Raw genomic sequence first — 113,870 nt, 5'->3', positions numbered from 1 at the left:
GCTGTGTCATCATCTGCACGCACCCCCCGCGCTCGCGCAGGAGTGCAAGCTGGAGGCGTCGCCTAGTCCGGTCTATGGCGCCGCACTGCTAATGCGGTTTGGGACTTACATCCCATCGAGGGTTCAAATCCCTCCGCCTCCGCTGCAACACCCGAAGCCCCGGTCCCCTGGACCGGGGCTTCGGCGCATCCCCCCCCGGGAGGCACGTTTCCGCAGGTCGCAAGCGGTGTGGCTAACGGATTTCACATGGCGGCGGCGGTCATGTAATGTTCTTCCTGTCGCCGCGAACGGGCCGAAAGGCCGGGAAGCGAAGACAGAAAACAGAAAAAACAAGCACTCGTAGCTTAACGGATAGAGCATCTGACTACGGATCAGAAGGTTGCAGGTTCGAATCCTGCCGAGTGCACGCAGTCGAAAGGCCCCCGGATCATCCGGGGGCCTTTCGCGTTGTCGGGGTGGGCCGTCGGTGGTGGTCAGGCCGAGGCTTCGGCCTGGGTGGTCGGGTGGGGCTGCGGCCGGTGGGTGAGGGGGCGGGGCCTGGTCGGGATGCCCAGGGTGGGGTGGGCGACGCCCCAGGCCGCGGCCTTGCAGATGACTTCCTTGTAGGTGGCGGCGAGCTTGCCGGTCAGGGCCGCGTTGACCGAGCGGTCGTCGGCGGTGACGTACTGGATGAGGCCGTTCCCGCGGCCCAGCGAGATGCACTGGTTGAAGTAGCGCATCAGGGTCTTCGGGATCTTTGCGCCGGTCAGGCGGGCCGCGAGGGCGTCGGCGGCCTGCCAGGCCATGGGGGTGCCGGTCGCGCACGACATCCGCAGCGGCTTGTCGCCGGGGCCCATCGCCATGGCGGCGTCGCCGATCGCGTACACGTCCGGGTGCGAGACCGAACGCATGGTCCGGTCCACCACGATCTGGCCGTCGTCGGTGACGTCCAGGCCGCTGGCCCGCGCGATCGGGTGCACCGCGAAGCCCGTGGTCCACACGGTGACCGCGGCCGGGACGGTACCGCCGCCGGCGGTGGTGACGCGGTCCGCCTCGACGCCGGTCACGGCGGCGTGCTCGTGCGCGGTGATGCCGAGCCCGTCGAAGACCTTCCGTACGTGGGCGCGGCCCTTGGGCGAGAGCCAGTCGCCGAGTTCGCCGCGGGCGGCGAGCGCGACGTCCAGGTCCGGGCGGGCCTCGGCGATCTCGGTGGCGGCTTCGATGCCGGTGAGGCCGCCGCCGACGACGACCACGCTCTCCCCCGCGCCCAGAGCGGCCAGGCGCTCGCGCAGCCGGAGCGCTCCGGGGCGGCTCGCGATCTCGTGGGCGTGCTCGGCGGTGCCGGGGACGCCCTGCGCGTTCCAGGCGCTGCCGAGGGCGTAGACCAGGGAGTCGTACGCCAGTTCCTCGGCGCCCTGTTCGCCGCTGACGGCGACGGTCTTGCGGTCGGCGTCGACGGCGGTGACCTCGGCGAGCCGCAGCTCGACGCCGGTGCCGGCGAACATCTCGCTGAAGGGGCGCGGGGCGAGGTCCTGGCCGACCGCCAGCTGGTGCATCCGGACGCGCTCGACGAAGTCGGGTTCGGCGTTGACGAGGGTGATGGCGACGTCCTCGCGGCGCAGCCGCTTGGCGAGACGTCCGGCGGCGGCGGCTCCGGTGTATCCGGCTCCGATGACGACGATGCGGTGCTGCATGTCCCTGCTCCTGTCATCAGCTCTTCAGCGGGTTCGCCACTTGAACCGGGCAGCCCCGTGATTCCTGACAGGTGATTGGTGTGAAGCAGGTCACAGTGCGGGCGGGGGTGGGAGAGAAGGGCTGAGGAGAGTTTCTGGAAGGCAGGGCTCGGCCGGATTTCTAGAAGGCCTCGAAGAGGGCCTCTCCGTGGTCGGTCGTCGCCCATTGGCGCGTCGCGCGTTCCAGTTTGTCGGGGTTGACCTGGCTGCGGAACGCGACGATGCCGTCCGCGCTGATCTCCGGGCAGATCACGCCGACGACCTGGCCGCCGATGACGGCCACGATCGCGGGGGTGCCGTTGGCGGTCGTGACGTAGACCCCGGGGGAGCCGCCGACGTAGGCGCGCTTGGCGCCGCTGGGCTTGAACAGGCCCCGCATGAACTTGGCGACCGCGACCGCGCCCTCGAACGCCTTGGCGCGGGCCGGGATCTTGCCGCCGCCGTCGCCGACGGCGATGGCGTCCTCGGTGAGCAGCCGGACGAGCGGCTCGGTCCGGCCGCTGGTGGCGGCCGCGAGGAACTCGTCGATGATGCGGCGCGCGGTGGCCTCGTCGACCTCGGCGCGGGCCTTGCCGGCCGCGACGTGCTTCTTGGCGCGGTGGTAGATCTGCTGGGCCGAGGACTCGCTGACGTCGAGGATCTCGGCGATCTCCCGGTGCGCGTGGCCGAAGGCCTCCCGCAGCACGTAGACCGCGCGCTCGTTGGGCGAGAGGCGCTCCAGAAGGACGAGGACCGCGTACGAGAGGGATTCGCGCTGCTCGGCGGTGTCGGCGGGGCCGAGCATCGGGTCACCGGCGAGCAGGGGCTCGGGCAGCCACTGGCCCACGTAGGTCTCGCGGCGGGCGCGGGCCGAGGTGAGCTGGTTGAGGCACAGGTTGGTGAGGACCTTCGTCAGCCAGGCCTCGGGGACCTCGATGCGGTCGACGTCGGCGGCCTGCCAGCGCAGGAAGGTGTCCTGCACGGCGTCCTCGGCGTCGCTCGCGGAGCCGAGGAGGCGGTAGGCGATGGCCTGGAGCCGAGGCATGGCCGCCTCGAACCGGTCGACGTCCTGCACGGTCAGAGCCATGCTCCGGATCCTAGCCCGCGTGCCGGGCGGGGGCCCGGCCCGCTCACCGGGCGGGAGGGGGGCGGCAGTTGGCCCGTCGACCTGGGGTTCGCCTTGCGGTCGGCCGGGGTCCGCCCGGGTTCCGCCTCGCGGCCCGCTCCGGGGCTCGGCCTGCGGTCCGCTCCGGGGTTCGGCCTGCGGTCGGCCCGGGGTTCGGCCTGCGGTCCGCTCCGGGGTCCGTCCCGCGGTCCGCCCGCGGTCCGCCCGGGTCCCGCCCGGGTTCCGCCTCGCGGTTCGCCCCGGGGCCCGCCCGACCGCCCGCCCCGCGGCCCGTCCACCCGCCCGCCCCGCGGCTCCGCCTCCCGGTCCGGGCGGGTGGGTGAGACTGGGGGGATGGAGTGGCGCAGTGCGGGGTTGAGCTGGGCGGACGGTGGGCGGGCCGGGCTCGTGTGGGAGCGGGGGGACGTCAGTCCGCTGGTCGTGGGGCGGCGCGTGGGGTTCCGGGCGCTCGGGCGGCGGGAGTGCGTGGGGGCGCGCGGGAATCCCTGCCCGGTCGGTGCCGTGGTGCCGGGGCGGGGGACGCAGGCCCGGTGCGCGGATTGCGCGCGCCTCGACCGGGCGCACTCGGTGGCCGCCGACACCCTCGCGGACGATCCCCGGACCTACCGCGTGTATCTCGCCTGGTTCGGCGCCGGGATGGTGAAGGTCGGCCTCACCCGCGAGGAACGCGGCCCGGCCCGGCTCCTCGAACAGGGCGCCGTGGCCTTCGCCTGGCTGGGCCGTGGCCCGCTGATGGCCGCGCGCCGGGCCGAGGAGCTGCTGCGGGTGGCCCTCGGGGTGCCGGACCGGATCTCGTACGCCAGAAAGCGGGCCGTCAGGGCCGGTCTGCCGGGCCAGGACGAGCGGCGGCGCGAGCTGGAGCGCATGCACGGCTTCGCCCTCGCGCTCGACGGGTGGCCCGAGTCCCTGGAGCGGATGCCCCTGGGGGAGCAGGGCGTGGTGGACCACGGCGAGGCGTTCGGGCTGGCGCGTCTTGCGGGCGTCGGCGGGTTCGCCGTCACCGAGCTCGTCGACGGCGGGGTGGTGCTGGGGGATCTCGTCGCCGTGGCCGGGCCCGACGTCTGCCTGGACGACGGGGGGCGGCTGATCGTGCTCGACAGCCGGTTGCTGCGGGGCTGGCGGCTTGAAGGGGCGGGGGACGCGGAGCGTACGACCGTGCCCGTACGGGAGGTGCCGCTCGTCCAGGGCGGCCTTTTCTGACCCCCGGGCCGCGTTTTCCGAACCCCGGGCCGGGTTGGCCGACCCCCGGGCCGCGTTGACTGCCCACCCCCGGGGCCGCGTTGGCTGACCGGAGGGTCAAGTCTGTCTGCCCGTACGGCAATGAAGGCCGGACGAGGGTGGACAGGCGGGCCGGGCGCGGCCGAATCTTGGGCCATGAGTGATCAACCCGTCGCACCTGTCCCGCCCTTCGAACCGCCCTACTACACCGTCGTGTTCACCTCCCTGAGGACCGAGCCCGACCACGGCCATGACGACGGTTACGACGGGACCGCCGACCTCATGGACGAGCTGGTCACCACCGTCCCCGGCTTCCTCGCCGTCGAGTCCGCGCGGACGCCCGGCGGGCTCGGCATCACCGTCGGGTACTTCCGGGACGCGGACGCGATCAAGCAGTGGCGCGGCCGGGCGGAGCACCGCACGGCCCAGCGGCGCGGGCGCGAGGAGTGGTACGAGAAGTACGCCGTCCACATCGCCAAGGTGGAGCGCAGCTACGGGTTCGAGCGGGGCGCTTGATCGCGTCCGGTGCAAGGGCGCTTGTTCACGCCCGGTGCAAGAAAATCCCGTCGCGAACCGTGAGAGGCCGTGAGAGACCGTGTCGTACGGGATTTTCTCGCACCCGGACCCCGGACCCCGGCCCCCGGCACCCGGCCCCCGGCCCCCCGCCCCCCACCTGGTTCTCAGGAAATTCACAGGCTGGGGAAAGCTCCCTCTCACGGCCGCGCCCCACCCTGTATGGCATGACCACGACCTCGCCCCAGGGGCGTACCGAACTGCTCAGGGCGGACGGTAGCCCCGTCCGCGTGCTCGTCGTCGACGACGAGGTGTCGCTCACGGAACTGCTCTCCATGGCCCTGCGCTACGAGGGCTGGCAGATCCGCAGCGCGGGGGACGGCGCCGGCGCCGTACGCGCCGCCCGGTCCTTCCGGCCCGATGCCGTGGTGCTCGACATGATGCTGCCGGACATGGACGGCCTCGCCGTGCTCGGCCGGCTGCGGCGCGAGCTGCCCGACGTACCCGTGCTGTTCCTGACGGCCAAGGACGCCGTCGAGGACCGGATCGCCGGGCTCACCGCCGGGGGCGACGACTACGTGACCAAGCCCTTCAGCCTGGAGGAGGTCGTCGCGCGGCTGCGCGGGCTCATCCGCAGGGCCGGGGCCGCCGACCGGCGCAGCGAGTCCGTGCTCGCCGTCGGTGACCTCACCCTCGACGAGGACAGCCACGAGGTGACGCGCGGCGGGGACTCCATCCATCTGACCGCCACCGAGTTCGAACTCCTGCGCTTCCTGATGCGCAACCCGCGGCGCGTGCTCAGCAAGGCGCAGATCCTGGACCGCGTGTGGAACTACGACTTCGGGGGCCAGGCCAACGTCGTCGAGCTCTACATCTCGTACCTCCGCAGGAAGATCGACGCCGGCCGTGAGCCGATGATCCACACGCGGCGCGGCGCCGGTTACCTGATCAAGGCCGCGGCCTCGGCCGAGGTGGCCGCCGCCTCATGAAGCGGCGGCGGCAGCCGCGGTCGCTGCGGACGCGGCTCGTCGTCTCGGCGGTGGCGCTGATCGCCGTGGTCTGCGCGGTGATCGGTACGGTGACCACCATCGCGCTGCACTCCCATCTGTACGAGCAGCTGGACAAGTCGCTCGGCGCGGTGGCGATGCGCGCGTCGGGTCCGCAGCCCAAGCCGGGCCAGGACGTGCCCGGCGGCATCGTCGGGGACTCCGGCGACCCGCTGCGGTTCGTGTCCAGGGGGCCCCAGGAGCTCGGCACCATCGGGGCGGTCGTCGAGGACGACGGCTCGGTCGGCGAGGCACTGGTCAGCGACGAGTCAGAGAGCGGTGGCATCGAGCCGCGGACCGAGCGGCTGGACGGGGCGCAGTCCGAGGCGCTCGCCTCCGTGCCGCGTGACCGGCGGCCGCACAACGTCGACATCCCCGGCCTCGGCGAGTACCGCGTGCAGTACGCGACGGGCCCCAACGGCGACTTCCTGGTCGGCGTCCCCACCACCAAGGTGCAGAACACCGTCAACACGCTGATCATCGTCGAGATCAGCGTCACCGCCGCGGGCCTGGTCGCCGCCTCGCTCGCCGGTGCCGCCATGGTCGGCGTCGCCCTGCGCCCGCTGCGCCGGGTCGCCGCGACCGCCACGCGCGTCTCCGAACTGCCGCTGCACAGCGGCGAGGTGACGCTGTACGAACGCGTCCCCGACACGGCGCCGAACACGGAGGTCGGGCAGGTGGGCGCCGCGCTCAACCGCATGCTCGACCACGTGCACTCCGCGCTGCACGCGCGCCAGGAGAGCGAGACGCGCGTACGCCAGTTCGTCGCGGACGCCAGCCACGAGCTGCGGACGCCGCTGGCCTCGATCCGCGGCTACGCCGAACTGACGCGCAGGGGACGGGAGTCCACCGGGCCCGACACGCGCCACGCGCTCGGCCGGATCGAGTCCGAGGCCCAGCGGATGACGGGCCTCGTGGAGGACCTGCTGCTGCTCGCGCGCCTGGACGAGGGGCGCGACGGCGGGCGTACGGGCGGTGGCGGGCCTGGTGCCAGACTGCCGCTCTCGTACGAGAGCACTGATCTCTCGCCGCTCGTCGTCGACACCGTCAGCGACGCGCGGGCCGCGGGCCCCGGGCACCACTGGTCCCTGGAGCTGCCGGACGAGCCCGCGCTCGTCCTCGCCGACGCGGCCCGCCTCCAGCAGGTCGTCGTCAACCTCCTCGCCAACGCCCGTACGCACACGCCACCGGGCACGAAGGTCACCGCGCGCGTGCGGCGGGACGGCCCCGCCGTGCGCCTGGAGGTCGAGGACGACGGCCCCGGCATCGCCCCCGCCCTCCTCCCCCACGTCTTCGAGCGCTTCGCCCGCGGCGACGCCTCGCGCTCCCGCAACGCCGGGTCGACCGGGCTGGGCCTCGCCCTCGTGCAGGCCATCGTGGCGGCGCACGGGGGCGGGGTCTCGGTGGAGAGCGCGCCGGGGCGGACGGTCTTCGCGGTGACGCTGCCCGCCGTGGCCGGGCAGGGGTCGCCCGCGGCACCCGATCAGGCGTCGGCCGAGGTGACCGCACCGGCATCTGTGCAGGTCAGCGGCCCGGATTCGGACTCACAGGCGGGCCACAGGCTCACCACACGGCCCTGACAGACCGCTTGGCGAATGTCGGTGTCATGCAAACCGACTCTTTCCCGGGCGGCGCTTGCTCGGTCCCTCTGCCGGCGCGGGCCCACCTCCCCGCCGGATGGCGTGATGTGCCCGTCCTGGACATCGTGATCCCCGTCTACAACGAGGAGAAGGACCTGGGGCCGTGCGTGCTGCGCCTCCACGACCATCTCGTCCGCACCTTCCCCTACCCCTTCCGGATCACCGTCGCGGACAACGCGTCCACGGACCGCACCCCCGAGGTGGCGGCTCGGCTCGCGGCGGCGAGCGAAGAGGTCCGCTACACGCGGCTCGAACAGAAGGGGCGCGGACGGGCCCTGCGCGCCGTGTGGTCGGCCTCGGACGCCCCCGTCCTCGCCTACATGGACGTGGACCTGTCCACCGACCTGAACGCACTGCTCCCGCTGGTGGCGCCGCTGATCTCCGGTCACTCGGACCTGGCGATCGGCTCCCGGCTCGCGCGCAGCTCCCGCGTGGTGCGCGGCCCCAAGCGGGAGTTCATCTCGCGCGGCTACAACCTCATCCTGCGCGGTTCGCTCCAGGCCCGCTTCTCCGACGCCCAGTGCGGGTTCAAGGCGATCAGGGGCGACGTGGCGGGGGTGCTGCTGCCGCTGGTCGAGGACACCGGATGGTTCTTCGACACCGAGATGCTGGTGCTCGCCGAGCGCGCCGGGCTGCGCATCCACGAGGTGCCGGTCGACTGGGTCGACGACCCCGACTCGACGGTCCACCTGGTGCGGACGGCCACGGACGACCTCAAGGGCGTGTGGCGGGTCGGGCGCGCCCTCGCGGCCGGCGCGCTGCCGCTGGACCGCCTCGCGCGCCCCTTCGGGGACGACCCGCGCGACCGGCAGCTGACCGGCGTGCCCGGCGGACTCGCCCGCCAGCTGGTCGGCTTCTGCGTGGTCGGCGCGCTCTCCACGCTCTTCTATCTGCTCCTGTACTCCGGCTTCCGTACGTTCGCGGGCTCGCAGGTGGCCAACGCGCTCGCCCTGCTCGTCTCGGCGGTCGCCAACACGGCCGCCAACCGCAGGCTGACCTTCGGGGTGCGCGGCCGGGACCGCGCGATGCGGCACCAGGCGCAGGGCCTGGTGGTGTTCGGCATCGGACTCGCCCTCACCAGCGGCTCGCTGGCCGCGCTCGGCGCCGCGTCGGGCTCCCCGTCCCACTCCACGGAACTGGCGGTCCTGATAGCCGCCAACCTCGCGGCGACCGTGCTGCGGTTCCTGCTCCTGCGCGCCTGGGTGTTCCCGGAGCGCCGCGCCGACGCGGCACCGCCCGGCGCCCCGTCCTCGTACGAGCCCCCTTACGCACACGATCCGAGGAACGCACGATGACGACGACTTCCCACGTGCCCGCCCCGCCCCCGGCGCCGCCGCTCGCGGCACCGGGCGAGCGGGCCCACCGGTCACCGCGCACCCTGCCCGCGCGGCTCTGGCACGGCCGCCACGACGACCCGCGCTGGGCGCGCCCCGCCTTCCTGGGGCTGCTGCTCGCGACCGCGGTCCTGTACTTCTGGAACCTCAGCGCGTCCGGTTACGCCAACTCCTTCTACTCCGCGGCCGTCCAGGCGGGCAGCCAGAGCTGGAAGGCGATGTTCTTCGGCTCGCTCGACGCGGGCAACGCGATCACCGTCGACAAGCCCCCGGCCTCCCTCTGGCCGATGGCGCTCTCCGTACGCCTCTTCGGGCTCAACTCCTGGGCGATCCTTGCCCCGCAGGTGCTCATGGGGGTCGCGACGGTCGGTGTCCTGTACGCCGCCGTGCGCCGCCGCTTCAACCCGGCGGCCGGGCTGATCGCGGGCGCGGTGCTGGCGCTGACGCCCGTCGCCGCGCTGATGTTCCGGTTCAACAACCCGGACGCGCTGCTCGCGCTCCTGATGACCGTCACCGTGTACTGCGTCCTGCGCGCCCTGGAGCACGGCCGCACCAAGTGGCTGGTGTGGGCGGGCGTCGCGGTCGGCCTAGCGTTCCTGGCCAAGACGCTCCAGGCGTTCCTGATCCTGCCGCCGCTCGCGGTCCTGTACGCGGTGTGCGCGCCCGTGCGGCTGCGCAAGCGCTTCGGCCAGCTCGCCCTCTCCGGGCTCGCGATGATCGTGGCCGGCGGCTGGTGGGTGGCGATCGTGGAGCTGTGGCCCGCGTCCTCGCGGCCGTACATCGGCGGCTCGCAGAACAACTCCTTCCTTGAACTGACCTTCGGCTACAACGGCCTCGGCCGCATCAACGGCGAGGAGACCGGCAGCGTCGGCGGCGGTGGCGGCCCGGGCGGTGGCGGTGGCGGCGGCCAGTGGGGCGAGACCGGGCTCGGGCGGATGTTCAACTCCGAGGTCGGCAGCCAGATCTCCTGGCTGCTCCCGGCCGCGCTGATCCTGCTCGTCGGCGGCATCGTCCTCACCTGGAGCGCCCGCAGGACCGACACCGTGCGCGCGGCGTTCGTGGCGTGGGGCAGCGCTCTCCTGATGACGGCGGGCGTCTTCAGCTTCATGGCGGGGATCTTCCACCAGTACTACACGGTCGCCCTCGCCCCCTACATCGCGGCGCTGATCGGCATGGGCGCCACGGTCCTGTGGGAGGAGCGGGCCAAGTGGTGGGCGGGCGCGCTGCTCGGCGTGAGCGTCGCGGGCACGGCCTGGTGGGGGTACGTCCTGCTGGGGCGCACCCCCGATTACCTTCCCTGGCTGCGCTGGGCGGTGCTCGTCGCCGGCTTGGCGGGGGCGCTCGGCCTGCTGCTCGCGGCGCGGCTCGGGCGCCGACTCGCCCTCGCGGCGGTCGGCCTGAGCCTGGCCGCCTCGGTGGCGGGGCCGGTCGCGTACACGCTCTCCACGGTGAACAGCGCGCACACCGGGTCGATCGTGACCGCGGGTCCCGCTTCGGCGGGGCGGATGGGCGGCGGCCCCGGCGGGGGCGGTCCCGGCGGAGGCGGCGGAATGCAGCCGCCCACCGGGGGCCGGAACGGCGGCGGCATGGGACAGCCCCCGGGCCAGAACGGCCAGACCGGTCAGTCGCAGAACGGCCCCTCGCAGAAGGGGCAGACGGGCCAGCAGGGCCAGCAGGGCCAGCAGCCGGGCGGCATGCCCGGTGGCGGCATGCCCGGTGGTGGCATGGCCGAGCGCGGAGGCGGCGGGATGGGCGGGCTTCTCGACGGCGCCCAGGTCAGCGCCAAGGCGAAGAAGCTCCTGGCGGCGGACGCCGACGACTACACCTGGTCGGCGGCGGCCATCGGCTCGCAGAACGCCGCCAGCTACCAACTCGCCACCGGAGATCCGGTGATGGCGATCGGCGGCTTCAACGGCAGCGACCCGTCCCCGACCCTCGCCCAGTTCAAGCAGTACGTCGAGGAGGGAAAGATCCACTACTTCATCTCGGGCGGCGGCATGGGCGGCGGCATGGGAGGTGGGATGGGCGGCGACAGCGGCACCGGCTCCAAGATCAGCTCCTGGGTGGAGGACACCTTCGAGAAGGTCACGGTCGGCGGCGCGACCTTCTACGACCTGACCCGGCCCCAGAGCTGACGGCTCGCGCACGTCAGCGGCGCACGGAGGGGGCCGGCCGCATCCAGCGGCCGGCCCCCTCCGCCATGCGTCACGCCGCCCCGCCCCGCCCCGCCCTGCCGTGCGGCCATGCGGCCATCCCGCCGACAACCCTCTTGTACGGCGTATGAGAGATGCTCTACGGTGTATGTCACCGACCACACGTACACCGTATAAGCAGAAGGAGAGGGTATGACGGCAACGACGACCGCCGAGACCCCCGCCACCCCCCAAGGGCACCCCCAGCGCTGGCTGATCCTGGGTGTCATCTGCCTGGCCCAGCTCACCGTCCTCCTGGACAACACCGTCCTGAACGTCGCCATCCCCTCCCTCACCGAGGAGCTGGACGCGTCCACGGCCGACATCCAGTGGATGATCAACGCCTACTCGCTCGTCCAGTCCGGCCTCCTGCTCACCGCGGGCAGCGCCGCCGACCGCTACGGCCGCAAGAAGATGCTCACCGCGGGCCTGGCCCTCTTCGGCATCGGCTCGCTCGTCGCGGGGCTCGCCCAGTCGTCGGCGCAGCTCATCGCCGCGCGGGCCGGGATGGGCATCGGGGGCGCGCTCCTGATCACCACCACGCTCGCCGTGATCGTGCAGATCTTCGACGACACCGAGCGGATGAAGGCGATCGGCCTCTGGTCGACCGTCAACTCCCTCGGCTTCGCCGTCGGCCCGCTGATGGGCGGGGTCATGCTCAACCACTTCTGGTGGGGCGCGATCTTCCTGATCAACATCCCCGTCGTGATCGTCGCGCTCGCCGCCGTCGTCAAACTGGTCCCGGAGTCCAAGAACCGGCAGGGCGACCGCCCCGACCTGCTCGGCGCACTGCTCTCCACCATCGGCATGGCCTCGGTCGTGTACGCGATCATCTCCGGCCCCGAGCACGGCTGGACGTCCGCCCAGGTCCTGGTGGCGGCCGCGGTGGGCGTCGTGGTCCTCGGCGTCTTCGTCGTCTGGGAGCTGCGCATCCCGTACCCGATGCTGGACATGCACTTCTTCCGCAACCAGAAGTTCATCGGCGCCGTCGCGGGCGCCATCCTGGTCGCCTTCGGCATGGGCGGCTCGCTGTTCCTGCTCACCCAGCACCTCCAGTTCGTCCTCGGCTACGAGCCGTTGGAGGCGGGCCTGCGCACGGCGCCCCTCGCGGTCACCGTCGTCGCGCTCAACCTCACCGGCCTGGGCGCGCGGCTCCTGAAGAAGACGAGCACGCCCGCCACGATCGCCATCGGCATGGCGCTGCTCTCCGCGGGCCTCGCCGCGATCGCCATGCTCGGCGGCGACAACTACGGCGGGATGCTGGCCGGTCTCATCGTGATGGGCGCGGGCATCGCGCTCGCCATGCCCGCCATGGCCAACGCGATCATGAGCGCGATCCCGCCGGAGAAGGCGGGCGTGGGCGCGGGCGTCAACGGCACGCTCGCGGAGTTCGGCAACGGTCTGGGCGTGGCCGTCCTCGGCGCTGTCCTGAACTCACGCTTCGCCTCGCTCGTCACCGTCTCCGCGGTCTCGCTGCCCGCCGCGCTGGCCGCCGCGGGCTCGGACGCCGAACGGGCGCGGATCTCCGACGCGTTCTCCTCGGGTCTGGAGACCAGTCAGCTGGTGGGCGCGGTGGCCGTGCTGCTCGGGGGCATGCTGGCGGCCGCGTTGCTGAAGCGTGCGGAGAGGGCAGACTCTGCCAAGGCGGACCAGGCCACGGCGTCCGCATAGCATCGACGGGTGGGTGGCGGACTGGCCAATTCCGGTCTGTCGCCCGCCCGGGACCACCGGTATCGGTACAAGAGCTCAGGACCAGGAAGGTGCGCCATGGCGAAGGCAGCCGACCGCGCGAAGCGCCCCACGCGGACCAGCGTCTGGCTGGAGGGCAAGGCCCCCCGGAACGGCGCGGGCCGCAGGAGTGATCAGCCGTCGGGCCTGGACCGGGAGCGCATCACCGAGGCCACGGTCCGCCTCCTGGACGAGGAGGGCCTCGCCAAGTTCTCCATGCGGCGCCTGGCCGCGGACCTGAACGTCACGGCCATGTCCGTGTACTGGTACGTCGACACCAAGGACGACCTCCTCGAACTGGCCCTGGACGCGGCCGCGGGGGAGATGGCCGTGCCGGACCCGGGTTCGGTCACGCCCGACCGCTGGCGTCAGACGCTGCGCGAACTGGCGCAGGAGTACCGGGCGTTGCTGGTCCGGCACGCCTGGGTGTCACCGCTGATCGGCAACTTCCTCAACATCGGGCCGAACTGGATCAGGTTCTCGCTGGGCGTGCAGGAAGTGGTCCGCGGGACCGGCCTGCCCACGGAGAAGCAGGCGGGCGCGATCGCCGCGGTCTTCCAGTTCGTGTACGGATTCGGCACGGTGCAGGGGCACTACATCGCGCGGTGCACCGCGGCCGGGCTCACTCCCGAGGAGTACTTCAAGGAGGCCATGGGGGCGGTCAGCGACCACCCGGAGCTTGAGGAGACCCTGCACAGCTCCGCCGATCTGATGGAGGCGCGGGGCGGGTCCACGGTCGAGGAGATGTGGGAGCTGGACTTCAAGGTCGCCCTCGATCTCCTTGTCGCGGGGATCGAGGCGACCTTGTAGGGGCTTGCCGGTTCTCTGGTTACGCCTTGGCCGGCGGGAAGCCGCCCGTGGCCACCGGGCCCCAGCGCTCCGGAGTGATCCGGATGAGGGACTTGCCCTGCTTCACCATCGCCTCGCGGTACTCGTCCCAGTCCGGGTGCTCGCCGGAGATGTTCCGGAAGTACTCGACGAGGGGCTCCACCGACTCGGGGGAGTCGATGACCTCCGCCGTCCCGTCGATCTGCACCCAGGGGCCGTTCCACTCGTCGCTCAGGACGAGGATGCTCACCCGCGGATTCCGCTTGGCGTTCCGCGTCTTGGCCCGCTCCGGGTACGTGGACACCACGATCCGCCCGGAGTCGTCGACCCCGCAGGTCAGGGGGGAGCCCTGCGGGGATCCGTCACCACGGGCGGTGAGCAGGACCGCCCGGTGCCGGGGCCGGACGAAGTCCAGCAACTCGTCGATCGTGACGGTGGTGTTGGTCGCGACGTTGGATGCCATGCCCGGCACCCTACGCCGCTCCCCTGCCCGGCCCGCCCAGGCCCGCCCAGGCCCGCCTAGACCCGCCCAGGCCCGCCTAGACCTGCGGGAGGCTCTCCCCCTGGACCGCCTGGACGTCCAGCTCCACCCGGAGCGTCGTGCCGATCGCCGAGATCCCCGCCTGCACCACCTGGTTGTAGTTCATGGCGAAGTCCTCCCGGCGCAGCTCGGCCGTGGCCCGGAAGGCCGCGCGCGTCCCGCCCCAGGGGTCGGCGCCGGTGCCGAGGTAGCTCAGGTCCAGGTCCACCGGGCGTACGACGCCGTGCATCTGGAGTTCGCCGTGGACCGTCCAGCGGTCGGGACCGGCGGGCGTGAGACCCGTCGACCGGTAGGTGAGCTCCGGGTACTGGTCGACGTCCAGGAAGTCGGGCGACTTCAGATGGCCGTCCCGCATGCCGTTGCCGGTGTCGATGGACGCCGACCTGATGACGGCCTCGACGCGCGACTTCTCCACGTCCTCGGCGATCTCCACCCGCCCGCCGAACTCCGTGAACCGGCCGTGCACGCTGGTGATCCCCAGGTGCTGGGCGGTGGCGCCCACCGTCGAGTGCGCCGGGTCGATGGTCCACGGCCCGGGCGGCGGCAGCTCCGTGCCGCCCTGCCGGGCCAGGACGACGTTGCCGACCTCGGCACGGCCGCTGGCCGTGACGAGCGCGGTCGAGGCCACGGGGGCGTAGCCGACCGCCGTGACGATCACGGTGTACGGGCCCGGCGTCAGGTCCGTGGCGTCGCGTACGGCACCGTCCTGGTCCGCCGCGGCCCGCAGCACCTGCGTACCGGTCATGTCGGTGAGGGTGACGACGGCGTGGGATACCGCCCATCCGTCCCGCGTCCGGATCCGAGCGCTCAGTGCCATCCCGTTTTCTCCTTGCCAAAGCTGAAAAGCCAAAAAGCTCAAAAAGAGTGCGGCCCCCGGCGGCGGTGACACGGCCGTCCCCTGCCGTGTACGTCACCACCGACCCGGGGGCCCTTTCCACAACCGGCCCGTGCGCGCGCATCCGCTCGAAGCGCGCGCACGGGCCGGGGTCGGTCACTCGCCCGGGTGGGCGAGCTCGATGTCGTGGTCGCCGACACCTTCACCCGCGACGGTCAGGCCGGTCGCCACCGGCGGGTAGCCGGTCGCGATGACGGTGTACTCGCCGCTGTCCAGGTCGGTGAAGGCGTAGGCGCCGTCGGACCCGGTGGTGGCGGAGGCCACGACGTTGCCCGCCGCGTCCACCAGCGTGACCCGTGCGTCGTTCAGCGGGCCGCCCTTGGCGCGCACGGTGCCGAGCACCTGTGCGCCGGAGTTCAGCTCGACCTCGACCCGGGTGACGCCGACCGCGCCGACCTCGACGGGCAGCGCCATCGGGCGGTGGCCCGCGGCGTTCACCGCGATGGTGACCTGGCCGGGGACCAGCTCGGCGAAGGTGAACTCGCCCTGCTCGCCGGTGAGCCCGGTGGCCAGGACGTCGCCTCGCACGTCGGTCACGATGACCATGGCGCCGGCGACCGGCAGCTTGCCGTCGGTGGCCCGCACCACACCGCTGAGGCCGCTCGTGCCGCTCAGCAGGATGTCGTAGTTCAGGGCCTCGTCGGAGACGACGACCGTGGAGGCCTGCGGCTGGAAGCCGTCGGCCGACGCGATCAGGACGTACGAGCCGGCGCCGGGGGCGTCGACCGCGTAGGACCCGTCGCCCTGCGCGACCGCACGGCCCAGCTGCCGTCCCCCGAGGGAGATCAGCGTGACCGCGGCCCGCGGGACCGGAGTGCTCTCGGCGCCGCGGACGAAGCCGTGGACCGGAGTGCCGCCGGTGGTCTGCGGCGGTGCGTCACCGGCGGCCGACGAGGCGACGGCGGCGAGCCGCTGCGTGCCGTCGGGGCCCGCTTCGGTGTGCGCGCCGACGGAGGCCAGGACCGGCTGCTCGGCGGTGGTGGCGGTGGCGGCCGCGGGGGAGGCGGCCGGCGTCTGGGACGCCTCGGCTGCCTGGGCGAGCCCACCCGAGGTACGCAACGGGACCTCCTTGATGAAGATCGTGATCAGGAAGGCGAGGAACGCCAGCGGGGCGGCGATCAGGAAGACGTCGGCGATGCCGTGCCCGTAGGCGCTCTCCATGACCGTGCGGAGCGGGGCCGGGAGCTTGTCCAGGTCCGGAATGCCGCCGCCACCGGTGCCGCCGTGGCCCATCTGGGCGGCCTTCGGGCCGAGGTCGGCGAGGCCGTCCTTCACGTAGTGGGTGATGCGGGTCGACATCACGGCGCCGAGCGCCGAGACGCCGATGGCGCCACCGAGGGAACGGAAGAAGGTGACGACGGAGCTCGCGGCGCCGAGGTCCTGGGGAGCGACCTGGTTCTGCGTGGCGAGCACGAGGTTCTGCATCATCATGCCGATGCCGAGACCCATGAGCGCCATGTAGATCGCGATGTGCCAGTACTCGGTGTCGTAGCGCATCGTGCCGAGCAGGCCGAGGCCCGCGGTCAGGAGCGCACCGCCGGAGACCAGCCAGGCCTTCCACTTGCCGGTCTTGGTGATGATCTGGCCCGAGACCGTCGAGGAGATGAACAGGCCGCCGATCATCGGGATCGTCATGACACCGGACATCGTCGGCGACTTGTCGCGCGCCAGCTGGAAGTACTGGCTGAAGAACACCGTGCCCGCGAACATGCCGACACCCACGAAGAGCGAGGCCAGCGAGGCGAGGGTGATGGTGCGGTTGCGGAAGAGGCGCAGCGGGATGATCGGCTCGCTGGCCTTGGACTCCACGAGCAGGAAGAGCAGGCCGAGGACGATCGAACCGCCGACCATGACGCCGGTCTGCCAGGACATCCAGTCGTACTTGTCGCCCGCGAAGGTCACCCAGACCAGGAGCAGGCAGACGGCCGCCGTGATGAAGAAGGCGCCGCCCCAGTCGACCTTGACGTCCCGCTTCACGACGGGGAGCTTCAGGGTCTTCTGGAGGACGATCAGGGCGATGATCGCGAAGGGCACGCCGACGTAGAAGCACCAGCGCCAGCCGAGCCACGACGTGTCGGTGATGACGCCGCCGAGCAGCGGGCCGCCGACGGTGGCCACGGCGAAGGTCGCGCCGAGGTAGCCGGAGTACCGGCCGCGCTCACGCGGGGAGATCATCGCGGCCATCACGATCTGCGCGAGGGCGGAGAGACCGCCCACGCCGATGCCCTGCACGACGCGGCAGGCGATCAGCATCTCGGGGCTCTGCGAGAGACCCGCGACGATCGAACCGCCGACGTAGATGATCAGGGCTATCTGGACCAGGGCCTTCTTGCTGAAGAGGTCCGACAGCTTGCCCCACAGGGGCGTGGTCGCCGTCATCGCCAGGAGCGACGCGGTGACGACCCAGGTGTAGGCGGACTGGCCGCCGCCCAGGTCGCCGATGATTTCGGGCAGGGCGTTGGAGACGATCGTCGACGACAGGATCGCGACGAACATGCCGAGCAGCAGGCCGGAAAGGGCCTCCATGATCTGGCGGTGCGTCATCGGAGCGTTCTCGTCGTGCGACGCTCCGTGCTTGGCGTGGCTGCCCCGCACACCGGATGGTGTGGTTGTTGCCATGGGCTTCCTCTTCGTTACGCGGGTGTACGGGTGGTCTCTTCGAAGGGGAGCCGGGCCGAAGCCGCACGGCAGTCCCCGAAGCTGTCGCGCAGGCGCGCGAGCAGCGTGCTGAGCTGGACGACCTCGTCGTCTGACCAGTCATGCAAGTAGTGGGTGAGTGTCCTGATGGACAGGTCGGACAGCTCGGTGACCTTGGCCTTGCCCTCGGGGGTGAGGCGCAGGATCCGGGAGCGCTTGTCGGCGGGGTCGGGATCCCGGTGGATCCACTCCTTCTCGGCGACATGGGCCACGTGGCGACTGGTCACCGACATGTCCACGGCGAGCAGCTCCGCGAGCCTGCTCATCCGCATCTCTCCGTGCCGGTCGAGCAGGATGAGTACGGCGGCCGACCCTCCGGGGCAGTCGTGCGGCAGACCTCTGCCGAGGCCACGCTTCACGGCACCGATGGCGCTGAGCTGTCGGGCCAGCTCCTCGTAATGACGCTGCGCGGCCACGGCACCTCCTATGTTGTTGCTTAGGGCAACGATAGAGACAGTTGGTTGCCGCAGGCAAACTAAAACTGGACCAACGCCCTAAAGAGTCGGCAAAGGTCTGGGACCCTGCTCGTAAAGTCCGTGGTCAGCGGGGGTTGGGCCGACCCCCAGGTGTTCGCTAGGGTCCTGCGCTATGGCACACAACCCCCAGGGCCCCCAGAACACCCCCGACCCGGCCGGCAGCACGCAGATGTTCCGCGCCTTCGTCGACGAGTCCCCGCAGGGCGGCCGAGCCCAGCAACCGGCCACGGCGTCCGCAGGACCGCGCATCGGCCTGATCATCGGCGTCGTGCTCGCGATCGCCGTGGTGGCGGGGGTGGCCTGGCTGGCGTTCAAGTAGGAAGCCGCACGGGCGGCAGGTCCGCGGTCGAAGGACTTGCGGTCGGAAGATCCGCGGTCGAAGGGTCTGCGGCCGGCAGGTTCGCGGTCGAAGGAGTCGCGGTCGAAAGACCCGCAGTCGCAAGCCCCGCGGTCGAAGAGCCCGCAGTCGAAGGACTCGCTACTTCCACTTGACGGAGACGTCCTGCGTCTCCACGTGCATCCCCAGCGGCACCCGCCAGGCTTCGACGCAGACGGTCCAGGTCTTCCGCACGGTCTTCCCCGCGCCGATGGGCGCGGGGAGCTTCCGGGTGGACTCGATCGTCGCCCAGTCCACGCCGAGCGCCCCGATGACGTGCGTCCCGAAGGTGACCGTGCCCGAATCCACCGGTGAGCCACCGGTGTTGCGGAAGGCGACGGTCACTTTCTCGCACCAGCGGTCGGCCGCGGGCTTGCGCTGCGGGTCGCCGACGCTGAGCTTCGCGGGCCCGCTCGGGCCCGTGCCGGAGCCGCCGCCGGGCGCGGAGGGGGTGCTGCCGCCTCCGCTCTCCGGGCTTCCCGTCGGGCCGCTTCCCGAACTTCCCGAATGTCCCGAACTTCCCTCCGTACGGCCGGGCTTGGTGCCGTCGGCCGATGAGCCGGTGCCGTCCGGCGTGCCGGGCGTGTCCGAACCAGCCTTGCTGCCCGGCGACTTGGCGGCCGGACCGGCCGAGGAGTCGCCCGCGCCGTCCGAGGCGTCGTCGGCGCCGGGTCCGGACGGCCCGGAACCGCTGCCCTTGCCGTCGCCGTCCTCGCCGCCCTTGCCGGAGGGCGAGGCGCCGTCCAGCGGTACGAGCTCCACGTCGCCGGTGGGCGCGACCGCCTTGCCCGATGCCCCCTCGGGGCTCGCGGCGGCCGGACCGGTGGCCACATAGCCGTCGCCGTCCTCGCTGCCGCACGCCGCCAGCAGGCCGCCCAGACACAGGACGGCCGTGGACGCACCCAGTACGTTCCGCATGCCACGTCGCATCGCGCCAGTGTGGCTGACGGGTCGTCAATTAGGAACCCCGTCAGCAACACCGGGCGCCCTGCGTACCGTTGGCGCCGGGCGAGGCCCGGGTCAGTCGGCGATGAGCCCTTCCCGGAGCTGCGACAGCGTCCGCGTGAGCAGCCGTGAGACGTGCATCTGCGAGATGCCGACCTCTTCGCCGATCTGCGACTGCGTCATGTTCGCGAAGAAGCGCAGCATGATGATGCGGCGCTCGCGCGGCGGCAGCTTGGCGAGCAGCGGCTTGAGCGACTCGCGGTACTCGACGCCCTCCAGGGCGCTGTCCTCGTACCCCAGGCGGTCCGCGAGGGAGCCCTCGCCGCCGTCGTCCTCGGGGGCCGGGGAGTCGAGCGAGGAGGCGGTGTACGCGTTCCCGACGGCCAGGCCGTCGACCACGTCCTCCTCGGAGACCCCGAGCGCCTTGGCGAGTTCGGGGACGGTCGGCGAGCGGTCCAGGCGCTGCGCCAGCTCGTCGCTCGTCTTCGTCAGGGCGAGCCGCAGCTCCTGGAGGCGGCGCGGGACGCGCACCGACCAACTCGTGTCGCGGAAGAAGCGCTTGATCTCACCGACGACCGTCGGCATCGCGAACGTCGGGAATTCCACGCCCCGTTCGCAGTCGAAGCGGTCGATCGCCTTGATCAGGCCGATCGTGCCGACCTGGACGATGTCCTCCATGGGTTCGTTCCGGCTGCGGAAGCGCGCGGCGGCGTACCGGACGAGGGGGAGGTTGAGCTCGATCAGCGTGTCTCTGACGTAGACACGCTCCGGGCTGTCCTGGTCGAGTGCGGCGAGCCGCAGGAACAGGGAGCGGGACAGGGTGCGGGTGTCGATGGCTCCGGAAGGACCGGAAACTACTGGACTCACAAGCGCGTCGGGCGCTGATTCGCTCTTCGTGAGCGTGAGCACCTTCGAGCTGCCCTGGTCTGCGGACATGCCACCCCCTTGAGGTCGCGGACGGTCACGGCGGACGCTCCCGTCGGAGGAACGCAGCCTCCACCTGAATACCGGAAGGTGAGCTGCGGCAAACGCGGTTCCAGCAGAATGTCACATGTCGGCAACACGCTGTAGTTACATGTCGACAAAGAAGGGTGACATCGATGCAGGAAAGAGGGGGTCTGCGGCATTTTCGTGCGCGAGATCGTCGGGAACCGTCTTCCGAGCAGTCCACTCGATACGGTTACGCCTCGATACGGTTTGCGGATCGAAGTCGCGCGAAGCTTCTGGCCAGCAGTCTTGACACATGCATCTGGGAAACGCCCAATTCGGCGCTGATCTGTGATTGCGTCAGATTGCTGTAGTAGCGCAGCAGCAGGATGCGCTGTTCGCGCTCGGGCAGCTGGACGAGCAGATGCCGGACGAGGTCGCGGTGCTCGACGCCGTCGAGGGCGGGGTCCTCGTAGCCGAGCCGGTCGAGGAGCCCCGGCAGCCCGTCGCCCTCCTGGGCCGCCTCCAACGACGTTGCGTGGTAGGACCGTCCGGCCTCGATGCAGGCCAGGACCTCCTCCTCGGTGATCCGGAGCCGCTCGGCGATCTCCGCGGTCGTGGGCGAGCGCCCGAACGCCGTGGTGAGGTCCTCGGTGGCCCCGGTGACCTGCACCCACAGCTCGTGAAGGCGGCGCGGCACATGGACCGTTCGCACGTTGTCGCGGAAGTACCGCTTGATCTCGCCGACCACGGTGGGCATCGCGAAGGTCGGGAACTGCACACCGCGCTCGGGGTCGAAGCGGTCGATGGCGTTGATCAGGCCGATCGTGCCGACCTGGACGACGTCCTCCATCGGTTCGTTGCGGCTGCGGAAGCGCGCGGCGGCGTACCGCACCAGCGGCAGATTGGCCTCGATGAGCGCACCGCGGACGCGGCCGTGCTCGGGGCTGCCCGGTTCGAGCCCCTTCAGCTCGCCGAAGAGGACCTGCGTCAGGGCCCTGGTGTCGGCGCCCCTGCTGCTCGGTGGGCGCGGCGCGGTGTCCTGGAGGCCCGGCGCGCTCGGCGGGGCGGGGCTGCTCGCCTGTGGGGTCACGGGTGGTGCTTCGGGCGCAGTACTGGCCGGCACGGTCAACGCCACCCCTTCTCGGTCAAGCTCAGTCAAGTCCTGTCGAGCTCAGTCATGATCAGCCGACCCTGGTCAACTCATCCGTCAAAAGCGGTCATAGCATCACAAGACATGTGCACTGTGTGCAAGCACCCGATAACTACGTGTTGAGGGGCAAGTTGGGCCATAAGACGCAGAAAAGCCCCTCACCGTTGCGGTGAGGGGCCACTTCGCGCGGGGCTTCGCGGGGGCTGTGCGGGGCCTGTGCGGCCGGGCGGCTAGAACTCGTAGTCGGCGATCACCCACGTGGCGAACTCGCGCCACAGGGCCACGCCCGCCTGGTGGGCCGGGTGCTCGATGTACCGCTTCAGCGCATCGGTGTCCTCGACCGCCGAGTTGATGGCGAAGTCGTACGCGATGGGCCGGTCGGTGATGTTCCAGTCGCACTCCCAGAACGCGAGGTCCGGGATCTGCTCGCCGAGCGCGCGGAAAGCCTTGACGCCCTCGACGACGCGCGGCTCGTCGCGCTCCACGCCGTCGTTGAGCTTGAAGAGGACCAGATGGCGGATCATGCGCACTCCTGGGAAGCGGGGAGAGGAGGGTGGGGACGGCGGCACGAGCCGCTCAGTCCTTGCCTCCGTTGGCGACCCACGTCATGAAGTCACCGATGCTCTGAGCGGCGTCCGAAACCGCCTCGAAGCCTATCTGGACGTAGTCGGCGGCCTTGGCGGGATCAGTGATGATCACGTAGAGCATGAAGACCACGACGGCGAAGAGCCCGATCTTTTTCCACTGCACCGCCATGCTCTCGGCCTCCCCTTGCCCGCTGCGCCCTGTGGCCCCTGTGACGGCGGTGAGTCTAACCCGGCCCGTGCTCACAAGGTCTTTAAGGACCAACGGCCCGGCAGCACAGGCCCTTTGCCGCGCCGTTCCGAGTGGCGCGCGGAGCAGGATGGTGGTGTGCCCCAGCGGATCTGGCAGGAATCCGCGGGCAAGGGACTGGCCCCACTGCGGGGCCGCGCACCGTCCGCTTCCCCCGGATGACGGTGCCGGCCGAGGGTTCCAGTCCTCATCGGGGGGAGTGGCTTGTCCCCCCGATGCCGCTCCCCCCGTCCAAGCGGGACGAAAGCCCCGGTGCCTTCACGGCGCCGGGGCTCTTCGCGTGCGCGGCCCTTTCGGTCCGGCAAGGGCCCGGCACGGGTCCGGCACAGGAACGACGAAGGCCCCGTCCTCGCGGACGGGGCCTTCGCATCAAGAGCGGTAGCGGTGGGATTTGAACCCACGGTGAGTCTCCCCACACTCGCTTTCGAGGCGAGCTCCTTCGGCCGCTCGGACACGCTACCGAGAGGAACTCTAGCCCAAAGAGGCCCGTGGTCAGAAATCCGTTTCCCGGGGGCCGCCGGGCACGGGGTTCAGCGCCCCCGGAAGAAGCGCGTGAGCAGCCCGGCGGCCTCCTCGGCGAGGACGCCCTCGATCACTTCCGGGCGGTGGTTGAGCCGTCTGTCGCGGACCACGTCCCAGACGGAGCCCGTGGCGCCCGCCTTCTCGTCACGTGCCCCGTAGACGACCCGGTCGACCCGGGACTGGACCAGGGCGCCCGCGCACATCGTGCAGGGCTCCAGGGTCACCACCAGCGTGCAGCCGGTCAGCCGCCACCGGCCGAGCGCCGCCGCGGCCCGGCGGACGGCGAGCACCTCCGCGTGCGCGGTGGGGTCGCCGGTCGCCTCGCGTTCGTTGTGGCCCGCCGCGAGGACCGTCGTGCCGTCCGGGGACAGCACGACGGCGCCGACGGGCACGTCGCCGCCCCGGACGGCCAGTTCGGCCTCGGCCAGGGCGAGCCGCATGGCGGCCCGCCAGCGGTCGCGTACGGGATCGGGTGCTGTTTCGCGTGCTGGTTCAGGTGCTGTTTCGGTTGATGCTTCGGTTGCTGCTTCGGTCTCGGGTGGGGTGATGTGGTCGTTCCGGTCGGTCACACCGGGAACCTAGCGGACCGTTTCGAGCACCTCCGCCGCCCCGAGGATCTCGGCGATGTCGCTGAGCGCGTCACCGGGCTCCAGGCCGAGCAGCTCCTTCTCGGGCACCCCGAGATCGGTCAGGAGCTCCGAGTCGCCGAGGGGTCCCGCGGGCACCGCTTCGCCCGAGGCGCCCCCCGTGTCGTCGTCGGCGGTGTCGGGGGCGGCGTCGGGGCCGGCGGGTTCGCCGTCCTCCGTGCCGTCCAGGTCGAGGGCGTCCAGATCGACGCCCGGATCGTCGGTGCCCGGCTCGCGGCCGAGCATCTCGTCGGTGAGCAGGATCTCGCCGTACGAACTCCGGGCGGCCGCGGCCGCGTCCGAGACGTAGATACGAGGGTCCTCCTCACCGTCCACACGGACGACGCCGAACCAGGCGCCTTCCTGTTCGATGAAGACGAGGACGGTGTCGTCCTCAGCGCTGCCGGCCGTGGCCTCGCGGGCCAGGTCGGTCAGATCCGACAGGGTCTCCACATCGTCGAGCTCCGTGTCGCTCGCTTCCCACCCGTCTTCGGTGCGCGCGAGCAGTGCGGCGAAGTACACCGTGACTCTCCCACTGGTCATAGACAGTGCCGGTTGACGGTTGGGTGTCCCCCCGGCGAGTTCGGGGAGCGGGGGAGTTGCTGTTCCAAGCCCCGCCCACTCGGAATCGTGGCAGAAACCACGGCTCTAGGAGAGGTCTTCCGCCCGCTGTGTCCGCGTCGCGTTTCCCGGACGCCTCCCCGACGCCTGCCTGAGAGGTGGGCGCTACCAGCGGAACGTGCGCATGCGCATCTGCTGTCGCATGCGTGCCGCCCGGGCGCGGCGCGGCTTCACACGGTCGCGGAGCTCAAGGGCCTCGGCGCGTTCGCGGAGGAACTGGGCGCGCCGACGCCGGCGCTCCGCTTCGGTCTCGCGGTCCGGCTCTCGGCCGCCGGGCTCTCTGTCCGGCATGGGCAACACCACCCCAGGTCGTACGTCCACTTTCCCCCGTACGGCGGGTTTGATGCCAGCGCGGTCTCTTCCGGGGGCTCCCTCGCACGGTGGCGGGACGGCGGCGGAACCCGTGGTCACCGGGGAGTCCGGGCGGTCCCGGGCGCGGTTACTGTTGATGGCATGCGGATCCACGTCGTCGACCACCCGCTGGTGGCGCACAAACTCACCACGCTGCGCGACAAGCGCACCGACTCACCTACCTTCCGGCGCCTCGCCGACGAGCTGGTCACCCTGCTCGCGTACGAGGCCACCCGGGACGTGCGCACCGAGCAGGTCGACATCGAGACCCCGGTCACCCCGACGACCGGCGTCAAGCTGTCCTACCCGCGCCCCCTGGTCGTGCCGATCCTGCGTGCCGGGCTCGGCATGCTGGACGGCATGGTGCGGCTCCTGCCGACCGCCGAGGTGGGCTTCCTCGGGATGATCCGTGACGAGGAGACCCTCCAGGCGTCGACGTACGCGACCCGTATGCCGGAGGACCTCTCCGGGCGCCAGGTGTACGTCCTCGACCCGATGCTGGCCACCGGCGGCACGCTCGTGGCGGCCATCCAGGAACTGATCAAGCGCGGCGCCGACGACGTCACCGCCGTGGTGCTCCTGGCCGCGCCCGAGGGCGTCGAGGTCATGGAGCGCGAGCTCGCGGGCACGCCGGTGACGGTCGTGACGGCCTCGGTGGACGAGCGCCTGAACGAGAACGGCTACATCGTCCCGGGCCTCGGCGACGCCGGTGACCGGATGTACGGCAACGCGGAGTAGCAGCCGTACGGGACCGCGGAGCAGTGCTCGGCGGTGCCGGCGAAACCCGCGCTCAGCAGTCCTTCTTGCCGTCGGACGTCGAGGGCGCCGGCTTGGGCTCGGCGAGTACCGCCAGAGCCTTGTCGGCGTCCTCTTTCTTTGCCAGATCCTTGAACTTCGTGCCCAGGATGAGGTCCACCTCGCCGCCCTTGCGGGCGTCCGTGCGGTTCTCGGTGCCCGCGAGCTGCGTGCCGAGGACCGGCAGGGCGGTCTCCGCGGCGGTCTTGGCGCCGAGCAGTATCCCCGTGCCCTTGACCTTCTTGTCGAACTCCTTGGGCGCGTTGTCCACCTTGCCGATGGCGAAGCCGCGCTTCTTGAGCTCGGCCGCCACGTCCTTGGCTAGGCCGGAGCGGGGCGTCGCGTTGAAGACGTTGACCTTGATCTGGCCCGGCTTGGGCAGCGCCTTGGGTGCGGGTTCGGCCGAGGGGCCCGGCCTGGGTGCGCAGTCGCCGCGGGAACTGGCCGCCGAGGCCTTGTCGCCGCCCGTGAAGACGTCGATGAGCTGCAGTGTTCCCCAGCCGATCAGACCGACCGCGAGGGCGGACGCGACCACCGCGAGCACGAGCCTGCGGCGGCCACTGGGACGGCGCATACGCGGGTATTTGGCCCCCGTGATGCGGTACTTGCCGCCCATGCCGGGGGGAGTGAGCATGCTCATGGGCGCAGCGTAGTGCGACGACGCCGTGATGCCTACTAAATGATCATTGACTCGGGCGCAGTCCAACCCGAAAGGGCCAATACCGGAAGCGGCCGGGGGCGTGTCGGACCGGCGCCGCGGCGGTGCCGGCCGGGCGTCGCGGCCGGCCGGTCGGCGTCAGCCCAGTTCGAGGACGCGGGCGTGCAGCACCTGGCGCTGCTGGAGCGCGGCGCGGACCGCGCGGTGCAGTCCGTCTTCCAGATAGAGGTCGCCCTGCCACTTCACCACGTGCGCGAAGAGGTCGCCGTAGAACGTCGAGTCCTCCGCGAGGAGCGTCTCTAGGTCCAGCTGGCCCTTGGTCGTCACGAGCTGATCGAGGCGGACCGGGCGCGGCGCGACGTCCGCCCACTGCCGGGTGCTTTCCCGGCCGTGGTCGGGGTACGGCCGGCCGTTTCCGATGCGCTTGAAGATCACACGGAAAGCCTACCGGGCGAGGCTCTCCGGGCGCAGCCATGGAGACGGAGTGCGACTCTGGGAAATGACGTCGTAAAGCGGTGCAAATCGGGTACGGCCCAGCCGGGAACAGGGGCAGAAGTGAGCGACAGCCAGCCGATCCCGTCCACGGCGGAGGGCGCGAAACCCCCTAACGAGTCGTCGCCGGTCACGGAGGTGACAACCGGAGGAAGTGACTCCGGTGGGTCCGCGGATGTGCCCGCGACGCTGCCCCCGGAGGCACGCGACATCGTCTCCGGGTATGCCTTCGAGGGCCCCGCGCTGGACCTCGGGGCGCTCCTGTGGAACGGGCAGTGCCTGCCCGGCGCCCAGATCCGTATCCCGCTGGCCATGCTCAACCGCCACGGGCTCGTCGCCGGGGCCACCGGCACGGGAAAGACCAAGACGCTTCAGCTGATCGCCGAGCAGCTGGCCGCGCAGGGCGTGCCGGTGTTCCTCGCCGACGTCAAGGGGGACGTCTCGGGGATCTCGGTGCCGGGCGAGAGCGGGGAGAAGGTCGCCGAGCGTGCGGGGCAGGTCGGGCAGGTGTGGGAGGCGACGGGCTTCCCCAGCGAGTTCTACGCGCTGGGCGGGATCGGGACCGGGATCCCGGTCCGGGCCACCATCACGAGCTTCGGCCCCGTCCTGCTCTCCAAGGTGCTCCAGCTGAACCAGACCCAGGAGCAGTCGCTGGGCCTGATCTTCCACTACGCCGACCAAAAAGGGCTGGAACTGGTCGATCTGAAGGATCTGCGGGCCGTGGTGACGTTCCTGACGTCCGACGTGGGCAAGCCCGAGCTCAAGGGCATCGGCGGCCTCTCCACGGTCACCGCGGGCGTCATCCTGCGGGCGCTGACCGCCTTCGAGGCGCAGGGCATGGGGGACTTCTTCGGGGAGCCGGAGTTCGACACGAGCGAGTTCCTGCGGGCGGCGCCGGACGGGCGAGGCCTGGTGTCGGTCCTCGAACTGCCGGCCGTGCAGGACAAGCCGCAGCTCTTCTCGACGTTCCTGATGTGGCTCCTCGCGGACCTCTACAACGACCTGCCCGAGGTGGGCGACCTGGAGAAGCCGAAGCTCGTCTTCTTCTTCGACGAGGCGCACCTGCTCTTCAACGGGGCGTCCAAGGCCTTCCTCGAAGCGATCACCCAGACCGTGCGGCTGATCCGGTCCAAGGGGATCGGCGTCTTCTTCGTGACGCAGACACCGAAGGACGTGCCCGGCGACGTCCTCGCCCAGCTGGGCAACCGGGTCCAGCACGCGCTGCGGGCGTTCACGCCGGACGACCAGAAGGCCCTGAAGGCGACGGTCCGGACGTTCCCGAACTCGGCGTACGACCTCGAGGAAACCCTGACCGCGATCGGCACCGGCGAGGCGGTGATCACCGTCCTGAGCGAGAAGGGCGCGCCCACGCCGGTGGCCGTGACGCGGCTGCGGGCCCCGGAGTCGCTGATGGGGCCGGTGGAGGCGAGCGCACTGGAGGCGGCGGTGAAGGCCTCGCTCCTGTACGGGCGGTACGCGGAGGCGGTCGACAGGGAGTCGGCGTACGAGAAGCTGACCGCTCGCCAGGTGGAGGCGGAGGAGGCGGCAGCGGCGGTCGCGGCGGTGGCAGAGGCGGAGAAGCAGGCGGCGAAGGAAGCGGCGAGGGGAGCGGCGAAGGGGAGCGGTTCCGGTTCCGGTTCGGTGGTGGACCAGGTGGTGGGCAGCGGCATCTTCAAGTCCCTGGCCCGCTCCCTGGGAACGCAGCTCGGCCGGGAGATCTCGCGGTCGGTCTTCGGAACGGCCCGGCGCAGACGCTGAGGCCCGGGTGCCGGGTGGTCGCGTCTGCGCCGGGTGAGGGTGGCCGGAGTCAGCGGTCGTTGTGGCCGGGGGTCTGCTGGGGGGTCTGTTCCTCTTCCTCGTCCTGCGCCTTGCGGGTGGGGGCGGGTGTGGGGCCGGGCGTGGGCGCGTTGCGTACGGCTTCGGCGCGGAGGAGGGCGTGCAGGGCCGCGTAAGGGTCGATGGGCATGGGTTTCTGTCCTGTCCTCGGTTCGCTGCTGCTGGGGGTGACGGGGTGGCGGGGCCCGTCAGCAGCGGAGGACGACGGAGCGTGGCGCGGGGACGTGGACGCGGCCACGGGCGCGGAGAGGGGTGGCCCGGCGGGGCGCACGGGGGCGTGCGGTGGGGGTGGCGCCGGGAGCGGGGCGCCGCACGGAGATCCGGAGCGCGCTGTCGGCTGTGTCCTGGTGGGCCTCGCCGGTGGGTTCGGTGGACATGGCCGCGGGGGGCGCGGGGGCGGCTTCCGCGGGAGCCGCGGGGGCGAGGACGGCGCCCAGGAGGGCCACCAGGATGAGGGCAGTGCGCAGCCACGCGGGGCGGGGCTTCGCGACGCGGCTCATAAGGGGTCATGTCCCCCGGCGAACCCCGGTTGCTGTTCTCCACGGCCCAGATCCCCCCTCTTGGGCTAGGCGCGGGCCGGAGGGTGACGGCCGGGGGGCCTTGGGGTCGCGGCCTGCTGATCGTCGCCGGGGGCCCTGGGGGGCGCCGCCTGGTGCTGCTTGCCGGGGGCCCTCGTGGCGCCCCCGGTGCTGCATGCCGGGGTCCCTTCGGTGCTGCTTGCCGGGGTCTTTTGGCGGCGGCCCTTGGTGCTGCTGGCCGGGGGCCTTTTGCGGCAGCCCCTGGTGCTGCATACCGGGGCCCCTGGGGGGCGCCGCCTGGTGCTGCTTGCCGGGGGCCCTCGTGGCGCCCCCGGTGCTGCTTGCCGGGGTCTTTTGGCGGCGGCCCCCGGTGCTGCATACCGGAGCCCATCGATGGCGCCCCCCGGTGCTACTTGCGGGGCCCCAGGCGGTCCTGCCCGGTGTTGCTTGCCGGAGGGCCCCAGGCGGCCCCGCCCGTCACTACTTGCCGGAAGCCTTCGCCGCCGCCTTCAGCTGCTGTTTGTGGGTGCGGACCCGCTGGAGGGATTCGGGGCCCGTGATGTCGGCCACCGAGCGGTACGCGTCCGGCTCTCCGTACGCTCCCGCCGCCTCCCGCCAGCCGTCGGGGCGTACGCCGAGCTGCTTGCCGAGCAGGGCCAGGAAGATCTGGGACTTCTGCTTGCCGAAGCCGGGCAGGTCGGTCAGGCGCCCCAGGAGCTCCTTGCCGGAGGCCGCGCTCTCCCACAGGGCGGTGGGGTCGCCGTCGTAGTGCTCGACCAGGTAGGCGCACAGCTGCTGGATGCGCTTGGCCATCGACCCCGGGTAGCGGTGCACCGCCGGTTTGGCGGACAGCAGGGCGGCGAACTCATCGGGGTCGTACGCCGCGATCTCGTGCGCGTCGAGGTCGTCCGCCTCAAGGCGCCGCGCGATCGTGTGCGGGCCCGCGAACGCCCACTCCATCGGGACCTGCTGGTCGAGCAGCATCCCGACGAGCGCGGCCAGCGGGCTGCGGCCGAGGAGCTCATCGGCTTCCGGCTCCTGGGCGAGGTGCAGGGTGACGTCCATGAAGCCGATCATCCCGCGTGCGGCGGGCGCCCGCACGGCGGGTCGGGGCTGGCGGCGGGACGTCTAGCCGGGCCCCGCGCCCGTGGTGTTGAGGTCGCGCGGCGACCGGGCCCGCAGCCGCAGCGCCAGGAGCGGGAAGACGAGCACCGACACCATCGCCGCCCCGACGAGCGCGGCGGCCTCACCCTCCGTCAGCGCCTTGTCGTCCAGGCCGATGGCGGTGATCGCGACGACGAGCGGCAGGGCGGTGGAGGAGAAGAGCGTGAGGGCCCGCCGGTCGCGGGTGTCCAGGTCGCGCGGGGCGAGGACGTACACGGGAAGGCCGCGTACGACGAGGAAGAGGAGGAGGAAGACGGGCAGCAGGAGCAGGGGGCGGCCGCCGTCCAGGAGGGCGCCCAGGTCGAAGTCGATGCCGGTGACGACGAAGAACACCGGCACGAGGAAGCCGAAGCCCATCGCCTCGATCTTCCCGAGGACCACCTCGCCGCTCTCCGGCCCCGCGCCCTGGAGCACGAGCCGGGTGAGCAGGCCCGCCGCGAACGCGCCCAGGAGCGTGTCGAGCCCGAAGGCGTACGAGAGGCCGAGCATCAGGGCGAGCAGCAGCATGACGAAGCGCACCGCGAACTGTCCGCTGCTGTGCAGGGTCTTGGCGACGACCTGCGAGAACCAGGGCGGTCTCGGCCGCAGCGCCCAGAAGACCGCGGCGGCCGTGACGGCGGCGAAGGCGGCGAGCACCGCGGTCGCCGTGCCGGGCGCGCGGCCGCTCAGGAGCAGGGACATCGCGATGATCGGGCCGAACTCGCCGACCGCGCCGAACGCCATCATCACCGTCCCGAAGCGGCCCCGCAGGTCCCCGGAGTCGCGCAGGATCGGCAGCACCGTACCGAGTGCCGTGCTGGTCAGCGCCGTGCCGATGACGAAGCTCTTGGTGACGGCACCCGCGGTGAGCGCGAACGCGACGCCGAGCCCGAGCGCCAGCGCGATCACCCACGACCACACCGAACGGCGCAGGGTGTCCCCGCGGACGGCGCCGAACTGGATCTCGTACCCCGCCAGGAAGATCAGCATGGAGAGGCCGAGATCGGAGAGCGCGTCGATGACCGCGTCGTGATGGGCCCATCCGAGCACGTCGGGTCCGACGAGGATGCCGAGCAGGATCTCGAAGATGACCAGGGGGATCGGGAGCCAGCGGCTGAAGCCGTGGGTGAGGAGGGGTGCGAGCACGGCGATGGCCATGATCAGGATGAGCGTCCCCGGCTGCGACATAGAACGTATTTAACCTAGAGCCGGGCAAAACGGATACTGGACGACGCGAACGCCACCCCCCGACACAGGACTACTGGATCTCCACCGGGCAGGGCTCTACTGGATCTCCACCGGGCCGTCGTTCTTGGTGGCCGTGTCCGTCTGGCCGCGCTGGGCGGGAGCGCCCAAGTAGCGCTTGATGTCGACCGGCTCGCGGTCGCCCGGCCGGGGCGGCCCGGCGGGGGTGCCGAGGTTGTTGCGCACCGAGTCCAGGATCGTCAGACCCTGGCCGACCAGTCCGGCCGCGATCTCGCCGAGACCGTCCGCGCCGTTCAGGACGTTCACGTTGGCGCCCGAGAGGCCCGTCGCGGCCTCCTTCACGATCAGCGGCAACTGGTCGATCAGCATCCGGTCGAGCGCCACCCGGTCGTACGACGCCGCCGCCTCCGCCTGGATCTTCATCCGCTCGGCCTCGGCCAGCGCGAGGACCCGGATGCGCTCGGCGTCCGCCTCCGCGGGCTTGATCACCTCGGCGACCAGCTGCTGCTGGCGCAACTGGGCGGCGCGCTCCGCCAGTTCCGTGCGCGCGTCGAGCACCTCCTGCTGCGCGTGCGCCTCCGCGAGCGGGCCCGCCTGGGCTGCCCTCGCCTGGGCCTGCTCGACCTCGGCGGAGTACCGGGCCTGCACGATCGCCGTCTGCCGGGCGTACTCGGCCTGGTTCCGCGCGGCCTCCTGCTCGGCCTCGGCCGCCGCCTGGGTGGCCTTGGCCTGGGCGATCTGGGCCTGGCGCTGGATGGCCGCCTTGTGCGGGGCGGACATGGCGTCGATGTAACCCGTGTCGCCGTCGTCGATCGACTGGATCTGGAGCGAGTCCACGTGCAGGCCGATCTTCGCCATCTCGGACTTCGAGGTGTCGAGGACCTCGGTGGCGAGCTTCTGCCGCTCGGTGACGATCTCCTCGACCGTCATCGAGCCGATGATGGAGCGCAGATGGCCAGCGAAGATACGGCCGGTCAGGACGGACATCTGGTCCTGGTCGGAGAGGAAGCGCTGGCCCGCGTTGACGATGCTCTCCGTGTCGTTGCCGACCTTGAAGGCGATCACGGCACGCACGCTGAGGGCGATGCCCTGGCGGGTCACGCAGTTCTCCACGACCTCCGCCTCGCACATCGACAGGGTGAGGAAGCGGGTCTTGCGGAAGACGGGCAGCACGAACTTGCCGTGCCCCGTCACCACCCGGAACGGGGCGCCGCCAAGCCCTCGCCTGCCCCCGGAGATCAGCATCGCCTGGTCGGGGGCGGGAACGCGGTAACCGAACATCGATCGACTCCTCAGCCGGCGCCGCCGGCGCCGCCGCCGGTCAACGCGTCCAACGGTTCTGCCCACTTGATGACATCGACCTGGCGGCTGCCCCGGGACTCGATCACGAGTACCGAGGAGCCGTGCGGCAGCGGTTCGTCGGACCAGGCGATAAACGTCTCGGAACCCCCGCGGATCCGCACCAGGACCTCGCCGGGCCCCGCGGATCCGCGCGTACCCACGACGAGTTCACCGGTACAGCCGATCACAGCCTCATCCGGCGCCATTCGCGGCCGCCTCCCCCGTGTCATGCAGGCTCTGTCTGGATCCTGACCTTAGCGCGGGGGGAGCGGGGCGCCCATGTGTGGCGCATGGGTGGCCGGGGAGTTGATGCGGGGGCGCCTTCCGGCCGGTGCCCGCCGTGCTGCGGTCGGGCGGCCGCCATGTGGTGGATGCGATGCGTGGGGCGCGCCCACCGAGCCGCGGCCTGCCCGCCGCCCTGTGTTTGCATACCGCGATGAGCCGAGCCCCCGTCCCGCGCGCCCACCCCACCCCCGAGGCCCCCGTCACCGTCCGGCCCCGCCTGGATCCCGACCTCCGCGCCTGCGTGGAAGCCCTCCGGCAGGTGCGCCTCGCCGACGGCTACCCCACCAACTGGCCCGCGCGCCCGGCCGATTGGCTGACCGGGGGTGGGCTCCTCGGGGCCTGGGTGGCCGCACTCGGCGGCCGGGTCGCGGGGCACGTCGCGCTGTGCCGCAGGACGCCGGACGACGTGGCCCCCGGGGTCTGGAGCGGACGTACCGGCACGGACGTCGACGAGATCGCCGTGGTCAGCCGCCTTTTCGTCGCGCCGGACGCCCGCGGGCACGGCATCGGGGCGCTGCTGCTGGCCCGGGTCGTGGCCGAGGCCGGTGAGCTGGGGCTCTTCCCGGTCCTGGACGTCGTCGCCTCCGACACGTCGGCGACCGCGCTCTACGAACGGACGGGATGGCGCTTCCTCGGCACGGGCCTCCAGCACTGGAGCCCCGAGCAGACCGTCACCGTCCGGTGCTACGCCGCCCCGGACCCCACGCCCAGCTGAGCCACCGCACCCCGCAGCGCGTCCAGGAGGCCCCCCACCGCCGGGCGGTCCGGCGCGGGACCCCGCACCGCCGCGTAGATCGACCGGAGCGGCACCGGATTGCGGACCTCGCGGACGACCACCCCGGAGTGCGGTGCGCCCAGGCCGAGTTCCGGTACGAGTGCGACGCCGAGGCCCGCGGCGACGAAGCCCTGCGCCGTGGCGTAGTCCCCGCTCTCGACCACGAAGTCCGGGCTGAAACCGGCTGCGCCGCACGCTTCGATGACGGGGTCGAGGCAGGGACCCGGCGACTCGCTCGCGACCCATGGCTCCTCGGCCAGGTCGGTCATCTCCAGGTGCTCCTTGGCGGCGAGGGGATGCCCCAGAGGGAGTACGGCGTGATAGCGGTCGTCCAGGAGATGCTCGAACCGGACGCCGTCCACGCCCGGTTGACCGGGCGGCCGGACGACGAGGGCGAGGTCGGCCTCGCGGTCGCGCACCGCCGGCATCGGGTCGTCGGGGTCCGACAGCTTCAACTCGACCTGTACGCCCGGCTGGGCGCTCCGCAACGCGGCCAGCGCGGGGGCGACCAGCAGCGCGCCCGCCGTCGTGAAGTAACGCATCGACACCCGGCCCGTCCGCCCCGCCCGCAGCTCCGCGAGCGCGGTCTCCGCCTCGGCGATCTGCCGGCCGATCGCGACCGCGTACCCGGTGAGCAGCCGCCCGGCGTCCGTCGCCCGCACCCCGCGTCCGGTGCGCTCCAGGAGGGCGATGCCCGCCTCCTTCTCCAGGGCCGCCATCTGCTGGCTGACCGCGGAGGGCGTGTACCCGAGGTTGCGGGCCGCCGCCGTCACGGAACCGCTGGTGACCACCGCCCGGAGGACCTGCATGCGCCGCGTATCAAGCATGCAGCAGAGCTTAACTCTGCCCGGAATTCCTTACGTACAACTAATAGGGAGAGCGGGCGGACGGTGGATAAAGTCAGCAACCGGTGCGGCGCGCGCAGCAGCCCCAGGGCGTGAACGTGAAGGAGCGGAACATGTCTTACCCGGATCCCCGCTATCTCGGCGAAGAGGGCGAGATCAACGCGGTGTTCAGACCGGCCGGCCAGGAGCCCGAGCTGGTCGCCGCCAACGGCAACCGCACGCACTACCTCGCCACGCACGCCTCCACCGGCGGCGAGTTCGGCCTCTACCGGGTCGACATGGCCCCGAAGTCGCCGGGCCCGAGCACCCACTTCCACAAGTCGATCTCGGAGTCCTTCTTCGTCCTGTCCGGCCAGGTCCAGCTCTACGACGGAGAGCGCTGGATCACCGGCGGCCCCGGCGACTTCCTCTACGTCCCGGTCGGCGGACTGCACGCCTTCAAGAACGACGGCGACGACCCCGCCTCCATGCTCCTGCTCTTCGCGCCGGGCGCCCCGCGCGAGGAGTACTTCGAGCAGGTGGCGGAGATGGCCCAGAAGGGCGGCAAGGAGTTCGGCGAGTTCCTCGTCAAGCACGACAGCTTCTTCGTCGAGCGCTGAGGACCCCGTGAGAATCTGCCTGCTCGGCCCGGTCGAAGCCACCGCCGACGACGCGACACCGGTCGCCCTGGGCGGCGTACGGCTGCGCATGCTGCTCGCCGGGCTCGCGCTGGAAGGCGGGCGTCCGGTCTCCGTCGACGCCCTCGTGGACGGCCTGTGGGGCGAGCGGCCCCCGGCCGACGCGGGCAACGCCCTCCAGGCGCTGGTGTCCCGGCTGCGCAGGGCCCTGCGCGGGGTGGGCACGGTGGACTCCGCCGCGGGCGGCTACCGCCTTGCGGTGCGCGACGCCGACGTGGACGCGCACCGCTTCGAGGAGCTGGCCGGGCAGGGCAGGCGCGAACTGGCCGCGGGCCGCGCGGAAGCGGCCTCGGCGACCCTGGGCGACGCCCTGGCCCTGTGGCGCGGCCCCGCCCTCGCGGACGTCCTGGAGGCACCCTTCGCCCGCCCCGCCGCCACCCGCCTCGACGACCTGCGGGCCGCGGCGGCGGAGGACCGCTTCGACGCGGAACTGCGCCTGGGGCGGTACGCCGACATCCTCTCCGACCTCGAATCGGCGGGCGCCGAGCGGCCGCTCGGCGAGCGCGTGGCCGCCCTGCGGATGCGCGCGCTGTCCGCCGCGGGCCGCAACGCCGACGCGCTCGGCGTCTACGAGGAGATGCGGGGCCGGCTCGACGACGAACTCGGCGTCGACCCGTCGGCCGAGCTGAAGGACCTCCACCTCGCGCTCCTGCGGGGCGAGATGGAGCAGCCCGCCGCCCCCGCCGCCGAGGCCGCCCCCGCGCCCCACCGCCTCCCCGCCCGGCTCACCAGCTTCATCGGCCGGGACGCCGAACTCGACCGCCTCGCCGCGCTCCTGGCCACCTCCCGCCTGGTCACGCTCGTCGGGCCCGGCGGTGCGGGCAAGACCCGGCTCGCGCTCGAAGCCGTCACCCGGCATCGCGCGTACCGCCGGGGCCGGGTGTGGTTCGTGCCGCTGGCCGGTGTCGGCACCCCGGACCAGCTCGCCGACGCCGTGCACGCCGCGCTCAGCACGGGACCGTCCGGCGAGGGCGCGCGGGCCGGCCGCGTGACCGAGGTGCTCGACGTCGGTGAGGCCGTCCTCGTACTGGACAACTGCGAGCACCTGGTCGACGCGGCGGCGGACCTCGCGCACGAACTCCTCGACAAGCTGCCGCACCTGCGGATCCTCGCCACCAGCCGGGAGCCCCTCGCCATCACCGGCGAGGCGCTGTGCCACCTCGGTCCGCTCGGGGTGCCCGCGGGGGACCCGGAGCTCGCGGAGGCGGCCGGCTCCGCGGCGGTGCGCCTGTTCGTCGACCGGGCGTCGGGAGTACGGCCCGGCTTCGCGCTCGACGCCTCCACCGCGGGCCCGGTGGTGGAGATCTGCCGTCGGCTCGACGGCCTGCCGCTGGCCCTGGAGCTGGCCGCGGCCAAGCTGCGCTCGATGAGCGTCGGCCAGATAGCCCGCCGCCTGGACGACCGGTTCCGGCTGCTCACCTCGGGGAGCAGGACCGCGCTGCCGCGCCAGCGGACGCTGCTCGCGGTCGTCGAGTGGAGCTGGGACCTCCTCGACGAGCCCGAGCGGACGCTCGCCCGCAGGCTGTCGGTCTTCCCGGGCGGCGCGACGCTCGCCGCGCTGGAGGCGGTCTGCTCGGACGAGACGTTGCCGGCCGACGACGTGCTGTACGTCGTGGGCTCCCTGGTGGAGAAGTCCCTCTTGGACACGGCGGAGGACTCCGACGGGGAGCAGCGTTACCGGATGTCGGAGACGGTCCGGGCGTTCGCGGCGGGGCGTTTGGCGCAGGAAGGGGCGGGCATCGGGGGCGCGGGAGCCGCGGGGGCGGCCGGCTCGTCGACCGTGGCCCGTTTCTCCGGGTACTTCCTCGCCCTCGCCGAGCAGCACGAGCCCGCCCTGCGCACCGGCGACCAGCTCCGCTCCCTCGCGCTCTTCGACGCCGAGCACGACAACCTGGTCGCCGCCCTGCGCGCGGCCGTCGAGGCCCGGGACGCGGAGCTCGCCGCCCGGTTCGTGCGGGCGCTGTTCTGGTACTGGGGCATCAGGGGGATGAGCACCCAGTTCGAGACGTTCCTCGCCGAGGTCCTCACCTTCGACGAAGCCCTGCCCGGCCGGGCGCGGGCCGCCTTCCGCGTGATCCGCCTGATGGCGGGGACTCCGGGGGCCGCGGGCGGCGACGACCTGCCCGTACGGACGCTGATCGAGGACTGCGAGCGGTCCGGCGCGGGGGAGTTCCACCCGGCGCTGCTGCTCTGGGTCCCGCTCCTCGCGTTCCTCACCGGCCACGACGACCTGGGGGAGAGCGGGCTCCGGCGCGCGGCGGAGCGGCCCGAGCCCTGGGTGCGGGCGAGCGCGCACTGGGCGCGGGACTTCGTGCTCACCGGGCGGGGCGAGCAGCCCGCGGGGGCCGCATCGCGCCGCGCGGCACTGCGGGGCTTCGAGGAGGTGGGCGACCGGTGGGGCATCAACCTCGCGCTGCTCGCCGTCGGCGGCGACCACTCCCTGCGCGGGGAGCACGCCGAGGCGATCGCCGCGTACGCGAGGGCGGTGACCGTCAGCGGTGAACTCGGCGCCGAGGACGACCTGTTCAACAGCCGGGCGCGGCTCGCGGCGGAGCGGCTGCGCTGCGGCGACCGGGAGGGCGCGCTGCGGGACATCCGCGCGGCGCAGCGGCAGGCCAAGGAGCGGGGCTACCGGCGGATGGAGGCCGAGTTGCTGTTCGGCCTGGCCGATCTGTACCGCAGGTCGGGGGAGCTCGACCGGGCCGAGGCGACCGTCGACCGCCTGGACACCGTCGCCGACCGGCTCACGCTTCCCGAGGCCATGGCCCGCGACCTGATCGCGGGCGCCCGTATGGCCGACCGCCTCGCGCGGGGCGACGCGGCAGGAGCGCGCAAGCTGCTGCCGAGGGCGGTGAGCGGGGCCTTCGCCCGGGGCGAGGTCACGGACATCGCGCGGGCCGCGGAACTCCTGGCCCGCCTGCTCCTGCTGGAGGACGACCCGGCGGGGGCGGCCACCGCCCTGGGGATGAGCCGGGTCGTGCGGGGGGTGTTCGACGAAGGGGATCCGCAGCTGCGGGAGCTGGTCGCCGAGACCGCGGGGCGGCTGGGTGCCGCGGGGTACGAGGAGGCGTACGGCGGGGGCGCCGGGCTGCCGAGGGCGGACGCACTGAACCGGCTGACCGAACTTGCCGGTCAGCCGGTGGTGTCCTAGCGGGGGCGGGGCGGGGCGGGGGCGCAGGCCTCAGGCGGCGCGCTTGCGGTAGGCCCGCATGGCGAGGGGGGCGAAGACCGCGACCACGCCGACCATCCAGGCCAGGCCGCCGAGGAGCGGTCCGGCGACCGCGCCGCCGTTGAGCAGGCCGCGCATGGTGTCGGACATCAGGCTGACGGGGTTCACGTCCGACCAGACCTGGAGCCAGCCCGGCATGGTGCTGTCCGGCACGAAGACGTTGCTGGCGAAGGTGAGCGGGAGCACCAGGACGGTCATCAGGCCCTGCACCGAACCGGGGGTCTTGACCAGCATGCCGACGTACACCGACATCCAGGAGAAACTGACGGCGAACCCGATGAGCACCGCGAGCGCGGCCAGCGCCGCCGCCGGGCCGGTGTCGAACCGGTAGCCCATGGCCAGGGCGAGGGCGATCAGCGTGGCGAGGCACACCACGTACCGGACGACGTCGGCCAGCACCGCGCCGATCAGCGGCGCGGACCGGGCGATCGGCATGCTGCGGAAGCGGTCGAAGATGCCGGTGGTGGAGTCGGCGTTGAGGGAGACGCCGATGCCGATGCTGGCCTGGAAGACGGTCATCACCATGATGCCGGGCGTGATCATCTGGAGGTAGGCGTCGGTGTCGCCGCCGGCGATGGCGCCGCCGAAGAGGTACACGAACATCAGCAGGAAGACGATCGGCGTGAGGACGACGTCCACGAGCCGTGCGGGCGACTTCACGAACTTGGTGACGCCACGCCCGGCGAGGGCGAAGCTGTGGCGGGCGGCCTTGGCGGGGGTGATGCGGAGGGCGACGGGGTGGGCGCTCATGACGGGGTCCTCTCGGCAGGGTGAAGGCAGGGGGGAGTGGGGGCGGGCGCGGGCTGGCGCGGGACAGGGACCGAAGGGGACTAGCGGAGAGACGCACCGACCGCGCCGGTCTCACGGGACTGCCCGGCCTCACGGGTCCGCCCCGCCTTGCCGGTGAGGGCGAGGAAGACCTCGTCCAGGCTGGGAAGACGCAGTCCCAGCTCGTCGGCGGTGATACCGGCCCCGTCGAGCCGTCGTACGAGGGCGGAGACGAGCATGGGGTCGTCGACGGGCACTGTGAGCAGACCGTTGTCGGCGTCGTGCTGGGGCGCGGCGCCGGTGAGCTCGGCGAGGATGCCGTTCACGACGTCCAGATCGCGGGCGAGGGTGGGCCGCACCTGCAAGGTCTGACCGCCCACGCGCCGCTTGAGCTCGTCGGGCCGGCCTTCCGCGACGACGCGGCCGCGGTCGAACACGGTGATGGAGTCGGCCAGTTGGTCGGCTTCTTCCAGGTACTGCGTGGTGAGCAGCACGGTGGCGCCGTCCGCGACCAGCCGCCGCACGACCGACCAGACCTCCTTGCGGGCATGCGGATCGAGGCCGGTGGTCGGCTCGTCCAGGTACAGGACCTCCGGCCGCCCCACGAGGCTCGCGGCGAGGTCGAGCCGGCGCCGCATGCCGCCGGAGAAGGTGCTGATGGGCCGCTGGGCGGCCTCGGTCAGCTCGAACCGCTCCAGGAGTTCGGCGGCCCGTGCCTTGGCGTCCCGCCGCGACAGATCGAGCAACCGCCCGAGGAGTACGAGATTCTCGGCGCCGGACAGCTCCTCGTCCACGGAGGCGTACTGCCCCGTGAGCCCGATGAGGCTCCGGACCCGCACCTGATCCCTGACCACGTCATGGCCGCCGACGGTGGCGTGCCCGGCGTCGGGCCGCAGCAGCGTCGACAGGATCCGCACGGTGGTGGTCTTCCCGGCACCGTTCGGCCCGAGCACCCCGATCACCTTGCCCGCGGGAACCTCCAGGTCGACGCCGTCCAGCGCGACGAAGTCCCCGTACTTCTTGACCAGACCCTCGGCCTTGATGGCGTACGACATCGTGATTCCCCTCCGAGGCCCTACCCGGGCCCTCACCTCGTCCTTCTCGACACCCAGAACGATGCCGACACCCCCTGACAACCACCGGCCAGCACGCTGACAGGGGCTGACAGGGACTGACAGGGGGAGGGACGCCTTGTCAGCCGCGAAGGGAACGGAGGGAACACCTGCGACAGGCGCAGCCAAGGCCGATCATGGGCTCCATGCCCGAAGCGATATGGATCAAGTTGATCGGCACGTTGCCCAGCCTCCTGTGGGTGACGTTCGCCGTGGTCGCCTTTCTGTCGTTGCGAGGGACGCTCATTCGCAGCTTGGTCCCCCGGGTCACGGCTCTACGGGCTCTCGGGATCGAGGTCGAGATGGCGGGCCAACTGCTCGACCAGGTCGCTGAGCACAGCGACACCCCGGTGACGCCGACGATGAGGCGGGGAGTCCTGGGCAGACTGGAGCACGCAGCCGACACGCTGAGAGGCGGCAGGCTCCTCTGGATCGACGATCACCCTGAGCACAACGGCGCCTTGATCAGCATCTTCCGGTCCATGGACATGATCGTGGACACGGCCCGCTCGACCGACGAAGGATTGGTCGCGCTGCGGCACGGCTCGTACGACATCATCCTGAGCGACATAGATCGTGACGGGGATCCTCAGGCGGGGATCAGCATGCTCCGTGCGCTGGAGAGCCAGAACGTCGATCTGCCCGTCGTGGTGCACTCACAGAACTTCGACCGGGAGTTGGGCGTCGACCGCCGCATTTTCGCCGCGACGAACAACCCGGTGCAGGTCGTGCACTACGTGATCGACCTGATGGAAAGAACCCGGTTCGGAGCGCCGGAGGTCTGAGGCCAGAGGCCCGCGACGGTCTGACACGGAATCCGGTCGAGAAACGTCGAAGGGCCCCACTGCGAACAGTGGGGCCCATCAACCTCGTGCCCGGTGAGGCACTGGCGGAGGATACGAGATTCGAACTCGTGAGGGGTTGCCCCCAACACGCTTTCCAAGCGTGCGCCCTAGGCCACTAGGCGAATCCTCCGCCGCAAACAATACAAGACGTTGAGGAGTGCTCGCGAACCAGATCGTCCTCGGGGGCGAGATCGGTTCGAAGATCGGTCCCGGGGTCCGTCTCGGGGCGAAGCCGGCGTCGCTTCCGGGGGTGGGGATCCGCTAAGGTGGGCGTCAGCCCCTCACGTGGCGCTATCTGACTGAACTCCCCCAGGGCCGGAAGGCAGCAAGGGTAGGTTGGCTCTGGCGGGTGCGTGGGGGGCGCTTTGCGTTCGCGGTACGTGTTGTCAGTGGGCGCCTATAACCTCGTATGCGTGTCGTCTCTCGCGTTGTACCGCCGCTATCGCCCGGAGTCGTTCGCCGAGGTCATCGGGCAGGAGCATGTAACCGACCCGCTGCAGCAGGCGCTGCGCAACAACCGGGTCAATCACGCCTACCTGTTCAGTGGTCCGCGCGGCTGCGGCAAGACGACGAGCGCGCGCATCCTGGCCCGCTGCCTGAACTGTGAGCAAGGTCCCACCCCGACCCCCTGCGGCGAGTGCCAGTCCTGCCAGGACCTGGCGAGGAACGGCCCGGGGTCGATCGACGTCATCGAGATCGACGCCGCTTCGCACGGTGGCGTGGACGACGCGCGTGACCTGCGCGAGAAGGCCTTCTTCGGGCCGGCGAGCAGTCGCTACAAGATCTACATCATCGACGAGGCCCACATGGTCACTTCGGCGGGCTTCAACGCCCTCCTGAAGGTCGTCGAGGAGCCGCCGGAGCATCTGAAGTTCATCTTCGCGACGACGGAGCCCGAGAAGGTCATCGGGACGATCCGCTCGCGTACGCACCACTACCCCTTCCGGCTCGTGCCGCCCGGCACCCTCCGTGAGTACTTGGCCGAGGTGTGCGGCCGGGAGCAGATGGCCGTCGAGGAAGGCGTGTTCCCGCTCGTCGTGCGGGCCGGCGCCGGATCCGTGCGTGACTCGATGTCCGTCATGGACCAGCTCCTCGCCTCCGCGGCCACGGACGGTGTGACGTACGCCATGGCGACGTCCCTCCTCGGTTACACGGACGGATCGTTGCTCGACTCCGTGGTGGAGGCCTTCGCGTCGGGGGACGGCGCGGCGGCCTTCGAGATCGTCGACCGCGTCATCGAGGGCGGCAACGACCCGCGGCGCTTCGTGGCCGACCTCCTGGAGCGGCTGCGGGACCTGGTGATCCTCGCGGCGGTTCCGGACGCGGCCGAGAAGGGGCTCATCGACGCCCCGTCGGACGTCGTGGAGCGGATGCAGGCGCAGGCGAGCGTGTTCGGCGGCGCCGAGCTCAGCCGCGCGGCCGACCTCGTGAACGAAGGCCTCACGGAGATGCGGGGTGCGACCTCGCCCCGCCTCCAGCTTGAGCTTATCTGCGCCCGTGTGCTGCTTCCGGCCGCGTACGACGACGAGCGCTCGCTCATGGCTCGGCTCGACCGGCTCGAGCGTGGCGGGAACTTTGTCGGGGGGGCTCAGGGGGGTGGGATGCCCGGTCCCGGTCCGGGGCTTGGTGCTGGCGCTGGTTCCGGTGGGGGTTTTGCTGGTCCTGGTGCCGGGCCCGCCATGGGGTACGTGCCTGGGCCCGACGTTCATGCCGGGGCTCAGCCCGGGGGTGGCGACGTGCAGGTTCCGCCGGGGGGCGGGGTTGCCGCGGCTCGGGCCGCTGTGCGGGGCGGGGGGGCTGCGGGTTCGGCCCCGGTCTCGCCCTCGCCCTCGCCTTCACCTGCTCCTTCGCCTGCTTCTGCTCCTTCGCCTCCGCCTGCCTCTGCGGCTCCTTCTGCGCCCGCTCCCGCGTCTCCTCCCGCTGCTGAGCCTGCTGCCGCCGCGCCTTCCGGGGAGCGGCGGCCTGGCGGGTGGCCCACGGCTTCCGCTCCCGGGAGTGGGCCTAAGCAGGCCGAGCCCGCTCCGTCCGCTCCTTCCGCATCTACTGGCGGGGCGCGGCCCGGAGGGTGGCCCACTGCTGCGGCTGCCGGGGGTGGTGCTCCCGCCCCCGCTTCCGCCCCTGCCGCTACGCCCGCTCCCGCGTCGGCCCCGGCTCCGCAGCCGCCTGCTGCGGCTCCCGCGGCCGCTCCGGTCGGCGGGCCCGACCCGCGGACCCTGTGGCCGAACATCCTTGAGGCCGTCAAGGGGCGCCGGCGCTTCACCTGGATCCTGCTCAGCCAGAACGCCCAGGTGGCGGGCTTCGACGGAACGACCCTGCAGATCGGCTTCGTGAACGCGGGGGCGCGGGACAACTTCGCCAGCAGCGGCAGTGAGGATGTGCTGCGGCAGGCGTTGTCGGAGCAGTTCGGGGTGCAGTGGAAGGTCGAGGCGATCGTTGACCCCTCGGGGGGTTCGGCGCCTCCGCCTGCGGCGGGCAACTTCGGGGGCGGTGCCGTGGCTCCGGCCGTCCGGCCCGCTCCTCCGCAGCAGCAGTCGCCCGCTCCTGCGGCTGCGCCCCCCGGCGGGGCCGGTCGGGCGCAGGCCGCTCCCGCGTCCGCCCCGGCTCCGGCGCCCGCTCAGGCTCCGGAGCGGCGGGCTCCCGAGCATGTCTCTCCGGAGGACGACACCTGGGCGGATGATGATCCTGATCTGGTCGAGTCCGCTCTGTCCGGGCATGACCTGATCGTTCGGGAGTTGGGCGCGACGGTTCTTGAGGAGTACAACAACGAGCCGTGAGGGGGCCGGGGCGTGTTTTTCCTTCCGCCCGCTTCGCGGCGGATATTTCCCGCCCGCCCACCCGCCCACCCGTCCGTTCGCCCCGCAGTCACCCCCTCACCGTAGGAGCGACTCCAGGCCCCGCCCTGGACGATCCTCCAAACCCGAGCCACCCCCCAGCTGGGGCGGCCGTACGAAGCCACGGCTTGGTGCCAGCTAGGCTGGCGGGCGTGAAGGTCCTTGTCATCGGCAGTGGTGCCCGCGAACACGCCCTGTGCCGCTCTCTGTCCCTCGACCCCGACGTCTCCGCCCTGTACTGCGCCCCCGGCAACGCCGGCATCGCGGACGTGGCCGAGCTGCACCCGGTCGACGCCCTCGACGGCAGCGCGGTGGCCGCCCTCGCCACCACCCTCGGCGCCGGTCTGGTGATCGTGGGCCCGGAGGCGCCCCTGGTCGCCGGAGTCGCCGACGCCGTGCGCGCAGTCGGCATCCCCTGCTTCGGGCCCTCCGAGGAGGCCGCCCGGCTGGAGGGCTCCAAGGCCTTCGCCAAGGACGTGATGGCGGGCGCCCAGGTGCCCACCGCCCGCTCCTACGTCTGCACGAACGCCGAGGAGATCGACGAGGCGCTGAACGCCTTCGGCGCTCCGTACGTCGTGAAGGACGACGGGCTCGCGGCCGGCAAGGGCGTCGTCGTGACCGACGACATCGAGGCCGCCCGCGCGCACGCCCTCGCCTGCGACCGCGTCGTCATCGAGGAGTTCCTCGACGGCCCCGAGGTCTCCCTCTTCGCCGTCACGGACGGCGTCACCGTCGTCCCGCTCCAGCCCGCGCAGGACTTCAAGCGCGCCCTCGACGGGGACGAAGGGCCGAACACCGGCGGCATGGGCGCGTACTCGCCCCTGCCCTGGGCCGACCCGAAGCTGGTCGACGAGGTCATGCAGAGCGTGCTCCAGCCGACCGTCGACGAGCTGCGCCGCCGGGGCACCCCGTTCGCGGGGCTGCTGTACGCGGGCCTGGCGATCACCGGTCGCGGCGTACGCGTCATCGAGTTCAACGCCCGCTTCGGCGACCCCGAGACGCAGGTCGTCCTCGCCCGCCTGAAGACGCCGCTCGCCGGAGTCCTGCTGGCCGCGGCGAACGGCACCCTCGCCGACCTGCCCCCGCTGCGCTGGAGCGACGACGCCGCGGTGACCGTGGTCATCGCCTCGCACAACTACCCGGGCACCCCGCGCACCGGCGACCCCATCGAGGGCCTCGACGACGTGGCCGCACAGGATGCCCCGGACGCGTACGTCCTGCACGCGGGGACCAAGCGCGACGGCGACGCGGTGGTCAGCGCGGGCGGCCGTGTGCTCTCCGTGACCGCCACCGGCACGGATCTGACCGCGGCCCGCGAGCGCGCGTACAAGGCGCTGTCCCGTATCCGCCTCGACGGCTCCCAGCACCGTACGGACATCGCGGCGAAGGTGGCCGCGCAGGCGTAACCGACGTCACACTCACGCCACCCGCAGACGGCTCTCAGGCCCCGGATCTCCCAAGGGATCCGGGGCCTGATCGTCATCCACCTTTACCCAAAGCCATTCCATCGGGTGACCGCTGGCCCATCCGGCTGACGATGCCCGGCACCCCAACTAGGGTGCGGCGCAAGCGGTTCAGGTGCCCAGAGCCAAACAGACCACCGGCATTGCGATGTCGGTGGCGGGTGCCACAGTGGGGGAGTGAGCAAATCCATCGGCGGCTGCCGTCCGCCCGTAGTCCCGGCTTCCGGCCGGGTCGCAGGCGGCGCAGGCAGCAGGGGGTGACATCGGTCGTGTCAGGTACGGGTGTGGAGGTGGGCGTGCAGTCCGCACGTTCCCAGGCGCTCGCCGTGCTGCGCATCCGCAGCAGGGCGTTGGCCGTCGCACTGCTGCCCGCGGCCGTCGCCGTCGTGCTGATCGCGGGCGGGATCACGGGCCATATGACCGGCGGGAGTTGGGACGTCGTGCGCGGCGTCGTGACGGCTCTCGCCGTCGTCGTGCTGCTCGCCGCCGCAGGCGTCGCCCTCGTGGTCGCGCGGTCCAGGCCGGCCGTCAGCCCGACGGTCCCGATCGCCGAGGGTTCGGCCCCCGATCTGTATCGCCTGGTGCGGGATCTCGCCGACCGTCTCGACGTGCCCGCGCCCTCGGCGATAGCGCTCACCCCGGACTGCGACAGCTGGCTGGAGGACCGCACCCACCCCGCGCACGGCCCGCCCGCGGAGGCCTCGACCCCCCAGCAGCCGAAGACGGAGGGCAACGGCGTACGGGACGGTCGCCCCGCCCCGCGGCGCCCGGCCCCCGTGGCTCCGGTGCTCGTCATCGGCTCCCCGTTCCTGTGGTGGATGCGGGTCGGCGAGCTGCGCGCGGTGCTCGCCCCGGTCGTGGCCGGTACGGGGCCCTCGGCGCACCCCGACATAGCCGCGGCCCGCCGTTTCATCCGCGGGCTCGACGCCGCGGTCGCGGTCACGTCCGCCCCGGGCCGCGGCCCGCTGGTGCGTACGGTCCTCGGCGGTGTCGGCTGGGTGGCGCGGCTGCTCCTGCGCAGCTGCCGGGGGCACGCGGGCGAGATGGAGCGCGGGGTCGCGGCGGCCGCCGCCGAGCGCGCCCAGGCCGTGGACTACGGCGTGCGGATCGTCGCCCAGGAGCAGGTGGGCCTGGCGTACGCCGGGTGGGACCGCCTCCTCACCAAGGTCGCGCTGCCCGCCTGGCGGATGGGCCGCTGGCCTTCCCGTCTCGACGCGGGTGTCGTCTCCGCCCTCACCGAGCTCTCCCGCAGGGACCGCCTGGCGGAGGGCTTCACCTCCCGCCTGGGCGAGCGCCCCGCCTGTGACCTCCTGGAGGAGCCGGGCTCGGTGGACGAGGCGGCTTCGCTGCTCGCCGCCCGCCTCTTCCACGGCGGCCCCGCCGAGCAGAGCCCCGACTGGGCGCCGGTGGCGTGGCAGGAGTATCCGGACGAGGTCGTGGACCGGAAGTGGCGCATGGACGCCGCCCGCCTGCACCGCGTTCTGGACTCCCTGGGCATCAGCCACTCCGCCGACCCGACGACCCCCGACTCGGACGGACCGACGCTGGGCCGTGTCCTGGACCACCTGACGGCACGGGCCACAGAGGGCTCAGAGGCGGCAGAGACCGCAGGGCTTGCCGAGGCCGCAGAGGCCGCAGAGCCCTCCGAGGCCGCAGAGGGCGCCGAGACCGCCCGAGCGCCCCACCCGGGCCACGACCAGCTGGACCCGCGGGGCCACCAGGACCACCAAGGCGTCCAGGACCACCAAGGCGTCCAAGGACACCAAGGCCACCAAGCCCCCACCACCCCCGGCAGCGAAGAAGCCGCGTCCACCGACGCCTCCGCAGCAGCCCGCATGTTCGAAGACCCCGCAGACGCCGACCTCGACGCCGACGCCGACAGCCCCGGCGGTCTCCTGGCCGCGGGCCTCACCGCGGAGATCGCCCGCGAGGAAGCCGCGGCCCCGCCGCGCCCCGCGCCCACGGGACAGGGCCCGGACGACGCGCTCTGGGACGACGGCATGCTGCCGCTGTTCCCGCTCCAGCCGCCGCGCACGGGACGGGAGTTGCTGGCCGACCACGTCACGGCGCTGGTCTGCTGCGCGGCCGTGGACACGGCGGGCGCCGCCCCCGGTCTCGACTGGCTCGACGGCCCGGCCCTCCTGATCGACGGCGAGCGGGCGGCAGACCTCACGCCGCACGTCCGCAGCCTCGTGGAGGACGGCGACCCCATCCCGCTGCGGGGCTGGCTCGCCCGCCTGGGAGTCCGCCCGGAGAAGCCGGTCCGCCTGGTCTGAGCCGAGGACGACCTCCGAGGAGACTCCTCACCTCACCTCACCTCACCACCCCCGGCCCCCTCACCCCTGACCCCCGGGGCCCGGCCCTCCCTCGCCCCCGGCGCCCCCGGCGCCCCCGGCGCCCCGCGCCCCCGCCTCCGGAACGCTCCCTTCCGTTCTCGTCGATTAGCGACGAACGGTGATGGAGTGCGTGCGTAATGTGATGTGCTGGGATCGACCGCGATCCACACGGGCCGTCAGCAACACCCATACGGCAACCCGGCACCACAAGAGACGGCACCACAAGAGACGGCACCACAAGAGACGGCACCACAAGAGACGGCACCACAAGAGACGGCACCACAAGAGACGGCACCACCCAAGGCCGCCCCACAGGAAGCCGCACCACAAAAGACCGCACAGACCGCACCACAAAGAACCGCACCGCACACAGCGCAGAGCACTCGGGGGAGCAGCGAGGGAGGGGTACACGCATGGGGTCGGAGCAGATCCGCAGGTGGGAATCGGGCGCCCTGGCGCACGCCGTGACCGACCCCTTCGGGCAGGGGCCCCTCCCCTGGCTCCGAGGCGCCGAGCACTACTTCGACGACACGGGCCAGGTCGTCCCCTGGTACGTCGACCACGCCCCCGCCCCCGGCGCACGGAACATCCCGGCCCCCCGCAACCGCGTCCGTACGAACGGCCCCCGCACCGCCGACGACGTGCGCGGCCAGATCAAAGGCTTCGCGTCCACCGGCGCCGCCGCACCCGGCGAGGCGATCGACTTCCACGTGACGGTCGACCCGCCCCAGCAGTTCAGCGTCGACATCTACCGCATCGGGCACTACGGCGGCGACGGCGCCAGCAAAATCAGCACGAGCCCCCGCCTGTCCGGCATCGTCCAGCCGCCCCCGCTCGCCGCCGACCGCACGGTCTCCTGCCACCACTGGTGGCTCTCCTGGCGCTTGCAGATCCCCAGTTACTGGAGCGTCGGGGCGTACGTGGCGGTCCTCACCACGGTCGACGGATACCGCTCGCACGTCCCGTTCACGGTCCGCGACGACCACCGCGCCGATCTGCTCCTGCTGCTCCCGGACATCACCTGGCAGGCGTACAACCTCTATCCCGAGGACGGCCGCACGGGCGCGAGCCTCTACCACGCGTGGGACGAGAAGGGCCGGCTGCTCGGCGAGAGCGAGGCCGCCCACACGGTCTCCTTCGACCGTCCGTACGCGGGCGCGGGCCTGCCCCTGCACGTGGGCCACGCCTACGACTTCATCCGCTGGGCCGAGCGGTACGGCTACGACCTCGCGTACGCCGACACCCGCGACCTGCACGCGGGCCGCATCGATCCGACCCGCTACCGGGGGCTGGTCTTCCCGGGCCACGACGAGTACTGGTCGACGAACATGCGCCGCACCACGGAGCAGGCCCGCGAGCACGGCACGTCCCTGGTCTTCCTCTCCGCCAACACCATGTACTGGCAGGTGGAGTTGGGTCCTTCGCCGTCCGGTGTGCCGGACCGCCTGCTGACCTGCCGCAAGCGCCACGGCCCCGGCCGCCCCGCGCTCTGGCGGGAGCAGGACAAGGCCGAACAGCAGCTCCTGGGCATCCAGTACGCGGGCCGGGTCCCCGAGCCGGCCCCGCTCGTCGTGCGCAACGCGGACCACTGGCTGTGGGAGGCGACCGGCGCGCACGAGGGGGACGAGCTCGACGGTCTGGTGGCGGGCGAGGCCGACCGCTATTTCCCGCGCACCGCGCTGCCGGAGCACCAGGGCCGCATCCTCCTCGCCCACTCCCCGTACGAGGATTCCGAGGGCGCCACCCGCCACCAGGAGTCGTCCCTCTACCGCGCCCCGTCGGGCGCCCTGGTCTTCGCCTCGGGCACCTTCGCCTGGTCACCGGCGCTCGACCGCCCCGGTCACGTGGACACACGCGTCCAGCGCGCCACGGCCAACCTCCTGGACCGCATCTGCAAACGCGACTGACGCCCACCGGCATCCCCCTGGCCGCGAGCCCTCTCCCCATGCGGGAGAATCAGCAGCATTCAGTCAGAACCACGGGGAGGAACCGTGTCCGGATTCGTAGAAAAGCCCGAGCCTCTTCAGGTGCCGGGCCTGGTGCACCTGCACACCGGCAAGGTGCGCGACCTGTACCAGAACGAGGCGGGCGACCTCGTGATGGTCGCGAGCGACCGCATGTCCGCCTACGACTGGGTGCTGCCCACGGAGATCCCCGACAAGGGCAGGGTCCTCACGCGGCTCTCCCTGTGGTGGTTCGACCAGCTCGTCGACGTCGTCCCGAACCACGTCATCTCCACCGACCTGCCGCCCGGCGCCCCCGCCGACTGGGAGGGCCGCACCACGGTCTGCAAGTCCCTGGAGATGGTCCCGGTCGAGTGCGTGGCCCGCGGCTATCTGACGGGCTCCGGCCTGGTCGAGTACGAAGCGTCGCGCACCGTCTGCGGTCTCGCGCTGCCCGACGGCCTCAGCGACGGCTCGGAGCTGCCCGCACCGATCTTCACGCCCGCCACGAAGGCCGCGGTCGGCGAGCACGACGAGAACGTGAGTTACGAGGAAGTCGCCCGCCAGGTGGGCGCGGACACGGCGGCGCAGCTGCGCCAGACGACCCTCGCGGTCTACGGCCGCGCGCGGGACATCGCCCGCGAGCGGGGCGTGATCCTCGCCGACACGAAGTTCGAGTTCGGCTTCGACGGGGACACGCTGGTCATCGCCGACGAGGTCCTGACCCCGGACTCCTCGCGCTTCTGGCCCGCGGACAGCTGGCAGCCGGGCCGCGCCCAGCCGTCGTTCGACAAGCAGTTCGTCCGCGACTGGCTGACCTCGCCGGCCTCCGGCTGGGACCGCAAGAGCGAGCAGCCGCCGCCCCCGCTCCCGCAGGACGTGGTGGACGCCACGCGCGCCAAGTACATCGAGGCGTACGAGCGGCTGACCGGCACCGCCTGGTAGCGGAAGCCCGGCGGCACGCAGCGGCAGCACACAGCGCCAGACACGAAGAACCCCCGGGCCGAAAGGCACCGGGGGTTCTTTTCGTGGAGCGGACGACCAGGTTCGAACTGGCGACCTCAACCTTGGCAAGGTTGCGCTCTACCAACTGAGCTACGTCCGCGCTGCGCCGAAGCGCGATGCCAACTATACCCAACCTCGCTCGCGTGCGAGACGCACCGCGGCATGACGGTTCTCGGCCCCGGTCTTCGTGACGGCGGACGAGAGGTAGTTGCGGACGGTCCCCTGGGACAGCGCGGCCCGCTCGGCGATCTCCGCGACGGGCGCCCCGTCGGCGGCGAGTTCGAGCACCTCGGCCTCGCGGACGGTCAGCGGGGAGTCCCCGGCGGAGATCGCGTCGGCGGCCAACTCCGGGTCCACATAGCGGTTACCGGCGTGAACGGTCCGGATGATCTCGGCGAGGCGCTGTGCGCTCACCGTCTTCGGTACGAAGCCCCGTACGCCCACGGCGAGTGCCCGCTTGAGATGACCCGGTCTGCCATGACTCGTCACGATCATGGTGCGGCAGGACGGCAGTTCGTCCCGCAGGGATGTGGCCACCGTCACACCGTCGGCGCCCGGCATCTCCAGGTCGAGCACGGCCACGTCGGGCCGGTGCGCCCGTGCCATGGCGAGGGCCTCGGGCCCGGTGGCCGCCTCGGCGACCACGACGAGGTCGTCCTCAAGGGCGAGGAGTGCGGCGAGGGCGCCGCGGATGAGGTGCTCGTCGTCGGCGAGCAGCACACGCAGGCTCATCGCGTGACCCTTTCGGCGTCCTGGTGGTGGTCGGGATCCTGTCGGGTGCCGTCCCGGTGGTGGTCGTGGTCCTGCCGGGTGCCGCCCCGGTGGTGGTCGTGGTCCTGCCGGGTGCCGTCCTGGCGGTGATCCGCCCGCAGCCGGGTGATCGGCACCTCCGCGGCCAGCCGGAAGCGCCCGTCGCCGCAGGTGAAGTCCAGCGTCCCGGCCACCGCGGCGAGCCGCTCCCGCAGCCCGGCGAGGCCGGAGCCGGCGCGGCCCTCCGGCGGGGCGTCGGGCACGCCGTCGTTCTCGACGACCAGCGACGTACGGTCGTCGGCGATCGTCAGGGTGATGTCGCACCGCTGCGCGTCCCCGTGCCGCAGCACGTTGGTGGTCGCCTCGCGCACGACCCACCCCAGCGCCGACTGCACCGGGACCGGCAGCCCCGCGGACGACCCGCTCACCCGGCAGTCGATCCCGGCCGCTTCGAGGACCCCTTGCGCACCGGCGAGTTCGACCGCGAGGTCGGCTTCCCGGTACCCCCGGACCACTTCCCGCACCTCCCGCTGCGACTCCTGCGCGATGCGCTGCACCTCGACCATCTGGTCGACGGCTTCGGGCCGCCCCCGCCTGGCCAGCTGCACGGCCAGCTCGCTCTTCAGCGCGATGACGGCGAGGTTGCGCCCCATCACGTCGTGCAGGTCCCGCCCGAACCGCAGCCGCTCCTCGGCCACCGCGAGCCGGGCCTCGACCTCGCGGGCCCGCTCGCCCTCCCACATCACGGAGAGCGTCCAGGCGCCGCAGCGCGAGGAGAGCAGGGAGACCAGGGCGCCCAGGGCGATCATCAGGGCCACGCCCACGAGCCGGCCGTCGCGCACGCCGACCGCGGCGGCCCCGGCCACCGTGGCGGCGTCGATCACGGCGAACCGGACGAGGAAGGTGCGGATGGGCACGGAGAAGGCCAGCGACTGCCCGTAGGGCATCACGGCGAACAGCGTGGCGAGCGTGAGCACCTCGGGCTCGGCCCCGTGCGCGGCCTCCAGTGCGAGCACCAGGCCCAGCGTCGTGACCAGGAGCGCGAGCGACACGGCGAGGTCGCGGCGGGGCGGCTCCGCGCGCTCCAGGAAGTGGTCGAGGGAGCGGCGCAGCGTGCGGTTGACGTGCACGCACTGCACGACGGCCACGGCGATCAGCGTGCTGCCGAGGGCCAGCGGGGCGGTCTGGTGTTGCAGGGCCACTCCCAGCGGCACCGCGCCCCAGCTGACGAAGAAGAGCCAGGGCATGGCGTGCCACATGGCCATGCTCTGGAACTCGACCTTCTCGATCTTGCTGCGCTCGTGCCAGCCGCGCTTCAGCCCCCGGATTCGGCCGATCACGTCGTGACCCCTTTGTTTTGCGTCAGGTGTGTCGTGGCCCGCTCAGCGCCGCGGTTCCCAGCGGAACCACCGTCGTACAGCAAACACCGAGACCACGGCCCAGGCCACAGCGACCGTCAGGGCGGTCACGGTGTCGGAGGCGGAGAGGTCCCCGGTCCAGCCGCCGCGCACCAGCGTGATCACCGGGCTCAGCGGAAGCAGCTCGGCGACCGAGGCCAGCTTGTCGGGCATGACCTCGAAGGGGATGAAGAGGCCGGAGCCGAACATCGAAAGGAACATCAGCGGCATGCTCATGACCTGCGCGGACTCCGCGGACCTGCTGAAGCTGCCGGTGACCGCGGCGAGCGCGGTGAACGTCACGAGCCCCAACAGCAGCCCGATGACGGCGAGATGCGGCGCGCTCGGCGCTCCCGCGTCGAGGAGCACCGCACAGCCGACCGCGAGCAGGACGGACTGCGTCACGCCGATGGCGACCGAGGGCAGGGCGGCGCCGGCGAGGATCTCCGGGTCGCGCAGCTCACCGGTGCGCAGCCGCTTGAGCACGAGCTCCTCGCGGCGGGCGACGTACACGGCGGTCAGCGCGGAGTAGACGGCGAAGAGCAGCGAGAAGCCGATGGCACCGGGCAGCACGATCGTGCCGACCGTGAGCCCGGTCCCCTTGAGGTCCATGCCCTCCGCGGCCTGCCGGACACTGACCGGCAGGACCAGCGGCACGAAGAGCGCCGCGAACAGCGTGCCCTTGCTGCGGCCGAGGAGCGTCAGCTCGGCTCGCGCGAGTGCGGTCATGCGCCGGGCGGGGGTCGTCACCGCTTGCGGGGCCGATGTCAGGGCGCTCATGCCACCGTCTCCTTCTCCGCGGCGTCGGCCGCGCTCTCGGCGTCCCGTGCGATACGCAGGAAGGCCTCTTCCAGGGAGGCGGCCCGTACGTCGAGTCTGCCGAGCTCGACGTTCGCGTCCCGCGCCCACAGCAGCAGCCCGGTGGCCGCCCGCTGCAACTCGTGCGTCCGCAGCCGGACCCGGCCGCCGAGGACCTCGTGCCCGCTCACGCCGAGCTCGCCGAGCGGCGGCAGATCCCCGACGAAGTACCCGGCGGGCAGTTCGAAGGAGACGTGCGAGGGCTGCTCGGCCACCACGTCGGCGACCCGGCCCGCGGACGCGATCCGCCCCTCGTGCAGGATCGCGAGCCGGTCGGCGAGGTTCTCGGCCTCTTCGAGGTAGTGCGTCGTCAGCAGCACGGTCGTGCCGTTGTCGCGCAGGGCCCGCACCAATTCCCAGGTCTCGCGGCGCCCTTCGGCGTCGAGTCCGGTCGTCGGTTCGTCGAGGAAGAGCACTTCGGGCTTGCCGATGAGGGCGGTCGCGAGGTCGAGCCGGCGCTTCTCGCCGCCGGAGAGCATCTTCACGCGGACGTCGGCCCGCTTGCGCAGGCCCACCATCTCCAGGGCCTCGGCGGTGGGGCGCGCGCCGCTGGTGCACGCGGCCCACATCCGTACGGTCTCCGCGACGGTCAGCTCGGAGGGGAAGCCGCCTTCCTGGAGCATCACGCCGATCCGGTGGCGCACGGCGCCCCGCTCGGCGTACGGATCGTGCCCGAGCACCCGCACCCGCCCCCCGGCGGGTGCGGCGAGCCCTTCGAGGAGCTCGACGGTGGAGGTCTTTCCGGCGCCGTTGGTCCCGAGCAGCGCGAAGAGCTCACCCCGTCCGACGGAGAACGAGACTCCTCGGACCGCCTCGAAACCGCCCCCGTACACGCGCCGCAGATCGGTCACGTCGATCACTTGGTCAGTCATGAGAAGAGCGTCCCCCGGCCACGGGCGCCGGAGCAGTGCGCGCTGTCACGGGCTCGCATGACAAATGTCAGACGCGGCCGAAGAAACCTCGCGCCACGATCGGCGTCACGCACGAAGACCGGCGCCACGCACGAAGACCGGCGCCACGCACAAAGAAGGCCCCGGTCGCGATGACCGGGGCCTTCTTCTCTGGAGCGAACGACGAGGTTCGAACTCGCGACCTCAACCTTGGCAAGGTTGCGCTCTACCAACTGAGCTACGTTCGCATTGCCTCCGACCAGCTCTCACTGATCGGCGCGAGCACCAGCCTACCGCACTCGAAAGAGTGCCTGATCGGCGATGCAGAGCGGGTGACAGGAATTGCACACTGCGCCTTCCCCCTGGAAGGGGGATGTTCTACTACTGAACTACACCCGCAAGACTCCGTGAGGTTCGGGCCTTTCGGCCTTGCCCCTCGGCGTGGTCCAAACTCTAGCCGACCGTCGGGGGTGCAGGTCAAGTCGGTTGCCGAGGGGCCCTTCTGGCAGGGCGTCCGCCCAGGTCAGTTGGCTGCCTCGAAGGCCTCGTAGACCTTCTTCGGGATGCGGCCGCGCGGCGGCACGTCCATCTGGTGCGAGCGGGCCCAGGCGCGGACGGCCGCGGGGTTGGCCGCCACCGTCGTGTGCTTGAAGGCCTTGCCGGACTTCGACTGCTTGCGGGCCACGTCCAGGTACGGGGCGAGTGCCGTGCGCAGTTTCTTGGCATTGGTTTGATTGAGGTCGATCTCGTACGACTTGCCGTCCAGACCGAAGGCGATCGTCTCCGCCGCTTCCCCGCCGTCGATGTCGTCAAAGAGAGTGACTACGACACGCTGCGCCACGAATATCGGTCCCTTCGTGCGGCTCCACCGCAGTTGACGTGCGGTGATGCCGGCTGTCCGGCTGTTATGGGGCACTGTTATGTGCAAAGGATCGGCCAATGCCTTTTCCTTTGTACAGTGCCTGGCATTGCATTGTGAAGCCCGACTAAATCCCCCCGCGTGTCCGGACGCAATGATGATGCGTGATCTTTTCCTGGATTTTTCGCGAAGGTGCCCCGTTCGATACACGAGTATGCGTCGGAACGTGACCGTCCTCACGTAGGTTTCTACGAATCTACGCGAGTAGAATTTTTGTGCGGGTAGTCTGAAGGGACCGCTCAGCCAGCACCACACACCGGGAGTGCCAGTGGCACGCGTCGTAGTCGACGTCATGCTCAAGCCGGAGATCCTCGACCCCCAGGGCCAGGCGGTGCAGCGTGCACTGCCGCGCCTCGGATTCAAGGGGATCGCCGACGTACGTCAGGGAAAGCGCTTCGAACTCGAGGTGGACGGGCCCGTCGATGACGCGGCCCTCGCCCGTATCCACGAGATGGCGGAAACCTTCCTCGCCAACACCGTGATCGAGGACTTCTTCGTAAAGGTGGAGGAAGAGAAGTGACTGCTCGAATCGGAGTCGTCACTTTCCCCGGAACGCTCGACGACCGCGACACCCAGCGCGCCGTCCGCGTCGCCGGCGCCGAACCCGTGCCGCTCTGGCACCGGGACAAGGACCTGAAGCAGGTCGACGCCGTGGTGCTTCCCGGCGGATTCTCGTACGGCGACTATCTCCGGGCCGGGGCCATTTCACGGTTTTCGCCCGTCATGGAGTCGGTCATCGAGCAGGCGAAGGCCGGCATGCCGGTCCTCGGCATCTGCAACGGCTTCCAGGTGCTCACCGAGTCGCACCTGCTGCCCGGCGCGATGCTGCGCAACGACCACCTGCACTTCATCTGCCGCGAGCAGAAGCTGCGCGTGGAGAGCGACCGGACCGCCTGGACCGCCGACTACGAAGCCGGCCAGGAGATCCGCATCCCGCTCAAGAACATCGACGGCAAGTACACCGCCGACGAGCGGACCCTGGACATGCTGGAGGCCGAGGGGCGCGTCGCCTTCCGGTACCTGGACGGCAACCCCAACGGCTCGCTCCGTGACATCGCCGGCATCACCAACGAGGCCGGCAACGTCGTGGGCCTCATGCCGCACCCCGAGCACGCCGTCGAGCCGCTGGTCGGCACCGGTCGCACCGACGGCCTGGGATTCTTCACCTCGATCCTGAAGAAGCTGGTCAACGTCTGATGACTCTGGACACCGTCAAGCACGCCGCCGAGACCCCCGAGGTCAAGCTGCCCTGGGCCGAACTGGGCCTGAAGGAAGACGAGTACGCCCGCGTACGCGAGATCCTGGGCCGCCGTCCCACCGGCGCCGAGCTCGCCATGTACTCCGTCATGTGGTCCGAGCACTGCTCGTACAAGAGCAGCAAGGTCCACCTGCGCCAGTTCGGCGAGAAGGCCCCCGAGGCTGATACACCGGGAGGGGGCGCCATGCTCGTCGGCATCGGCGAGAACGCCGGCGTCGTCGACGTCGGCAACGGCTACGCGGTCACCTTCAAGGTCGAGTCGCACAACCACCCCTCGTACGTCGAGCCCTACCAGGGCGCGGCCACCGGTGTCGGCGGCATCGTCCGCGACATCATCGCGATGGGCGCGCGCCCGGTCGCGGTCGTGGACCCGCTGCGGATGGGCGCCGCCGACCACCCCGACACGAGGCGTGTCCTGCCGGGCGTCGTCGCGGGCATCGGCGGCTACGGCAACTGCCTGGGCCTGCCGAACATCGGCGGCGAGCTCGTCTTCGACGCCTGCTACCAGGGCAACCCGCTGGTCAACGCCGGTGCCATCGGCGTCATGCGGCACGAGGACATCCACCTCGCGAAGGCTTCGGGCCCGGGCAACAAGGTCATCCTCTACGGGGCCCGCACCGGCGGCGACGGCATCGGCGGCGCGTCGATCCTCGCCTCCGAGACCTTCGACGACACGAAGCCGTCGAAGCGTCCGGCCGTGCAGGTCGGCGACCCCTTCCAGGAGAAGCTCCTCATCGAGTGCACCCTGGAGGCCTTCGCCGAGAAGCTCGTCGTCGGCATCCAGGACCTCGGTGCCGCAGGCCTCTCCTGCGCGACCTCGGAGCTGGCGTCCAACGGCTCCGGCGGCATGCGCGTCGAGCTGGACGACGTACCGCTGCGCGACTCCACGCTCACTCCCGAGGAAATCCTCATGAGCGAGTCGCAGGAGCGCATGTGCGCGGTCGTCGAGCCCGAGAAGGTCGAGCGCTTCCTCGCGATCTGCGAGAAGTGGGACGTCATCGCCACCGTCGTCGGTGAGGTGACGGACGGCGACCGCCTGGAGATCTACTGGCACGGCGAGAAGATCGTCGACCTCGACCCGCGCACCGTCGCCCACGACGGCCCGGTCTACGAGCGCCCCTACGCCCGCCCGTCCTGGCAGGACGCCCTCCAGGCGGACGACGCGAACAAGCTGCCCCGCCCGGCCACCTCGCAGGAGCTGCGCGACCAGGTGCTCGCGGTCGTCGCCTCGCCGAACCAGGCCTCCAAGGCATGGGTGACGGACCAGTACGACCGCTTCGTGCAGGGCAACACGGTGCTCGCGCAGCCCGAGGACTCCGGCATGGTCCGCATCGACGAGGAGACCGGCCTCGGCGTCGCCCTCGCCAACGACGGCAACGGCCGCTACTCGAAGCTCGACCCGTACGCGGGTGCGCAGCTGGCCCTGTCGGAGGCGTACCGCAACGTCGCCGCGACCGGTGCCAAGCCGCTCGCCGTCTCGGACTGCCTGAACTTCGGTTCGCCCGAGGACCCGGACGTCATGTGGCAGTTCGCCGAGACCACCCGTGGTCTCGCCGACGCCTGCCAGATCCTGGGCACCCCGGTCACCGGCGGCAACGTCTCGCTCTACAACCAGACGGGCGAGGCGGCGATCCACCCGACGCCGGTCGTCTCCGTCCTCGGTGTGATCGACGACGTGGCGCGCCGCACGCCGATCGCCTTCGCCGAAGAGGGCCAGCTCCTCTACCTGCTCGGTGACACCACCGAGGAGTTCGGCGGTTCGGCCTGGTCGCAGGTCGTCCACGACCACCTCGGCGGGCTTCCCCCGAAGGTCGACCTGGAGCGTGAGCGGCTGCTCGCCGAGATCCTGATCTCGGGCTCGCGCGACGGCATGATCGACGCGGCGCACGACCTGTCCGACGGCGGCCTCGCGCAGGCCCTCGCCGAGTCCTGTCTGCGCGGCGGGAAGGGCGCGCGCCTGGTCGTCCCGGACGGCCTGGACGCGTTCACGCTCCTGTTCAGCGAGTCGGCCGGCCGCGCGGTCGTGTCCGTGCCCCGCTCCGAGGAGCTGCGCTTCACGGACATGTGCGGGGCGCGCGGCCTGCCGGCGACCCGCATCGGCGTGGTCGACGGCGAAGCGGTGGAGCTCCAGGGCGAGTTCACCCTGCCGCTGTCCGAGATCCGCGCGGCGCACGAGGGCACCCTGCCGGGGCTCTTCGCCTGACGGATTCAGCCGTACGTGACGGAAGGCCCCACCCGGCGGGAGACCGGGCGGGGCCTTCCGCCGTGTGCGGGCCGGGGACGGGCCCGGTCCGGGCACCGCGCGGGCGGAAGCCGCCCCGGTACCGTGACCTGCATGACTGAGGAGCTGGGGCTGCGCGCGCGCAAGAAGAGGCAGACCGCGTCGCGGATCTGGCGGGCGGCCGTGGACCTCTGCTCCGAGCGCGGCTTCGACCACGTCTCCGTGGCGGAGATCGCCGAGGCGGCCGACGTGTCCAAGATGACCGTCTTCAACTACTTCGGCACCAAGGAAGGCGCGATCGTCGGCCCGATGGAGGAGCACGTCGGCGACCCGGCCCGCGCGGTGCGCGACCGGCGGCCCGGCGAGTCAGCGGTCGAGGCGATGCGCGGCCGGTTCCTGGAGCAGATCGCCGGGCGCGACCCGTCGATCGGCCTCAGCGGCGATCCGCGCGCCCTGAAGGTGCGCCAGCTCATCAGCGAGACGCCGACCCTCGCGCACCGCATGGTCGGCTTCCACATGCGCAGCGTCCAGCTCCTCGCGGACGCGCTCGCCGAGGAGACGGGAGACATGCTCCTGGCCCGCGTCGCCGCCGCCCAGCTGATCGGCGCCCGGAACGCGCTCATCGTGGAGAACCAGCAGCGCACCCTGGCCGGCGACCCGCTCGACGAGATCGCGAAGGACTGCGCCGAGTCCGCCGAGCGCGTCTTCGGCCAGGTGGAAAAGGGTCTCCAGGGCTACCCCGGGAAGAATTAGGCTCGGCCCATGCCCCCGGCCAAGAAGCGCACGCGTTCGTACGACCCCGCCAAGATCCGCACCGCCGTGCGCGCCCAGTTCGGGAACGTACGGGACGCCGTCGGCGCCCTGGAGCCCGAGCAGCTCGCCCTGCCGACCAGGCTCGGCGACTGGACCGTCCGCGAACTGGCCGCGCACCTCACGACGGCCCTCGGTGCCGTCACCCGCTTCCTCGCCATGCCGCAGCCCGCGGCACGCGAAGTCGCCCTGCTGGACTGGCCGTTCGCGACCGCCTCGGCCGCGGAGCAGGTCGACGAGGCAGCGCGGTCCTTCGCCGCCCAGGACCTCACCGAGCTGTACGCCCACACCCTCACCGGCTTCGAGGCGTCCCTGCCCGACGTCACCGAGGGGCGGCTGATGCCCACCCGGTTCGGCGCGATGACCCTCGACGACTTCCTGGTCACCCGGACGGTCGAACTCGTCGTCCACACCGACGACCTGAACGACGCGGTGCCGGGCCTCGACGTCCCGTACGACCGGCAGGCCCTGGCCGCCTGCACCCGGCTGCTCGCCGACGCCCTCGCGGTGCAGGCGCCCGGCGGCGCCGTCGAGGTCAGGATCCCGCCGTTCGCGGTGGTCCAGTGCGTGGCAGGGCCCCGGCACACCCGCGGCACCCCGCCGAACGTCGTCGAGACCGACCCGCTGACCTGGATCCGCCTCGCGACCGGGCGCACGGAGTGGAAGACGGCGCTGGACGCGGCGAAGGTCAGCGCGAGCGGGGAGCGGGCCGACCTGGCGGGGCTGCTTCCGGTCATGAGCTAGCGGGGTCTTGGGAGCGGGGCCCGGCAGGCGCGAGGGGAACCGGATCACCCACTTGTCCCGTCAGACCGGCATGCAGAAGCAACGACTGACTCCGACCGTCATGGCCCTGGCCGCCGCGGGCATGCTCACCGCGTGCGGCACCGAGACCGGCTCAGGCAGCGGGTCCGTCGGGTCTCAGCCGAGTCTTTCCGGCGTCCACTGGAGCGTCGAGAGCGTCACGGTGGACGGCAAGAAGCAGCAGGCCCCGGCCGACGCCTACGTGAAGATCGGCAAGGGCAGGGCCGAGGGCAACTACGGCTGCAACGGCTTCACCGCGGACGTCTCGACCAAGGGCGACACCGTCGACTTCGCCGACGCGCTCTCCACCAAGCGCGGCTGCGCCGAGCAGGACTTCGAGGACGCCTTCAAGGGCGCCCTCGGCAAGGGAGAGCTGAAGGCCGCCGTCGAAGGCGACCGGCTGACCCTCACCACCGACAAGGGAGACCGCGTGGCCCTCACCTCGGAGCCGGACGTCCCGCTGACGGGCACCAAGTGGGAAGTGAACGCCGTCGGCGACGGCGAGACCACGGCATCCCTGCCGAAGGACGTGCTGGGCAAGGCCCATCTGACCTTCGGCGAGGACGGCACCGTCCGCGGCAAGCTCGGCTGCAACACCGTCACGGCCAAGGCCGAGGTGACGGACGGGCACATCACCCTCGGCGCTCCCCGGACCACCCGGATGATGTGCCAGGGAGCGGAGGGCGAGACCGAGAAGAAGCTCCTGAAGCTCTTCGACGGCAAGGTGAGCTACCGCCTGAGCCACGACGGTCTCTCGCTCACCGCCGCCGACGGCACGGTCGTCAGCGCGAACGCCGCCGACCCGAAGAAGCCGTAGCGCGACGCGGCGGGCGCGCCGGGGGCCCCGTTCAGGCCGCCGGGTACGGCAGCAGCCCCTTGTCCGTCTTCTCCCACGCCGCCTTCAGCTCGGCGAGCAGCTTCGGCTCGCCCGGCGCCCGGTCGGCCTGCTCGCGCTGATCGGCGGCGAGGTTGAAGAGCTGGTCCTTGCCGCCCTTGCCCCGGTAGTACTTCCACTCCCCGCGCCGCAGGGCCCGCTCCCCGCGCACCCGCCAGAACAGCTCCCGCTCGGCGAGCTTCTCGCCCTTCAGGAGGTAGGGCGCGAGGCTCGTCCCGTCCAGCGCGTAGGCGGGGTTCGGCCGCGCCCCGCCGATCTCCAGGAGCGTCGCCGTCCAGTCCGGGGTGAACACCGGCTCGTGGCTGACCTGCCCGCCGTCCAGGCGCGCGGGCCAGCGCACGATGGTCGGCACGCGGATGCCGCCCTCCTGGAGCGAGGACTTGTTGCCCGACAGGGGCCAGTTGTACGAGAAGCGCTCGCCGCCGTTGTCGGAGGCGAAGAAGACCAGGGTGTCCCGCTCCTGGCCGGACTTCTTCAGGGCCTTCAGGACCTCGCCCACCGAACGGTCCAGATCCTGCACCATCTCCGTGTACTTCTCGACGGACCCGCCGTCCTGGTGCCAGAGCGCGCCCTTCTCGCCCGCCTTGATCCGCCGTACGATCTCGGCGCTCTCCTCGGTGTCGCCGTCGGCTATCCACGGCCAGTGCGGGGTGGTGAAGTTCAGGTTGAGCAGCCAGGGCTTCTCGCCGTGGTCCCGCCGGACGTACTCGCTCGCCCGCTCGGTCAGGATGCGCGTGTAGTAGCGCAGGTCCTTGTACTCGGCGTCGCCCTCGTAGAGGTCGTACTCACCGCCGAGCCCCAGCTTCGAGTAGTACTCGAGGGCTCCGCCGAAGTTCCCGAAGAACTCGTCCCAGCCCGACTTCGTGGGCGAGTAGTCCGGCAGATAGCCGCAGTGCCACTTGCCGATCAGCGCGGTCGCGTACCCCGCGTCCCGCAGCAGCGAGGCCAGCGTCGGATGCGTCGGCTCCAGGCCCACGGACTTGTCCGCGATCGGCTCCGCGAGCCCGCCCTCCGTACGCCCGGGCAAGCGCCCCGTGTAGAGGCTGAACCGGGTCGGCGAGCAGGTCGCGGACCCGGAGTAGGCGTCCGTGAACCGCACGCCCTGGCGCGCGAGGCGGTCCAGGTGGGGGGTCTTGATGTGCGGCGACCCGTACGAGGAGAGGTCGGCCCAGCCCAGGTCGTCGCCCAGGATGAACAGGATGTTCGGGCGGCGGCCGCCGCGGCGCGGGGCCGCGCGGAAGGGCCGCTCCCGGGCCTCGGCGGCGGCGGGCAGCCCCACCGCGGCGGCGGCACCGGCTCCCACCGCGCCCCCGAAGGCGCGGCGGGACAGGGCGGACTGGTCGTACGAAGGCATGGCGGCGCTCCTGAAAAGGGGCACGGCGCGGCAGGGGCACGTACCCGGAGTCGGTGAAAACTGGAACGGAGGGTGAGCTCAGCCGGCGCTGCGACAGATGGCGCTCGCGACACGGACCAGGTCGACGTGGCGGCGCTCCACAAGGGTGACCGAGGGGTCACCGAGGGGCTTCAGGGGCATGGACCAGGAGCTTCACGGGACCCGGTGGGCCCTGTCAACGCTCTTGCTCACCTGTTCACAAGGGCTTCGTACTCCCCGAGGGCACGAGGGGTGCGCCGGGGCCGCGACTACGCTCCGTGCGGGGCCCGTATCCCCAATTCGGACCAGTGGTCGATCTCGCCTACACTCGATGTCGTGCCACGTGGTGACGGTCGACTCAATCATGATCTGCTCCCCGGCGAGAAAGGCCCCCAGGACGCTTGCGGCGTCTTCGGTGTCTGGGCTCCGGGTGAAGAGGTCGCCAAGCTCACTTACTTCGGGCTGTACGCCCTCCAGCATCGAGGCCAGGAGTCCGCGGGAATCGCGGTCAGCAACGGCTCCCAGATCCTTGTCTTCAAGGACATGGGGCTCGTGTCCCAGGTCTTTGACGAAACCTCTCTCAGCTCGCTCCAGGGTCACATCGCGGTCGGTCACGCCCGCTACTCGACCACCGGGGCCTCCGTATGGGAGAACGCCCAGCCGACGTTCCGTGCCACCGCGCACGGTTCCATCGCGCTCGGGCACAACGGCAACCTCGTCAACACGGCCCAGCTCGCCGAGCTGGTCGCCGAACTGCCCAAGGAGAACGGCCGCGCGACCCAGGTCGCGGCGACCAACGACACCGATCTGGTGACGGCTCTCCTCGCGGGCCAGGTGGACGACGACGGCAAGCCGATGACCATCGAAGAAGCCGCCATCAAGGTCCTCCCGGACGTGCAGGGCGCCTTCTCCCTCGTCTTCATGAACGAGCACACGCTCTACGCGGCCCGTGACCCGCAGGGCATCCGCCCGCTGGTCCTCGGCCGCCTGGAGCGCGGCTGGGTCGTGGCGTCGGAGTCCGCGGCGCTCGACATCTGCGGTGCGAGCTTCGTCCGCGAGGTCGAGCCCGGCGAGTTCATCGCGGTCGACGAGAACGGACTGCGAACCTCCCGATTCGCGGAAGCGAAGCCCAAGGGCTGTGTCTTCGAGTACGTCTACCTCGCGCGCCCCGACACGGACATCGCCGGCCGGAACGTCTACCTCTCGCGCGTCGAAATGGGCCGGAAACTCGCCGCGGAAGCTCCCGTCGAGGCCGACCTCGTCATAGCGACGCCGGAGTCCGGCACACCCGCCGCGATCGGTTACGCGGAAGCCTCCGGCATCCCCTTCGGCGCCGGCCTGGTGAAGAACGCCTACGTGGGCCGGACCTTCATCCAGCCCTCGCAGACGATCCGCCAGCTCGGCATCCGGCTCAAGCTCAACCCCCTCAAGGAAGTCATCAAGGGCAAGCGCCTGGTCGTCGTCGACGACTCGATCGTCCGCGGCAACACCCAGCGCGCCCTGGTCAAGATGCTCCGCGAGGCCGGAGCCGCCGAGATCCACATCCGGATCTCGTCCCCGCCCGTGAAGTGGCCCTGCTTCTTCGGCATCGACTTCGCGACCCGCGCCGAGCTCATCGCCAACGGAATGACGATCGACGAGATCGCCACCTCCATGGGCGCCGACTCCCTGTCGTACATCTCCATCGACGGCATGATCGAGGCCACGACCATCGACAAGCCGAACCTGTGCCGCGCCTGCTTCGACGGCGTGTACCCGATGGACCTCCCCGACCCCGAGCTGCTGGGCAAGCAGCTCCTGGAGACGGAGCTGGCCGCCGGTCCGGCGTCCACGGCAGCGGCCGACGCGATCCGTCGCCCGTAAGCCCCGTAGTAACGACACGAAAGTTCTCACCTCACATGTCTGAGACGACTGGTGCCAGCTACGCCTCCGCAGGCGTCGACATCGAGGCGGGCGACCGCGCCGTCGAGCTGATGAAGGAGTGGGTGAAGAAGACGAAGCGCCCCGAGGTCCTCGGCGGCATCGGCGGCTTCGCCGGACTCTTCGACGCCTCCGCCCTCAAGCGCTTCGAGCGCCCCCTGCTCGCCTCCGCCACCGACGGCGTCGGCACGAAGGTCGACATCGCCCGCCAGCTGGGCGTGTACGACACCATCGGCCACGACCTGGTCGCGATGGTCATGGACGACATCGTGGTGTGCGGCGCCGAGCCGCTCTTCATGACCGACTACATCTGTGTCGGCAAGGTCCACCCCGAGCGTGTCGCGGCCATCGTGAAGGGCATCGCCGAGGGCTGCGTCCTCGCGGGCTGCGCCCTCATCGGCGGCGAGACCGCCGAGCACCCGGGTCTGCTCGGCCCGGACGACTTCGACGTCGCGGGCGCCGGCACCGGCGCGGTCGAGGCCGACCGCGTGCTCGGCCCCGATCGCATCCGTAAGGGGGACGCCGTCATCGCGATGGCCTCCTCGGGTCTTCACTCGAACGGGTACTCGCTCGTCCGGCACGTGGTCTTCGACCGCGCCGGCTGGGCCCTGGACCGCCGTGTCGAGGAGTTCGGCCGCACGCTCGGCGAGGAGCTCCTGGAGCCCACCAAGATCTACTCCCTGGACTGCCTGGCGCTCACCCGCACCACGGACGTCCACGCCTTCAGCCACATCACGGGCGGCGGCCTCGCGGCGAACCTGGGCCGGGTCATCCCGGACGGTCTGCACGCGATCGTCGACCGGGGGACCTGGACGCCCGGCGCGGTCTTCGACGTGGTCGGCAAGGCCGGTCAGGTCGAGCGCCTGGAGCTGGAGAAGACGCTGAACATGGGCGTCGGCATGATGGCGATCGTCCCCGAGGAGTCCGCCGAGGCGGCCCTCACGACCCTCGCGGACCGCGGTGTGGAGGCCTGGATCGCCGGTGAGATCACCGAGCGCGGCGAGCACACGACCGGCGCTGAGCTCATCGGTGACTACGCGAAGTAAGCCCCGCAGGGCAGCACAAAACCCGGTCCGGTGTGGTGACCACCCCGGACCGGGTGAGGTGCAGTTGCTACGAGAACTGCGAATACTGCGAGTGCTGCGAATGCAACGAGGTCAAGCGCCGCGGCGCTGCGACGAAGGACCGGACTCGTCGGCTGAGTCCTCGTCTTCGTCGTCGTTATACAGATCCGCGTACTGGGCGTACGGGTCGTCTTCCTCGTCGTCGTCTTCGAACGGCTCGCCATTCGGCGGCTGTTGCGAAGTCGAAGCGCCCAGCTCATTGGCCAGACGCGAGAGGTCAGTCCCGCCGCTGCTGTACTTCAGCTGGCGGGCGACCTTCGTCTGCTTGGCCTTTGCCCGGCCGCGCCCCATGGCTCGACCCCCTCGGATATGGGGCTTGGTGACCCCAGAGTCTTGACACGCGTTCATGATCAGGAACGGGCTCTCCGTGGAGAGGCCGGTCCGTAGGGCTTCCACGGTACCTGCTCCTGCGGCCATACGGTACGTCGCCCGCAGGACGCGCCTCGGCGCAGAACCGGCGAGGAGCCCTGTCCTCGCTGGTCAACTGCGATTTTAACCTCTTCTTGCCGGGCGACCCGCCGACGGGGGTGAGTCTTGTCTCTCGCGCACGTCGGCGGGGCCCTTCCACGGCACCCGCGAGATCAGCGGAGGCGGGCCTCCGCCATCCGCTGTTCGGCGATCCTGTCGGCCGCCGCGGCCGGCGGAATGCCGTCTTCCTTCGCACGAGCGAATATGGCAAGCGTGGTGTCGAAGATCTTCGACGCCTTCGCCTTGCACCGGTCGAAGTCGAAGCCGTGCAGCTCGTCGGCGACCTGGATCACGCCGCCGGCGTTCACCACGTAGTCGGGCGCGTAGAGGATGCCGCGGTCGGCGAGGTCCTTCTCGACGCCGGGGTGCTCCAGCTGGTTGTTGGCGGCGCCGCAGACCACCTTCGCGGTGAGCACCGGCACCGTCTCGTCGTTCAGGGCGCCGCCCAGCGCGCAGGGGGCGTACACGTCGAGGCCCTCGACGCGGATCAGCGCGTCGGTGTCGGCCACGGCGGTCACGGCGGGGTGCTTGTGGGTCACGCGGCCCACGGACTCCTCGCGCACGTCGGTGATCACGACCTCGGCGCCGTCCTCCAGGAGGTGCTCCACGAGGTGGTGGCCGACCTTGCCGACGCCCGCGACGCCGACCTTGCGGCCGCGCAGCGAGGGGTCGCCCCACAGGTGCTGCGCGCTGGCCCGCATGCCCTGGAAGACACCGAACGCGGTGAGCACGGAGGAGTCGCCCGCGCCGCCGTTCTCGGGGGAGCGCCCGGTCGTCCAGCGGCACTCGCGCGCGACGACGTCCATGTCCCTGACGTACGTGCCGACGTCGCACGCCGTCACGTACCGGCCGCCGAGCGAGGCCACGAAGCGGCCGTAGGCCAGGAGCAGCTCCTCGCTCTTGATCTGCTCCGGGTCGCCGATGATCACGGCCTTGCCGCCGCCGTGGTCGAGACCGGCCATGGCGTTCTTGTACGACATCCCGCGCGCGAGGTTCAGCGCGTCGGCGACGGCCGCTTCCTCGTTCGCGTACGGATAGAAGCGGGTGCCGCCCAGGGCCGGGCCCAGGGCGGTGGAGTGGATGGCGATGACGGCCTTGAGGCCGCTGGCACGGTCCTGGCAGAGCACTACTTGCTCATGGCCCCCCTGGTCCGAGTGGAACAGGGTGTGCAGGACGCCGTTGTCTGCTTCGGTCACTGTGGTGACTCCCGGTCAAGTGGCGGCGGTTGGGCGGGCGCCCGTGCGGGTGGCGGGGCCCGATGGGCATGAGACTAGAGCCTGGGAGAACCCGCTGGCCGCGCAGTGCCGAGGATCACCCTCTCCCGGCGCAGCGAACGGTACGGCGGAGTTCGGCCATGGCACGATTTGCAGTGTTTTCCAGCCGGTACCCGGGGGAGGGAGCAGCCGTGCCCAAGGTCTCTTCGTTGGTCGTTCCCTACGCGTCCTACTTGCGCGTCTATGAGCCTCTCGCCGCCTTCCCGGAGCCCGAGCGCGGCCACTGGGCGCGCTACGCGCGTCGCGCCGACCGCCCCTCGTACCAGGACGAACTGCGCCGGTCCCTGGCCGACTTGCTGCCCACGCCGCCGGTGCCCGTCCCGGTGCACGAGAGCAGCGACGCGTTCGTGGTGGAGGCCGACGGGGTGGTGTGCGTCTGCCCCTGGCGCACCCGGCTGCGCGGCTGGCAGGCCCTGGGGGAGCTGGCGGGGCAGCTGCCGGCGCCGGTCCTGGACGCGGTCCTGCCGCCCGTGGTGCGCCGCCAGACGGCCGCGGACTACGAGCAGTGGCTCGCCAGGAACCCCGACGCGCGCCCCTGGATCCGTACGTCGACGTGGCAGGTGCCGCTGAACTGGTTCGTGCTCGTCGCGGACGAGGAGCGTCAGTACGAGAAGGGGTACGAGAAGAAGGGCGACGCGGACGCGGAGGGGGACGAGAGCGGGGCGGTGGCCTGTGCGCCCGTCCTGCGCTACCGCACGCCGATGGTCCAGGCCCGGCGCCGGGTGGCCCGGGGGCTGCGGACGCTGCGGGACACGCTCGACGAGGGGCCGCTCGTCGAGGGGCTCACGGACGTGGGCCGGTGGCTGGAGGAGTTCCACCCGCGTTCCCTGGTCGAGCTCGACTACGGCGGGCTCGTGCACGCCCTGTCGGAGGAGCAGCTCGACGCGGATCACTCGGCGGCGGACGTGGCGCAGGGGATCGAGGCACTGCGCAACGGCGACGGCGAGGGGGCCGGTGAGGCGTATGCGAGGCTCATGGAGCGATGGAAGGCGGTCCGGGACCGTCAGTTCTCGAACTGAACGTCAGCCGGGCGCTCGTGGGTCATCCCTACGTGGCGCCTACACGGGACGTAGGTCCCGATCCGGGCTTTTGTCTCAAGCGTGACGGACCGCACTTACGGGGCCCTTGCGCCCATCGCCCCCCCTCGTGCCAAAATAGGACAAGGAGTCCGGGGAGGGCTCCTTCCGTCCATGTAAGGGCGGAATGCTCAGCATTGCACGCTATGGGGGGTCTGTTGACTCCTGATCGCTCTGTGACTGATCGTCACTGTGGCGTGACTGTCCGCTATGGCATGGTCCATCGGCTTCCGTCGCTGATAGACACCTGGGAGGGCAATTCCATCGGTTTGGCCGACGTGGCTGGACGGATGGTGTAGTTGTAGTGCCGAGGACAAGCCGTTCGTCCTATAACCGACTCGACTCGCGTCCGCCATTTCGGGCAACGCGGGTCAAGGTGCAGAATTTAGAGGAATGAACCGAGAAGGTTCGGTTCTCCGAGGAGGCCGCTCATGACCGCTCGCACCCCTGATGCCGAGCCGCTGCTGACCCCGGCTGAGGTTGCCACGATGTTCCGCGTCGACCCGAAGACGGTGACGCGCTGGGCCAAGGCTGGCAAGCTCACGTCGATTCGCACGCTCGGCGGGCATCGCCGTTACCGCGAGGCCGAGGTCCGCGCACTGCTCGCGGGTATCCCGCAGCAGCGCAGCGAGGCCTGATCTACCGCAAAACAGCAGTACTCGGACGAAGAGTACGACCGCTGTCGGGTCCCCCAACCCGGCCGCAGCGTCCGAACCAATAGCTACACGCGACGCGGGTCCCGCCCCAACGGGTCCCACGCCTGAGCCTCATGGGTGAGTCGTTTCGATCGCGCTGGACTCCGCCGGGTCCAGCGCGATCTTTTTTGTGCGTCCGGGAGGTCCTGGTGAGCGCCGCCGTGAGCGGGCTTGTTGGTCTCTGAGGAGTGCTGGGGGCGCCCTGTGGGGAGGCTGTGGGGGCGCGCTTCCATCGGCCTTGTGGTGCCCGGGCGTACGCCTGCCGGACATCGGGCCGGGTGGTGCAATTGCACATATTAAATTGACTGGTTGTAGGACGGGTGTAAGTTCCGGGTTTTTCAAAACCACTTCGGTGACACCCGTCACATGCCGGGAGCCTTGTTGCCCGCGTCGCCTCTGAGCTAGAGGAGGCCCTACCCTCAGCCTCCCACCACCGGGGTAGGCCGCGGGTCGGCTTTGGTCACGCGTTCGGGGGACTTTCGTCCTCGCTCGGCTCGCAGCCGTCCTCGCAGTCGTCCTGAGGGGCCGTGCAGGGGCCGGTGGGGGTCTCCAGGGCGAGCCGTTCGAGCCGGTGGCAGATCGGGCAGTGCCGGGTCAGATGGCGATAGCTCGTGGCCGCGGAGAGGTGGGCGCGCAGGAGAGCGCGTGTCTCGTGCCGTGCGGACGCCGCTGAAGCAGTCATACGCCACCTCCCGATGGGGGGCGGTCCCGCCCCGCCCCCTGTTGTCTGGGTACCGGCGGAATGTGACGGAGTCAAGGCACGGGAACGGGCCGGGGTGGCCGGACGGCACGCGGGGAGGCTGCGCCCGGCTGGTGGGGAGGGTCGGGGTTCGGGTGGGGCTTTGGGTGGGGCGGTCGTTGGGGCGCGAGGCGCACGAAGGGCCGCGTCCGGCTGGTGGGGGTGGGGGCCTGGGGTGAGGCGGTTGTTGGCGCGCGGCACGCGAGAAGGGCCGTATCCGATTACCGGATGCGGCCCTTCTCGCTGCGGTCCTGACGGGATTTGCTGTGTCTGATTGCGGCTGCGCCGCGGGCGCGGCCTCCACCTCGACAGGGTGGCGAGCGGCGGGCGTGTGGCACGCGAGAGGGGTCGCGTCCGGCTGGCGGATGTGGGGGTCTTGGGTGGGGCGGTCCTGACGGGATTTGCTGTGTCTGATTGCGGCTGCGCCGCGGGCGCGGCCTCCACCTCGACAGGGTGGCGAGCGGCGGGCGCGTGGCACGCGAGAAGGGCCGCATCCGGCTGGCGGATGCGGCCCTTCTTCTACTGCGGTCCTGACGGGATTTGAACCCGCGGCCTCCACCTTGACAGGGTGGCGAGCACTCCAAACTGCTCCACAGGACCTTGTTTCGCGGCACTTTTTGTTGCGTTGTGCTGCGAGACGAAACTGTACAGCAGGCCTGGCCCGGCGGTCGAACTCGCTCTGCGTGAACGGTTCGTCACGGGGCGGCGGCGTCGATCGCCTTCACGATCCGCTTGTCCGAGACGGGGTACGCCGTGCCCAGCGCGTGCGCGAAGTAGCTGACGCGCAGCTCCTCCAGCATCCACCGGATGTCCAGGACCTCCTGCGGCACGGGGCGGCCCGCGGGGAGCTGTTCCAGGAGCCAGGCGTACTCGTCCTGCATCTCGTGGACCTTCTCCATGCGCGAGGTGTCCCGCTGCACGTTCGTCGGCATCTGCTGGAGCCGGCGGTCGGCAGCCGTCATGTACCGCATCAGGTCGGGCAGCCGGCGGATCCCCGTGGCCGTGACGAAGCCGGGGCCGACGAGGGCGTCCAACTGCGCCCGCACGTCCGCGAGGTTGGCCAGCAGCGTCGGGCTCTTCGTCGACTTCAGGCGCCGCTCACAGGCCTGCCAGGCGGCGAGGACCTGCTGGACCTGGCTCACCGTACGGACCGTCGTGTCGACGATCTCCGCCCGCACCTTCTCGTACAGCTTGCGGTACGACTCCTCGTCCCAGGCAGGCCCGCCGAAGTCGCCGATCAGCTTGTCCGCCGCCGCCATCGCGCAGTCCGCGAAGAGCGCCTGGATGGAGCCGTGCGGATTCGCGGACAGGGCGATCTTCTGGGCGTTGGTCAGCTTGTCCGAGGCGAACTTGGCCGGATTCACCGGGATGTTGCGCAGGATGAGCCGGCGCGTGCCCTTCCACATCGCCTGCTGCTGCTCGGCCTCGGTGTCGAAGAGGCGTACGGAGACGGTGTCGCCGTCGTCCACCAGCGCCGGGTACGCCTTTACCGGCTGGCCCGCCCGCCGGGTCTCGAAGACGCGGCTGAGGGAGCCGATGGACCAGTCCGTGAGCCCGGAGCGCTCGACCGCCGAGCCGCCCGTCTTCTCCGCCGTCGCGGCCGCCGCCTGGGAGAGGGCCTTGCGGGCCTTGGGGCGCAGCTGGAGCTTCAGCGCCTCCAGGTCCTTGTCCTCGGAGAGCTTCTTGCGCCGCTCGTCGGTGATCCGGAAGGTGATCTTCAGGTGGTCCGGTACGCGCGTGAGGTCGAAGTCGTCCGGCGACACCGGGACGCCGACCATCCGCTGGAGCTCCCGCGCCAGCGTCACGTGCAGCGGCTCCTGGAGCGGGACCGCCCGCTCCAGGAACGCCTTCGCGTAGTTCGGCGCCGGGACGTAGTGCCGGCGGATCGGCTTGGGCAGGGAGCGGATCAGCTCGATCACGACCTCCTCGCGCAGGCCGGGGATCTGCCAGTCGAAGCCGTCCGGCGTGACCTGGTTCAGGACCTGGAGCGGCACGTGGACCGTGACGCCGTCCGCGTCCGCGCCCGGCTCGAACTGGTAGGTCACCTTGAACTTGAGCGGCCCCTGCCGCCACGTGTCGGGGTAGTCGTCCTTCGATACGTCCCCGGCGCGTTCGTTGATGAGCATCGAGCGCTCGAAGTCGAGCAGCTCGGGCTCCTCCCGCTGCTTCTTCTTCCACCAGGAGTCGAAGTGCGCGCCGGACACGACGTCCTCGGGCACCCGCTGGTCGTAGAAGTCGAAGAGCGTCTCGTCGTCGACGAGGATGTCGCGGCGCCGCGCGCGGTGCTCCAGCTCCTCCACCTCGGTCAGGAGGCGGCGGTTGGCGGCGAAGAACTTGTGGTGCGTGCGCCAGTCGCCCTCCACCAGGGCGTTGCGGATGAACAGGTCCCGGGAGACCTCGGGGTCGATGCGGCCGTAGTTCACCTTGCGGTCGGTGACGAGCGGCACGCCGTACAGCGTCACCTTCTCGATCGCCATCACCGCGGCCTGGTCCTTCTCCCAGTGGGGCTCGCTGTACGTGCGCTTCAGGAGGTGCTGGGCGAGCGGTTCGACCCACTCGGGCTCGATCCGGGCGTTGACGCGCGCCCACAGCCGGGACGTCTCCACCAGCTCGGCGGACATGATGAAGCGCGGGGGCTTCTTGAAGAGGGCCGAGCCGGGGAAGATCGCGAACTTGGCGTTACGGGCGCCCAGGTACTCGCCCCGGCCGCCGCGCTGCTTGGGATCGCTGTCCTTCGACTCCTTCACGTCCTTCATCCCGATGTGGGAGAGCAGGCCGGACAGGAGCGAGACATGGACGCGCTGCTCGGGAGCGTCGTCCTCGTTGAGATGGATGCCCATCTGCTTGGCGACCGTACGCAGCTGGGTGTAGATGTCCTGCCACTCGCGGATCCGCAGGAAGTTGAGGTACTCCGCCTTGCACATCCGGCGGAACGACGACGAGCCGCGCTCCTTCTGCTGCTCGCGGACGTACCGCCACATGTTGAGGAAGGCCAGGAAGTCGGACGTCTCGTCCTTGAAGCGGGCGTGCTGCTGGTCGGCCTGCGTCTGCTTCTCGGCGGGGCGCTCGCGCGGGTCCTGGATGGAGAGCGCGGCGGCGATCACCATGACCTCGCGCACGCAGCCGTTCTTGTCGGCCTCCAGGACCATCCGGGCCAGGCGCGGGTCCACCGGCAGCTGCGCCAGCTTGCGGCCCTGCTCGGTGAGGCGCTTCTTCGGGTCCTTCTGCGTGGGGTCCAGCGCGCCCAGCTCCTGGAGGAGCTGCACGCCGTCGCGGATGTTGCGGTGGTCCGGCGGGTCGATGAAGGGGAACTTCTCGATGTCGCCGAGACCGGCCGCCGTCATCTGAAGGATGACCGAGGCGAGGTTCGTGCGCAGGATCTCCGCGTCGGTGAACTCGGGGCGGGCGAGGAAGTCGTCCTCCGAGTAGAGGCGGATGCAGATGCCGTCCGACGTACGGCCGCAGCGGCCCTTGCGCTGGTTGGCGCTGGCCTGGCTGATCGCCTCGATGGGCAGCCGCTGCACCTTCGTACGGTGGCTGTAGCGGGAGATGCGGGCCGTGCCCGGGTCGATCACGTACTTGATGCCCGGGACGGTCAGGGAGGTCTCCGCGACGTTCGTCGCGAGGACGATGCGTCTGCCCGTGTGCTGCTGGAACACGCGGTGCTGCTCGGCGTGCGAGAGGCGGGCGTACAGAGGGAGGACTTCCGTGAACCGGTAGTTCTTCTTGTTCAGCGCGTCCGCCGTGTCCCGGATCTCGCGCTCTCCGGAGAGGAAGACGAGGATGTCGCCCTTGCCCTCGCCCTGGAGCTCCTCGACGGCGTCCGTGATCGCGGTGATCTGGTCGCGGTCGGAGTCGTCCGAGTCCTCTTCGAGGAGCGGGCGGTAGCGCACCTCGACGGGGTACGTCCGGCCGCTGACCTCGACGATCGGGGCGTCCCCGAAGTGCCGCGAGAACCGCTCGGGGTCGATGGTCGCCGAGGTGATGACGACCTTCAGGTCCGGGCGCTTGGGCAGCAGCTGCGCGAGATACCCGAGCAGGAAGTCGATGTTCAGGGACCGCTCGTGGGCCTCGTCGATGATGATCGTGTCGTACGCGCGCAGCTCGCGGTCCGTCTGGATCTCGGCCAGCAGGATGCCGTCCGTCATCAGCTTCACGTACGTGTCGGCGCCCACCTGGTCGGTGAAGCGGACCTTCCAGCCCACGGCCTCGCCGAGCGGGGTGTTCAGCTCGTCGGCGACGCGCTCGGCGACCGTGCGGGCGGCGATGCGGCGCGGCTGCGTGTGGCCGATCATGCCCCGGAGGCCGCGGCCAAGCTCCATGCAGATCTTGGGGATCTGGGTCGTCTTGCCGGAGCCCGTCTCGCCCGCCACGATCACGACCTGGTGGTCGCGGATCGCCGCGGCGATGTCGTCCTTCTTCTGGCTGACCGGCAGCTCTTGCGGATACGTGATCGCGGGCAGCCGGCCGGCCCGCTCGGCCATCCGCGCCGCGCCCTTGTCGACGTCCGCCGCGATCTCGGCGAGGACGGCGGCCCGGGCTTCGGGCTTGCGGATCCGGCGTGCACCCTCGAGGCGGCGTCCGATCCGGTGCTCGTCGCGCAGCGACAGCTCGGACAGACGCGGGGCGAGGGTGTCGAGGGTGAGGGCAGGCTGCGTAGGCATAACGGCGTCCAGGATCTCACCCGCCGCTCGAAGGTGGCGAACCGATTTCTCCGGAGGGGTGCCCGGGCACGTACGATTCCGGGCATGTCGTCCCGTCCGCGTCTGTCGTGGTGCCCTCTTCTCGGGGTGCTGCTCGTCGTGCTCGGGGCGTTCTGCGGGCCCGCGGTGGCCGCCGAGCCCGCGGCCGCGAAGCCGAAGGTGTCGGTGCAGACCGAGATGTCCGCCGGGGTGCCCGGCTGCGGCGAGGACGGTCAGCAGGACGCCGGTCAGGCCCCGTCCGCCCCGCCGCGCTCCAGCTCCGCGTACGAGCTGCTGCCCGCCCTGCATCAGGCCCACGCCGCCGCCGGGGCCTGGGGCGCCGGCCAGACGGTGCCGGTGCTGACGCCGGAGCGCGGGCCGCCGCCGCTCACGCCGCCTTCTCCGATGGACCTCTCGATCCTGCGCGTGTAGAGGCCCCTGTTCCGGGGCCCCCACCACCACGTACAGGAACAGAGAGAACTCCCTGATGCCCAAGAGCGACAACAGCAAAAAGAAGAACATCGCCATCGGAGCCGGTGTGGCCCTCGCCGCCCTGCTGCTCGGCGCCGCCTCCTACGGCGCGACCAAGCCCGACGAGCCCTCCTCCGTCACCGCGCGCGAGGAGTCCCCGGCCGACGTCTCCGCCGACCCGCAGGCCGGTGTCTACCCGGAGCTGGCCGAGCTCGCCCGGCGCGACGCCGAGGACCCGCTCGCGCAGGGGCGCGCGGACGCGCCGGTCGTGCTGATCGAGTACGCCGACTTCAAGTGCGGCTACTGCGGCAAGTTCGCCCGCGACACCGAGCCGGGCCTCGTGAAGAAGTACGTCGAGGACGGCACCCTGCGCATCGAGTGGCGCAACTTCCCCATCTTCGGCGCGGACTCCGAGTCGGCCGCGCGCGGGGCGTGGGCGGCCGGCCGGCAGGGCCGCTTCTGGCAGTTCCACGCGGCGGCGTACGCGGACGGCGCCAAGGAGAAGGGGTTCGGCGGCGAGCGGCTCAAGGAGCTCGCGAAGCAGGCCGGGGTCAAGGACATCGGCCGCTTCTCCGAGGACGCGGGCGGCGCCGAGGCCAGGGCCGCGGTGAAGAAGGACCAGGAGGAGGCGTACGGCCTGGGCGCCACGTCCACCCCGTCCTTCCTGGTCAACGGGCGGCCCATCTCCGGCGCCCAGCCCGACGAGGTCTTCGGCCAGGCGATCGAGCAGGCCGCGAAGAGCGCGGGCAAGGGCACGAGCGCGGGCAAGAACAAGGGCACGAGCGAGAGCGACGGCGAGGGCGCCGCGGGACAGGGCGGGGACAAGTGACCGCCGACGTCGGGTATTTCGCGGCGTTCCTCGGTGGCCTGCTCGCCCTGATCAGCCCGTGCAGCGCCCTGCTGCTGCCCGCCTTCTTCGCGTACTCGATCGACTCCGCCTCACGGCTGCTCGCCCGCACGTGCATCTTCTACGCCGGTCTCGCCACGACCCTCGTGCCGCTGGGCGCGGCGGGCTCGGTCGCCGGGCGGTTCTTCTTCGGCCACCGGGACCAGCTGGTGCTCGCCGCCGGGTGGCTGATCATCGCGCTCGGCGTGCTCCAGGTCGTGGGCATGGGGTTCGCCTCACGGAAGATGTCCGAGCTGTCGGGACGCATCCGGTCCACGACGGCGGTCTCCGTCTACGCGCTGGGCGCGGTGTACGGCCTTGCCGGGTTCTGCGCGGGGCCGATCCTCGGCAGCGTCCTGACCGTGGCCGCCGTGAGCGGGAGCCCCGTCTACGGAGGGCTGCTGCTCGCCGTCTACGCCCTCGGGATGGCGGTGCCGCTGTTCGTGCTCGCCCTGCTCTGGGAGCGCTTCGACCTCGGGCGGCGGCGCTGGCTGCGCGGGCGCGCCTTCCGGCTCGGCCGCTTCGAGCTGCACACGACCTCGCTCCTGTCGGGCCTCTTCTTCGTGGCCCTGGGCGCCCTCTTCCTCGCGTACGACGGGACCACCGCGCTGCCGGGTCTGCTCGACGTGGACGACTCGTTCGCCGTGGAGCGGTGGGCCGGGGGCGTGGGCCGTGCGGTGCCGGACGCGGTGCTCCTGGTGGCCGTGGTGGCACTGGTGGGCGTGGGGTTCGCCGTGCGGGCATGGCGGAAGCGGGGGAATGGGCCGGTGGAGGCCGAGCAGAGGTAAGTCCCTTATGGGTGGTTTAGCGTATTCGTATGCCTGACCAGCCTGACCAGCCTGACCAGCCCGACCAGCCCGACCAGCGTGAGCAGCCCGACCAGCGTGAGCCCGAGGAGCATCCGCACGGCGCCCATGGGAGGCCGCCCACCGGGCGTGAGCGGTGGGCGGCGTTCAAGGACTCGCCCTTCCTGCCCGCGGTCGTGCTCGTGTTCATCCTGGCGGCCGCCGCGGGCCTCTTCGCGGGTTCGTACACGTACTCCATGGCGAACCCGACCCCCCACCGCATCCCCACCGCGGTGGTCGGCGCCCAGGAGGCCACGCGGGGCAAAGCGTTCCTGGACGGCATGGAGAAGGCGCTGAACGCGTCCCTGGAGGTGCACGAGTACGGCAGCGTCGGCGCGGCACGCGACGCCGTGGAGGAGCAGAAGGTCTTCGGCATTCTCGCGGTGGCCCCCGGCGGCGGGGACCGGGTGACGTTCGACGTCTCGGGCGCGTCCGGGGCCTCGGTCGCCCAGGTCCTCGCGGAGACGGCGCCGAAGGTGGGGGAGAAGGTGGGGGTGCCGGTCACGGTGAAGGACATCAAGCCCCTCCAGGAGGGCGACCCCCGGGGCCTCGCGATCTTCTACATCTCGCTGGCTGCGGTCATCATCGGCTTCGTCGGCGCGATCCAGCTGAGCGTGCACGCGCGCGGCCTCAACCCGGCGGAGCGGATCGCCTTCACGGCGCTCTACGCGCTGCTCGGCGGGTTCGTGATCGCGGCGGTGGTGGACTGGTGGCTGGGGGCGGTGGATCTGCCGTTCGTCGAGTCGTGGCTGATCCTGGCGCTGACGATGTTCACGTCGGGGATGGTCTTCACGATGTTCAACACCCTGTTCGGCCGCTGGGCGATGATCCCGACGTGGGGCCTGATGGTCCTGCTCGGCAACCCGTCGTCGGGCGGCGCGGTGTCGTGGCCGCTGCTGCCTTCGGTCCTCGGCCACATCGGGCGCTGGCTGCCTCCGGGCGCATCGGTGAACGCGCAGCACACGGCGGTGTACTTCGGCGCCCACCAGCACGCGTTCCCGTTCCTGGTCCTCGCGGCCTGGGCGGTGCTCGCCTCCGCGGTGTTCTGGGTCTGGCGGCACCGGCATCCGGGAGGACGGGAGAGGCCGGCGGCACACGCGGCGGCACCGGCGGCGGCCTGAACCCGGCCGCCCCGTCGGCTTTCCGGAGAACGGCAAAGGCCCCGTCCATCGGACGGGGCCTTCGAAGAGGTGGCTGGGGCCGGGATCGAACCGGCGACCTATCGCTTTTCAGGCGATCGCTCGTACCAACTGAGCTACCCAGCCACGCGATCCGCGTGGAATCGCAAGCGGTCCTGACGGGATTTGAACCCGCGGCCTCCACCTTGACAGGGTGGCGAGCACTCCAAACTGCTCCACAGGACCAAGCGTTGTGCGAGCACTAGTCTCGCACAAGGTGTTGCGTGCCCCCAACGGGATTCGAACCCGTGCTACCGCCTTGAAAGGGCGGCGTCCTGGGCCACTAGACGATGAGGGCTAAGGGCCCACCTGGGCGCTTTGCAGCGCGTCGGGGACGTGAGAAGCATATGGGATGCGGGGAGCTATCGCCAAAACGGTTGTCGGGGGGCCGGTGAACCGCTCTCCGACGAGCGGCCCGCGGGGGCCCGCGAGGGCTTCGCCCCGGGCTGGTTCTCCTTGGGCAGATGGCGGCTGACCTCCGCCTTCGTCAGACCCAGGCCGCCCAGCTTGATCTCGTCCCAGGCCTGGAGGCGCCGGGTGTCCCGGTCCAGGTAGAGGACCGAGGCCTCGACCGGATCGGGGTACTTGCCCTCCACCGCCCGCAGCCCGCTGCCGCCCGTCGAGCCCTCGACGCGCAGCCGCGTCCCGCGCTCCAGGACCTCCATCTCCTGGTGGTGGACGTGGCCCGCGAGGACGAGGGGCACCTCGCCGTCCGTCTCGCGCGCGGCGTCGGGGTTGTGCGCCACGGCGACGTCGACCGGCGTACCGGCCACGTGCTGCTCGCGCAGGGCGGTGGCCAGCCGGATGCCCGCCAGCTTCTCCGCGTCCTCGCCCTCCGCCGCGACCGAGCGGTCCGGGGTGTACTGCGGATCGCCCGTCCCCGCGAACCGCAGGCCCGCCACCGACACCGCGTGCCCCTCGTCCAGGACGTGCACGTTCTTCATGCGCTGGAGATAGCGCTGGGTCGTGGCGGAGTCGTGGTTGCCCCTGACCCACACGTACGGAGCGCCCAAGTCCTCGATCGGGTCCAGGAAGGCGTTCTCGGCGGCGCTTCCGTGGTCCATCGTGTCGCCGGAGTCGACGATGACGTTGATGTCGTACTGCTCGACGAGCGAGGCGATGATCTTCCAGCTCGCCGGATTGAGGTGGATGTCCGAGACGTGCAGGACCCGGATCGTGGACGGGTCCGGCTGGTACGCGGGGAGCGTGGACGTCACGTCGTACAGCTTGGTCACGTTGGTGACCAGGCGGGCCAGCTCCCGCTGGTAGACGTCGAACTCGCTGACGATGCTGCGGGCGTTGCCGACCACCGAAGGGGCGCTGCTGAGGAGTCCGGAGAACTTCGGTTCGAGGACCGACTTCGGGTTCCACGTCGCGTAAGCGGCGGCGCCCGACGCGGCGAGCAGGGCGAGGGCCAGGCCGCCCGCCGCCAGGGCGCGGCGCGGGCGGCGGTAGACCGCGAGGCCCAGGCCGGTGGCGCCCGCGAGGACGGCCGCGCAGGAGCGCACCGCCAAATCGAGCGTGCCGTGCCCGACGTCCTGCGCGACCTCGTCCTGGAGGCCCGAGAGCCGCTCCGGGTGGTCGACCAGGGCCTGGGATCGGACCGGGTCCAGGCGGTCCACGTCCACGTCCAGGCGGATGGGGGCGGTGTGCGAGCGCAGTTCGAGGGCGCCGAGCGGGGAGACGTCGATCTTCGTGCCGCCGGTGAGCGAGGGGCGCAGCGTCATCCGGGTGTCCATCGGGCCCACCGGCGCGTGCACGCTGCCGACGACCAGCAGGCCGAGCCAGGCGCCGAGCAGCACGACCGCGACCAGGCCGGCCGCGCGGCCGTACGGATGGGGAGGGCTGATCAGCTCGCTCACCGGGTGCGGGTGGCGGGATCGGTAGTGGCGTACGAGGGCGGCGGGCGCACGGAAGTCGCGGGCCATTGGTCCGGTATGCCCAGGGGGAGAGGCGGCTATGCGGGGCGGTGGCCGACAATGGGGGTGTGCTGGAGATGACGCGGGAAGAGTTCGAGGAACTGGTCGCCGAGGCGCTCGACCGGATTCCTCCCGAGTTGACGCGGTTGATGGACAACGTGGCGGTGTTCGTGGAGGACGAACCACCCGCCGAGGACCCCGAGCTGCTCGGGCTGTACGAGGGAACGCCGCTGACGGACCGGGGCGAGTGGTACGCGGGAGTGCTGCCCGACCGGATCACGATCTACCGCGGGCCGACGCTGCGCATGTGCGCGTCGCGTGAGGACGTGGTCGCGGAGACCGAGATCACCGTGGTGCACGAAGTCGCCCATCACTTCGGGATCGACGACGAGCGGCTGCACGCGCTCGGGTACGGCTGAGGACTGCTGGGGCGGCCGGGGGCTGCCGGGCGGCCGGGGGCCTGGGGGCGGAGGCGTGGTCCGTTTACCGGTGCGTGGCGCCGTGCGTGTCCTCTTGCGGGGCAAGGGAGTTGGGTAGGGCGTCCCCGCTTCTCAGCGCCTCGGAGGTGCTCGGCCGTGCGCCAGTTGTACGTTCCTGTCCGGTTGGCCGCGGCGGCGGTAGCCGTCATGGCGACCGCGGGCTGCATGAGCATCGGCGACGACGGGGGCGGTGAGCCCGGCCCCGCGCGGTCCGCGGGCGAGCGCAGCGCGGCGGCCGCCCCGGACGGCGGAACCGTCACGCCCGGCGCCGGTTCGGCCGGTGGCGGTGAGGACGGCCGTGCGGACGCCAAGGGCGGCAAGCACGGCAAGGGCAAGGGCAAGGGGAAGCACCGGGGCAAGGGGGGCTCGGCGGGGCGCGGTGACTCCGGCTCCGACGCCGCCCAGGCCTCGGCGACCGCGACCGGGGGTGGCGACGGCCCCGCCCCGCCCACGAAGGACGGGCGCCCGACGCCCACGCGGACCAAGCCCGACCCGCCGCGCCCCACGCCGACGCCCGACCCTCCGAAGCCGACCCCCACGCCGACTCCCGAGCCGACCCCGGAGCCCTCCTCGTCGGCGCACGAGGAGCCGAAGCAGGACGCGCAGCTGGGGGAGCGCTCGGAGGGGCTCAGGTCGCGTGAGCCGTCCCCGGAGGCGGGGCCGGCCTAGCGGTCGGCCCGGGGGCTTCCCAGGGGCTCCCCAAGGGCTCCCCAGGGGGTGGCCGGGGCGGGTTCGGCCCCTGTCCGAAACCCGCTTCGTCGCAGGTGAGGTGGGCTGTAAGGGGTGGATTCCAAGGCACCCCGGAGGGTTCGGTTTGCCTTCAGGGGGGTGGGGTGCGTATGGTGGTAGATCGTTTGATCCCATTTGCCCGGCGCCGAAAAAGAAGAGCGCCGCGTGGCGCGTACTCTCCCTTGCCGTGGCTGACCGCATCGAGGCGGTCCATTGCGAAATCACGGAGTTGACGGGCGCGTGCCGAGACTCCGGAAGGTTTCGCATTTCGCATGTCCATTTCTCATTCTGACCACGCCGTCCTGCCCGAGAACGAGACGACCGACGAGCTGACGGTCGAGGCCGTCGCAGAGGCCGTCGAGACCGTCTCGGCCGCGGACGTCGTGGAAGCCGCCGAGCAGGTCATCGAGACCGAGGCGGCCCCCGAGGCCGAGACCCAGGCCGACGCCGAGACCGACGCCGAGACCCAGGCCGAGGCCGGGGAAGACGCCGAGACCGGCCCCACCTTCGGTGACCTCGGACTGCCCGAGGGCATCGTCCGCAAGCTCGCCCAGAACGGCGTGACCGCCCCCTTCCCGATCCAGGCCGCGACCATCCCGGACGCCCTGGCCGGCAAGGACATCCTGGGCCGTGGCCGCACCGGCTCCGGCAAGACCCTCTCCTTCGGTCTGCCCCTCCTGGCCACGCTGGCCGGCGGCCGTACCGAGAAGAAGAAGCCCCGCGGCGTCATCCTGACCCCGACGCGTGAGCTCGCGATGCAGGTCGCGGACGCGCTCCAGCCGTACGGCGACGTGCTCGGCCTGAAGATGAAGGTCGTCTGCGGCGGTACGTCCATGGGCAACCAGATCTACGCGCTCGAGCGCGGCGTCGACATCCTCGTCGCCACCCCGGGCCGGCTGCGCGACATCATCAGCCGCGGCGCCTGCTCGCTCGAGGATACCCAGATCGCGGTGCTCGACGAGGCCGACCAGATGTCCGACCTGGGCTTCCTGCCCGAGGTCACCGAGCTGCTCGACCAGGTCCCCGCCGGCGGCCAGCGCATGCTGTTCTCGGCCACGATGGAGAACGAGATCTCCACGCTGGTCAAGCGCTACCTGACGAACCCGGTCACGCACGAGGTCGACAGCGCCCAGGGCAACGTCACGACCATGACCCACCACATCCTGATCGTGAAGCCCCGCGACAAGGCGCCCGTCACGGCCGCCATCGCCTCGCGCAAGGGCCGCACGATCATCTTCGTCCGCACCCAGCTGGGCGCGGACCGCATCGCCGAGCAGCTCTGCGAGTCCGGCGTGAAGGCCGACGCGCTGCACGGCGGCATGACGCAGGGTGCCCGCACCCGCGTCCTGGAGGACTTCAAGAAGGGCTACGTCAACGCCCTCGTCGCCACGGACGTCGCCGCGCGCGGCATCCACGTCGACGGCATCGACCTGGTCCTGAACGTGGACCCGGCCGGCGACCACAAGGACTACCTGCACCGCTCCGGCCGTACGGCCCGCGCGGGCCGCTCCGGCACGGTCGTCTCGCTCTCCCTGCCGCACCAGCGCCGCCAGATCTTCCGGCTGATGGAGGACGCGGGCGTCGACGCCACGCGTCACATCATCAACGGCGGCGGCACGTTCGACCCGGAGGTCGCCGAGATCACCGGCGCCCGTTCGATGACCGAGGTGCAGGCCGACTCCGCGGGCAACGCCGCGACCCAGGCCGAGCGTGAGGTCAAGGACCTCACCAAGGAGCTGGAGCGCGCGACCCGTCGCGCGACGGAGCTGCGCGAGGAGGCCTCGCGCCTCACCGCGCGTGCCGCCCGCGAGCGTGGCGACGACCCGGAGACGGCGGTCGCCGAGGCTGCCGCCGCGGCCGAGGCCGCCGTCGAGGCCGAGGCCGAGGTCTCCGTCCCCGAGCAGCAGCCCGCCGCCGAGCGTTCCTCCTACAGCCGTCCGCAGCGTGACGAGCGCGGCAACTACGAGCGTGAGCGCCGTGACGACCGTGGTGGCCGTTCCTTCGAGCGTCGTGACGACCGCGGTGGCTCCGGCTTCCGTGGCGGCGACCGCCGTGAGGGTGGCGACCGCGGCGGCTTCAACCGCGACCGCGGCAACGACCGTGGTGGCCGTTCCTTCGAGCGTCGTGACGACCGCGGTGGCTCCGGCTTCCGTGGCGGCGACCGTCGCGAGGGTGGCGACCGCGGCGGCTTCAACCGTGACCGCAACGACCGCGGTGGTTCCGGCTTCCGCCGTGACGACCGTCCCTCGGGCGGCGACCGTGGCGGCTTCCGCGGCGGCGACCGCCGTGAGGGTGGCGGCGGTTTCAACCGTGACCGCAACGACCGTGGCGGCTCCGGCTTCCGTCCCTCGGGCGGCGACCGCCGTGAGGGTGGCGGCGGCTTCAACCGTGACCGCAACGACCGCGGTGGCTCCGGCTTCCGCCGCGACGACCGCCCCGCCGGCGGCCACCGCGGCAGCGACCGTCCGTTCAACCGCGACCGCCGCGACGACCGCCCCGCGGGAGGTGCCCGCTCCGGCGGCCATGACCGCCCGGCGTTCAACCGCGACCGCTCCGGCACCGGCACCGGTTCCTTCGGCCGCCGCGACGACAAGCCCCGCTGGAAGCGCAACGGCTGACCCACGGCCGGTCTGACCTGACCGAAGGGCCCGCACGACATCCGTCGCGCGGGCCCTTCGGCGTTTCCATGGGGGCGTTCGCTGTTACCTTCAGGCCTTGATCGGAAGGACGGTCCGGTGGGGAGCCGGACCGCAAGGGAGGGGAACTCGTGGTCAGTCATGCCTTGGTACGTGATCACCGAGCGAGACGCGTCGGCATCGCCGTAGCCGTCTCCGTCGCCGTCGCGGCAGGGCTCAGCCCGCTGCTGCCGTCGGCCTCGGCCGCCCCGGTGGCAGCCGAGGCCGTGGTGCCCGCGGCCGAGCGCACCAGTGATCTGGCCGTTTCGCTGTTCGGGGCGGAGCAGCTGAAGGGAGCGGACGGAGCAGGCGCCAAGGGCGTCTTCCACCGCATGGAGAGCCCGGAGGACCCCCGGGGAACGGATCTCGTCTGGACGCGTTACGCGGACGGGAAGACCTTCCCCGTGCCCGAGGGGATGACGTCGCTCACCGCGAGCCCCACGGGAAGCGACCACCTCGCCGGGCGGTCCGCCGACGGCACGGTGGAGCTGTGGGACGCCGTGGAGCGTACGACGCGCACGGTGCGGGTGCCGGAAAGCCACACCTACCTGGTGACCCACGGGTCCACGGTCGTCACGAACGTGAAGACGACCGCAGGCGACGGGACCACCGTCAACACCCTGCATCTGCTGGCCCCGGAAGCGGACGGCACGACGCGTGACGTGACCGTGCGCGGGCTGCCCGCGGGCGGTGTGATCGGTGCACCGCTCGGCGGCGACGAGTCGTCCGTGTTCTTCCTGGGCAAGGTGGACGGAACGACCCGGGTCATCGAGGCCGACGCGCGGACCGGCCAGGTCAGGAGCTGGTCGGCCGCGCTGCCCGTCGGGTACACCCTGGCCGCCCTCTCGGCCGACCGTGTCGCGGTGTACAACCGCTCCGCCACGGACGTCCTGGTCCTCGACCGGGCCGATCTGCCCGGCGCTCCCGTGACCGCCCGCCTCGACGGCGGTGCCGTCAAGCCGGGTGCGGGCCTCGCCGTGGTCGGCGACTGGCTCGTCTTCCGCCCCAGTACCGGCAGTGGCATCGGAACGGTGAAGGCGTCGCCGATCGCGGGCGGCGAGTCCGTGACGCTCGTCGGGAAGATGAGCCGCCCCGCCATTTCCGCCGGACCCGGCGGCACGGCCGTCGTCATAGGCCCGGCCGACGGACAGCAGGCCATCCAGCGCATCGCCGCCGACAGCACCGGCCGGCCGGTCGCCACCGTCGCCAAGCCGCTGCCCCGGCCGAAGGCCGAGATCCGCGGAGTGGCGCTCACCCAGGGCAAGTTGCTGGTCACCGACGCGTCGAGCGGCCGCCGTGAGGACTACGTCCGTACGGTCGATGCCCTGCCTTCGACCGAAACGCCGCGCTTCGGCGCGCGCTCCCCGTTCACGCCGGGGGTGAACGTACTGATCGGCAGTGACTGCCGGGCGAACGACGTCGGCTGCTCCCAGATCCGTGGCACCACCGACGGCCGCCTGGCCTGGCTGGAGCACCAGGAGACACACGACCGGATCCGGGTGGACGGACCGGGCTCGGGGGACCTCGACGAGATCACCGTCCCCACGGGCGGGACCATCACCGACCTCTCCGGCAAGTACGTGATCCACACGACGGACACCAAGCAGAACGTCCACCGGATCGGCAGCACGTCGCCCGTGCTGACCCGCGCTCCGGGCGCCGCGGCCCTCTGGGGCGACGTCCTGTGGACGCCGGGCAGCGCGCCGGGCACCCTCACGGGCTACGACCTGACGGCGAAGAAGACCGTGGAGGAGGTGTCCACCGGAGCCGCCTGCGATCCCGCCGAGATCCAGGCGCTGGGCCGCCGGCTCTACTGGAGCTGCGGTGGAGACGGACCTGCGGGGGTGTACGACCGTACGGAGAAGAAGTCGGTCGCCGTCCCCGCGGGCGAGGCGCTGCTCGGTGACGGCTACGTGGTCACCCACGACAAGAAGGCCGGGAAGCTCGCGCTGACCACCGTCTCCGGCGGCACCGCCGCCACCCGGGACATCGGAGAACTGCCCGACACGGGCCTCTCCCAGCGCCATGTGCGCTGGACCGTCGACGAGTCCGGCAGCAACGTCGCCTACGTCGACGAGCAGGAGCGCGTGCACCTCGTGCCGTCGGGGGAGCCGACGCAGCCGCTGGCGCTGATGGGCCCGGCCGACGACGCCACGACGGTCCGCGCGACGACGCGGGACGCCGTGCCGGACGAGCTCACCACCCTGCTGCTCTCCAAGCCCGCGGCGGGCTGGAAGCTGACCGTCCGGGCCCGCACCACCGGCGCGGTCGTGGACACGGTGGAAGGGGGCGCCACCGGGGGCGAACTGAAGGTGGGCTGGCACGGAGCAGATCTCTCGGCTGCGGGTGACAAGTTCTTCCCCAACGGCACGTACGACTGGACGCTGACCGCGCGCCCGGCGGACGGAGTCGGAGCGCCGCTGGAGTCGCGGGGCTCGGTCGCGCTGAGCGGGGCGGGGGTCGTCCGCCATGACCATGTGGGCGATCTCGCCGAACCCGACGGGACCGGTGATCTGCTCACCCTCAACTCCTCGGGTGCGCTCACCTTCCAGCAGGGTGACGGCAAGGGCGCGTTCTCGGGGAAGGCGTCGGCGAGCGGCTGGTCCACCAAGACGCTCGTCGTGCCGTTCGGCGATCTGAACAAGGACGGGTGCAACGACGTCCTGGTCCGTACGACCGACGGCTCCCTGCGCGGGTACCGCCCGGAGTGCGGGCAGCCGCTGGCCCCGTCGACGCCGTACACCGCGCTCGGCACCGGCTGGAACGCGTACGACGTCCTCACCTCGCCGGGCGATCTGACCGGTGACGGCCGCGCGGACCTGGTCGCCCGCAAGGCGTCCAGCGGCGACATCCTCGTCTTCGCGGCCAAGAGCGACGGCAAGCTGGCGGCCGGCAAGAAGATCCGTTCCGCCTGGACGACGTACACGGCGATCGTCGGGGCCGGTGACCTGAACGGTGACGGGATCGGGGACGTCCTGGCCCGGCGCGAGGACGGCACGCTGTTCCGTTACGAGGGCAAGGGCGACGGCACTCTCGACGACCGGTCCACGGTCTTCACCGGTTGGGGCGCCTCGTACAACGCCGTGGTCGGCGTCGGCGACATCACCGGTGACGGCAAGGCCGATCTGGTCGCGCGCGACACGGCCGGCAACGTCTACCGCAACGACGGCAAGGGGAACGGTTCGTTCACCGGGCGGACGAAGATCGAGACGGGCTGGGGCAGCTACAAGGGCCTTTACTAGCCAGTGAGTTGACACTATTTGGCCAACGGTGGCGCATGTCGTGTCCCCGGCGAGGGAATCGCTGGGGACATGACAAGTGACCCCAGAGAGCGGCAGCAGCCACCACCCGCCCCGGCGACCGGCTCCGACGAGGAACGTCTCGCTCAGCTCGGTTACAGTCAGGTGCTCGCGCGGCGGATGTCCGCGTTTTCCAACTACGCGGTCTCGTTCACCATCATCTCGGTGTTGTCCGGGTGCCTGACCCTGTACCTGTTCGGCATGAACACCGGGGGCCCCGCCCTGATCACCTGGGGGTGGGTCGGGGTCGGGCTGATGACCCTGTTCGTGGGGCTCGCCATGGCGGAGATCTGCTCCGCCTATCCGACCTCCGCCGGGCTGTACTTCTGGGCGCATCGGCTGGCTCCGCGCCGGACCGCCGCCGCGTGGGCCTGGTTCACGGGGTGGTTCAACGTGCTCGGGCAGGTCGCCGTGACCGCGGGGATCGACTTCGGGGCCGCGTCGTTCCTGGGGGCGTACCTGAACCTTCAGTTCGGGTTCGAGGTCACCGAGGGGCGCACCATCCTGCTGTTCGCCGCGATCCTCGTGCTCCACGGGCTGCTCAACACCTTCGGCGTGCGCATCGTGGGGCTGCTGAACAGCATCAGCGTCTGGTGGCACGTCCTCGGGGTCGCCGTCATCGTCGGCGCGCTCGCCTTCTCGCCCGACTCGCACCAGTCGGCGTCCTTCGTCTTCACCGAGTTCGTCAACAACACGGGGTGGGGCAGCGGGCTGTACGTGGCGCTCATCGGGCTCCTGATGGCCCAGTACACCTTCACCGGGTACGACGCCTCCGCCCACATGACCGAGGAGACCCACGACGCGTCCACCGCCGGGCCCCAGGGCATCGTCCGCTCCATCTGGACGTCCTGGATCGCCGGCTTCGTGCTGCTGCTCGGCTTCACCTTCGCCATCCAGTCCTACGACGGGGCCCGTGAGTCGGCGACGGGAGCGCCTCCCGCGCAGATCCTCCTCGACGCGCTCGGGGCGACCACCGGCAAGCTGCTCCTGCTCGTCGTCATCGGCGCGCAGCTCTTCTGCGGCATGGCGTCCGTCACCGCCAACTCCCGCATGATCTACGCCTTCTCGCGCGACGGAGCCCTGCCGTTCTCGCACGTCTGGCACTCGGTCAACCCGCGTACGCGGACGCCCGTCGCGGCCGTCTGGCTCGCGGCGCTCGGCGCGCTCGCCCTCGGACTGCCCTATCTGATCAACGTCACCGCGTACGCGGCGGTGACGTCCATCGCCGTCATCGGGCTCTACATCGCGTACGTCATCCCGACCTTCCTGCGGCTGCGCAAGGGTGATGCCTTCGAACGTGGGCCCTGGCACCTGGGCCGCTGGTCGCGTCCGGTCGGCATCGTCGCGGTGGCCTGGGTGGGCGTGATCACCGTGCTCTTCATGCTGCCGCAGGTCTCGCCGGTCACCTGGGAGACCTTCAACTACGCCCCGATCGCGGTCCTCGTCGTCCTCGGCTCCGCCGCGACCTGGTGGTTCGCTTCGGCCAGGCACTGGTTCCTGAACCCGGACCACGAGCGGACCGCGGCCCGCGACGCGGCGCGGCGCGGGGCGCCCGAACCGGCCGATCCCTGAGCGCGCGAGGGCCCTCCCGGGCCCGTCGCGGAACGCGCGACGGGCCCGGGAGTCGATACCCGATCGGACCGCCGGGCCTCTCCCGCTATGCTCGGGGGGTGCATCCGCACGGACCGTTAGCTCAATTGGCAGAGCAGTGGACTTTTAATCCATTGGTTGTGGGTTCGAGTCCCACACGGTCTACCGCGCGAGGCCGGGGGGAGAGATCCCCTCTGACCTGCGAAGCGGCGCCCCGATCAGCCGAAGCTGAGCGGGGCGCCGCTTTCGTTTTAGCCCGATCGGACCCTCCTCGCCTGCGCCCCCGCTCCCCCCGGGCGACGCTGGGCCTGCCACGTGGCCGATCCGGAGGTACAGCATGGGTTCCGTACGACGGGCTCTCGTGACGGTGCTCGTGCCGTTGCTGGTCGGCGTCTCGGCTGCCTGCGGCGGCTCCGGCGGCGGTTCCGACCACGCCACCGAGCGCGCCCGCCCGGCGGAGCAGGCCTTCGCGCACCCCGGAGTCCTCGTCAGCAAGGCGCAGCTGGACCGGGTGCGCGCTCACGTGAAGGCGCGCGAGGAGCCCTGGCTGACGGCCTTCCGGCGGATGCGGGACAGCAAGTACGCCGCCGCCGACTACCGGGCCAAGCCGTACGCCGTCGTGGAGTGCCCGCCCGACACCCGCCCCGGCCAGGGCTGCGTCGAAGAACGCGAGGACGCCATCGCCGCGTACACGCAGGCCCTGCTCTGGAACATCACCGGCGACCGCGCGCACGCCGAGAAGGCCGTGCAGATCATGGACGCCTGGGCGCAGGTGATCACCCGGCACACCGAGGCCAACGCGGGCCTCCAGACGGCCTGGGCCGCCTCCTCGTGGGCCCGCGCGGCCGAGGCCGTGCGCTACACCTACGACGGCTGGCCCGACGGCCGGCTCCTGCGCTTCGAGCGGATGCTGCGCAACGCCTACCTGCCCCAAGTGCGCGAAGGTGCCGCCGATTTCAACGGCAACTGGGATCTCCTGATGGCCGACGCGACCATCAGCATGGCGGTCTTCCTGGACGACCACGAGTCCTTCGAGAAGGCGGTGACGCACTTCAGGAGCCGCGTGCCCGCGTACTTCTACCTGACGTCGGACGGCCCGCTGCCGGTCTCACCCGCGGGCAGCGGCATCGACACCCCGGAGAAGCTCCGGACGTACTGGTTCGGGCAGAAGACCTTCGCCGACGGGCTCTCGCAGGAGACCTGCCGGAACTTCAAGCACGCCAGCTACTCCCTCGCGGCCACCGCCCACATCGCGGAGACCGCCTGGCACCAGGGCGTCGACCTGTACGGCGAGGTCAAGGACCGGCTGCGGGCCGCGCTCGAATTCCACTCCAAGTACCAGCTGGGCGCCACGGCGCCGGACTGGCTGTGCGGCGGCAAGGTGCAGCGGGACATGGGGCCCGACACCGAGGTCGGCCTCAACCACCTGCGGGAACGGCTGAAGCTCGACCTGCCGGAGACGGAGCGGCTCACCCGTGAGCGGCGGCCCGAGGGGACGGACGACCTGTTCGTGGCCTGGGAGACGCTGACGCACGCCGAGAACGCCTGACGGCGGGACGGAGCGGCCGGTTCGCTTTCACTCCCCCTGATGGCGTAGAGTTGCATTCAACGGCGCGGGGTGGAGCAGCTCGGTAGCTCGCTGGGCTCATAACCCAGAGGTCGCAGGTTCAAATCCTGTCCCCGCTACTGAAGACCGAAGGCCCGGATCCAGAAATGGATCCGGGCCTTCGGCGTTTTCGCCGCGTCCTTCCCCTCCGCGTCCTTCCCCTCTGGGGGGCCGGGCCCATGACCCGGTCGGCCCACACCGGTCGCCCCTCGCCGCCTCTGCGGGAACCCTGGACTAGTGGGGCAGCGAGGAGGACATGGCGGGGGTGGCGGCAAGCACCGCGACGTGCGGCACGAGCGGGCGCTCGTGCGGATCCTTCCCCTGCTGCTCATCGTCGTCGGGGCGGTCTACGACATGTCGACCCCGCCCGAGTTCACCGCCGCGCCCCTCTTCGCCGCGGCCCCCCTGATCGCCGCGCCCTTCTACTCGCTGCTCAGCACGGCCCTCATCGGCACCTGCTCCTGCGTCGCCGTGCTCGCCCTGCACTTCAAGGCCGACACCAGCACCGACGTCGAGGCCGTCACCGAACTGCTCACGGTGGTGACCGTCGCCGTCCTCGCCGTCCTCATCAACCGCGTCGTCCGCCGCAGCGACGAGCAGCTCGCCTCCGCCCGCTCCATCGCCGAGGCCGCCCAGCGCGCCGTACTGCCTCAGCCCGACCCCCGCATCGGGGGGCTCGACGTGGCGGCGCGGTACGAGGCCGCGGAGGCCGACGCGTTCATCGGGGGCGATCTGTACGCCGTGCAGGACACCCCGCACGGCGTACGCGTCATCGTCGGCGACGTACGGGGCAAGGGCATGGGTGCGGTGGCCGCCGTCGCCGTCGTGATCGGGGCGTTCCGGGAGGCCGCCGAGCAGGAGTCCACGCTGGAGGCCGTGGCGCAGCGCCTGGAGCGGGCGCTGGCGCGCGAGGGCACGCGGCGCGACGGGCTCGACGCCTTCGAGGGCTTCACCACCGCCGTCCTCGCCGAGATCGCGCATGGCGACGGTCTGGTGCGCCTGATCAACCGGGGGCACCCGGGCCCGCTGCTCCTGCACGCCGACGGGCGGCTGTGCGTGCTGTCCGCCACCGAGCCCGCGCTGCCGCTGGGGATGGGCGATCTGGGCGCCTGGCCGGACCGTGCGGACGAGGCGGAGTTCCCGCCGGGGGCGATGCTGCTGCTCTACACCGACGGGCTCTCCGAGGCGCGTGACATCCGGGGCGAGTTCTACAACCCGGCGGCCCGGCTCGGGGGCCGGATCTTCCCGGGGCCCGCGGGCCCGGACGCGCTCCTGTCGACGCTCGTCGAGGAGGTGCGGCGGCACACCGGGGGCCGCGGGACCGACGACATGGCGCTGCTGGCCGTACGGCGACCGTCGGCGATGTCACCGGCCGTGACTGAAGGACACCACTCCGCATAACAACTGACGTACTGTCAAGGACGTGTGAAGCTCCGGTGTGTGAAGAAGTGGGGTCAACTCGCCCCGTTCCTGACCCCCGTGTCCCGATAAGTGCGGGCGATGAGCGTTAACGATCAGTCGGAACAGCTTGGAATACGGCCCCGCTGTCTATTAACGTTCGATAACGCAGCGCGGTCGTCCCAGCCGTCACTCGAGTCGGCTCCGCGCGCACGCGCCTAATCCCGAAAGGGAGCCGGGGAACCACTAATTGGGGTGAATCGGGCTTCTGTGCATCCGTGCCAGATGTTCGTAGGAGACCTTCCTGCTCCGAACCCGTCAGCTAACCCGGTAGGCGAGAAGGAAGGAAAGGAGTGCGCCCCAGTGGCGTCCAACCGCCCTGCCCCCCAAGGGGTGTACGCACCGAACGACGACGCATCCGGTGGGTACGCCGATGAACCCTGGGAGGAATGGAATCCCACCGAGGAGTCCATCCGTCCCGTCCGCGGCAGGCACCGCGTCCACAAGCGGGGCGGCGGCGGACTCGCGCGCAGCTCCACCGTTCTCGGCGTAGGCGTCATAGCCGCCGTCGGCGCCGGCGGCATCGCCACCGCGCAGGGCGGCAAGCCCCCGGTCTCCATCGCGATGCCGGACATGTCGGCGGTCACGGACTCGCTGCCGGACGCGGAGTCGCTGCCTGGCGTCGGGGCCCTGATATCCGACGGCTCGTCCGACGCGGGTTCCGAGGACGCGGGCGTGACGACCGCCGCCGCGCCCCTGAGCGCCGCCGGGCTGAGCACCGCGGACGCCGAGCAGGGCAGCACGGACGCCGGCGAGGCACTGCGGGCCCGCATCATGGAACAGGCCGAGAACCAGCAGGACCAGGCGGACGACGCGGTCCAGAAGGCGGCCGAAGAAGCCGCCGTCAAGGAAGCCGCCGCCCAGGCCGCCGCCAAGCAGTCCGCGGCCGAGAAGAAGATCGCCGCCGACAAGGCCGCGGCGAAGAAGAAGGCCGAAGAGGCCGCGAAGAAGAAGGCCGAGGCGGAGCGCCTGGCCAAGCTCGCGAAGAGCTACACCCTCCCCGTCGCCTCGTACACCCTCACCGGCACCTTCGGGCAGCCCGGTTCCATGTGGTCCTCCGGCTACCACACCGGCCTGGACTTCGCGGCGCCCACGGGCACGCCCATCAAGGCGGTCCACTCCGGCACCATCAAGGAAGCCGGCTGGGCGGGGGCGTACGGCTACCGCACGGTCCTCGAACTGGACGACGGCACCGAGGTCTGGTTCTGCCACCAGTCCTCGATGAACGTCAGCGTCGGCCAGAAGGTCACCACCGGCGAGACCATCGGCCGCGTCGGCGCCACCGGCAACGTGACCGGCGCGCACCTCCACATGGAGGTCCACCCGGGCGGCGACGCCACCGGGGTCGACCCCGCGGCCTGGCTGCGCGGCAAGGGCCAGTCGCTCTGAAGTAGCCCCGGAACACCGGCGGTCCCGGCGACAACCCCCCGACGCCAGGACCGCCGGTTCGGCATGTCCGCACCCTGCGTCCTCTCTGCGCCCTCCCTGCGTCCTCCCTGTCCTCCCTGCGTCCTCCCCGGCGGGCGTCCCACGGGACGGAACCGGGATCCCGCAGTACGGAATGCCGAGTTCCGTGGGGGCGTTGAGTCCCGTATGACTTCTCTCCGCACGCTTGGCTCGTCCGACCTCGAGGTTTTCCCGCTCGCCCTGGGCGGCAACGTCTTCGGCTGGACGGCCGACGAGGCGCAGTCCTTCGACGTGCTCGACGCCTACACCGCCGCCGGCGGCAACTTCATCGACACCGCCGACGTCTACTCGGCCTGGGTACCCGGCAACAAGGGCGGCGAGTCCGAGACCGTCCTCGGCAACTGGTTCGCCGCGCGCGGCAACCGCTCCGACGTCGTGCTCGCCACCAAGGTCGGCGCCCACCCCGAGTACAAGGGCCTGTCCGCCGGCACCATCAAGGCCGGGGCCGAGGAGTCGCTGCGCCGCCTGCGCACCGACTACATCGACCTCTACTACACGCACTACGACGACCCGACCGTCCCGGTCGAGGAGATCATCGGTGCGCTCGACGAACTGGTGACGTCCGGCAAGGTACGCGCCATCGCCGCCTCGAACGTGACCCCCGAGCGGCTCCAGGAGTTCCTCGACTTCTCCGACCGCGAGGGCCTCGCGCGCTACTCGGCGCTCCAGCCGCACTACAACCTCGTCTCGCGCGACACGTACGAGGGCCCGCTCCAGGAGGTCGCCTCGCGCTCCGGCCTGGCCGCCGTCCCGTACTACGCGCTCGCCTCCGGCTTCCTGACCGGCAAGTACCGCCCGGGCACGCAGGTCGACAGCGCGCGGGCCGGGAGCGCGGGCAAGCACCTGGAGACCGAGCGGGGCCTGAAGGTGCTGGCCGCCCTGGACGAGGTCGCCCAGGCGCACGACGCGGAGCTCGCGACCGTGGCCCTGGCGTGGCTCGCCGCGCAACCGACCGTGGCGGCGCCGATCGCGTCGGCCCGTACGGTCGAGCAGCTGCCCGCGCTGCTCGCGGTGGGGGAGCTGGAGCTGACGGGGGCCGAGGTGTCGGCGCTGACGGCGGCTTCCGCCTGACCCGGACGGCCGGGGTTCAGCCCCGGTAGGGGTTGTGCGCGGGGTGGGGCATCGCGGGCTGGACGTACGGATATCCGTAGGGGCCCTGCTGCGGGTAGGGCTGGGGGTAGGCCTGCGGATACGGGTGCGGGTGCGGGTGCGCGTAGGCCGGCGCGTGCGGCTGCGCGTGCACCTGCCCATAGGTCTGGCCGTATGCCTGCGGGTACGGCTGCCGGTACCCGTACGGCGGCGGCATCGGGACCGGTGCCGTCGCCCGCGCCGCGTAGGCGAGGGCGGGCCGGGCGGCCTCGCGGCGCTCCCACAGCGCCTGAAGCAGCTCCCGCTCCCGTACGACGAAGTCGGCGCCCGCCCTGCCCCGGCGCCCGCGGTGCCGCAGGAGCGCGAGGGAGGTCGCGTACGCCTCGTACTCGGCGACCGTGCGGGCCGCGGCCTTGCCCTGGGTGTACGAGGCGTAGTCGCGGGCGAGGGTGCGGGCGCGCATCGTGCCGAGCGCGTACGGCTCGGGCGCGGTGAGCCAGCCCGCGACCACGTACGCGGGCAGTTCGGCGCGCACGGTGCGCAGGCCGCGCTGCCTGACCCAGACGACCAGCCAGGTGAGCAGGCCGAAGGCGGGCAGCATGAAGGTGGCGTACACGGCGAAGAAGCCGAACTGCCCGAAGCTGGCCGAGCCGTTCCACAGGGCGTGCAGGCCCATCGCGAGGAGCAGGCCGCCGAGCGGCAGCAGGACGCGCCGCCAGTTCCGCCGGTCGGCGCTGAGCGCGGCGATGCCGAAGCCGATGCCGGTGAGCACGGTGAAGAGCGGGTGCGCGAAGGGCGACATCACGACGCGCACGAAGAACGTCGCCGCGGTCACGGAGGCGAGGCCGGTGTCGCCGTTGAGCTGGTCGGCGCCGAAGGCGCTGCCGAGATAGAGGATGTTCTCGGTGAACGCGAAGCCGGTGGCGGTCACCCCGGCGATCACCACGCCGTCGACGACGCCGGTGAACTCGCGTCTGCGGAAGAGGAAGACGAGCAGGACGGCCGCGGCTTTCGCGCTCTCCTCGACGATCGGCGCTATGACCGTCGCGCCGAGGGTGTCCGCGCTGGTGGGGTCGGCCGTGGCGGTGGCTATCCAGCGGGTCGCGAAGCTGTTCGCGACGATGGCTATCAGGGCGGCGGCACAGGCCCCCCAGGCGAAGGCGAAGAGGAGATTGCGCCAGGGGCCCGGCTGGACGCGTTGCAGCCAGCGGAAGGCGGCCACCAGGAGCGGCACGGGCAGGGTCGCGAGGCCGAGCCCGACCAGGAAGCCCTCGGTGCCGGTCTGCTCCCTGACCAGGGCCAGGATCACCAGGCCGGACAGGGCGAGCAGCGTCACCAGGGCGGCCGCGCGGATCGCCCCTCGCTGCCACCAGCGAGCGTGTCGCAGCCCGGCGGGCCCGTCGGGGGGCATCGGGTACGGGTGCGCAGAACGGGTGGCCACCCGTTGACCCTAACGAGGGACGGGGGTGGGCCGCGACGGTGCCTCGTGCCGCGTGGCCGGAGTCTCAGCCCGCCTGGCCGGAAGTACGGCGGAACAGCAGGTCATGGACCACGTGTCCCTTGTCCAGGCCCTGGCCCTCGAACCGGGTCAGGGGGCGGAAGGCGGGGCGGGGCGCGTATCCGCCGTCCGCCCGGGTGTTCTCGAACGCCGGGTGCGCGGTGAGCACCTCCAGCATCTGCTCGGCGTACGGCTCCCAGTCGGTCGCGCAGTGCAGCACCGCGCCGGGCTTGAGGCGGGGTGCGGCGAGGTCGAGGAAGTCGGGCTGGATGATGCGGCGCTTGTGGTGACGGGCCTTGGGCCAGGGGTCCGGGAAGTAGACGCGCAGGCCGTCGAGCGAGGCGGCCGGGAGCATCTCGCGGAGCAGGATGACGGCGTCGCCGTTCGCGACGCGGACGTTGTCCAGGCCGTTCCGCTCGGCGAGGCCCAGCAGGTTCCCCTGGCCCGGCGTGTGCACGTCGACCGCGAGGACGCAGGTGTCCGGGTCGTCGGCGGCCATCTGCGCGGTGGCCTCGCCCATGCCGAAGCCGATCTCCAGGACGACGGGGCGCTCGGAGCCGAACAGCTCGGCGAGGTCGAGGGTCCGCTGCCCGTCGATGTCCAGGCCCCACTTGGGCCACAGCCGCTGGAGCGCGTCCGCCTGGCCCGCGGTGACGCGGCTCCTGCGGGGCTGGAAGCTGCGGATCCGCCGCTCGAAGTGGGAGCCCGCGGGGTCGGGCGACGGCCCGTCGGGGAAGCGCGGCTGGCCCTTGGGGCGCGCGGGGCGGGGGTGCTCGGGGGTGGGGTTCGGCTCAGACACAGTGGGGGAATTTTAGTCCCTTGCGCGCCGCCCGCCTGCCCGGCCGTGGTCTCGGCGGGTGGCGTCGTCTGCGGCCACGCGCGGGCCGCTGCGGCGCGCGGGGACTACATGGATGCGAGCACCCGCCGGGCCACCTCGCGGCCGATCGGCAGGGACGCCGTCGCCGCGGGCGACGGGGCGTTCAGCACGTGGACGGCCCGCGCGCCCTCCCGTATGAGGAAGTCGTCGGCCAGCGAGCCGTCCCGCAGGACGGCCTGGGCGCGCACTCCCGCGGCCGCCGGCACGAGATCGTCCGAGGTCACCGCGGGGAGGAGGCGCCGGACTGCGGTGGTGAACGCCTCCTTGGAGAAGGAGCGCCGCAGCTCTCCCGCGCCGTACCTCCAGTGGCGGCCTGCCATGCGCCAGGCTCCCGGCCAGCGCAGCGTCCCCGCGAGCTCCCGCGGGCGGACGACACCCCAGTCGTACCCCTCGCGGGCCAGGGCCGGCACCGCGTTCGGGCCCACGTGGACGCCGCCGCCGATGCCCCGCGTCAGATGCACCCCCAGGAAGGGGAAGGCCGGGTCGGGCACGGGATAGACCAGGCCGCGCACCAGCTCGGGGCGGGCCAGGTCGAAGTACTCCCCGCGGAAGGGCACGATCCGCATCTCGGGGTCGTCCCCGGTCAGCATCGCCACCTGGTCGCACTGGAGTCCCGCGCAGTTGACCAGGACCTTTCCGCGCACCACCGAGCCGTCGGCCGTGCGGACGGCCACCCCGAGCGTCGCGCGGCGGTCGATGCGGACGACCTCGGCGCCGTACCGCACGTCGGCCCCGGAGGCGTCCGCGAGGCGCTCGGCCACCGCGCCGTAGTCACAGATCCCCGTGGTGCCGACCTGGATCGCGGCCAGGCCCCGCACCTCGGGTTCGTACTCGGTGATCTGGGCGGGGCCCAGCTCACGGACCGGGATGCCGTTCTCCCTGCCGCGCTGGACGAGGGCGTGCAGGCGGGGCAGCTCGGACCGCTCCGTGGCGACGATCAGCTTGCCGGTGACCTCGTGCGCGATGCCGTACTCCGCGCAGAACTTGACCATCTCGGCGGCGCCCCGCACGGCGTACCGCGCCTTCAGGGAGCCGGGGCGGTAATAGATCCCGCTGTGGATCACTCCGCTGTTGCGGCCCGTCTGGTGCCGGGCGGGGCCCGGCTCCTTCTCCAGGACGGTGACGCGTGTGCCCGGCGCGGCGCGCGTCAGGGCATACGCCGTCGACAGACCGACGATCCCGCCGCCGATCACCAGCACGTCGCAGTCGTAGGCCACGGCCCGGACCATCCCGCATCACCTCCCACCCCGATAGTGCACTGCGCCACTGACAACGCCCTCAAACCCGGCGAGGGCCGCCGGGTTACGAGGGACGGAAATGCTGTTGCCGTTTCGACGGTGCAAGGGGAGCGAACCATGCCGTGCCCGGGGGTGGGTCACGCGGGGGCCACGAGCAGCGGGCGGGCCCGCTCCCGCAGCTCCACGACCCGCGGCTCGTCGCCGTACGGCTCCAGGCGGTGCAGCAGGTCCTTCACGTACTCCGTGGTCCGCGCGGACGAGATGCGTCCGGCGACCTCCAGGGCGCGTGTGCCCTGCTCGCAGGCCGCGTCGAGGTTCCCCGACTCCAGCTCGGCGACCGCCGACACGACCAGGCGCAGGCCGTGCGAGCGCACGAACTCCTCCGTGGGCCGGGACAGCGCCTGCTCGGTGAAGCGCCTCACCTGGCGGGGCGCCTTCAGGTCGCGGTAGCACTCGGCGGCGTCCGCCGCGAAGCGGTCGTACCCGTAGAAACCGAGCCACGACGGGTCGTTGTCGCCCTCCCTGGCCCGCTCCAGCCATCCCTCGGCCGCGCGGAGGGCCGCTCCGGCCGCCTGGGCGTCGTTGGCGCGCGCGTGGGCGCGTGCCTCGACGAGGCGGAAGAAGCTCATCGTGCGTGCGGTGGCCAGGCCGCGGTTGCGCTCCAGGGCGGCCTGCGCGAGGTCGACGCCCTCGTCGCCGAAGCCGCGGTAGGTCGCCTGGAGGGACATGGAGGCCAGCACGTACCCCCCTAAGGGGACGTCGGCCGCCGCGCGGGCCAGGCGCAGGGCCTGGATGTAGTACCGCTGGGCGGCCTCCTGCTGGCCGGTGTCGAAGGCCATCCAGCCGGCCAGGCGCGTCAGTTCGGCCGACGCCCCGAAGAGCGAGCGGCCCACCTCGTCCGAGTACGAACCGAGGAGCAGGGGTGCCGCCTCGACCCGCAGGCACTCCGGGACCATCGACGAACGCCAGTCACCGCCGCCGTACTTGGAGTCCCAGCGGCGGGCGTCCTCTGCGGCCTCCCGCAGCTTCACCACGTCGCTGTGGCCGACCTTCATGGGCTGGCCGCCGCTCGCGCCGTCGTCGTGGTGGACGAGCTCGCGGGGCTCGTCCAGCGTGACGTCACGGGCGACCGAGCTGTCGGCCGGCGTTATCAGCCAGCGCGAGGCCGGAGTGGCGTACGCGCTCACCGCGAAGGAGCCGGCGAGGGACTGCCAGATGCCGCCGCTGCCCGCGCGCCTGCCCGCCAGGTCGAGGCGGTAGAGCTCGGTCGCCGACTTCACCGCCGCGCCCACGTCACGCGGGAAGGCCAGGCCCACCTCCGGCGCCGGGTCGGCGTCCGCGAGCCCGATCTCGTGCAGCGGGACGGGGCGGCCGAGCTTCTGCCCGATCGCGGCGGCGATGAGGTGCGGGGCCGCGCCCTGCGGCACCATGCCCTTGGACACCCACCGGGCCACCGACGTCTTGTCGTACCGAAGCGTCAACCCGCGTTGGGCGCCGAGATCGTTCACCCGGCGCGCGAGTCCCGCGTTGCTGATTCCCGCGAGGGCGAGAACGGTGCCGAGTTTTTCGTTCGGCCCGCGTTGCTCCCTGGACATGGCCACCCCTCGACACAGACGGCTGCCGGGCGATGGCTTGACCGCGCGGCATTCGTGCTGCGTTCCCTCAGGGGCAGCGGCGTCCGCGACTACGACCGCCGTGGCCGGGAACATCGGCCGCAAGAGCATTTGGCCGAGCCCCCAGGTATATGCCTCCGCGAAAACATCAGCACACACAGCGTAGTTCGCCGAATCCCAAGCGTTAAGAGGCGCAGTTCCGTATGGCGAGATTGTTGTCGGTAGGGAAGCGGGGGAGTGCAGGGGTGTGCTCCCGGTGTGTGGCCGTGCGCCTGCGTGTGCGCTCTTCACCGGCCATAAGGAGGACGCTTCCATTGATGGTGCGTGGGTCGGCCCGCTGCGCTGGAGTCAGCGGGCTGGGGGACACCGCCGCCTCCATCCCCGCGGGCGGCGGACCGGTCCGGGGGGCGAACAGCGCCTCCCGGACTGTGTGTTGCCGTCGACGGTTCCGCCACGCGTGCTTCACTCGCTGAATTGGCCGAAAATCGACCCAGCGCAGTCCGGCCAATGCGCCCCCCCTGCGGGGCAGGGCGTGGTCGTGCCCTTCAAGTACCGCTTCCCCCGGGCAGATTAAGGGGAGCGCGAGCACCCCCGTAGCCACTCCCGCGCGCCTCCTTCGTGGCAGCATGGGACCCCAGTTCTTCGTGCACTGGTTGTCCACAGCCTGTGGAGGCAACGATGCGGTGGTTGGTGGGGTGGAGCAGCACTGCCGCGAGGCCGTCGGTGGTGGGCTCGGCCGGGGCCACCGGTGAGAACGGCGAGACCGTTCATCCCGTGGGCTCCCAACTCCTGTGGGGCGACCCGGATCCGCTCTGGGCGGTGGGCGACTGGCGCGCCGACGAGGTGCGCACGGTCATGGCCGACGAGCAGACGCGCATCGCCGTGCTCGGCACCTGCGGGGCGAGCGACGAGGAGCTGCGGGTCGGGCTCTTCGCGGCCCGCGGCGGCGCCCTGCGGCACCTGACCGCGTGGTCCGGGAGCTACACCGCGGTCGTGCAGGTCGGGCGGCGGGTCATGGTCGCCGGCGACCTCGCGGGCGCGCGCCCCGTCTTCTACACCCCCTGGGCCGCCGGCACGGCCTTCGCGACGGCCGCCCTGCCGCTGGCCGACCTCATCGAGGCCCACCTGGACATCGGCCACCTCGCGGCCCTGCTCGCGGCGCCCGACGTGCCCGAAGCCCTCCAGGACTCGACGCCCTACCAGGGCGTGCGCCGTGTGCCACCGGGGCATGCGCTGATCCTGCGCGCGGGCGCACGGGAGATCGCGGGGTACGAGCACGTGGCGTCCCTCGCCGTCGCCGCTCCCGCGGCCGACGCGGACGACGCGGTGGACGGCGTCCGCGACGCCCTCGTCGAGGCGGTACGCGCCCGCCTGGCCGCCCCGCGGCACGTCCCCGGGGCGGCCGAGGTCGACCCGGGTCCGGTGCCCGGCATGGGCCCGGCCGAGCGGCGCGCGGCGCGCGGGATGCCGGTGCCCGGCATCGGCGCCGACCTCTCCGGAGGGCCCGCGTCCGGCACGCTCGCGCTGCTCGCGGCGGGCCTGCCGGGGATGCCCGGCACGGTCCTCGGCCATGGCACGGGCGCGGGGGAGCGGCTCCTCGCCGTCACCTTCAACGACCTAGCGAGCCACGGCCGGGAGGCCGAGCTGGAGCGGGCGGGCGCCATCGCGGCCAATCCCCGCCTGCACCACGTGGTGGTCGCCGCCGGTGAGGAGGCACTGCCGTACGCGGACCTGGACGGCCCGCTGACGGACGAACCGAGCGCCGCCCTCGTGACGGCCCAGCGCCACCGCGCGCGGCTCGCGTCGGGCAGCGCGGACCACTTCACGGGGTACGGCGCGCGGCAGGTCCTCGACGCGCATCCGGCCCGCCTCGCCGACCTCCTGATGGACCGCAGGCGGCGCCATCTGGTCCGGCCCGTCGCGGCCTTGGCCAAGGCGGACGGGTCGCCGGGCTCCGTCATGGTCCCCGCGCGCGTGTACGGCGCCGCGCGCAAGCTCGCCAGGATGCCCTACCGCGCGGGTGTCGACGCGCTCGCCGACCGCCTCCTCCAGCGCCGCTTCGACGAACCGGGCGGGGCGGTGGGTGCGTCCCTCGCCGCCCTCTCGTGGGCCAGACCGGGGCCCGCCGCGCGGTGGCTGACGGGCGAGGCCCTGGCCGAAGTATCGGTTCGCCTCCAGGACACGACCCTGCGCCCCGGCGCGGGGCCCGGCCAGCGCCCCGGGGAATTCCGGGCCCGCGCGGCGCTCGCCCGGCACGCGGCGGACCTGCGGGTCCTCGAACAGGCTGCCGAGGTGCGGTTCCAGCGTCTGCACGCGCCCTTCCTGGACAACCAGGTGGTCCGGGCCTGCCGCGCACTCCCCGTAGCCCTGCGCGTCCAGCCGGGGTCCCGCGCGTCCATCCTGCGGACGGTCCTCGAAGGCGCCGGAGTGGCCGAACTGCCCGCCGGCTGGGGCGCTCCGTCCCACGCGTCGTCCGCGGCGGCCGCGCGGACGGGCCTGCGGATGGCGGTGGACGACCTCCTGTCCCTCTTCGACACGCCGCTGCTCGCGCAGGCGGGTCTGGTGGAGGCCCGCGTGGTCCGCAAGGCGCTGCGCGCGGCGGCCGAGGGCGAACCCCTGCCGCTGGACGGCCTGGCGGACCTGGTCTCCGTGGAACTGTGGCTGCGCCGCCTGCTGTCCCGCCGCGGCACGTGCTGGACGGGCACCCCCGCGCGGCAGAGGGCCGTGCCCACGGGGAGCGTCGTGCCGCAGCGAGGCGCTCTGGGCGCCGGGCGATAGCCCCCCTCCGTGCCGCCGAGGGCGAGCGGCGGTGCCGTGGAGGGCGAGCGGTCGTGCCGCCGAGAGCGAGCGGTCGTGCCGCTGAGGGCGAGCGGCTCGCCCGGGGAAGGAAATCCCTCGCGCCCCGGCCCGCTCCACCGGCGAGAATGGCCCGGTGCGGTACGGAATCCTGGGCGCCACCGAGGCGTACGACGAACAAGGGGCGCCCCTGCCCGTGGGGGGACGCAGGCTCCGCGCGCTCCTGGCCGCCCTCGCGCTGCGCACCGGCCGCACCGTCCCCGTGGACACCCTCATCGCCGAGGTGTGGGCCGAGGACGAGCCCCCGACCGACGCGCCCGCCGCCCTCCAGGCCCTCGTCGGCCGCCTGCGCCGGGCCCTGGGCAAGACCGCCGTCGCATCGGACCCCGGCGGCTACCGCCTCACCGCCGCCCCCGACGACATCGACCTGCACCGCTTCGAACGCCTCGTGCGCGACGGCAGGTCGGCCCTCGGCCGGGGCGACCCGCCGTCGGCCGTCCGCGTTCTGGGCGAGGCGCTCGCCCTGTGGCGCGGGCCCGCGCTCGCCGACCTGCCCGACCGCAGCGCCGCCACGCGCCCCGAAGCCCTGCGCGCCGAGGCGATCCGCGCCCGCGTCGAGGCGGAGCTGCTCCTGGGCCACGCCTCCGACGTCGTACCGGAACTGCGCGAACTCACCGCCGCCCAGCCGTACGACGAGGCGCTGCGCGCGCTCCTGATCCGCGCCCTGCGTGACGCGGGCCGCGGCGCCGACGCCCTCACCGCGTACGAGGACGCGCGCCGCACGCTCGCCGACGGGCTCGGCACGGACCCCGGACCGGAACTGCGCTCCTTGCACGTGGAGTTGCTGGAACCGGCGGCCGGGGCGACGAGGCATATGGCGGGCGGGCCCAAGCGGTCCAAGCGTCCGGAGCGGCCGGAGCGTCCGGAGCGGCCCAAGCATCCGGAGCGGCCGGAGCGGAAGGGGAACCTCCGGCCCCGTCTGACCTCTTTCGTCGGGCGGGAACCCGAACTCGCCGCCATCCGTTCGGACCTACGACGAGCACGCCTGGTCACCCTCACCGGACCGGGCGGCTCCGGCAAGACCCGCCTCGCCGAGGAAGCCGCCGCCGGGCATCCGCAGGCATGGCTGGCCGAGCTCGCCCCGCTCGACCGCCCCGAGGCCGTCCCGGGCGCCGTCGTCAGCGCCCTCGGCCTGCGCGAGACCGTCCTGAAGACCAGCGAGCTGACCACACCGCAGAGCGACCCGGTCGCCCTGCTCGTCGAGTACTGCGCCCCGCGCGGCCTGCTCCTGCTCCTTGACAACTGCGAACACGTCATCGGCGCCGCGGCCGACCTCGCCCAGGCCCTCCTCACGCACTGCCCGGACCTCACCGTCGTCGCCACCAGCCGCGAACCCCTGGGCGTGCCCGGCGAGTTCGTCCGCCCCGTCGAGCCGTTGCCGCCCGACCCGGCACACCGCCTCTTCGCCGAGCGCGCCCTGGCCGTGCGCCCGGACTTCGACCCGGAGGAGGACGCCGGGGCCGTCGCCGAGATCTGCCGCCGCCTCGACGGCCTGCCCCTGGCCATCGAGCTCGCCGCGGCCCGCCTGCGCCTGCTCGCCCCCCGGCAGATCGCCGACCGCCTCGACGACCGCTTCCGCCTCCTGACCAGCGGAAGCCGGACGGTCCTGCCCCGCCAGCAGACCCTGCGGGCCGTCGTCGACTGGTCCTGGGACCTCCTGGAGGAGCCCGAGCGGACGGTCCTGCGCGAGGTCTCGGTCTTCGCGGGCGGCTGGGACCTCGCGGCGGCCGAGGCGGTCTGCACCGGACCCGCCGCCGACCTCATCGGCTCCCTGGTGGACAAGTCCCTGCTCGTCGCCGAGCCCACGGCCAGGGGCGACATGCGCTACCGCATGCTGGAGACGATCCACGAGTACGCGTCCGAGCGCGCCGCCGAGACCCCGGACCTGCGAGCCGCCGCGGGCCGCCGCCACACCGCGTACGTCCGCGCCCTGGTCGAACGGGCCGAGCCCCTGCTGCGCTCGGCGGACCAACTCCCCTGGATCCAGCGCCTGGAGACCGAGCTGGACAACATCCGCGCGGCCCTGCGGCGCACGATCGACTCCCGGGAGGCCGGGGACGCCCTGGCCATCACGCTGGCCACGGGCTGGTTCTGGTGGCTGCGGAACTACCGCAGGGAGGCCACGGAGTGGACCACCCGCCTCCTGCGCCTCGCACCGCCGATGCCGCCCGACGGGCCCGACGGCGCCCCCGACGGCGGGGACGATCCCCTCCACTGGTCCTGGATGAGCCTGCGGCTGCTCGCCTTCTTCCTGGTGGCCGAGGACAGGCCGGCGGACCTCTTGGAGGGCGACGGCAAACGCGAGGAGGCGCGGCGGGTGCGGGACGCCTTCGCGCGCCCTGGCCCGGCCGCGGCCCGCTTCCCCGGGCTGATCTGGCCGTTCACCGGCTACTTCCTCGACGGGAAGGACGCGGAGCGGCCCGTCATGGACGACGTGGTCGCCAACTGCCGTGCCCACGGCGGCGACTGGGAGGTCGGCGTCAGCCTGATGTTCCGCGCGCACCAGGCCGTCGACGCCCCGGGGAACCTCGCGGGCGTGGACGAGGACCTCGCCGAGCTGCGGGTCCTGAGCAGACGCGCCGGCGACCGCTGGATGCGCGCCCAGGTGTCCAGCGCGGCGGGCGAGGCCGCGATGGCCCGCGGGCGGTACGAGCAGGCGCGCGCCGAGTACGACGAAGCACTGCGCCTCGCGTACGAGGTGGGCGCCTACGCGGAGACGCCGTTCCTCATCGTCCGCCTCGCCGAGGTGGCGTACCGCGAGGGCGACCGCGCCCTCGCGGAGAAGGCCCTCGACGAAGCGGCGATCGAGGCCGACCGGTACGGCGTCGCGGACGCACGGGCGTTCCTGCGGCTGATGCAGGCCCAGCTGGCGCTGGACGCGGGGGACGTGGCCGAGGCCCGCGCCCGCTTCGAGGCGTCCCGCGCCGACGCCGAGCGCGGGACACCGCCGCCGCAGTTCACCGCGGACCTCAAGCGCCTGGAAGCGACGGTCGTGGCCGCCGAGTCCGGCCCGGAGCAGGCGCTGCCGCTGCTCGCCGAGGGGCTGCGCGCCGCCGTGGAGAGCCGGTGCGCGGAGCTGGTCGTGGCGGCGCTCGTGGACACCGGGGCCGCCTTCGTGGGACGGCTCGGGGACCATGCGCGCGCGGTCCGCCTGCTGGCTTTCAGCACCCGGTTGCGGAACGGCACCGCGCGCCCGATGCCGGAGCGGACCGCGGCCGAACAGGCCGAGACCGCGGCGCTGGCCGCACTCGGCCGCGAGCGGTACGCGGCGGAGAGCGCCGCGGGCGCCGCGTTCACCGCGGCCGACGCCTTCGCGGCCCTGAGCTGACCCGGGCCGGGCCGGGACCTACGTACAGCGGAAGCGCGACTGCGCCCAGTCCGCGAGCGCGGCCGTGTAGAACGACGAGTGGGGCTCGACGACCAGGCGGATCGTCTTGCGCCCGGTCAGGTTCACCTGCACCGGCACCGCCGGGTCCCCGCCCTTGATCATCGGTGACCGCCACAGCCGCGCGCCGTCCCCGAAGACGGAGAACCGCACCTTTCCGAGGCCCATCGTCATGTCGTCGACCCCGACGACCGCCTCGTACGAGGAGCAGGCGCGGTTCAGGTCGATCGTGACGGAGGACTGGCCGTGGACGGTCACGCCGTGGCCGTATTGCCTGTCCGCGATGGACATGCCGGACCGCTGCCAGACCCAGCTGCTCTCGCCCAGGCGCATCTCGGGCTTGGTGCCGTCACCCACGACGCCGTACCGCAGCTCGCTCCACTGGTAGACCGCCGGGGCGGGTGGCGGCGGAGGCGGCGGCTTGGGCTTCGGCTTCGACGGTGTGGGAGTGGGCGTCGGCTTCGGCTTCGGGGCCGGCGGCTTCGGCTTCGGCGTGGGCTCCGGCGTCGGGGCCGGCTTCGGCTCGGGGGCGGCCTTCGAAGGCGGAGGCTTCGGCTTCGACTCCGCGACCGGCTGCGCGGGGTCCGGCCTCGGCTTCGGCTTCGGGTCCGGGGGCGGGTCGTTCGGCGCGGCCGGTTCCGCGGCCGGCGGCTTGCCGGCGCTCGGCAGGTCCTTGGGCTCGCCCCCGCCCGCGGTGAGAGCCAGCGCCACGGCGGCCGCGGCCGCCACGACCACACCCGCGGCGATACCGGCCTTCGCGGGCGCGCCCAGGCCTTCGGCGGCGGCGCCCCCGCCCGCCGCGCCACCGGACGAACCGCCGCTCGCCGCCGCCGCGCCCGCCGCACCGGCGCCCGCGGCACTCGCGGCGCCACCGCCGACGAGGGCGGCCACCTTCGCGTACCCGGCTGCGCCGAACCAGCCGATGACCGCGATCGGCACGACACCGGGGATGCCGTTGGCGACTTCCTTGATCTGGCCCGCGGCCAGGCGGCACTTGGCGCACTCCTCCAAGTGCTTGCGCAGGCCGCGCTCGGCCCGGGTGCGCAGGCTGCCGCGGGCGTAGGCGCCGAGCCGGTCGGCGTACCGCGCGCACTCCTCGTTCTCGGCGAGGGTGGTGCTCACGTGGGCCTGGAGGTAGGCCTCCTTCAGGCCTTCGCGGGCCCGCTTGGCGAGCACGCGGGTGCCGTTGGCGTCGAGCCCGAAGAGGGTGGCGACGTCACTGGGCGACTCGTCCTCGATCTCCGTGTGCCACAGCACGGCCTGCCACCGCTCCGGAAGGCTCCGGAACGCCTGCATGGCCATGGACTGCTCGGCCTCGTGCATGGCGCGCACGTCCGCGCCCAGGTCCAGGGTGTCGCCGTCGGAGACCTCGGAGCCGCGCGCGGCCTGCGCGGCGAACACCGCGAAGTCCTCGACCAGTTGCTCCCGCTTCGCCGACTTCGTCCATCCGGCGGCGACGCGGCGCACCGTGGTGAGGAGGTAGGCGCGCACCGCGTGCTCGGGCCCGCTGCCGCCGCGGACCGCCTGGAGCATCCGGGCGAAGACCTCGGCCGTGAGGTCGTCGGCGGTGTGGGCGTCACGGCAGCACGTGCGGGCATACCGGCGGACGGCTTCGGCGTGCCTGCGGTACAGCTCCTCGTAGGCGGTGTCGTCGCCCGCCCGCATCCGGGTGATCAGATCGCTGTCCGGCGGCGGGACCTCCCCGGCCGCTCCGGTCTCGGCCGGCAGGAAAGGCACCGCGGCGTCGGCCCTGACGCCTTCGCGCTGCGGCGGAACACTCGGATCCGGGCCGCCGGGGCCACCACCGGCCACGGACCGGCCTTGGTTCGGCACCTGCGGATGAGACGGTTCTGCGGCCTCATCACCCAAGGCGGAGGACGCGTCGTCCCGCCCGTCACCACTCATCGCGGAAGCCCCCGCTTGCACACTCAGACCCGGCCATCCGGGAAAGAGTGCCACAGGGTCCGGCCACGACGGCCGGCGATGACGGTCAACCACCCTTCCGGGGTGACTTCCCGTATCCGAGCTCTACCGTTCACCCATTCGGGGAAGGCTCAACCTCCGTGCTCACGCCGGACGTTGAGCCACCCCCGTGAGGGATGTGTGCGGATCCCGTGGTGCTCAGACCGAAGGGCGCGAGCGCAGCCCTTCGAGCAGGATGTCGAGCAACCGCGAGGACGCCGCCGCCTGCTGGGCCGCGTCCGGCAGCGAGGGCGCCGCCGTCGCTATCACCAGGAGCACGTCCGACACGGTCACGTCCGCGCGCAGCTCGCCCGCCGCCCGTGCCCGCTCCACGAGCCGCCCGACGACGTCGAGGAGCGCGATCGCCCCCGGGTCGACGGCCGACTCCTCGGCCGGGGCCGAGCGCTGCTCGACGAGCCGCAGGTCGGGTCCTGCCGGAGCCGCCTGCCGCTGCTGCGGCACCCGTGCCTCGTCCTCCCGGGCCCCCGCCACTTCGTCCGCGACGCCCACGCGCAGCACCTGCGGCGGCAGGAGCCGCCCGGCGCCGGACGCGACGGACGTCCGCAGGAAGCGCGAGAGCGCCGACCACGGCTCGTCCTCCTGACCGAGCGCCGAACGCGCCTGGTCGGTGAGCCGGGAGGTCTCCTCCTCGGCTATACGCCGCACCAGCACGTCCTTGCTGGGGAAGCGACGGTAGACCGTGCCGACGCCGACCCGGGCACGCCGGGCCACGTCCTCCATCGGCGCGCCGTAACCCAGCTCGCCGAAGACCTCGCGCGCCGCGCGAAGCACGTGCTCGAGATTGCGCTGTGCGTCCACCCGCAGCGGCGTCGAACGCGGTCCGTCCCCCATGCCGCGTCCGTTCCCGCTGGTGGCGACGGCTGACGCCGACGCCGTGCCGGAAGTCCAATGAGTTTCCTGAATATGCATACGCGTTCCCCCGGTAATGACGTCTCCCCCCGGAGACACTCCCCGCCATCGACAACCGGAGCGTGAGGAGCAAGCCCGAATCCCGGATCCCGTATCCGGACCCGACGAGCGCATCCCCCGACACCCCGACGACACACGAACATAGTTGAGCCAGAGTCAATTCAGAAGAGGCGGGTTCCGCACGGAGCGCCCCCCCGATCGGAGTACGCACCGATTCCGACCTGATTGCACCCCCGCACTTCCCCCCTCCCCACCCCGCTGACCTGCACACTCTCCATGCACCTCGCCGCAGCCCCGTCGGCGCGTCGCGCACCGCTCCCGGTCACACAAATTGCTGAGGCTGTGGACAAACTCAAGAGCTGGGTGCGTCATGGGATGGTGAAGGAACCTGTGCGCATTCTCGTTGTGGGCGGCGGATACGTCGGCATGTACACCGCACTGCGCCTCCAGCGGAAGCTGAAGCCGGAGCTGAAGCGGGGCGAAGCGGAGATCGTGGTGGTGACGCCCGATCCCTATATGACCTATCAGCCGTTCCTGCCCGAAGCGGCGGCCGGCTCCATCTCGCCGCGCCACGTCGTGGTCCCGCTCCGCCGTGTCCTGGACAGATGCCGGATCGTCATCGGCGAGGTCGAGGCGGTCGACCACGCCAAGCGCACGGCCTCCTTCACCACCCTCGCCACCGCGGACGAGGGCTCGGGCCCCGTCGAGATCACGTACGACGAGATCGTCCTGGCCCCGGGATCCATCTCGCGCACCCTGCCCGTCCCGGGCCTCGCCGAGTACGGCGTCGGCTTCAAGACCGTCGAAGAGGCCATCGGCCTGCGCAACCACGTCATCGAACAGATGGACATCGCCTCGTCGACCCGCGACCCCGCGGTCCGCGACGCGGCCCTGACCTTCGTCTTCGTCGGCGGCGGGTACGCGGGCGTCGAGGCGCTCGGCGAGCTGGAGGACATGGCCCGCTACGCCTCGCGGTACTACCACAACGTCAAGGCCGAGGACATGAAGTGGATCCTCGTCGAGGCCTCCGGGCGGATCCTGCCCGAGGTGGGCGAGGAGATGGGCAAGTACACCGTCCGTGAGCTGCGGCGCCGCAACATCGACGTACGCCTGGAGACCCGCCTCGACTCCTGCGAGGACCGGGTCGCCGTCCTGAGCGACGGCTCGCGCTTCCCCACCCGCACGGTCGTGTGGACCGCGGGCGTCAAACCCCACCCGGTGCTCGCCGCGACCGACCTGCCGCTCAACGAACGCGGCCGCCTCGACTGCACCGCACGGCTGACGGTGAAGGGCACCACGCACGCGTGGGGCGCCGGAGACGCGGCGGCCGTCCCCGACGTCACGGCCGAGGGACCCGGCAAGGAGTGCGCCCCCAACGCCCAGCACGCCGTACGCCAGGCCAGGACGCTCGGCGACAACATCGCCGCCTCCCTGCGCGAACAGCCCCTCAAGGAGTACACGCACAAGTACGTGGGCTCGGTCGCGTCCCTGGGGCTGCACAAAGGCGTCGCCCATGTCTACGGACGGAAGTTGAAGGGCTACCCTGCCTGGTTCATGCACCGCGTCTACCACCTGAGCCGCGTGCCCACCGTCAACCGCAAGTCCAGGGTGCTCGCCGAATGGACCCTGTCCGGCCTGTTCAAACGCGAGATCGTCTCCCTGGGGTCGCTCGAGCACCCGCGTGCGGAGTTCGAACTCGCGGCCGGGGGCAGAAGCCCGAAGGAGTCCTCCTGACCGGAGGCAGGAACTCCCCGCACGACACCGGCGTCTGACGGATGTCAGTCCGGTCGGCCAGACTGTTCGTGTGACCATGGGCGGGCCAGGACCGCCGGAAATCCCCGCCCGATCCAGAAGCGACATCACGAGGCCTACCGCAGTGAACTTCACGCGCTGGAGCGCCCGGCTCCCCGGAACGCAGCGCCGCGCCGCGGCGCGCACCGACCTGGCGGTCTCCCCGCCACAGCGAGCCGAAAGCTCCGTCCCTGCGGCGCGCGCCGAGGGCGGCCAGGAGGGCACCACCCTCACTCCGGCCGCCGCCGGCGTCGACGAACTGCCGACCCGTGAGGTGCTCGACCGCATCCCGGCCCTCGTCGCCCTGGTGCACGGCCCCGAGCATCGCATCGCCTACGTCAACGACGCGTACGCCACCGCGTTCGGCGAGCGCCCCGTGGGCGAACCCGCCCGCGACGCGCTCCCGGAGCTGGCGGAGCTGGGCCTGCTGCCCCTCCTGGACCAGGTCCTGCGCAGCTCCAAGCCGCGCACGGTCAAGTCCCGCAAGGCGGCGAGCGGCCGGTCGTACACCTTCACCTGCACCCCCGTGACGCTCCCCGTGAGCGGCCTGGACGCGGAGCTCAAGGACGACGGGATCCTGGTCTTCGCCGCCGACGTCACCGACCACGCCGAGGCCGCCGAGCGGCTGCGGGCCAGCGAGCGCACCCAGCGCGAGACCGCCGTCACCCTGCAACGCTCACTGCTGCCCCAGGAGTTGGAGCAGCCGGACGACCTGCGCATCGCCGCCACGTACCAACCGGGCGGCACGGAGACCGCGGTCGGCGGCGACTGGTACGACGTGATCACCCTCGGCGGCGGCCGGACCGCCCTCGTCATCGGCGACGTCATGGGCCGCGGCGTCCGCGCGGCGGCCGTCATGGGCCAGCTCCGCACGGCCGTGCGCGCGTACGCCCGCCTCGACCTGCCCCCGCACGAGGTCCTCCAGCTCCTGGACGGACTCGCCGCGGAGATCGACGCCAGCCAGATCGCCACCATGGTCTACGCCGTGCACGACCCGAACGAAGGCAGCCTCGTCTACGCCTCCGCGGGACACCTGCCGATCCTCGTCCGCGACGAGGGCGGCACGATCCACCGCGCGGAGGAGCCCACGGGCCCACCGCTCGGCACCGGCGGCTGGCTGCACACCTCGGGCTCGGTCCCGCTGGGCCCCGGCTCGACCGCCGTCCTCTACACGGACGGCCTGGTCGAGCGGCGCAGCGAGGACATCGACGAAGGCGTGGCCTCCCTGGAGCGCGCCCTCGCGGGCGCCACCGGCACCCCCCAGGTGGTGTGCGACAGGCTGATCCGCGCCCTGGGGGTGACCGCCGACCACGACGACGACGTGGCGGTCCTGGTCCTCCAGCACCCGGCCCGCACCGGCCTGGACGCCGAGCTGTTCCGGAACGCCGCCCTGGAGCTGCTCGGGGGAGTGGAGGCGGCGCCACGCGCGCGTGCCTTCGCGACCGGCGTCCTGGCCAGCTGGCGCTTCCCGCCCGAACTGCACGACCTGGGCGTCCTCGCGGCCAGCGAACTGGTCGCGAACTCCCTCCAGCACGGCACTCCGCCGATGCGCCTGCGGCTGCGCCGCACGGACCGGCGGCTGATCATCGAGGTCACGGACGGTGACGACCACCTGCCGCGCCGCCGGCGCGCCGAGCCCGGGGACGAGGCGGGACGCGGCATCGCGATCATCGCCACGATCGCCTCGAACTGGGGCTCACGGCGCACACCGGGCGGCGGCAAGGCGGTCTGGTGCGAGTTCGCCCTGCCGCGCGGGTAGTGCCTTAGGAGTTCGCCGGCACGGGCTCGGGGGCGCTCTGCGCGACCACCCGGCTCTTCGCCACGTACGGCTGGTTCTGGAGCGGGGTGAGCTGCTTGCCGAGCCGCACGGCGAGCACCGTGATGCCGAGCGAGAACAGCAGGAACGTCACGATGTACGGCCCGTGCAGCGCGGCCCCCATCGGACCGCCGACCGCGGGGCCGACCGCGAGCGCCAGCTGCTTCACCAGGGCGAACGCCGAGTTGTACTGACCGACCATCCCGGCCGGCGCCAGATCGGCGACCAGCGGCGCGACGGTCGGCGACAGCATCGCCTCACCGAGCCCGAAGAGCGCGTACGTCGAGATGAACGCGGCGGTCGCCATGGCCTGGCTGCCGTGCCCGAGCCCCGCGTACCCGGCCGCGAGCCACGCGACGGCCCAGATCAGACCGACGGCGGCGATCACCCGCGAGCGCTTGCGGCGCTCGACGAACTTCAGGACGGCGAACTGCGCGACGACGATCACCGCCGTGTTGGCGGCGAGCGCGATGCCCAGCGTCGACGGCGAGATCCCGGCCGCCTCCACGCCGTACGCGGACAGGCCCGACTCGAACTGGCCGTAGCAGGCGAAGAACAGCACGAAGCCGAGCACGCACAGCTGCACCATCGCCTTGTGCCGGAGCAGCGCCCGCAGACCGCTCTGCGGCGCGGAACCGTCCTTCGGCACGGCGTCCTGGATGGACGGCGCGTGCGGCAGCCGCACGGTGACGACGATCGCGGCGAGCACCAGGAACATCACGGCCTCGACGGAGAACAGCGTGATGAAGCTGCCCGGGTCGTGCTCGTCGACGATCTGGCCGCCGATGAGCCCACCGATGCCGAGGCCCAGGTTCTGGAGGAAGAACTGCATGGCGAAGGCGCGCGTGCGCGTGGTGGGCGTCGAGCACCAGACGATCATCGTGGCGAGCGCCGGTTGCATCACCGCCGTACCGGCACCCAGCAGGGCCGCCGACACGATCGCCGTCGCCTCACTGTTCGCGAAGCCCAGGGCGAGGGCACCCGCCGACGCGGTCAGCGCCGCTCCCATCAGGACGGGGAGCGGGCCGCGACGGTCGATGACGCGCCCGGTGACGGGCAGGACGATCAGCGCGGCCATGGCAAACGCGGCGAGCACGATGCCCGCCGTACTGGCCCCCAGATCCCGCACCTGCGCCACGTAGACGTAGAGGAACGGAACCGTGAACCCGACGCCGAACGCGCTGAGCGCGCTGCCGACCTGAATACGACGCATCGCTGCGCCCATCGCCCTGGTCACTTCCACCTGCCTTAGGAGTGAAGACTTCGAAGCTAAAGTTAGAGTCTAAACAATACACACAGAAGAACTTCAATGCCAAGTGAGGTCGTGCCATACTGCGGCCATGGGTGACACTCCCGGCCCCAGTGAGCCGACTCTCGAAGAGCAGATCGCCGCCTACCAGCGGGAGTTCCAGGACCTCGACCCCCAGGTCGAGCAGATCGTCTCGGCCCTCGGCCGCCTCAACCGGCGCATGAGCGTCGCCTACGGGCGGCAGACCGCGACCCTCGGCATCAGCAACGCCGAGTGGGAGGTCCTCAAGGCACTGGTCCTCTCCGGCGCCCCGTACCAAATGGGCCCCGGCGAGCTCGCCAAAGGCCTCGGCCTCACGCCGGCGGCCATGACCCACCGCATCGACCGCATGGTGGCGGAGGGCCTGGTGACCCGCGACCGCGACGAGAACAA

92 protein-coding genes, 13 tRNA genes, 1 other RNA gene and 1 riboswitch (1 of these 107 cut by a window edge) are annotated in these 113,870 nt (G+C 71.8%); of the genes, 53 read left to right on the top strand and 53 right to left on the bottom strand.

Annotated elements, in window-relative coordinates; all coding sequences use genetic code 11:
- Positions 1-51 precede the first annotated feature (51 nt).
- Positions 52-142: transfer RNA gene (locus QBL25_RS21100), tRNA-Ser, on the top strand.
- Between the two features lie 191 nt (positions 143-333).
- Positions 334-406: transfer RNA gene (locus QBL25_RS21095), tRNA-Arg, on the top strand.
- 67 nt (positions 407-473) lie between these two features.
- Here the strand turns inward: QBL25_RS21095 and QBL25_RS21090 are convergent.
- Together QBL25_RS21090 and sigJ are read right to left on the bottom strand one after the other, a co-directional pair.
- Complete coding sequence (locus tag QBL25_RS21090; RefSeq protein ID WP_409058580.1) at positions 474-1,673, bottom strand: NAD(P)/FAD-dependent oxidoreductase; 1,200 nt, start codon at positions 1,671-1,673, stop codon at positions 474-476.
- Between the two features lie 160 nt (positions 1,674-1,833).
- A complete protein-coding gene (gene sigJ, locus QBL25_RS21085) occupies positions 1,834-2,778 on the bottom strand; it encodes an RNA polymerase sigma factor SigJ (protein WP_409058579.1) in 945 nt (314 codons plus the stop codon).
- A 372-nt stretch (positions 2,779-3,150) separates the two neighbouring features.
- On the opposite strand from sigJ, the gene QBL25_RS21080 reads away from it, so the two are divergent.
- From QBL25_RS21080 to QBL25_RS21045, 8 genes are all read left to right on the top strand, one after another.
- Positions 3,151-4,017 carry a DUF2797 domain-containing protein gene (locus QBL25_RS21080; protein WP_409058578.1) on the top strand — a complete coding sequence of 289 codons (867 nt, stop codon included), beginning with the start codon at positions 3,151-3,153 and terminating at the stop codon, positions 4,015-4,017.
- Positions 4,018-4,191: 174 nt separating this feature from the next.
- Positions 4,192-4,551, top strand: a complete 360-nt coding sequence (locus QBL25_RS21075; RefSeq protein WP_409058577.1) for an antibiotic biosynthesis monooxygenase family protein — start codon at positions 4,192-4,194, stop codon at positions 4,549-4,551.
- A gap of 224 nt (positions 4,552-4,775) precedes the next feature.
- The gene (locus QBL25_RS21070) at positions 4,776-5,537 is read left to right on the top strand and encodes a response regulator transcription factor (protein ID WP_409058576.1); all 762 of its coding nucleotides are present in this window, start codon (positions 4,776-4,778) and stop codon (positions 5,535-5,537) included.
- On the top strand, positions 5,534-7,174 hold the full coding sequence (locus QBL25_RS21065) for a sensor histidine kinase (RefSeq protein WP_409058575.1): 1,641 nt from the start codon (positions 5,534-5,536) through the stop codon (positions 7,172-7,174). The genes QBL25_RS21070 and QBL25_RS21065 overlap by 4 nt, the downstream gene beginning before the upstream one ends.
- A 26-nt stretch (positions 7,175-7,200) precedes the next feature.
- Positions 7,201-8,529, top strand: coding sequence for a glycosyltransferase (locus QBL25_RS21060; RefSeq protein WP_409058574.1), 1,329 nt, complete (start codon positions 7,201-7,203; stop codon positions 8,527-8,529).
- Positions 8,526-10,703: an ArnT family glycosyltransferase gene (locus QBL25_RS21055; protein WP_409058573.1), complete on the top strand. Its 2,178-nt coding sequence runs from the start codon at positions 8,526-8,528 to the stop codon at positions 10,701-10,703. Before QBL25_RS21060 ends, QBL25_RS21055 begins: the two co-directional genes overlap by 4 nt.
- A 210-nt stretch (positions 10,704-10,913) precedes the next feature.
- A complete protein-coding gene (locus tag QBL25_RS21050) occupies positions 10,914-12,431 on the top strand; it encodes an MFS transporter (RefSeq protein ID WP_409058572.1) in 1,518 nt (505 codons plus the stop codon).
- 96 nt (positions 12,432-12,527) lie between these two features.
- A complete protein-coding gene (locus tag QBL25_RS21045; RefSeq protein ID WP_409058571.1) occupies positions 12,528-13,298 on the top strand; it encodes a TetR/AcrR family transcriptional regulator in 771 nt (256 codons plus the stop codon).
- Between the two features lie 19 nt (positions 13,299-13,317).
- Here the strand turns inward: QBL25_RS21045 and QBL25_RS21040 are convergent, their stop codons facing one another.
- The 4 genes from QBL25_RS21040 to QBL25_RS21025 form a co-directional block, all read right to left on the bottom strand.
- A complete protein-coding gene (locus tag QBL25_RS21040; protein WP_409058570.1) occupies positions 13,318-13,779 on the bottom strand; it encodes a PPOX class F420-dependent oxidoreductase in 462 nt (153 codons plus the stop codon).
- A gap of 76 nt (positions 13,780-13,855) precedes the next feature.
- A complete protein-coding gene (locus QBL25_RS21035; protein ID WP_409058569.1) occupies positions 13,856-14,674 on the bottom strand; it encodes a YceI family protein in 819 nt (272 codons plus the stop codon).
- A gap of 174 nt (positions 14,675-14,848) precedes the next feature.
- Positions 14,849-17,371, bottom strand: a complete 2,523-nt coding sequence (locus tag QBL25_RS21030) for an MFS transporter (RefSeq protein ID WP_409058568.1) — start codon at positions 17,369-17,371, stop codon at positions 14,849-14,851.
- 14 nt (positions 17,372-17,385) lie between these two features.
- Positions 17,386-17,865 carry a MarR family winged helix-turn-helix transcriptional regulator gene (locus QBL25_RS21025; RefSeq protein WP_409058567.1) on the bottom strand — a complete coding sequence of 160 codons (480 nt, stop codon included), beginning with the start codon at positions 17,863-17,865 and terminating at the stop codon, positions 17,386-17,388.
- A 172-nt stretch (positions 17,866-18,037) separates the two neighbouring features.
- Here QBL25_RS21025 and QBL25_RS21020 point away from each other — a divergent pair, with 172 nt between their 5' ends.
- On the top strand, positions 18,038-18,244 hold the full coding sequence (locus tag QBL25_RS21020; protein WP_409058566.1) for a hypothetical protein: 207 nt from the start codon (positions 18,038-18,040) through the stop codon (positions 18,242-18,244).
- 159 nt (positions 18,245-18,403) lie between these two features.
- On the opposite strand, the gene QBL25_RS21015 is transcribed toward QBL25_RS21020, so the two are convergent.
- The 9 genes from QBL25_RS21015 to QBL25_RS20975 all read right to left on the bottom strand — a co-directional run bounded on the left by QBL25_RS21015 (position 18,404) and on the right by QBL25_RS20975 (position 24,220).
- A complete protein-coding gene (locus QBL25_RS21015) occupies positions 18,404-19,231 on the bottom strand; it encodes a hypothetical protein (protein ID WP_409058565.1) in 828 nt (275 codons plus the stop codon).
- A gap of 90 nt (positions 19,232-19,321) precedes the next feature.
- Complete coding sequence (locus QBL25_RS21010; RefSeq protein ID WP_409058564.1) at positions 19,322-20,182, bottom strand: RNA polymerase sigma factor SigF; 861 nt, start codon at positions 20,180-20,182, stop codon at positions 19,322-19,324.
- 244 nt (positions 20,183-20,426) lie between these two features.
- Positions 20,427-21,299 carry an RNA polymerase sigma factor SigF gene (locus QBL25_RS21005; protein ID WP_409058563.1) on the bottom strand — a complete coding sequence of 291 codons (873 nt, stop codon included), beginning with the start codon at positions 21,297-21,299 and terminating at the stop codon, positions 20,427-20,429.
- Between the two features lie 257 nt (positions 21,300-21,556).
- Positions 21,557-21,850: a Dabb family protein gene (locus QBL25_RS21000; protein ID WP_344524501.1), complete on the bottom strand. Its 294-nt coding sequence runs from the start codon at positions 21,848-21,850 to the stop codon at positions 21,557-21,559.
- A 52-nt stretch (positions 21,851-21,902) separates the two neighbouring features.
- Positions 21,903-22,082, bottom strand: a complete 180-nt coding sequence (locus QBL25_RS20995) for a hypothetical protein (RefSeq protein ID WP_351167438.1) — start codon at positions 22,080-22,082, stop codon at positions 21,903-21,905.
- A 454-nt stretch (positions 22,083-22,536) separates the two neighbouring features.
- Positions 22,537-22,621: transfer RNA gene (locus QBL25_RS20990), tRNA-Ser, on the bottom strand.
- Between the two features lie 69 nt (positions 22,622-22,690).
- Positions 22,691-23,122, bottom strand: a complete 432-nt coding sequence (gene tadA, locus QBL25_RS20985) for a tRNA adenosine(34) deaminase TadA (RefSeq protein WP_409062726.1) — start codon at positions 23,120-23,122, stop codon at positions 22,691-22,693.
- 138 nt (positions 23,123-23,260) lie between these two features.
- Positions 23,261-23,830, bottom strand: coding sequence for a hypothetical protein (locus QBL25_RS20980; RefSeq protein WP_409062725.1), 570 nt, complete (start codon positions 23,828-23,830; stop codon positions 23,261-23,263).
- Positions 23,831-24,034: 204 nt separating this feature from the next.
- Positions 24,035-24,220, bottom strand: a complete 186-nt coding sequence (locus tag QBL25_RS20975; protein ID WP_409058562.1) for a hypothetical protein — start codon at positions 24,218-24,220, stop codon at positions 24,035-24,037.
- 162 nt (positions 24,221-24,382) lie between these two features.
- On the opposite strand from QBL25_RS20975, the gene upp reads away from it, so the two are divergent.
- Complete coding sequence (gene upp, locus QBL25_RS20970; RefSeq protein ID WP_409058561.1) at positions 24,383-25,018, top strand: uracil phosphoribosyltransferase; 636 nt, start codon at positions 24,383-24,385, stop codon at positions 25,016-25,018.
- A gap of 52 nt (positions 25,019-25,070) precedes the next feature.
- Here the strand turns inward: upp and QBL25_RS20965 are convergent, their stop codons facing one another.
- Positions 25,071-25,715, bottom strand: a complete 645-nt coding sequence (locus QBL25_RS20965; protein ID WP_409058560.1) for a LytR C-terminal domain-containing protein — start codon at positions 25,713-25,715, stop codon at positions 25,071-25,073.
- Between the two features lie 156 nt (positions 25,716-25,871).
- Positions 25,872-26,168 (bottom strand): type II toxin-antitoxin system VapB family antitoxin, encoded by a 297-nt coding sequence (locus tag QBL25_RS20960; RefSeq protein ID WP_003955420.1) that lies wholly within the window; start codon positions 26,166-26,168, stop codon positions 25,872-25,874.
- A gap of 234 nt (positions 26,169-26,402) precedes the next feature.
- On the opposite strand from QBL25_RS20960, the gene QBL25_RS20955 reads away from it, so the two are divergent.
- Complete coding sequence (locus QBL25_RS20955) at positions 26,403-27,983, top strand: helicase HerA-like domain-containing protein (protein ID WP_409058559.1); 1,581 nt, start codon at positions 26,403-26,405, stop codon at positions 27,981-27,983.
- Positions 27,984-28,032: 49 nt separating this feature from the next.
- Here QBL25_RS20955 and QBL25_RS20950 read toward each other — a convergent pair whose 3' ends face one another.
- The 6 genes from QBL25_RS20950 to QBL25_RS20925 all read right to left on the bottom strand — a co-directional run bounded on the left by QBL25_RS20950 (position 28,033) and on the right by QBL25_RS20925 (position 32,475).
- Positions 28,033-28,191, bottom strand: coding sequence for a hypothetical protein (locus QBL25_RS20950; RefSeq protein WP_409058558.1), 159 nt, complete (start codon positions 28,189-28,191; stop codon positions 28,033-28,035).
- Positions 28,192-28,249: 58 nt separating this feature from the next.
- Positions 28,250-28,561, bottom strand: a complete 312-nt coding sequence (locus QBL25_RS20945; RefSeq protein WP_409058557.1) for a hypothetical protein — start codon at positions 28,559-28,561, stop codon at positions 28,250-28,252.
- 498 nt (positions 28,562-29,059) lie between these two features.
- Positions 29,060-29,644 (bottom strand): HhH-GPD-type base excision DNA repair protein, encoded by a 585-nt coding sequence (locus QBL25_RS20940; RefSeq protein ID WP_409058556.1) that lies wholly within the window; start codon positions 29,642-29,644, stop codon positions 29,060-29,062.
- Between the two features lie 63 nt (positions 29,645-29,707).
- Positions 29,708-30,910, bottom strand: coding sequence for a cation:proton antiporter (locus QBL25_RS20935; protein ID WP_409058555.1), 1,203 nt, complete (start codon positions 30,908-30,910; stop codon positions 29,708-29,710).
- A gap of 96 nt (positions 30,911-31,006) precedes the next feature.
- The gene (locus QBL25_RS20930) at positions 31,007-32,209 is read right to left on the bottom strand and encodes an SPFH domain-containing protein (protein ID WP_409058554.1); all 1,203 of its coding nucleotides are present in this window, start codon (positions 32,207-32,209) and stop codon (positions 31,007-31,009) included.
- Positions 32,210-32,220: 11 nt separating this feature from the next.
- Complete coding sequence (locus QBL25_RS20925; protein ID WP_409058553.1) at positions 32,221-32,475, bottom strand: hypothetical protein; 255 nt, start codon at positions 32,473-32,475, stop codon at positions 32,221-32,223.
- A 230-nt stretch (positions 32,476-32,705) separates the two neighbouring features.
- Between QBL25_RS20925 and QBL25_RS20920 the strand changes: the two genes are divergently transcribed.
- Positions 32,706-33,269, top strand: a complete 564-nt coding sequence (locus tag QBL25_RS20920; RefSeq protein ID WP_409058552.1) for a GNAT family N-acetyltransferase — start codon at positions 32,706-32,708, stop codon at positions 33,267-33,269.
- Here QBL25_RS20920 and QBL25_RS20915 read toward each other — a convergent pair.
- Entirely contained in the window at positions 33,239-34,156 is a 918-nt protein-coding gene (locus tag QBL25_RS20915; RefSeq protein WP_409058551.1) for a LysR family transcriptional regulator, read from the bottom strand. The two genes, QBL25_RS20920 and QBL25_RS20915, sit on opposite strands and share 31 nt — an antisense overlap.
- 131 nt (positions 34,157-34,287) lie before the next feature.
- Here QBL25_RS20915 and QBL25_RS20910 point away from each other — a divergent pair, with 131 nt between their 5' ends.
- Positions 34,288-34,773 carry a cupin domain-containing protein gene (locus QBL25_RS20910; protein WP_409058550.1) on the top strand — a complete coding sequence of 162 codons (486 nt, stop codon included), beginning with the start codon at positions 34,288-34,290 and terminating at the stop codon, positions 34,771-34,773.
- A gap of 7 nt (positions 34,774-34,780) precedes the next feature.
- Complete coding sequence (locus tag QBL25_RS20905; RefSeq protein ID WP_409058549.1) at positions 34,781-38,002, top strand: AfsR/SARP family transcriptional regulator; 3,222 nt, start codon at positions 34,781-34,783, stop codon at positions 38,000-38,002.
- Between the two features lie 30 nt (positions 38,003-38,032).
- On the opposite strand, the gene QBL25_RS20900 is transcribed toward QBL25_RS20905, so the two are convergent.
- Positions 38,033-38,830: an ABC transporter permease gene (locus tag QBL25_RS20900; protein ID WP_409058548.1), complete on the bottom strand. Its 798-nt coding sequence runs from the start codon at positions 38,828-38,830 to the stop codon at positions 38,033-38,035.
- An 80-nt stretch (positions 38,831-38,910) separates the two neighbouring features.
- Positions 38,911-39,903: an ATP-binding cassette domain-containing protein gene (locus QBL25_RS20895; protein ID WP_409058547.1), complete on the bottom strand. Its 993-nt coding sequence runs from the start codon at positions 39,901-39,903 to the stop codon at positions 38,911-38,913.
- A 203-nt stretch (positions 39,904-40,106) separates the two neighbouring features.
- On the opposite strand from QBL25_RS20895, the gene QBL25_RS20890 reads away from it, so the two are divergent.
- Positions 40,107-40,745, top strand: coding sequence for a response regulator (locus QBL25_RS20890; protein WP_409058546.1), 639 nt, complete (start codon positions 40,107-40,109; stop codon positions 40,743-40,745).
- Positions 40,746-40,847: 102 nt separating this feature from the next.
- On the opposite strand, the gene QBL25_RS20885 is transcribed toward QBL25_RS20890, so the two are convergent.
- Positions 40,848-40,935, bottom strand: a tRNA-Ser gene (locus tag QBL25_RS20885).
- Positions 40,936-41,077: 142 nt separating this feature from the next.
- On the opposite strand from QBL25_RS20885, the gene ffs reads away from it, so the two are divergent.
- The 6 genes from ffs to QBL25_RS20855 all read left to right on the top strand — a co-directional run bounded on the left by ffs (position 41,078) and on the right by QBL25_RS20855 (position 50,323).
- Positions 41,078-41,176: signal recognition particle sRNA small type (gene ffs / locus QBL25_RS20880), an RNA gene on the top strand.
- 42 nt (positions 41,177-41,218) lie between these two features.
- Positions 41,219-43,579, top strand: a complete 2,361-nt coding sequence (locus QBL25_RS20875; protein ID WP_409058545.1) for a DNA polymerase III subunit gamma and tau — start codon at positions 41,219-41,221, stop codon at positions 43,577-43,579.
- Positions 43,580-43,788: 209 nt separating this feature from the next.
- On the top strand, positions 43,789-45,042 hold the full coding sequence (gene purD / locus QBL25_RS20870) for a phosphoribosylamine--glycine ligase (RefSeq protein ID WP_409058544.1): 1,254 nt from the start codon (positions 43,789-43,791) through the stop codon (positions 45,040-45,042).
- A gap of 326 nt (positions 45,043-45,368) precedes the next feature.
- Positions 45,369-47,375, top strand: a complete 2,007-nt coding sequence (locus QBL25_RS20865) for a hypothetical protein (protein ID WP_409058543.1) — start codon at positions 45,369-45,371, stop codon at positions 47,373-47,375.
- 473 nt (positions 47,376-47,848) lie between these two features.
- On the top strand, positions 47,849-49,342 hold the full coding sequence (locus QBL25_RS20860) for a N,N-dimethylformamidase beta subunit family domain-containing protein (protein WP_409058542.1): 1,494 nt from the start codon (positions 47,849-47,851) through the stop codon (positions 49,340-49,342).
- An 84-nt stretch (positions 49,343-49,426) separates the two neighbouring features.
- A complete protein-coding gene (locus QBL25_RS20855) occupies positions 49,427-50,323 on the top strand; it encodes a phosphoribosylaminoimidazolesuccinocarboxamide synthase (RefSeq protein WP_409058541.1) in 897 nt (298 codons plus the stop codon).
- An 84-nt stretch (positions 50,324-50,407) separates the two neighbouring features.
- On the opposite strand, the gene QBL25_RS20850 is transcribed toward QBL25_RS20855, so the two are convergent.
- From QBL25_RS20850 to QBL25_RS20815, 8 genes are all read right to left on the bottom strand, one after another.
- Positions 50,408-50,483: transfer RNA gene (locus tag QBL25_RS20850), tRNA-Gly, on the bottom strand.
- A gap of 23 nt (positions 50,484-50,506) precedes the next feature.
- Positions 50,507-51,115, bottom strand: coding sequence for a response regulator (locus QBL25_RS20845; RefSeq protein WP_409058540.1), 609 nt, complete (start codon positions 51,113-51,115; stop codon positions 50,507-50,509).
- Positions 51,112-52,473: a sensor histidine kinase gene (locus QBL25_RS20840; RefSeq protein WP_409058539.1), complete on the bottom strand. Its 1,362-nt coding sequence runs from the start codon at positions 52,471-52,473 to the stop codon at positions 51,112-51,114. Before QBL25_RS20840 ends, QBL25_RS20845 begins: the two co-directional genes overlap by 4 nt.
- A gap of 42 nt (positions 52,474-52,515) precedes the next feature.
- On the bottom strand, positions 52,516-53,310 hold the full coding sequence (locus tag QBL25_RS20835) for an ABC transporter permease (RefSeq protein ID WP_409058538.1): 795 nt from the start codon (positions 53,308-53,310) through the stop codon (positions 52,516-52,518).
- The gene (locus QBL25_RS20830) at positions 53,307-54,260 is read right to left on the bottom strand and encodes an ABC transporter ATP-binding protein (protein ID WP_409058537.1); all 954 of its coding nucleotides are present in this window, start codon (positions 54,258-54,260) and stop codon (positions 53,307-53,309) included. The genes QBL25_RS20835 and QBL25_RS20830 overlap by 4 nt, the downstream gene beginning before the upstream one ends.
- A 190-nt stretch (positions 54,261-54,450) precedes the next feature.
- A tRNA-Gly gene (locus QBL25_RS20825) sits at positions 54,451-54,526 on the bottom strand.
- A 79-nt stretch (positions 54,527-54,605) separates the two neighbouring features.
- Positions 54,606-54,677, bottom strand: a tRNA-Gly gene (locus QBL25_RS20820).
- Positions 54,678-54,801: 124 nt separating this feature from the next.
- Positions 54,802-55,119 (bottom strand): Lsr2 family protein, encoded by a 318-nt coding sequence (locus QBL25_RS20815; RefSeq protein ID WP_409058536.1) that lies wholly within the window; start codon positions 55,117-55,119, stop codon positions 54,802-54,804.
- A gap of 346 nt (positions 55,120-55,465) precedes the next feature.
- On the opposite strand from QBL25_RS20815, the gene purS reads away from it, so the two are divergent.
- The 6 genes from purS to QBL25_RS20785 all read left to right on the top strand — a co-directional run bounded on the left by purS (position 55,466) and on the right by QBL25_RS20785 (position 61,104).
- Positions 55,466-55,717, top strand: a complete 252-nt coding sequence (gene purS / locus QBL25_RS20810) for a phosphoribosylformylglycinamidine synthase subunit PurS (RefSeq protein WP_135332092.1) — start codon at positions 55,466-55,468, stop codon at positions 55,715-55,717.
- On the top strand, positions 55,714-56,394 hold the full coding sequence (purQ, locus tag QBL25_RS20805) for a phosphoribosylformylglycinamidine synthase subunit PurQ (protein ID WP_409058535.1): 681 nt from the start codon (positions 55,714-55,716) through the stop codon (positions 56,392-56,394). Before purS ends, purQ begins: the two co-directional genes overlap by 4 nt.
- Positions 56,394-58,658 (top strand): phosphoribosylformylglycinamidine synthase subunit PurL, encoded by a 2,265-nt coding sequence (gene purL / locus QBL25_RS20800; protein ID WP_409058534.1) that lies wholly within the window; start codon positions 56,394-56,396, stop codon positions 58,656-58,658. Before purQ ends, purL begins: the two co-directional genes overlap by 1 nt.
- Before the next feature lie 132 nt (positions 58,659-58,790).
- Positions 58,791-59,429 carry a TetR/AcrR family transcriptional regulator gene (locus QBL25_RS20795; RefSeq protein WP_409058533.1) on the top strand — a complete coding sequence of 213 codons (639 nt, stop codon included), beginning with the start codon at positions 58,791-58,793 and terminating at the stop codon, positions 59,427-59,429.
- A gap of 9 nt (positions 59,430-59,438) precedes the next feature.
- Positions 59,439-60,230 carry a sterol carrier family protein gene (locus QBL25_RS20790; protein WP_409058532.1) on the top strand — a complete coding sequence of 264 codons (792 nt, stop codon included), beginning with the start codon at positions 59,439-59,441 and terminating at the stop codon, positions 60,228-60,230.
- A gap of 70 nt (positions 60,231-60,300) precedes the next feature.
- A complete protein-coding gene (locus tag QBL25_RS20785) occupies positions 60,301-61,104 on the top strand; it encodes an META domain-containing protein (RefSeq protein ID WP_409058531.1) in 804 nt (267 codons plus the stop codon).
- A gap of 31 nt (positions 61,105-61,135) precedes the next feature.
- Here the strand turns inward: QBL25_RS20785 and QBL25_RS20780 are convergent, their stop codons facing one another.
- Together QBL25_RS20780 and QBL25_RS20775 are read right to left on the bottom strand one after the other, a co-directional pair.
- Complete coding sequence (locus QBL25_RS20780; RefSeq protein WP_409058530.1) at positions 61,136-62,536, bottom strand: sulfatase; 1,401 nt, start codon at positions 62,534-62,536, stop codon at positions 61,136-61,138.
- Between the two features lie 78 nt (positions 62,537-62,614).
- Positions 62,615-62,716 carry a putative leader peptide gene (locus QBL25_RS20775; RefSeq protein ID WP_409058529.1) on the bottom strand — a complete coding sequence of 34 codons (102 nt, stop codon included), beginning with the start codon at positions 62,714-62,716 and terminating at the stop codon, positions 62,615-62,617.
- A 174-nt stretch (positions 62,717-62,890) separates the two neighbouring features.
- On the opposite strand from QBL25_RS20775, the gene purF reads away from it, so the two are divergent.
- Positions 62,891-64,417, top strand: a complete 1,527-nt coding sequence (gene purF / locus QBL25_RS20770; RefSeq protein ID WP_409058528.1) for an amidophosphoribosyltransferase — start codon at positions 62,891-62,893, stop codon at positions 64,415-64,417.
- Positions 64,418-64,452: 35 nt separating this feature from the next.
- Entirely contained in the window at positions 64,453-65,520 is a 1,068-nt protein-coding gene (gene purM, locus QBL25_RS20765) for a phosphoribosylformylglycinamidine cyclo-ligase (RefSeq protein ID WP_409058527.1), read from the top strand.
- Between the two features lie 111 nt (positions 65,521-65,631).
- Here the strand turns inward: purM and QBL25_RS20760 are convergent, their stop codons facing one another.
- Together QBL25_RS20760 and QBL25_RS20755 are read right to left on the bottom strand one after the other, a co-directional pair.
- Positions 65,632-65,889, bottom strand: coding sequence for a DUF3073 domain-containing protein (locus QBL25_RS20760; RefSeq protein WP_160505941.1), 258 nt, complete (start codon positions 65,887-65,889; stop codon positions 65,632-65,634).
- A gap of 290 nt (positions 65,890-66,179) precedes the next feature.
- Positions 66,180-67,262 carry a Leu/Phe/Val dehydrogenase gene (locus QBL25_RS20755; protein WP_409058526.1) on the bottom strand — a complete coding sequence of 361 codons (1,083 nt, stop codon included), beginning with the start codon at positions 67,260-67,262 and terminating at the stop codon, positions 66,180-66,182.
- A 209-nt stretch (positions 67,263-67,471) separates the two neighbouring features.
- Here QBL25_RS20755 and QBL25_RS20750 point away from each other — a divergent pair, with 209 nt between their 5' ends.
- Complete coding sequence (locus QBL25_RS20750) at positions 67,472-68,359, top strand: hypothetical protein (RefSeq protein ID WP_409058525.1); 888 nt, start codon at positions 67,472-67,474, stop codon at positions 68,357-68,359.
- Between the two features lie 488 nt (positions 68,360-68,847).
- Positions 68,848-69,054: a developmental transcriptional regulator BldC gene (bldC, locus tag QBL25_RS20745; protein ID WP_003949541.1), complete on the top strand. Its 207-nt coding sequence runs from the start codon at positions 68,848-68,850 to the stop codon at positions 69,052-69,054.
- Positions 69,055-69,571: 517 nt separating this feature from the next.
- Here the strand turns inward: bldC and QBL25_RS20740 are convergent.
- The 3 genes from QBL25_RS20740 to hrpA all read right to left on the bottom strand — a co-directional run bounded on the left by QBL25_RS20740 (position 69,572) and on the right by hrpA (position 74,514).
- A complete protein-coding gene (locus QBL25_RS20740) occupies positions 69,572-69,793 on the bottom strand; it encodes a DUF6274 family protein (protein WP_409058524.1) in 222 nt (73 codons plus the stop codon).
- A 582-nt stretch (positions 69,794-70,375) separates the two neighbouring features.
- Positions 70,376-70,450: transfer RNA gene (locus QBL25_RS20735), tRNA-Asp, on the bottom strand.
- 95 nt (positions 70,451-70,545) lie between these two features.
- Complete coding sequence (hrpA, locus tag QBL25_RS20730) at positions 70,546-74,514, bottom strand: ATP-dependent RNA helicase HrpA (RefSeq protein WP_409058523.1); 3,969 nt, start codon at positions 74,512-74,514, stop codon at positions 70,546-70,548.
- An 84-nt stretch (positions 74,515-74,598) separates the two neighbouring features.
- On the opposite strand from hrpA, the gene QBL25_RS20725 reads away from it, so the two are divergent.
- From QBL25_RS20725 to QBL25_RS20710, 4 genes are read left to right on the top strand one after another with little or no spacing between them, the layout of a single operon-like run.
- Entirely contained in the window at positions 74,599-74,964 is a 366-nt protein-coding gene (locus QBL25_RS20725) for a hypothetical protein (protein WP_409058522.1), read from the top strand.
- A 55-nt stretch (positions 74,965-75,019) separates the two neighbouring features.
- Positions 75,020-75,832 (top strand): DsbA family protein, encoded by an 813-nt coding sequence (locus tag QBL25_RS20720; RefSeq protein WP_409058521.1) that lies wholly within the window; start codon positions 75,020-75,022, stop codon positions 75,830-75,832.
- Entirely contained in the window at positions 75,829-76,677 is an 849-nt protein-coding gene (locus QBL25_RS20715; RefSeq protein ID WP_409058520.1) for a cytochrome c biogenesis CcdA family protein, read from the top strand. The genes QBL25_RS20720 and QBL25_RS20715 overlap by 4 nt, the downstream gene beginning before the upstream one ends.
- A gap of 29 nt (positions 76,678-76,706) precedes the next feature.
- Positions 76,707-77,855: an ABC transporter permease gene (locus tag QBL25_RS20710; protein WP_409058519.1), complete on the top strand. Its 1,149-nt coding sequence runs from the start codon at positions 76,707-76,709 to the stop codon at positions 77,853-77,855.
- A gap of 70 nt (positions 77,856-77,925) precedes the next feature.
- Here the strand turns inward: QBL25_RS20710 and QBL25_RS20705 are convergent.
- The 4 genes from QBL25_RS20705 to QBL25_RS20690 all read right to left on the bottom strand — a co-directional run bounded on the left by QBL25_RS20705 (position 77,926) and on the right by QBL25_RS20690 (position 79,840).
- Positions 77,926-77,999 (bottom strand) — tRNA-Phe (locus tag QBL25_RS20705).
- 24 nt (positions 78,000-78,023) lie between these two features.
- Positions 78,024-78,098: transfer RNA gene (locus tag QBL25_RS20700), tRNA-Asp, on the bottom strand.
- A gap of 39 nt (positions 78,099-78,137) precedes the next feature.
- Positions 78,138-78,210, bottom strand: a tRNA-Glu gene (locus QBL25_RS20695).
- Between the two features lie 64 nt (positions 78,211-78,274).
- A complete protein-coding gene (locus QBL25_RS20690; protein ID WP_409058518.1) occupies positions 78,275-79,840 on the bottom strand; it encodes a metallophosphoesterase in 1,566 nt (521 codons plus the stop codon).
- 59 nt (positions 79,841-79,899) lie between these two features.
- Between QBL25_RS20690 and QBL25_RS20685 the strand changes: the two genes are divergently transcribed.
- The 11 genes from QBL25_RS20685 to QBL25_RS20635 all read left to right on the top strand — a co-directional run bounded on the left by QBL25_RS20685 (position 79,900) and on the right by QBL25_RS20635 (position 94,205).
- On the top strand, positions 79,900-80,250 hold the full coding sequence (locus QBL25_RS20685) for a metallopeptidase family protein (protein ID WP_365827868.1): 351 nt from the start codon (positions 79,900-79,902) through the stop codon (positions 80,248-80,250).
- A gap of 156 nt (positions 80,251-80,406) precedes the next feature.
- Positions 80,407-80,979 carry a hypothetical protein gene (locus QBL25_RS20680; protein WP_409058517.1) on the top strand — a complete coding sequence of 191 codons (573 nt, stop codon included), beginning with the start codon at positions 80,407-80,409 and terminating at the stop codon, positions 80,977-80,979.
- 332 nt (positions 80,980-81,311) lie between these two features.
- Complete coding sequence (locus QBL25_RS20675; protein WP_409058516.1) at positions 81,312-83,657, top strand: DEAD/DEAH box helicase; 2,346 nt, start codon at positions 81,312-81,314, stop codon at positions 83,655-83,657.
- A gap of 149 nt (positions 83,658-83,806) precedes the next feature.
- On the top strand, positions 83,807-86,956 hold the full coding sequence (locus tag QBL25_RS20670; protein ID WP_409058515.1) for an FG-GAP repeat domain-containing protein: 3,150 nt from the start codon (positions 83,807-83,809) through the stop codon (positions 86,954-86,956).
- A 69-nt stretch (positions 86,957-87,025) separates the two neighbouring features.
- A complete protein-coding gene (locus QBL25_RS20665; protein ID WP_409058514.1) occupies positions 87,026-88,585 on the top strand; it encodes an amino acid permease in 1,560 nt (519 codons plus the stop codon).
- A gap of 110 nt (positions 88,586-88,695) precedes the next feature.
- A tRNA-Lys gene (locus QBL25_RS20660) sits at positions 88,696-88,768 on the top strand.
- A gap of 172 nt (positions 88,769-88,940) precedes the next feature.
- A complete protein-coding gene (locus QBL25_RS20655; protein ID WP_409058513.1) occupies positions 88,941-90,152 on the top strand; it encodes an alginate lyase family protein in 1,212 nt (403 codons plus the stop codon).
- 63 nt (positions 90,153-90,215) lie between these two features.
- Positions 90,216-90,289: transfer RNA gene (locus QBL25_RS20650), tRNA-Met, on the top strand.
- Positions 90,290-90,446: 157 nt separating this feature from the next.
- Positions 90,447-91,610, top strand: a complete 1,164-nt coding sequence (locus QBL25_RS20645; protein WP_409058512.1) for a PP2C family protein-serine/threonine phosphatase — start codon at positions 90,447-90,449, stop codon at positions 91,608-91,610.
- A 202-nt stretch (positions 91,611-91,812) separates the two neighbouring features.
- A riboswitch (cyclic di-AMP (ydaO/yuaA leader) is annotated at positions 91,813-91,959 on the top strand.
- 11 nt (positions 91,960-91,970) lie between these two features.
- A complete protein-coding gene (locus QBL25_RS20640; protein ID WP_409058511.1) occupies positions 91,971-93,056 on the top strand; it encodes a M23 family metallopeptidase in 1,086 nt (361 codons plus the stop codon).
- 204 nt (positions 93,057-93,260) lie between these two features.
- The gene (locus tag QBL25_RS20635) at positions 93,261-94,205 is read left to right on the top strand and encodes an aldo/keto reductase (protein WP_409058510.1); all 945 of its coding nucleotides are present in this window, start codon (positions 93,261-93,263) and stop codon (positions 94,203-94,205) included.
- Positions 94,206-94,221: 16 nt separating this feature from the next.
- On the opposite strand, the gene QBL25_RS20630 is transcribed toward QBL25_RS20635, so the two are convergent.
- The 4 genes from QBL25_RS20630 to QBL25_RS20615 all read right to left on the bottom strand — a co-directional run bounded on the left by QBL25_RS20630 (position 94,222) and on the right by QBL25_RS20615 (position 99,431).
- Complete coding sequence (locus QBL25_RS20630; protein ID WP_409062724.1) at positions 94,222-95,634, bottom strand: PrsW family glutamic-type intramembrane protease; 1,413 nt, start codon at positions 95,632-95,634, stop codon at positions 94,222-94,224.
- A 94-nt stretch (positions 95,635-95,728) separates the two neighbouring features.
- Positions 95,729-96,520, bottom strand: coding sequence for a tRNA (guanosine(46)-N7)-methyltransferase TrmB (trmB, locus tag QBL25_RS20625; protein WP_409058509.1), 792 nt, complete (start codon positions 96,518-96,520; stop codon positions 95,729-95,731).
- A gap of 104 nt (positions 96,521-96,624) precedes the next feature.
- Positions 96,625-97,827 carry an L-2-hydroxyglutarate oxidase gene (gene lhgO / locus QBL25_RS20620; RefSeq protein WP_409058508.1) on the bottom strand — a complete coding sequence of 401 codons (1,203 nt, stop codon included), beginning with the start codon at positions 97,825-97,827 and terminating at the stop codon, positions 96,625-96,627.
- 146 nt (positions 97,828-97,973) lie between these two features.
- Complete coding sequence (locus QBL25_RS20615; protein WP_409058507.1) at positions 97,974-99,431, bottom strand: MFS transporter; 1,458 nt, start codon at positions 99,429-99,431, stop codon at positions 97,974-97,976.
- Positions 99,432-100,127: 696 nt separating this feature from the next.
- Between QBL25_RS20615 and QBL25_RS20610 the strand changes: the two genes are divergently transcribed.
- Together QBL25_RS20610 and QBL25_RS20605 are read left to right on the top strand one after the other, a co-directional pair.
- Entirely contained in the window at positions 100,128-102,227 is a 2,100-nt protein-coding gene (locus QBL25_RS20610; protein WP_409058506.1) for an asparagine synthase-related protein, read from the top strand.
- Positions 102,228-102,381: 154 nt separating this feature from the next.
- On the top strand, positions 102,382-105,633 hold the full coding sequence (locus QBL25_RS20605) for an AfsR/SARP family transcriptional regulator (RefSeq protein ID WP_409058505.1): 3,252 nt from the start codon (positions 102,382-102,384) through the stop codon (positions 105,631-105,633).
- Between the two features lie 18 nt (positions 105,634-105,651).
- On the opposite strand, the gene QBL25_RS20600 is transcribed toward QBL25_RS20605, so the two are convergent.
- Together QBL25_RS20600 and QBL25_RS20595 are read right to left on the bottom strand one after the other, a co-directional pair.
- Entirely contained in the window at positions 105,652-107,595 is a 1,944-nt protein-coding gene (locus tag QBL25_RS20600) for a sigma-70 family RNA polymerase sigma factor (protein WP_409058504.1), read from the bottom strand.
- A 216-nt stretch (positions 107,596-107,811) separates the two neighbouring features.
- The gene (locus tag QBL25_RS20595; RefSeq protein WP_409058503.1) at positions 107,812-108,582 is read right to left on the bottom strand and encodes a TetR/AcrR family transcriptional regulator; all 771 of its coding nucleotides are present in this window, start codon (positions 108,580-108,582) and stop codon (positions 107,812-107,814) included.
- A 375-nt stretch (positions 108,583-108,957) separates the two neighbouring features.
- On the opposite strand from QBL25_RS20595, the gene QBL25_RS20590 reads away from it, so the two are divergent.
- Positions 108,958-110,316, top strand: a complete 1,359-nt coding sequence (locus tag QBL25_RS20590) for an NAD(P)/FAD-dependent oxidoreductase (protein ID WP_409058502.1) — start codon at positions 108,958-108,960, stop codon at positions 110,314-110,316.
- 142 nt (positions 110,317-110,458) lie between these two features.
- On the top strand, positions 110,459-112,132 hold the full coding sequence (locus tag QBL25_RS20585) for a SpoIIE family protein phosphatase (protein ID WP_409058501.1): 1,674 nt from the start codon (positions 110,459-110,461) through the stop codon (positions 112,130-112,132).
- 4 nt (positions 112,133-112,136) lie between these two features.
- On the opposite strand, the gene QBL25_RS20580 is transcribed toward QBL25_RS20585, so the two are convergent.
- Positions 112,137-113,414, bottom strand: coding sequence for an MDR family MFS transporter (locus QBL25_RS20580; RefSeq protein ID WP_409062723.1), 1,278 nt, complete (start codon positions 113,412-113,414; stop codon positions 112,137-112,139).
- A gap of 115 nt (positions 113,415-113,529) precedes the next feature.
- Here QBL25_RS20580 and QBL25_RS20575 point away from each other — a divergent pair, with 115 nt between their 5' ends.
- Positions 113,530-113,870: the 5' portion of a MarR family winged helix-turn-helix transcriptional regulator gene (locus QBL25_RS20575; RefSeq protein WP_409058500.1), read on the top strand. The gene runs 208 nt beyond the window's last position; only the first 341 of its 549 coding nucleotides appear in the window; the start codon lies at positions 113,530-113,532; its stop codon lies beyond the right edge, outside the window.

Origin of the sequence: Streptomyces sp. SYP-A7185 (genome assembly GCF_046103685.1) — a bacterium.
Taxonomy (GTDB): Bacteria; Actinomycetota; Actinomycetes; order Streptomycetales; family Streptomycetaceae; genus Streptomyces.
This window is presented reverse-complemented; position numbering and strand designations above follow the sequence as displayed.

Excerpts from the sequence above, each read along its gene's own strand:
- QBL25_RS20740 (WP_409058524.1), bottom strand. The coding sequence starts at position 69,793 with ATGACTGCTTCAGCGGCGTCCGCACGGCACGAGACACGCGCTCTCCTG.
- QBL25_RS21090 (WP_409058580.1), bottom strand. The coding sequence starts at position 1,673 with ATGCAGCACCGCATCGTCGTCATCGGAGCCGGATACACCGGAGCCGCC.
- QBL25_RS21060 (WP_409058574.1), top strand. The coding sequence starts at position 7,201 with ATGCAAACCGACTCTTTCCCGGGCGGCGCTTGCTCGGTCCCTCTGCCG.
- QBL25_RS20600 (WP_409058504.1), bottom strand. The coding sequence starts at position 107,595 with ATGAGTGGTGACGGGCGGGACGACGCGTCCTCCGCCTTGGGTGATGAG.
- QBL25_RS21065 (WP_409058575.1), top strand. The coding sequence starts at position 5,534 with ATGAAGCGGCGGCGGCAGCCGCGGTCGCTGCGGACGCGGCTCGTCGTC.
- QBL25_RS20580 (WP_409062723.1), bottom strand. The coding sequence starts at position 113,414 with ATGGGCGCAGCGATGCGTCGTATTCAGGTCGGCAGCGCGCTCAGCGCG.
- QBL25_RS21050 (WP_409058572.1), top strand. The coding sequence starts at position 10,914 with ATGACGGCAACGACGACCGCCGAGACCCCCGCCACCCCCCAAGGGCAC.
- QBL25_RS20595 (WP_409058503.1), bottom strand. The coding sequence starts at position 108,582 with ATGCATATTCAGGAAACTCATTGGACTTCCGGCACGGCGTCGGCGTCA.
- QBL25_RS20900 (WP_409058548.1), bottom strand. The coding sequence starts at position 38,830 with ATGAGCGCCCACCCCGTCGCCCTCCGCATCACCCCCGCCAAGGCCGCC.
- QBL25_RS20930 (WP_409058554.1), bottom strand. The coding sequence starts at position 32,209 with ATGTTCGGTTACCGCGTTCCCGCCCCCGACCAGGCGATGCTGATCTCC.
- QBL25_RS20655 (WP_409058513.1), top strand. The coding sequence starts at position 88,941 with ATGGGTTCCGTACGACGGGCTCTCGTGACGGTGCTCGTGCCGTTGCTG.
- bldC (WP_003949541.1), top strand. The coding sequence starts at position 68,848 with ATGACCGCTCGCACCCCTGATGCCGAGCCGCTGCTGACCCCGGCTGAG.
- QBL25_RS20795 (WP_409058533.1), top strand. The coding sequence starts at position 58,791 with ATGACTGAGGAGCTGGGGCTGCGCGCGCGCAAGAAGAGGCAGACCGCG.
- QBL25_RS21045 (WP_409058571.1), top strand. The coding sequence starts at position 12,528 with ATGGCGAAGGCAGCCGACCGCGCGAAGCGCCCCACGCGGACCAGCGTC.
- tadA (WP_409062726.1), bottom strand. The coding sequence starts at position 23,122 with ATGCGGCTCGCCCTGGCCGAGGCCGAACTGGCCGTCCGGGGCGGCGAC.
- QBL25_RS20790 (WP_409058532.1), top strand. The coding sequence starts at position 59,439 with ATGCCCCCGGCCAAGAAGCGCACGCGTTCGTACGACCCCGCCAAGATC.
- QBL25_RS20615 (WP_409058507.1), bottom strand. The coding sequence starts at position 99,431 with ATGTCCAGGGAGCAACGCGGGCCGAACGAAAAACTCGGCACCGTTCTC.
- sigJ (WP_409058579.1), bottom strand. The coding sequence starts at position 2,778 with ATGGCTCTGACCGTGCAGGACGTCGACCGGTTCGAGGCGGCCATGCCT.
- lhgO (WP_409058508.1), bottom strand. The coding sequence starts at position 97,827 with ATGGTCCGGGCCGTGGCCTACGACTGCGACGTGCTGGTGATCGGCGGC.
- QBL25_RS20935 (WP_409058555.1), bottom strand. The coding sequence starts at position 30,910 with ATGTCGCAGCCGGGGACGCTCATCCTGATCATGGCCATCGCCGTGCTC.
- purM (WP_409058527.1), top strand. The coding sequence starts at position 64,453 with ATGTCTGAGACGACTGGTGCCAGCTACGCCTCCGCAGGCGTCGACATC.
- QBL25_RS21010 (WP_409058564.1), bottom strand. The coding sequence starts at position 20,182 with ATGTCCGCAGACCAGGGCAGCTCGAAGGTGCTCACGCTCACGAAGAGC.
- QBL25_RS20940 (WP_409058556.1), bottom strand. The coding sequence starts at position 29,644 with ATGGACGTCACCCTGCACCTCGCCCAGGAGCCGGAAGCCGATGAGCTC.
- QBL25_RS21070 (WP_409058576.1), top strand. The coding sequence starts at position 4,776 with ATGACCACGACCTCGCCCCAGGGGCGTACCGAACTGCTCAGGGCGGAC.
- QBL25_RS20710 (WP_409058519.1), top strand. The coding sequence starts at position 76,707 with ATGCCTGACCAGCCTGACCAGCCTGACCAGCCCGACCAGCCCGACCAG.
- QBL25_RS20780 (WP_409058530.1), bottom strand. The coding sequence starts at position 62,536 with ATGCCTTCGTACGACCAGTCCGCCCTGTCCCGCCGCGCCTTCGGGGGC.
- QBL25_RS20915 (WP_409058551.1), bottom strand. The coding sequence starts at position 34,156 with ATGCTTGATACGCGGCGCATGCAGGTCCTCCGGGCGGTGGTCACCAGC.
- QBL25_RS21015 (WP_409058565.1), bottom strand. The coding sequence starts at position 19,231 with ATGCGACGTGGCATGCGGAACGTACTGGGTGCGTCCACGGCCGTCCTG.
- QBL25_RS21055 (WP_409058573.1), top strand. The coding sequence starts at position 8,526 with ATGACGACGACTTCCCACGTGCCCGCCCCGCCCCCGGCGCCGCCGCTC.
- QBL25_RS20920 (WP_409058552.1), top strand. The coding sequence starts at position 32,706 with ATGAGCCGAGCCCCCGTCCCGCGCGCCCACCCCACCCCCGAGGCCCCC.
- QBL25_RS21000 (WP_344524501.1), bottom strand. The coding sequence starts at position 21,850 with ATGATCCGCCATCTGGTCCTCTTCAAGCTCAACGACGGCGTGGAGCGC.
- QBL25_RS20895 (WP_409058547.1), bottom strand. The coding sequence starts at position 39,903 with ATGTCGTACGCCATCAAGGCCGAGGGTCTGGTCAAGAAGTACGGGGAC.
- QBL25_RS20775 (WP_409058529.1), bottom strand. The coding sequence starts at position 62,716 with ATGCCCCTGAAGCCCCTCGGTGACCCCTCGGTCACCCTTGTGGAGCGC.
- QBL25_RS20725 (WP_409058522.1), top strand. The coding sequence starts at position 74,599 with ATGTCGTCCCGTCCGCGTCTGTCGTGGTGCCCTCTTCTCGGGGTGCTG.
- QBL25_RS20760 (WP_160505941.1), bottom strand. The coding sequence starts at position 65,889 with ATGGGGCGCGGCCGGGCAAAGGCCAAGCAGACGAAGGTCGCCCGCCAG.
- QBL25_RS20910 (WP_409058550.1), top strand. The coding sequence starts at position 34,288 with ATGTCTTACCCGGATCCCCGCTATCTCGGCGAAGAGGGCGAGATCAAC.
- QBL25_RS20590 (WP_409058502.1), top strand. The coding sequence starts at position 108,958 with ATGGTGAAGGAACCTGTGCGCATTCTCGTTGTGGGCGGCGGATACGTC.
- QBL25_RS20630 (WP_409062724.1), bottom strand. The coding sequence starts at position 95,634 with ATGCCCCCCGACGGGCCCGCCGGGCTGCGACACGCTCGCTGGTGGCAG.
- QBL25_RS21030 (WP_409058568.1), bottom strand. The coding sequence starts at position 17,371 with ATGGCAACAACCACACCATCCGGTGTGCGGGGCAGCCACGCCAAGCAC.
- QBL25_RS21075 (WP_409058577.1), top strand. The coding sequence starts at position 4,192 with ATGAGTGATCAACCCGTCGCACCTGTCCCGCCCTTCGAACCGCCCTAC.
- QBL25_RS20690 (WP_409058518.1), bottom strand. The coding sequence starts at position 79,840 with ATGGCCCGCGACTTCCGTGCGCCCGCCGCCCTCGTACGCCACTACCGA.
- QBL25_RS21080 (WP_409058578.1), top strand. The coding sequence starts at position 3,151 with ATGGAGTGGCGCAGTGCGGGGTTGAGCTGGGCGGACGGTGGGCGGGCC.
- purL (WP_409058534.1), top strand. The coding sequence starts at position 56,394 with ATGACTCTGGACACCGTCAAGCACGCCGCCGAGACCCCCGAGGTCAAG.
- QBL25_RS21035 (WP_409058569.1), bottom strand. The coding sequence starts at position 14,674 with ATGGCACTGAGCGCTCGGATCCGGACGCGGGACGGATGGGCGGTATCC.
- QBL25_RS20610 (WP_409058506.1), top strand. The coding sequence starts at position 100,128 with ATGCGGTGGTTGGTGGGGTGGAGCAGCACTGCCGCGAGGCCGTCGGTG.
- QBL25_RS20665 (WP_409058514.1), top strand. The coding sequence starts at position 87,026 with ATGACAAGTGACCCCAGAGAGCGGCAGCAGCCACCACCCGCCCCGGCG.
- QBL25_RS21020 (WP_409058566.1), top strand. The coding sequence starts at position 18,038 with ATGGCACACAACCCCCAGGGCCCCCAGAACACCCCCGACCCGGCCGGC.
- QBL25_RS20965 (WP_409058560.1), bottom strand. The coding sequence starts at position 25,715 with ATGAGCATGCTCACTCCCCCCGGCATGGGCGGCAAGTACCGCATCACG.
- QBL25_RS20785 (WP_409058531.1), top strand. The coding sequence starts at position 60,301 with ATGCAGAAGCAACGACTGACTCCGACCGTCATGGCCCTGGCCGCCGCG.
- QBL25_RS20975 (WP_409058562.1), bottom strand. The coding sequence starts at position 24,220 with ATGCCGGACAGAGAGCCCGGCGGCCGAGAGCCGGACCGCGAGACCGAA.
- QBL25_RS20995 (WP_351167438.1), bottom strand. The coding sequence starts at position 22,082 with ATGGCGGTGCAGTGGAAAAAGATCGGGCTCTTCGCCGTCGTGGTCTTC.
- QBL25_RS20635 (WP_409058510.1), top strand. The coding sequence starts at position 93,261 with ATGACTTCTCTCCGCACGCTTGGCTCGTCCGACCTCGAGGTTTTCCCG.
- QBL25_RS20925 (WP_409058553.1), bottom strand. The coding sequence starts at position 32,475 with ATGGCGCCGGATGAGGCTGTGATCGGCTGTACCGGTGAACTCGTCGTG.
- hrpA (WP_409058523.1), bottom strand. The coding sequence starts at position 74,514 with ATGCCTACGCAGCCTGCCCTCACCCTCGACACCCTCGCCCCGCGTCTG.
- upp (WP_409058561.1), top strand. The coding sequence starts at position 24,383 with ATGCGGATCCACGTCGTCGACCACCCGCTGGTGGCGCACAAACTCACC.
- QBL25_RS20950 (WP_409058558.1), bottom strand. The coding sequence starts at position 28,191 with ATGCCCATCGACCCTTACGCGGCCCTGCACGCCCTCCTCCGCGCCGAA.
- QBL25_RS20890 (WP_409058546.1), top strand. The coding sequence starts at position 40,107 with ATGCCCGAAGCGATATGGATCAAGTTGATCGGCACGTTGCCCAGCCTC.
- QBL25_RS20675 (WP_409058516.1), top strand. The coding sequence starts at position 81,312 with ATGTCCATTTCTCATTCTGACCACGCCGTCCTGCCCGAGAACGAGACG.
- QBL25_RS20845 (WP_409058540.1), bottom strand. The coding sequence starts at position 51,115 with ATGAGCCTGCGTGTGCTGCTCGCCGACGACGAGCACCTCATCCGCGGC.
- QBL25_RS20835 (WP_409058538.1), bottom strand. The coding sequence starts at position 53,310 with ATGAGCGCCCTGACATCGGCCCCGCAAGCGGTGACGACCCCCGCCCGG.
- QBL25_RS20720 (WP_409058521.1), top strand. The coding sequence starts at position 75,020 with ATGCCCAAGAGCGACAACAGCAAAAAGAAGAACATCGCCATCGGAGCC.
- QBL25_RS20945 (WP_409058557.1), bottom strand. The coding sequence starts at position 28,561 with ATGAGCCGCGTCGCGAAGCCCCGCCCCGCGTGGCTGCGCACTGCCCTC.
- QBL25_RS20860 (WP_409058542.1), top strand. The coding sequence starts at position 47,849 with ATGGGGTCGGAGCAGATCCGCAGGTGGGAATCGGGCGCCCTGGCGCAC.
- QBL25_RS21040 (WP_409058570.1), bottom strand. The coding sequence starts at position 13,779 with ATGGCATCCAACGTCGCGACCAACACCACCGTCACGATCGACGAGTTG.
- QBL25_RS20830 (WP_409058537.1), bottom strand. The coding sequence starts at position 54,260 with ATGACTGACCAAGTGATCGACGTGACCGATCTGCGGCGCGTGTACGGG.